The following is a 97,902-nucleotide window of genomic DNA, read 5'->3' on the forward strand; positions in this document are numbered from 1 at the left end:
CGTGCGTCATGATCCGGTGTACCGCCCGGACCAGCGCGTCGTCGGTCTGCTCCGGATCCAGGCTGCCCTCGAAGTACTGCACCACCTCGGACGGCGAGACCGGCACCTCACCCAGGTAGACCTTCCCGGTGGTGCCGTCGATGGAGACCATGTCCCCCTCGTTGACCGTGTGCCCGCCGACGGTGAACCGCTTCTGCGGGACGTTCACGTCGATCTCGTCGGCGCCCGACACGCAGGTCTTGCCCATGCCCCGGGCCACCACCGCGGCGTGGCTGGTCTTGCCGCCCCGCGAGGTCAGGATGCCGCGCGCCGCGATCATGCCGTTGAGGTCGTCCGGGTTGGTCTCCCGGCGGACCAGGATCACCGGCTCGCCCGCTGCGGCCAGCTCGACGGCCCGGGCGGAGGTGAAGACCACCTTGCCGGATGCGGCACCGGGCGAGGCCCCGATGCCCTTCGCCACCGGCTCGAAGTCGTGGTCGAGCTGGAACCGGGGGAACATCAGCTGGGCGAGTTGCGCGCCACTGACCCGGTGCAGCGCCTCGTCCAGGTCGATCAGGCCCTCGTCGACGAGCTGACCGGCGATGACGAAGGCGGCTGCCGCCGTCCGCTTGCCGACCCGGGTCTGGAGCATCCAGAGCTTGCCGCGCTCGATGGTGAACTCGATGTCGCACAGGTCGCGGTAGTGCTCCTCCAACCGCGCCATGATGCCGAGCAGTTCGTCGTACGACCGCTTGTCCAGTCGCTCCAGTTCCTGGAGCGGCACGGTGTTGCGGATGCCGGCGACCACGTCCTCGCCCTGGGCGTTGGCCAGGTAGTCGCCGTAGATGCCCTGCGCGCCGCTGGCCGGGTCCCGGGTGAAGGCCACTCCGGTACCGGAGTCCGCACCGAGGTTGCCGAAGACCATGGCGACCACGTTGACCGCGGTACCCAGGTCGGCCGGGATGCGCTCCTGCCGGCGGTAGAGCACCGCGCGCTCGGCGTTCCACGACTCGAAGACCGCCCGGATCGCCAGGTCGAGCTGCTCCCGGGGCTCCTGCGGGAACTCCCGGCCGGTGTGCTTGCTGAAGATCTTCTTGTACGCGTCGACCAGTCCCCGCAGGTCGTCGGCGTCCAGGTCCAGGTCGTTGGTCGTACCCTTGGCCCGTTTGGCCTCGTCGAGCGCGTGCTCGAACTCCTCGCCCGGTACCTCGCAGACCGTCTTGCCGAACATCTGGATCAGCCGGCGGTAGGAGTCCCAGGCGAACCGGTCTGCGCCGGCGGAGCCGGCCCGGTCGGCCGAGCCGCCCGCCTGTCGGGCGAGTCCGATCACGCTGCGGTCGTTGAGCCCGACGTTCAGGACGGTCTCCATCATGCCGGGCATGGAGAACTTGGCCCCCGACCGGACCGAGACCAGCAGCGGGTCGTCCGGGTCGCCGAGCCGGCGGCCCATCTCCGCTTCCAGCGCCGCGAGGTGGTCGGCGATCTGCTCGGCCAGGCCGGGCGGTTCGGCGCCGGTGGCGAGGTACGCCTTGCACGCTTCGGTGGTGATGGTGAAGCCCGGTGGTACGGGCAGACCGAGGTTGGTCATTTCGGCCAGGTTCCCACCCTTGCCCCCGAGCAGGTCCTTCAGGTCCTTGTTGCCCTCGGAGAAGTCATAGACGTACTTGTGTCCCGCCGCCTCTTGCGATGCCACCAGAGCCTCCCAGCCGCGCCGTTGCCGCACTTAACGAAGGTTTAGTTGCTGTCTTACCCAGGGCGCAACTCTCCGTACCCGGGTCCCAATGGCCATTGGTGGGCGAAGGTTAAGCGAACAACAGCCGGCCTGGGACCGTTCGGTGACAATCGGCACAACTATCACCACTCGCAGCGTTCGTACCGGTATTTGGAAACGCTTCCACGCGCACGTTTACGCAGCTCAGCCAGGTTGACCCGTACCCTTGACGGACCTTCCCACCCCGGGTGCTTAGCCAGAAGCACCGGAAATACACCCTCGGAGAAGACGTGTCATCCACCCCGCCCGCCGCTGCGGACGCCCGGCCGGAACCGACCCCCGGCACCACCCGGTCCGGCGGCCCCACCGTCATCCCGGCCCGGCTCGACGACGTCGTACCGGCCCCGGTACACGTCGACAGCGACCCCACCGGGACGTCCTTCACCCTGACCGCCGGCGCCACCATCCGGGCCACCGACGACCCGGCCGCGCTGGCCGTCGCCGAGCAGCTCGCCGCCCTGCTCCGGCCGGCCACCGGCTTCCCGCTGCCGGTCACCGCACTTTCGCAGCCGGGCACCGCCTCCTCGCTGCCGGGCACCGGGACCACCGGTGCGGAGCCGACCGGCGGCATCGCCCTGGTGCTCGACCCGGACGGGACGGAACACGGTCCCGAGGGGTACCAGCTGACGGTCACCGCCGACGGGGTACGGATCAGCGCCGCCACCCCGGCCGGCCTCTTCTACGGGGTGCAGACCCTGCGCCAACTCCTCCCGGCCGACATCGAACAGCCGGAGACCGGAGACGGACCCTGGACACTCCCCGGCGGGACGATCGTCGACCGGCCGCGCTTCCCCTACCGGGGCGCGATGCTCGACGTCTGCCGGCACTTCTTCACCGTCGACGAGGTGCTCCGGGTGGTCGACCATCTCGCCCGGTACAAGCTCAACCACCTGCACCTGCACCTCACCGACGACCAGGGCTGGCGGATCGCGGTCGACTCGTGGCCCCGGCTCGGCCCGGTCGGCGGCGCCACCCAGGTCGGCGGCGGCCCCGGCGGCCACTACACCCGCGCCCAATACCAGCGGATCGTCGCGTACGCCGCCGCCCGGTACGTCACCGTGGTGCCGGAGATCGACCTGCCCGGGCACACCCACGCCGCCCTGGTCGCGTACCCCGAGCTGGGCCGCACCGCGACCGCCGTGGAGCCGTACACCGGCACCGACGTCGGGTTCAGTGCCGTGGACACCGCCAGCGAACTGACCTACGCCTTCATCACCGACGTGCTCCGCGAGATCACCGAACTGACCCCCGGGCCGTACCTGCACATCGGCGGGGACGAGGCGTTCACCGTGCCGCCCGCCGACTACGCCGCCTTCCTGGACCGGGTGCAGCCGATGGTCACCGCCACGGGCCGGACGGTGGTGGGCTGGCACCAGGTGGCCCCGGCCGCCCACGAGCCGGGCCGGGTACTCCAGTGGTGGGGCACCGACCCGGTCGACCCGATCGTCGCCGACGCGGTCCGCCGGGGCGCCCGGCTGATCCTCTCCCCCGGCAACCACACCTACCTGGACATGAAGTACGCCGCCGACACCCCGATCGGGCACGACTGGGCCGGACTCGTCGAGGTGCACCAGGCGTACGACTGGGATCCGGGTACGCACCTGGCCGACGTACCCGCCGAGGCGGTGCTCGGCGTGGAGGCCCCGCTCTGGACGGAGTCGGTGACCACCCTCGCCGAGGTCGAGTTCATGCTCTTCCCGCGCCTGCCCGCCATCGCCGAGGTGGGCTGGTCACCCCGGTCGCGGCAGGACTGGTCCGGGTTCCGGGGGCGGCTGGCCGGTCACGGCCCGCGCTGGGCCGCCGCTGGGATCACCTTCCACCCGTCGCCCGAGGTGCCCTGGCCGACCCCGACCGGCGCCAGCATCCCCGCACCCCGCCCGGCTACCTGACCCCCGCGCCCTCCCCGTCGATCATGGAGTTGTGGTGCCCGGATGATGCGGTATTGCCCCACCTTGTCACCCACCACAACTCCATGATCGACACGGGTCGGCGGATCAGCCGCCCGAGTCGGCGAGTTCCGCGCCCTCCGGTACCGAGTCGTCGTCCCGAGTCGCCAGCCAGCCGTCCGGCAGGAACACCTTGCCCGGCGAGTTGGTCCGGCCCCGGGGTTGGCCGAGCGCGCTGACCGGGAAGGGCTCTGCCGGATCCAGCTTGCCGAGCAGGTCGTCCAGTTCGGCCAGGCTCTCCACCATGGCCAGCGCCCGACGCAGCTCACCGCCCACCGGGAAGCCCTTCAGGTACCAGGCGACGTGCTTGCGGAAGTCGGTGCAGCCGTCCCGCTCACCCCGGGCCGGGTTGCGCGCCCCGGCGACGAACTGCGCCACCAGCAACTCGGCGTGCCGGCGCATGGTTGCCGAGACCTCGCCGAGCGTGGGCATCCGCCGCTCGGGCCGCCCGTTGAAGGCCGCCTCCAGGTCGGCGAAGAGCCACGGCCGCCCCAGGCAGCCCCGCCCCACCACCACGCCGTCCACCCCGGTGTGCGCCACCATCCGCAGCGCGTCGTCGGCCTCCCAGATGTCGCCGTTGCCCAGCACCGGAACGTCCAGTTCCTGCTTCAGGGTGGCAATCGCGTCCCAGTCGGCGGTACCCGAGTAGCGCTGCGCGGCGGTCCGCCCGTGCAGGGCGACCGCCGCCACGCCGGCGTCCTGGGCGGCGAGCCCCGCCTCGACGTACGTCAGGTGCTCGTCGTCGATGCCCTTGCGCATCTTGACGGTGACCGGGACCCCGGCGGGTGCCGCCGCGGCCACCGCCGCCCGGACGATCCGGGCGAACAGCCGGCGCCGCCAGGGCAGGGCCGACCCTCCGCCCTTGCGGGTGACCTTCGGTACCGGGCAGCCGAAGTTGAGGTCGATATGGTCGGCCAGATCCCGTTCCACCACGATCCGTACCGCCGCCGCAGTGATCTCCGGATCCACCCCGTAGAGCTGGAGGCTGCGGGGCCGCTCGTCCGGCCCGAAGGCGATCATGCGGAGCGTCTTCGGATTCCGCTCGACCAGTGCGGTCGTCGTGATCATCTCGCAGACGTAGATCCCACCGCCCTGCTCCCGGCAGAGCTGGCGGAACCCGACGTTGGTGATTCCGGCCATCGGGGCCAGCACCACCGGCGGCCACACCTCGTGCCGCCCGATCACCAACGGACGGGCAGCAGGGACCGACAGCTCACTGGACATCCCTGAAGTGTAAGGAAGGGCCCCCTATTAACGGATTCTGCATAGGAAGGGCCCCCGGTTAACACCCCGGCCGGAGCGGCGCATATCACATCGACAGCCGCCCCGGGTGGTCGTCCACACCGCCACCGGTTATCCACAGCCGGCCGGATCGAGGCGGACAACGGCCGCCCGGACCGGTCACGCTGCGGCGGTGAACAGCAACCTCGCCGCCGACCAGGCGCCGCCGTTCGATCTCGGCGCGATCGCCGACCGGCAACAGCAGATCGTCACCCGCAGCCAGTTGCTCGCCGCCGGCTTCGACGACATGTACCTGTACCGGCAGACCCGGCGCGGTCGCTGGCTGCGGGTGCTGCCAGCGACGTACTCGCTGGTCACCGGGGTCCTGACCGACGAACAGCGACGGATCTCCGCGGCGCTCTACACGGGCGCCGGCGCGCAACTGACCGGGCTCGCGGCGCTCGCCTGGTACGGCTTCCGGTACAGCCCACGCTCCGAGCAGGTCCAGCTGATCGTGCCCCACCAGGCACGACGCGCATCCGCCGGCTTCGTCGTGGTGTCGCGGGCGCTCAGCCTCGATCCGTACGCCCGGGACGCCGGCCTCTACCGGGTCTGCTCGCCGGCCCGGGCGGTGGTCGACGCCACCCGGGGCCTGCGCGACCTGCGGACGGTCCGCGCGATCCTGGCCGAGTCGGTGCAGCGCGAGTACGCCGACCTGACCCGGCTCGACGACGAGATCGTCCGCGCCCGGCGCAGTCGTACCGCGCTGGTCCGGCAGGCGTTCCGTGAGGTGGTCGCCGGTACCCGGTCCGCGCCGGAGGCGGAGTTCCGGGAGTGCCTGGGCGGCAGCAGGATCCTGCCGGAGATCCGCTGGAATCCGCCCCTGTGGCTGCCCGACGGGACCCGCCTGCCCACGCCGGACGGCTACCTGGAGGAGGAGGCGATCGCGTTGGAGGTCGAGTCGCAGGAGTACCACTTCGCCCCGGCAGACTGGGCGCGGACCATGGACCGGCACAACGAGTTGAGCCGGCGGGGCGTCCTCATCCTGCACTTCACCCCGGCGCAGATCCGCCGTGAACCGGCCCGGGTCCGCCGGATGGTGGAGGACGCCTACCGGTCCCGGCAGGGCTTCGGCGCCCGGTGCCAGGTGTTAACAAGGGCCCCTTCCTATACCGAAAGCGATAAGAAGGGGCCCTTCCTTACACCTCAGCAGCCGGGAAGCCGCTCGATCAGGTAACGCTCGACCTGGTCCAGGGACACCCGCTCCTGGGTCATGGTGTCCCGGTCCCGGACGGTGACCGCGTTGTCGTCGAGGGTGTCGAAGTCGACCGTGACGCAGAACGGGGTACCGATCTCGTCCTGACGCCGGTAGCGGCGGCCGATCGCCTGCGAGTCGTCGAACTCGACCACCCAGCGCTTGCGCAGGTCAGCGGCGAGCCCCTTGGCCTTCGGGGAGAGCGCCTCGTTACGGGACAGCGGCAGGACGGCCACCTTCACCGGAGCCAGCCGCGGGTCGAAGCGCATCACGGTGCGCTCCTCCATCTTGCCCTTGGTGGTTGGCGCCTGGTCCACGTCGTACGCCTCCAGCATGAACGCCAGCACCGCGCGGGTCAGACCGGCGGCCGGCTCGATGACGTACGGCACCCACCGCTCACCCTTGGTCTGGTCGAAGTAGGAGAGGTCGACGCCGGAGTGCTTGGCGTGGGTGCTCAGGTCGAAGTCGGTCCGGTTGGCGATACCCTCCAGCTCGGAGAACTCGGTGCCACCGAACATGAACTTGTACTCGATGTCGACGGTGCGCTTCGAGTAGTGCGAGAGCTTCTCCTGCGGGTGCTCGTAGAGGCGCAGGTTGCCCTCGGACAGGCCGAGGTCGATGTACCAGTTCCACCGCTCGTTGAGCCAGTACTCGTGCCACTGCTCGTCGGAGCCGGGCTCGACGAAGAACTCCATCTCCATCTGCTCGAACTCTCGGGTGCGGAAGATGAAGTTACCGGGGGTGATCTCGTTGCGGAACGACTTACCGACCTGGGCAATACCGAACGGCGGCTTCTTGCGGGCCGCGTTGGCCACGTTGTTGTAGTTGACGAAGATGCCCTGGGCGGTCTCGGGGCGCAGGTAGTGCATCCCCTCCTCGCTCTCCACCGGGCCGAGGTAGGTCTTCATCAGACCGTTGAACATCTTCGGCGCGGTGAAGGTGCCCTTGTTACCGCAGTTCGGGCAGTTCAGCTCGGCCAGCGACGCCAGCGGCTTGCCGTGCTTCGCCTCGTACGCCTCTTCCAGGTGGTCGGCGCGGAACCGCTTGTGGCAGGACTGGCACTCGGTCAGCGGGTCGACGAACGCCTCCAGGTGGCCGGAGGCGGCCCACACGTCGCGGGCGAGGATGACCGCGGAGTCCAGGCCGACCACGTCGTCGCGCTGCTGCACCATGGTCTTCCACCACTGACGGCGGACGTTCTCCTTCAGCTCCACGCCGAGCGGACCGTAGTCCCAGGCCGACCGGGTGCCTCCGTAGATCTCGCTGGAGGGGAAGACGAAGCCGCGCCGTTTGGCGAGGCTGACGATGGCGTCGATGCGGTCGGCTGGCATGGTTTCCTCCTACGCCGGCTGGCGGCCGGCGGGGACGTGTCGGCACGCGAGGCGTCGCGTGAAGACCGGATGTGAACAGCAGGAGATTACTCCCCGCCACCACCCGGCCGCCCAGCTGACCCCGCTACCGTTCTCATCCGTCACGCTGACCTCAGCTGACCTCAGCTGACCTCAGCTGACCTCAGCTGACCCCGCAGACCTCCAGGCTGCCGGTCTGCCGGTCCTGGGTCAGCTCGACCCGCTGGTCGTCGGTCCCGCCGCCGGCGAAGGTGACCTGCACCGGCACGGTCACCTCGTTGGTCAGCTCTGGCTCGCCCACCCGGTAGGAGGCGATCTGCGGTTCAGCGGCGACCCGACGTTCGAACTGGCCGCGCGACTCCCGGCTGCGCACGTCGTCGCAGAGCAGCGCGTACGCCTTGTCGTACTGCTCGGCGGAGAGCGCCTGGTAGTAGTCGCCGGTCACCGCGCGGGCCTGCTCGCCCACCGCCTCCGTTCCGGTGACCACCAGACCGACCACGGCGGCGGTCCCGCCGCCGCAGCAGAGCAGGGCCGCCAGCGCCCCGACGCCGAGCCCGACCCAGAGCCGGGTGCTGCGGCCCTCGGTGGGCGGCGCGGCGAACGGTGGTGCGACGCCCGGGCCCGGCGGCGGGCCCGGCACCGGAGGATGCGGACCAGGCGGCACCGGCGCCGCGGGCGGATGCGACGGTACGGAGTGCTCCGCCGCCGGCTGATGCGACGGTACGGAGTGCTCCGCCGCCGGCTGATGCGACGGCACGGAGTGCTCCCCTGCCGGCTGATGCGACGGCACGGGGTGGTCCGCTCCGGGCGAGCCGGGCGACACGGGATACGGCGGTGGGGCGGCCGGTCCGGCAGCGGTCATGAGGGAAAGGGTAGTGCCAGCCGGCTCACCGGCACGCCTGCGCGGCCCGGATCAACCGTTCCCGGGTCGGCGTCACCGGCACACGAGTGGGGCCCCCGGTACCGGGTCGGCGTCACCGGTACGGGTGGACGGCCCGGTCGCTGGCCACCACCTCGACCTCGCCGCCCGGCGCGGCGCCGGCCAGCGACTCGTACGCCGACGGCTCGTCGATCGACTCGGCGAGCAGCGGGACGGAGTGCACCTTCACGTCGAACGCGCCGAGCGCCCGCCGGTAGGTGCCGACCGACTCCCATTCGGTGAGCAGGCACCAGTGCGTCGGGTCATCCAGGGCGCGGAGCAACTCCCCCCTCCGGTAGCCGGGGCGGGCGGCCAGGGCGGCGAGAGCGGCGTGCGCCCGCTCGGTGAAGGTCGCCGCGTTCTCCTCGTCGACCACGAACCGGTTGGTGACGAACACCACTGTCCTCCTCGTAGAGTCTGTGGGATGCAGCCTACGCAGAGTTCCCTGCTGGCCCGGCTGGCCCGGGTCAACCCGACCGCCGCCTTCCTCGCCGCCCTCGTGGTGGTGCTGGCCGCCCTCTTCGCGCCGGGAATCATCGGTGGGGCGCTGCTGCTGGCGCTGGCCGCCGGCCTGGTGGCGCTGCTGGTCACCACCTGGCCGGTACAGGCCCCGCAGACCCGGGTGGTGCGGCTGCTGATGCTGACCCTGGTGGTCGCCGCCGCACTTGTGAAGATTCTCTGAGGTGTTAGGAAGGGGCCCTTCCTATACAGAAAGCGATAAGAAGGGGCCCTTCCTTACGCCCCGGAGGGGCGTGACATGCAAGCATGCGTTTTTGACAATCATTCTCATTGTCGCGGAGAGTTGACCACATGAACCTCCGCTCCGCTCGCCGTACGCTCGCCGTGACCGGCCCGGCCGCCACGGCACGCCGCGCCCTGGCCACCGGCCCGGCCGCCACGGCACGCCGCGCCCTCGCCGTGACCGCCACGGCGCTGATCGCCATGACCGCCGCCTCGGCCTGCTCCACCGACGGTGCCACCAGCGCCGACCCGGAACGGGTGGACGTGGTCGCCGCCTTCTACCCGCTCCAGTTCGTGGCCGAGCGGGTCGGTGGCGACGCGGTACGGGTGACCAACCTGGCCAAGCCCGGTGCCGAGCCGCACGACCTGGAACTCAACCCCGCCCAGGTCGGGCAGGTCAGCGAGGCGGAGCTGATTGTCTACCTGGCCGGGTTCCAGCCTGCGGTGGACGAGGCGGTCAAGCAGAACGGCGGCGACCGCGCGTTCGACGTGGCCACCGTGCAGCCGCTGCTCGACGCGGCAGCCGACGGGCACGACCACGAGGATGAGGCGGCCGGGGCGGCCGAGCACGCCGAGGAGGAGGGGAACGGCAAGGACCCGCACGTCTGGCTCGACCCGACCCGGCTGGCCACCATCGGTGACAAACTGGCCGAACGGCTGGGCCGGGCCGACCCGGACCGGGCGGCCGACTACACCGCCCGCGCCCGGACGCTCCGCGCCGAGCTGACGAAGCTCGACGCCGAGTACACCGCAGGACTGAAGACCTGCCAGCGCCGGGAGATCGTGGTCAGCCACACCGCGTTCGGCTACCTGACCGAGCGCTACCAGCTGGAGCAGATCGGCCTGTCCGGGCTCACCCCGGAGGACGAGCCGGCCCCGCAGCGTCTGGCCGAGGTCGCCGAGGAGGCACGCGAGCACCAGGCGACCACGATCTTCTTCGAGACGCTGGTCAGCCCGAAGGTCGCCGAGACCATCGCCAAGGAGGTCGGGGCGAAGACCGCGGTACTCGATCCGATCGAGGGGCTGCCGGCCGACGGCAGGGGCGACTACCTTTCGGTGATGCGCGACAACCTGACAGCCCTACGAACGGCGCTGAGCTGCTCGTGACCGGACCGGTAATCACCGTCACGCACGGGGTGGTCGGCTACGACGGCCGCCCCGTGCTCCGTGACGTCTCGCTCACCGTCGACGCCGGCGAGGTGGTCGCCGTCCTCGGCGCCAACGGATCCGGCAAGTCCACCCTGATCCGGGCCGTGCTGGGGCTGGTGCCGCTCAGCTCCGGGGAGGTCACCCTCTTCGGCACCGCACAGCGCCGCTTCCGGCAGTGGCACCGGATCGGGTACGTCCCCCAGCGCCTCGGCGCCGGCAGCGGCGTACCGGCCACCGTGCGCGAGGTGGTGGCGTCGGGCCGGCTGGCCCGCCGGGGCGTCCTGCGCCCGGCCGGGGCGGCGGACCGGACGGCGGTCGCCGAGGCACTGGCCGCGGTGGGGCTGACCGATCGGGCCGGTGACCCGGTGGCCACCCTCTCCGGTGGCCAGCAGCAGCGCACCCTGATCGCCCGGGCACTGGCCGGCCGGCCGGAACTGCTGGTGCTCGACGAGCCGACCGCCGGGGTGGACATGGCCAGCCAGGAGGCGTTCGCCGAAGCGCTGGCGGGATTCGTCGACGGCGGCGGGACGGTGCTGCTGGTCGCCCACGAGCTGGGACCGCTGCGTCCACTGATCAGCCGGGCGGTGGTCGTACACCAGGGTGGGATCGCCCACGACGGTGCCGTGCCCGAGCCGGCCGGCCACCACGCCGAGCCGGACCACGACCACGTCCACCCGCACGGTCCCGACGAGCCCGTCGGATTGTGGAGCAGCTGAGCGATGAACCTCTTCCAGTACGACTTCATGCTGCGCGCCCTGGTCGGTGCGCTGATCATCGGGCTGGCCGCGCCCGCGCTCGGCATCTATCTGGTGCAGCGACGGCTGGCCCTGATCGGCGACGGCATCGGGCACGTCGCGCTGACCGGCGTCGGTGCCGGCCTGCTGCTCAACCGGTCCCCGGTGCTGGTCGCGGTGGTGGTCGCCACCATCGGCGCGGTCACCATCGAGCTGATCCGGGCCCGTGGCCGGACCTCCGGTGACCTGGCGCTCGCGCTGCTGTTCTACGGGGGCATCGCCGGGGGTGTGCTGCTGGTGGGCCTGTCGGACAGCACCAGTGGGAACCTCAACGCGTACCTGTTCGGGGCGCTGACCACCACCTCCAGCACGGATCTGGTCACCATCGCGGTGCTCGGTGCGGTGGTACTGGTGGCCATGGTCGGGCTGCGCCCGGCGCTCTTCGCCATCTGCCACGACGAGGAGTACGCCCGGGTGTCCGGGCTGCCGGTGCGGGCGCTCAACCTGCTGCTCGCGGTGACCACTGCGGTGACCGTCACCATCGCGATGCGTGCCGTCGGTGTGCTGCTGATCAGCGCGCTGATGGTGGTCCCGGTCGCCGCCGCCCAGCAGGTGACCCGGGGGTTCCACAGCACCATGGTGATGGCGATGGTGCTCGGCATCTTCGCCGCCGGTACCGGGGTCTGGGTGGCCGCCACCGCGAACACCGCTCCCGGTGCCTCGATCGTGGTGCTGGCGATCGCGCTCTTCCTGGTCGTCGCGCTGGTCGCGGCGCTGTTGCGGGTACTGCGCCGGCGGGGCGCCGACGGCTTGCCGGGCCCGGCGGCGGAGCCGCACGAGGTCGTTCTGCACCGGTGATGATCCTGACCCCCGCAATCGAGCCGGTATTGGTTACCGTTGCAGGGTGACGAGCGCGAACGGTTATGACGCCTTCGAGGGCGCGGGGGACCTCCTCCGCGCCCTGTCGGCGCCCATCCGGCTGGCCATCGTCACCGAGCTCGCCGAGGGTGAGCGCTGTGTGCACGAGCTGGTGGAGAAGCTCGGCGCGGCGCAGCCGCTGGTCTCCCAGCACCTGCGGGTGCTGCGCGGAGCCGGCGTGGTACGTGGCTCACGGCGTGGCCGGGAGATCGTGTACGCCCTGGTGGACGAGCACGTGGCGCATATCGTGGCCGATGCGGTCAGCCACGCCGGGGAGGGACGTTGACAGAGAGCGGTACCGCCGTCCGGAACACCCGGCAGCGCAGCGCGGTGAGCGCGCTGCTCGCCGAGGTGGACGGCTTCCACAGCGCACAGGATCTGCACGCGATGCTGCGGGACCGGGGAGAACGGGTCGGGTTGACCACGGTCTACCGGACCCTGCAGGGGCTCGCCGACGCGGGCGAGATCGACGTGATGCGCCCGCCGGGCGGCGAGCACCTCTACCGGCGGTGCAGCGAGGGCCACCACCACCATCTGGTCTGCCGGGCCTGCGGCCGGACGGTCGAGGTCGCCGGGCCGACGGTGGAGAGCTGGGCCGAGCGGGTGGCCCGGCAGCACGGGTACGTCGAGGTGAGCCACACCCTGGAGATTTTCGGTACCTGCCCGTCCTGCGCCGGCTGAGCAGGCTCGCCCGGTGAGCGGGCAGCCTGGCTGACCAGCCGGCCGGGACGCGCCGGGGTGCCAGGGGCGGCCGGCCGTGGCACGCTGTCCGGCGTGAAAATCTACGCCGACCGTTTTCCCACCGCCGCCCGCCAACTCCTCACCGACCTGCTCGTCGTGGCCTGGGTGTACCTGTGGGTCCGCGCCGCAATGTGGCTGCACGACCTGGTGCAGAAGCTCGCCGTACCCGGACAGAAGCTGGAGGGGGCGGGCACCGGACTCGCCGACAACCTGGCCGAGGCGGGCGGGAAGGTACGCCGGGTGCCGGTGGTCGGGGACGATCTGACCGGCCCGTTCGACCGTGCCGCGACGGCGGCCCGGGCGGTTGCCGACGCCGGCCGGGACCAGCAGGAGCTGGTGGGGCAGTTGGCCCTGGCGCTGGCCGTGGCGGTGCTGGTGTTCCCGCTCGGGCTGGTGCTGTTCGGCTGGTTGCCGCTGCGGCTGCGCTGGATCCGCCGTGCCTCGGCCGCCCGGGCGCTGCGGGCCGCCCCGGCCGGGCGAGACCTGCTGGCCCTGCGCGCGCTGGCCACCCGGCCGCTGACCGAGCTGGCCCGGATCGATCCGGACGCGGCACAGGCGTGGCGCCGGGGCGACCCGGCCACCGTCGACGCGCTCGCCGCACTGGAGCTGCGTCGGCTGGGGCTGCGGGTGGCTCGCTAAGGTCTACCGGTGCCCTACGTACTCGCCGTCCTCGGTCTGCTGCTGCTCGGTTACGCCGGCTGGCTCTTCGTCAACGTCCGGCGCGGCCGGCCCATCCCCGGTTCGGCGTACCTGGTGCTGGCGCTGCTCAACGGTCTACTGGTGGCCGCGCTGCTGGTCTGGATGATCGCGGCCCGCTGAGCGGGGTGTTAAGAAGGGCCCCTTCCTATACCGAAAGCGATAAGAAGGGGCCCTTCCTTACACGTTGTCGTCCTCGTCGTCGATGTCCTCGCCCCAGTTGCGCCGGGCGAACGGCAGGATCACCCAGAAGACCAGGAACCAGCTGCCGGTGATCACGCTGAGCAGGAACGCGACGGGCCGGTCCAGGATGAAGTCGGTGATCAGCAGTACCGCGCTGACCATGGCGATGAGCATGAAGCCGAGCCCAGCGCTGGCCATCGCGTGGGCGAAGCGGACCAGTTCCGGCTTGCGGCCCTGGCGGAAGAGTGCCCGGTGGAAGGCGACCGGCGAGATGATCATGGCGGTGGCAGCGGCAGCGGCCAGCAGCGCGACGACGTACACGTCCTTCTGGAAGGCGGTGGCCTTCGGGAACCCGTTGCTGAACGGCAGGGTGAGCAGGAAGGCGAAGAGGATCTGCACGCCGGTCTGCGCGACCCGGAGTTCCTGTAGCAGGTCGGCGAAGTTGCGCTGCCAACGCTGCTTCTCGGTTTCCCTCGACACCAGCCCACCTCCGGGTACCCGTCACCGTCGGCGGAACCAGCGCCGCCGACAGCAAGGCGTCTTGCCCAGTGCGCCGCTCCGTGAAACAATCCACGGTCGGGCGGGTGGTGCGAGCTGTCAGGCACCCCGCCGGATCCGGCCGGCGTACCGGGCCTCCAGGGTGTGGTTGTGGGCGTCCCCGGCGGGGATGTTCGCCGACAGGTAGACCGGCGGCGTCTCGCCCGCCGCGACCAACCGGGCCACCACCTCCAACACCATCTGCTGGGCGAGCAGGGCGGCGGTGATCGAGGAGACCGCACCCACCGCACCACCGCCGGGCAGTGGCAGGGTGGCGTCGCCGTACGGGGCACCGTTGTCCAGCACCACGTCGGCGAAGTCGGCGAGTTTACGACCGGACGGATGGCGGGACTCGACCTGTGCCGAGTGCTCCCGGGAGGTGATGGCGACCAGTCCGTGCCCGCGTTCCTTGACCAGCGAGGCGAACTCGACGATCGCCCCGTTCACCCCGGAGTTGGAGGCCACCACGAAGACGTCCGGCTCCCGGACCGGGGCGAGCGCGTAGAGCCGGTGCGCCACCGTCGGGTCCCGTTCCAGGGTCGGGCCGAGGATGTCCGCCGGCTCGCCGCCGTAGAGCACCAGGTCACGCAGGGCGATCCGGTTGGTCGGGACCAGTCCGCCGGCCCGGCCGGCGATCTCCATGGAGAGCGCCTCGGAGTGACCGGTACCGAAGGCGTGCACCACCCCGTCGGCACGCAGCGCGGCGGTGATGAGGTCCGCGGCGCGGTGTACCTCCTCGCGCTGGCCGGTGGCCACCCGTTCGATCGTGCCGGTCACCGTCGCGAGGTAGCCCTCTGCGCTGAGTGTCATCGCTCCTCCATCCCCGTCCCGGTCCCACCCGGACCGGTACCGTTCTCCGCCGGACCGTCCCTGGTCTCCGCCGGTCCACCGCCTTCATCCGTGGTGGCGGTCCGGGCCAGGATCGCCTCGGCGAGCTGCCCGGGCGCCTCGTCGGGGATCCAGTGCGTCACCCCGGACAGGGTGACGAACCGGTACTCCCCGGTCACCTGGGCCGCGCACGCCTCGGCGGCGGTCTGGCCGATCGCCACGTCCCGGTCACTCCACACGAACGTGGTGGGCACCGTCACCGGACCGGTACCGGCCATGTCCCGCCGGGACATCGCCCGGTACCAGTTGAGCGCGCCGGTCAGCGCCCCGGGCTGGCGCATCGGCTCCGCGTAGCGGGCCACCCGCTCGGCGCCCCCGACCCCGCGCAGCAGCCGGCGCAGCGCGGCGGCATCCAGCGCGAGCAGGGCCTTCTCCGCCGTCCCCGGCTGCTGGAACAGCTTGATGTACGCGGAACGGAGCTTTTGCCTGGGATCGTGGGTCAGGGCGTACGCCATGGCGGCGGGGTGCGGCACGGAGACCGCGGTCAGGGTGCGGACCCGTTCCGGGTGCCGGGCCGCCAGGTGCCAGGCCACCAGCGCGCCCCAGTCGTGACCGACCAGATGGGCGGTGTCGACCTCCACCGCGTCGAGCAGGGCGATCGCGTCCGCCACGCACTCCGCCATCCGGTACGCCGCGACGTCGTCCGGGCGGGCCCCCGGCGAATAGCCCCGCTGGTCCGGCGCGTACGTCCGCAGACCGGCCCGGTGCAGGGCGGGCACCACGTCGTCCCACTCCCCGCCGTGCTGCGGGAAGCCGTGCAGCAGCAGCACGGGCCGACCGTCCACCGGTCCACCGGTGCGTACCTCGAAGGTCAGCCCCCGCGCGTCGATCTGCATGCCGGCAGCCTACCCACCGGCGTGAACGGTCACTCGTACTGCTGCTTCGGGACGGGCACCTCACGCCACGACTCGACAATCACGTACGGGATGTCGGCCTCGTTGACCGGGTCCTTGGCCACCCGGTCGCTGTACCGGCCGGTGACCTCGATCCAGGTGTCCTCGGCCAGCCCGGCCGGCGCGTTACCGGCCATCCCGAGCTTGATCGGCCGGCCGTCCGCCGCGCAGCAGGAGAGGATCATCCGGGCCAGGATGGGCTCCCCACCCGGACCACCGCCGGCCACGAAGCCGGTCAGGGTCACCCGGCGGTCCCCGATCGACTGCCCCTTGTCGAACAGTGCCCGGGAGGCGTAGTCGAGCATGGTGATCCGGACCGGGTCGCCCTCGGGCAACGGTGGGTAGTCGGAGACCTGCTGGCTGGCCAGGGCGGTGCCGGCCTGGCCGGCCGCGTACGACCCGAGGGCCGGCGGGGCGATCAGGAGCAGGCCGAGCACCGGCAGGATGAGCAGCCAGCCGACCCGAGGTTCGTGGTGACCACCGCCCGTGCCGTGGTCGTGGCCATGGTCGGGTCCGTGGTCGTGGCCATGGTCGGGTCCGTGGTCGTGGCCATGGTCGGGTTCCCCGTCCGGCTCGTTCGCGGCGGCCGGCCGGAGGTCGTACCAGAGGGTCATGACCGCCGCGACGATCAGCACCAGGGCGGCGGCGATCAGGAAGGGGCGCAGCCCTTCCTTCACGTACCGCAGGTAGAGATCGGTGAAGCTGGCCTTCAACACGGCGCCACCGAGCAGGAGCAGGACGACGGCCTGGGCCTGCCTGTTCATGCGACCACCACCTTCACCGCAGGGCGACCCTTCGGGCCACCGATCACCGCAGGGCCACTGTTCACCACAGGACCGCCGATCACCGCAGGACCGCCGATCACTACAGGACCACCGATCACCGCAGGGCCACTGTTCACCACAGGATCGTTCCGACCGCCACCGCGACCACGGTGGCCACCACGAAGGTGGTCGGGGCGAACCGGAACGCGAACCGGCGGCCGAAGACACCCGCCTGCATGGAGATCAGTTTCAGGTCGACCATCGGGCCGACGACCAGGAAGACCAGCCGCGAGGTCAGCGAGAACTGGGACAGCGACGCGGCGACGAAGGCGTCCGCCTCCGAGCAGATGGAGAGCAGTACGGCCAGTACCGCCAGGGCGAGCACCGACAGCACCGGGTTGTCCGCGAGGGTCTGCAACCAGCGTTCGGGTACCAGCACGTTGATGCTCGCGGCGGCCATCGCGCCGAGGACCAGGAAGCCACCGGCGTGGGTGACGTCGTGCCGGACCGCAGCCCAGAACGCCCGACCCCGGGAGACCCCGTCCAGGTCCGGGCGGTGCGGCAGCCGGATCCAGTCGGCGCGGCCCAGCCGCAGCCAGAGCCAGCCCATGACCATGGCGACGACGAGGCTGGCCACCGCCCGGCCGAGGACCATCTCCGGGTTGGCCGGGAAGGCGACCGCGGTGGCGGTGAGCACGATCGGGTTGATCGCCGGGGCGGCCAGCAGGAAGGCGAGCGCGGCGGCCGGGGTGACGCCCCGACGGATCAGCGAGCCCGCGATCGGTACCGAGCCACACTCGCAGCCGGGCAGCACCACCCCGGCGGCGCTGGCCACCGGTACCGCGAGCGCCGGATGCCGGGGCAGGGCCCGGGCCCAGAACGACCGGGGTACGAAGACCGCGATCACGGCGGAGAGCAGCACCCCGAACACCAGGAACGGCACCGCCTGCACCATCACCGAGACGAAGACCGTGGTCCAGGTCTGCAGTTGGGCGGCGGAGAGCGCGCCGGCCAGCGGCTCCCGGAAGATCACCAGGAGTACCAGCAGCGCGGCGAGGATCTCCACCGAGCCGATCCGGCCGCGTAGCGACCAGCCGGCGCCCCCGGATCCCTCCGGCTGGTTACTTTCGGGCACGTCCGGCATTCCTCCGGCAGGCGTGTCCGTCACCGTACCGGCGGGTGCGCCCGACTCCCCGACTTCCCCGTCCGGCCGGACGCTACGCGGCGTCGCGCGGTCGGCTGCGGTCACGGCAGGCGTCCCTTCGCTCGGTGCTTGCCCGGTGTGGGCCAGCCCACCCTAACCTGCCCGGGACGGTGGCGTACCGGACCCGACGACAGGCCATCTATCGATTGAGATAACTTAATCGGTGGCCGGCTCCACGTACAGGTCCCGGTGGCCGACTGCCCGTCCGACCTGCCCGGTGCTAGCGTCTGCGGGACAACTTCACATCCGACAGGGGAGCGCACAGCGCTGAGAGTGCGGGTCACACCCGCAGACCCTCGAACCTGATCTGGGTAATGCCAGCGCAGGGAGTTCGGTCGACCTCCAGCCGCGCCGCCGTCCGGGCGACCGGGCGCGGCGTGCGTCTTCTCCTGGTTCATCGAAGGACTGGGAGCACATGGACAACACCACCCGTTGGCGCACCATCGACATCGTCGTCGCCTCGGTGATCGCCGTCGCGTTCAGCGTGGTCTTCTGGGCGTGGAACATCGTCTGGCGGGCCACCGATCCGGCCTTCGCCTTCTTCCCGCCGGCCCAGACCCTCATCTACGGGGTCTGGCTGATGCCGGCGGTGATCGGTGGACTGGTGATCCGCAAGCCCGGCGCCGCGATCTACTGCGAGACCGTCGCGGCGGTGATCTCGGCACTGCTGGGTAGCCAGTGGGGCGGCATGGTGATCCCGCAGGGCATCGTGCAGGGTCTCGGCGCCGAATTGGCCTTCGCCGCGTTGCGGTACCGCTCGTTCCGGCTGCCGACCGCACTGCTGGCCGGGGCACTGACCGGCCTCAGCGCGGCGCTGTTCGACTTCTTCGTCTGGAACGTCGGCACCGACCTGGCGTCCTACCGGATCCCGTACGCGCTGCTGACGGTGGTCAGCGCCACGGTGATCGCGGGTGCCGGCGGGTGGGCCCTGACCCGGGCACTGGCCGGTACCGGGGTGCTGGACCGCTTCCCCGTCGGCCGGGAACGTACCGCCGTCTGACCCCGCCCCTCTCGCGTTGATCATGAAGTTGTTGTCACCACCGTCGGCGTGTCGCGACAACAACTTCATGATCAACCAAAACAGGTGTCGGCGGGGCTATGGAGAGAGGGACATGAGCACGGTCGAACTGCGCGACTTCGGGTGGCGGCACGCCGGGCGGCACGCCGGGCGGCACGCCTGGGCGGTCCGCGGCGTCGACCTGCGCATCGAGGCCGGCGAGCGGGTACTGCTACTCGGGCCCTCCGGCGCCGGCAAGAGCACCCTGCTGGCCGCGGTCGCCGGCCTGCTGCCCGAGGACTCCGGCGAGCGGGAGGGCAGCGTCGAGATCGACGGCCTGGAGCCCCGCAAGGCCCGGGACCGGGTCGGCATCGTCTTCCAGGACCCGGAGAGCCAACTGGTGATGGCCCGCTGCGGCGACGACGTCGCCTTCGGGTTGGAGAACCGGGGCGTACCAGCCGACGAGATCTGGCCCCGGGTGGACGAGGCACTGGCCCGGGTGGGCTTTCCCTACCCCCGGGACCGGCCCACCGCCGCTCTCTCCGGCGGGGAGCAGCAGCGGCTCGCCCTAGCCGGGGTACTCGCGCTGCGCCCCGGGCTGCTGCTGCTCGACGAGCCCACCGCGAACCTCGACCCGGCCGGCGCGGAACTCGTCCGGCAGGCGGTCACCGCCGCACTGACCCCGGACACCACCCTCATCCTGGTCGAGCACCGGGTGGCCGAGGCACTTCCCCTGGTCGACCGGGTGGTCGTGCTCCAACCCGGTGGCGGCGTCCGGGCCGACGGGCCGCCCGGGCAGGTCTTCGCCGCGCACGGTGACACCCTCGCCGCCGAGGGGGTCTGGGTGCCGGGTCGGACCGTCCCACCCCGCCGTGCGACCCGGCCGGCCGGCGAGGTGCTGATCACCGCCGACCGGCTCGGCCTGCCACCCCGGCTGGCCACCGTCGATCTGACGGTACGCGCCGGCGAGGCGCTCGCCGTTCTCGGTCCGAACGGTACCGGCAAGTCGACCCTGGCCCTGCTCCTCGGTGGACTGCTCCGGCCGGGGGCCGGTCGGGTGGTGGCCACCCCGGCGCTGGCCGGCACCGACGCCCGTACGCCCCCGCACCGCTGGCGGGCGCCCGCCCTGGCCCGCCGGATCGGTTCGGTCTTCCAGGACCCGGAGCACCAGTTCGTGGCCCGGACCGTCTTCGACGAACTGGCCCTCGGACCACGCCGGACCGGGCAGCCCGAGAGCAGCATCCGGGCCGTGGTGGACGATCTGCTGACCCGGCTGCGGCTGGACCGGTTGGCGGGCGCGAACCCGTACACCCTCTCCGGCGGGGAGGCCCGGCGGTTGAGTGTGGCGACCGCCCTGGCCACCGCCCCACGGCTGCTCATCTGCGACGAACCGACCTTCGGCCAGGACCGGCGGACCTGGCGGGAACTGGTCGACCTCTTCGCGGGCCTGCGCGACGACGGGCACGCCGTCCTCGCCGTGACGCACGACGCGGATTTCGTGGCCGCACTCGCCGACCGGCAGGTGACGTTGTCCCGACCGGGCCAGCCGGATCAACCGGGCGGGCGGGCTCAACCGGGCCGACCGGACCGGTCGGATCAACCGGGCGGGTCCGGGGTGGAGCAGTCATGATCAGTGTGGAACCGCTGGCCCGGGCGGACGCCCCGCTGGCCCGGCGCAACCCGGTGGCGAAGCTGGCCGCCTCGCTGGTCTTCTCGTTCGCGCTGGTCGCCACCATCGATCCGGTGGCCCCGGCGATCGCGATCGCGGTCGAACTGGCCGTGCTGCCACTGTTCGGGCTCCGGTACGCCACCCTGGCCCGGCGGGCGTGGCCGCTGCTGCTCGGCGCCGTCGGGATCGTGGTCGCCCTGGTGCTCTTCGCGGCCGAACGGGAGGGTCGGACGCTGATCGAGGCCGGACCGGTGGTGGTGACCTCCGGCGTGCTGCTGACCGCGACCGGTCTGGTGCTGCGGATGCTCGCGGTGGCCCTGCCGGGGGTGATCGTCTTCGCCACCACGGACGCCACCGACCTCGCCGACGCCCTGATCCAGAACGCGAAGGCGCCGCCCCGGTTCGCCATCGGCGCGCTGGCCGCGTTCCGGCTGGTACCCCTGCTGGCCCAGGAGTGGCAGATCATCAGCATGGCCCGGCGGGCCCGGGGCCTGGACGCCGGACGCAACCCGGTGGCCCGGCTACGCCTGTTCGCCTCGACGGCGTTCACCCTGCTGGTCGGCGCGATCCGGCAGGGCACCCGGCTGGCGGTGGCGATGGACTCGCGCGGCTTCGACGCCGGTACACCCCGTACGGTGGCCCGCCGGCAGTCGTTCACCTGGGCGGACGGTGCACTCGTCCTCGGCGCCGCGCTGCTGGCCGGCGCCGCGTTGACGGTCAGCGTCCTCCTCGGCACCTTCCGCCCCCTCTGGAGCTAGGCGTCAGGTGTTTGGAAGGGCCCCCTGTTATCGCATTCCGTTGTACAGGGGCCCCTTCCAAACACCGGTCAGCTCCGGCGGAACGCGTACCGCCGGGCCTGTGGCGTACGCTGCCCGCGCCCCGTCCCGCCGGACCGGCCGTTGTCCACCAGCGGTCCGGCCTTCGGTGGCACCGGCCGGGTGTCCTGGTCCAGCACCGGATCGGCGGGTACGGCCAGCAGTGGATCGGCGGGTACCGCCAACGACGGGAGTGCCACAGACGGCTGGTCGAGGGAAAGCTCGGTCCGGCTGCGGGAGGCGGCACCGTCCGGGCCGATGAGGGCCGGTCCGGACGGGCCGGTGAAGGCCACCCCGATCGGGCCGGTGGGTTCCGCACCCGGCACCGGGGAGGTCGAGACCGGTCCGGTACGGCCGGTACGGGTCTGGCGGGACTTTCTGGGATTGCGGCTGGCAGGCATCCGGTACCTCCTTGACCAGCAGTCCACCCCTGCATCGGACGATGGCACGGCGGACCGCCACGACGGCGACAGGCACGTCGCGTGGCGCCCGGCGGACAGTGGCGTGTCCGGCTCAGGCGGGAAAGTGAGGTGCTCCGGGTGGCGTCCCACCGACCGGCTACCGGCGTCGGACAGGACATGCGGACGCCCGGAGCACTGGACCTGACACAGGCCCCTGGCCCGCGCTACGGCAGCGGGCCGGCTCGTCAGAAGTGGGCGTCAGTTACGCATGCGGTCACTCTAACCGGCCACCGGTACGCCGCAACGGAATTACCGCAGTCGCCCGACCCGCAACGCGAACTGAGCCAACCTGCGACGCGAACTGAGCCGATCCGCGACGCGAACTGAGCCCGGACGCGAGACGGAAGAGGCCCGGCGCGAGACGGAAGAGGCCGGGGTGTCCGGCCACCCGGACTCCCCGGCCTCTCTCGCGGCACTGCCGTCGTACCGGCTCCGGGCAGTGCCCTGCGGAGCCGGTCATCGACGACTACCAGAACCGGCGGCGACGGCGCTTGGCCCGCTGCGGGCGGATCAGGTCCGCGCCCCGGCTGAGCAGCCGGCTCACCCCGGACGGCCCGCGCCGTGCCTCCAACGTGTGGCTCAGCCGGCGGGCACCGGCCGCAGCGAGCGGCACCGCCACCGCCATGATGGCCCATCGTCCAATCTGCTTCTGGATCATGTGTCCCACCTCCCGGATCGCTTCCTGGGTAAGCAGGTACCCAGTGGGGCCGGGCGGTAAGCCGGAACGGGCGGTTCAGCTACCCGGGGTCACACCCGACCAGGCGCGACCGGGTTGGGCAGCGCACCACCGAAGCGCCGGTCCCGCTGGGCGTACAGCTCGCAGGCGTACCAGAGGTGCCGGCGGTCGAAGTCGGGCCAGAGGGTGTCCAGCACCACCAGTTCCGCGTACGCGGACTGCCAGAGCAGGAAGTTGGAGATCCGCTGCTCGCCGGAGGGGCGCAGGAAGAGGTCCACGTCCGGCACCTCGGGGTGGTAGAGGTACCGGCCGATCATCTTCTCGTTGACCTTGGCCGGGTCGACCCGGCCGGCGGCGACGTCCCGGGCGATCGCGGCGGCGGCGTCGGCGATCTCCGCCTGGCCGCCGTAGTTGACGCAGAACTGGAGGGTCAACGTGCTGTTGTCCCTGGACATCTCCTCGGCGGTCTGCAACTCGGAGATGACGCTCTTCCAGAGCCGGCCGGCCCGACCGGACCAGACCACCCGTACCCCGAGGTCGACGAGTTGGTCCCGGCGACGACGGATCACGTCCCGGTTGAAGCCCATCAGGAAGCGGACCTCGTCCGGCGAGCGCCGCCAGTTCTCGGTGGAGAACGCGTACGCCGACAGGTAGGGGATGCCCAGCTCGATGGCACCCTCGATGGTGTCGAAGAGGGAGAACTCCCCGGCCTCGTGCCCCTTGGTCCGGGGCAGGCCGCGATCCTTGGCCCACCGGCCGTTGCCGTCCATCACCACCGCGATGTGCTTGGGCAGCGCCTCAGCCGGCAAGGCGGGCGGCCGTGCCCCGGAGGGGTGCGGGGTCGGTGGGGTCGGCGTACGTCGCCGGTCCCGGCTCATCGATCGGATCACTGTGCCATCCCTCTAGCTCACGCGCGTTCCCGCTCCGCCGGTGCCGGACCGCCCCGGTCCACCAGCGGCAGCGAGCGTAACCCGCGCTCCAGATGCCACTGCAGGTGCGCCGCGACCAGCCCGCTGCACTCCCGGCGTACCCCCGACTCGGTGGCGTCCGCGACCCGCCAGTCACCGGAGGTCAGCGCGGACATCAGGTCGATGGTGGCCGGCGCCGGGTGGGCCGCGCCGGGCGGCCGGCAGTCCGGGCAGACACAGCCCCCGGCGGGTACCGAGAACGCCCGGTACTCCCCCGGCGTGCCGCAGACGGCGCAGGCGGTCAGCGCCGGGGCCCATCCGGCGAGGGCCATCCCGCGCAGCAGGTACGCGTCGAGCACCAGGGTGGGGGCGTGCGTACCGTCGGCCAGGGCGCGCAGGGCACCGAGGGTGAGCTGGAAGAGGCGTAGGGAGGGCTCCCGCTCGACCGGGGTGAGCCGTTCGGCGGTCTCCGCGATGGCGCTCGCGGCCGTGTAGCGGGGGTAGTCCCCGAGGAACCGCTTACCGTAGAGGTCGATCCCCTCGACCTGGCTGACCGAGTGCAGGGCGCTGCCCACGTTGCCCTGCGGGTCACCGGCGAGTTGCAGGTCGACATGCCCGAAGGGCTCCAGCCGGGCACCGAACCGTGAGGTGGTGCGCCGCACCCCCCGGGCCACCGCCCGCAGCCGGCCGTGCCGGCGGGTCAGCAGGGTGATGATCCGGTCGGACTCGCCGAGTTTCTGTACGCGGAGCACCACCGCGTCGTCGCGGTAGAGCTGGCGGCGGTACCCGGGCATCCGCCCATTCTCCCCGGGGTGTCCCCTCAGGGTTGCACTCGGGGTGGATCGGTGTGTTCCCCGGATGTGCCGGCGGCCGGCCGGGCCGTAACGTCCCGGCCATGCTTGTGCACACCCCCCGGCTCCTGACCGGTGCCACCGCCGCGCTGTTGCTCGGCGCCCTGGTCGGTTGCGGCGAACTCGCCCACCGCCGACTCGACTTCTCCGACACGGAGGCGGTCAAGGTCACCAAGATCACCATCCTCCCCGGTTCCGGGGACGTGACCGTCCGCACCGCCGCCGTCCCGGACACCATGATCAAGCGGGTGGTGCGCTACCAGGGCGGCGAGCAGCCGACGGCGGCGTACCGGCTGGAGGGGACCGCACTCTTCCTGGACACCGACTGTGGGCGGCACTGTTCGGTGTCGTTCGAGGTACTCGCCCCGGAAGGGGTCACCGTGTCGGGCGAGAACGGCTCCGGCGACGTCGAACTCACCCGGGTCGGCGCGGTGGAGTTGCTGGTCGGTTCGGGTGACATCCGGGTACGGGGTACGAGCGCGACGGTGCGGGCGGAGACCGGCTCGGGTGAGATCGAGGTGACCGACGCGACCGGGGCGGTACGCCTGCGGACCGGTTCGGGGAGCGTCTCCGGGCGGGGGCTGAGCGGGGGCGAGATCGACGCGGAGACCGGTTCCGGGGACGTCACGCTGACCCTGGACGCACCGGGCTCGGTACGCGCGCACGCCGGCAGCGGGTCGGTCGAGGTGACCGTGCCGGCGGGCGCGTACCAGGTACGGACCCGGACCGGTTCGGGCGACGCCACGGTCAGCATTCCGGACGACCCGACGGCGAAGCTGGTGCTCGACGTGAGCGCGGACAGCGGCGACGTGACGGTACGGCCCCGCTGACGCGCGTCAGCCGGTGTTGACCCGTTGGGCCATGGTGGTGGTGACCGCCAGTCCGGCAACGGGGGTACCCGTGGTGACCTCCACCGGTACCGGACCGGCGGCCGGCGGGCGGGGACGGGGTACGGCCGGAGGCACGGGGGCTCCGGCCGTACGCCGTCCGCCGGGGAGCAGTGCGGGGCGGCGGCGGGCGGCCACGTCCTCCACCCAGCCGACGAGCAGCACCACCACCCCGACCAGGGCGAAGACCGCCACCACCCGGACCCCGAGGCTCACCGGATCGGTCGGCGACCAGCCGAGGCGGATGGAGAGCGGGGTCAGCGCCACCACGAACGGCATGTGCCAGAGGTAGATGGTCAACGCGCGGCGGTTGCCGATCGTCACCAACCGGCTGAACAGCGCGTTCCGCTCGACCCAGGCGGCCTGGGCGGGCACGATGCCGAGCACCAGCAGGATGAACGCCGCCGACCAGAGGGCGTTGCCGAGCCGGATGTCGTTCAGGTCGTAGCCCCGGGCCCCGGGGTGGGTGAGGATCCACCAGCCGCCTGCTCCGGCCAGCACGCCGGTGACCGGGACCAGTACCCGCCAGGAGAGTCGGCGAAGCATGCCGTCGTGGTGGGCGAAGCCGAGCAGCCAGGCCCCGAAGTAGAGGCCGAAGTCCCGCAGTACCGCCGGGGCGGTGGCCGCGAAGCGCAGCTCCACCACGACCAGCAGCAGGTACGGTGCGAGCAGGGTGGCCAGCGGGGCGCGGCGGAACAGCCAGAGGGCGACCGGCGAGGCGAGCACGAACCAGAGGTAGTCCCGCAGGTACCAGATCACGCTCAACGCGATGGCACCCCAGCCGTTGGCCGGCGGGTCACTGATCGGGAACGCCCAGAGCAGCAGTTTCCAGTCGACCACGAGGCCGGTGAGCACCATGGCCGGTACGAAGACCGCCGCCAGTACCCAGAGCGAGGGCAGCAGGCGGCGCAGTCGGCGGATGGCAGCCGACGGACCGGAGCGGTCCAGCGACGCCGCCATCAGGGAGCCGGCCAGGGCGAACATCACCGACATCGCCGGGAAGACGAGGGTCAACACGGCGGCGCCGGTCACGTGGTAGACGACGACTCGGATGATCGCAAGGAAGCGGAGAAGGTCCAGGTAGCGGTTTCGCATAAGCCTGTATCTATGTCCGGGGGCAGGGCCTTTGCAGTTCCCTACCCTCCGCGACCCACCTTGAAGCTTCCTGGCAGCCCGGTACGAAAGTGAAAAATCACATATCGATCTGATGTAACACTTTCGTCGATTAGAAACCGAGCTTGCGTAGCTGCTTCGGATCCCGCTGCCAGTCCTTGGCCACCCGCACGTGAAGGTCCAGGTAGACGCGGGTGCCGAGCAGCTCCTCGATCTGCCGGCGGGCCCGGGTGCCGACATCCTTGAGCCGGCTGGCCCGCGCCCCGATCACGATCGCCTTCTGGCTCGACCGCTCGACATAGACGTCGGCATAAATCTTGGTGAGGTTGCCCTCGGCTATCATCTCCTCGACCACCACCGCGATCGAATGCGGCAGCTCGTCGCGGACCCCCTCCAGGGCGGCCTCCCGGATCAACTCGGCGACCAGCACCTGCTCCGGGTCGTCGGTGAGCATGTCGTCCGGATAGAGCTGCGGCGACGGGGGCAGATAGCCGGTCATCACGTCGACCAGGGTGTCCACCTGATGGCCGGAGACCGCGCTGACCGGTACGACCTCGGCGAAGTCGCCCAGCTCGCTGACCGCGAGCAACTGCTCGGCGAGCCGCTTGCGGTCCACCAGGTCCGTCTTGGTCACCACGGCCAGCACCGTGGCCTTCAACTCGGCCAGTTCCCCGGTGATGAACCGGTCGCCCCGCCCGATCGGCTCGTCCGCCGGGATGCAGAGACCGATCACGTCCACCTCGCTCCAGGTGGTCCGGACCAGGTCGTTGAGGCGCTCGCCGAGCAGCGTACGCGGGCGGTGCAGACCCGGGGTGTCCACCAGGACGAGCTGGGAGTCGGGCCGGTGCAGCACCGCCCGGATGATGTGCCGGGTGGTCTGCGGCTTGCTGGAGGTGATGGCGATCTTCTGGCCGACGATCGCGTTGGTCAACGTCGACTTACCGGCGTTCGGCCGGCCGACGAAGCACGCGAAACCCGCCCGGTAGGGGCGAGCCGAAAGATCACTCACTGGGTGACCGTGCCGAGGACGGTGCCGTCCGGCGCGGCGACGTGGATCGGCGCGTCGGCGGTGAGGTCGCGGACCGCCGCGTGTCCCGCCCCGTCCAGGGTCGACGCCTCGGTCACCACCACGGCCGCCTCCAGACGGGTTGCCCCGGCCGCGACGGCCGAGGCCACCGCGAGCTGGAGCGCGGTGATGGTCAGCGACGGCAGCGAGACGCTGGCCGCCGCGTACGTCCGACCATCCTGGTCCCGGACCGCGGCACCCTCGACCGCACCCACCCGGCCACGGGCACCCCGGGCCAGAATGACCAGCTTGTTGTCCTCCACGCTCAGTTCGGCGGGTACGGGCTGGATCGCGTCGACGGGGGCGGTTGACTCAGGCATCTGCGGGTTGCCTCTCCTCGGTCCGGTTCTGGTTGCTGCGGGAGTCGCCCGGGTCACCCCGACCCGACGTGTCCCGGTCGTGCTCCGGCTCGACCCGGCGTACCAGCACCGTGTCGATCCGGTTCCGTCGGCCGGTGGTGCCCTCGGCCATCAGCCGCAGCCCACCCACCTCGGCCTCGGCACCGGGGATCGGCACCCGACCGAGCGCCTGGGCGAGCAGGCCGCCGACGGTCTCCACCTCGTCGGCGGGGAGTTCGACGTCGAACAGCTCGCCGAGGTTCTCCACCGGTAGCCGGGCGGTCACCCGGACCGCCCCGTCGTCGAGGCGCTCCACGGGCGGCCGTTCGACGTCGTACTCGTCGGTGATCTCACCGACGATCTCCTCCAGGATGTCCTCGATGGTGACCAGGCCACCGGTCCCGCCGTACTCGTCGACGACGATCACCAGGTGGGTTCGGGCCGCCTGCATCTCCGAGAGCAGGTCGTCGACGGGCTTGGACTCCGGCACGAACGTCGCCTCGCGCATCAGCTCGGCCACCGGCAGGGCGTCGGTACGCGCGTCGCCGCCCTGGGCGCGCCGGATCACGTCCTTGAGGTAGACCACCCCGAGCACGTCGTCCACGCTCTCCCCGACCACCGGGATGCGGGAGAACCCGGAGCGCAGGAAGAGTGCCCGGGCCTGGGCCAGCGTCTTGTGCGCCTCGATCCACACCATCTCGGTACGCGGCACCATCACCTCGCGGGCGATGGTGTCACCGAGCGCGAAGACCGAGTGGATCATCTGACGTTCGCCGTGCTCCACCACACCCCGCTGCTCGGCCAGGTCGACCAGCTCGCGCAGCTCCACCTGGGTGGCGAACGGCCCCTCCCGGAAGCCCCGACCGGGGGTGACCGCGTTACCGATCAGGATCAGCAGCGAGGCGAGCGGGTTGAGCACCCGCCCCAACCAGCGGACCAGCGGGGCCACCGCCCGACCGACCGCGTAGGCGTGCTGGCGGCCGAGGGTACGCGGGGCCACCCCGACCACCACGAAGCTGACCACGGTCATCGCTCCGGCGGTGACCAGCGCCGCCCTCCAGCCAGCGCCGAACGAGTCGACCGCGACCAGCGCCACCAGGGTGGTCGCGGTCAGCTCGGCGAGCAGCCGGAGCAGCAGGAGCAGGTTGAGGTGCCGGACCACGTCGGCCGCGACGATCTGGAGGGTACGGGCCCCCCGGACCCCCTCCCGGGCCAGTTCGGCGGCCCGGGCCGGCGAGACGGCGGCCAGCGCCGCCTCGGTCATCGCGATCACCCCGGCGAGCACCACCAGCCCGGCGGCGAAGAACAGCAGTTGCAGGTCCGGCAGGTTGGCCGGGGCCGTGGCGGCCCACGGGGCCGGCACGGCGCCCGCCCCGCCCACCAGGTGGGCCGGTGTCATCACCGGTTCCGCGCCGCCCGCCAGCTGGCCAGCAGCCGGTCCTGGAGCGAGAACATCTCCCGCTCCTCCTCCGGCTCGGCGTGGTCGTACCCGAGCAGGTGGAGCACGCCGTGCACGGTGAGCAGGTGCAGCTCGTCGGCGGGGGCGTGCCCCGCGGTGACCGCCTGCTTGGCCGCCACCTCGGGGCAGAGCACGATGTCGCCGAGCAGCGCCGGCTCACCCCCGGACGGGGACTCCCCCGGGCCGTGGTCGACGCTGCCCTCGTCCATCGGGAAGGCGAGCACGTCGGTCGGCCCGTCGCCGCCCATCCAGCGATGGTTGAGCTCGGTCATGTAGTCGATGTCGACCAGCAGCACGGACAGCTCGGCGAGCGGGTTGACCCCCATCTCGTCGAGGGCGTGCCGGGCGACGGCGAGTACGGCGTCGGTATCGACCTCGACGCCGGACTCGTTGGCGATCTCGATGGACAACTGCTTCCCCTGACGGATCTAGCGGCGTCGACCGGCCCGCCCGCCCTGGGCGGTACGCCCCGGCACGGCGTGCACACTCTGCGCCTGCTGGCTCTCCCGCTCGGCGTCCCAGCGGGCGTACGCGTCGACGATCTCCCCCACCAGCCGGTGACGGACCACGTCGGAGCTGGAGAGCTGGGCGAAGTGCACGTCCTCCACGTTGTGCAGGATGTCCCGTACGACCCGGAGGCCGCTGGTCGTCCCGCCGGGCAGGTCGACCTGGGTGATGTCACCGGTCACCACGATCTTGGAGCCGAAGCCCAACCGGGTGAGGAACATCTTCATCTGCTCGGGCGTGGTGTTCTGCGCCTCGTCCAGGATGATGAACGCGTCGTTCAGGGTACGGCCCCGCATGTACGCCAGCGGAGCCACCTCGATGGTCCCGGCCGCCATGAGCTTCGGGATCGAGTCGGGGTCGAGCATGTCGTGCAACGCGTCGTAGAGCGGGCGCAGGTAGGGGTCGATCTTCTCGTTGAGCGTGCCGGGGAGGAAACCGAGCCGCTCGCCCGCCTCGACCGCCGGCCGGGTCAGGATGATCCGGTTGACCTGCTTGGCCTGGAGTGCCTGGACGGCCTTCGCCATGGCGAGGTAGGTCTTGCCGGTACCGGCGGGGCCGATGCCGAAGACGATGGTGTGGGCGTCGATCGCGTCGACGTAGCGCTTCTGCCCGAGCGTCTTGGGACGGATGGTGCGTCCGCGCCGGGAGAGGATGTTGAGCGTCAGGACCTCGGCGGGCCGCTCGGTGCCGCCCTGCTCCAGCATGCCGACGGTCCGCCGGACGGCATCGGTGGTCAGGGTCTCGCCCTTCTCGATCAGCTCCAGCAGCTCGGTGAAGAGCCGCTCGGCGAGGGCGTTGTCCGCCGGGGCGCCGGAGATGGTGATCTCGTTACCCCGCACGTGCACGTCGCTGGTGACCGAGCGCTCGATGAGCCGCAGGATCTCGTCGCCCGCGCCGAGCAGGTTAACCATGATCTTCGAGTCAGGAACCGTGATCCTGGTCTGCACCCGGGTCTGGCCGGGAGGTGGGGTGCCGGTCATAGATCGGGCCCGTGGGCCCTGCGCCACCTGCTCTCGATCTCGGTGCCGCGCCACCACGATCACCGGTCGGGTGACCGGCCAGGCTGGCGCGACGTGTGGATGTTCCCCCTATCGTATCGGTTCCGCGGCGGGGACACCCGGCCCATTTCGCCACCGCGCGCCCCGGCGCCGTCCGCTGCCGCCGGCTCCGCCGCAGGCCGCAGCGCCGGCTCGTCCAGCAGGGCCACCAGGTGCCGGACCAGGCCGGTCGGGCTGCGCCGGGGATAGGCCAGGGCGATGTCGACGGTCGGGATGGGCACGGTGAACCGGCGCAGCCGTACCCCGGGCAGGCGCAGGGCACGGGCCCGGCCGGCGGGTACCGCGGCGACCACCCCGCCCTCGGCGACGGCCCGCAGCAACTGCTCGTCGTCGGGCTCGTGCCGGACCAGGTTGAACCCGCCGTCCGGCCAGACCTGGCCGACGGTCCGGTCGTACATCCCGGGGCCGTTCTCCCTCGGCCACATCACCGCCGGCAGGCCCACGACCAGCTCCCGGGGGATCCGGCGCCGGGCCGCCAGCGGATGCTCGGCGGGTACGACGAGCAGCAGTTCCTCGGTGTCGACGAAGCGGCAGACCAGCTCCGGCTCGGGCAGCGGCGGGCGGACGAACGCGGCGTCCAGCCGGCCGGCCAGCAACCCGGCCACGTTGAACGCGGTCCAGCCGGTCTCGGCGACCACCTCGACCTGCGGGTGCCGCTCGCGGAAGCGGGCGATCAGGGTGTCCACCCGACCGCCCCGGGCCGAGCGGGTGTACGCCAGGCGCAGCCGCCCGCCCTGCCCGCCGACCACCGCCCGGATGCGTTCCTCGGCGGCGGCGGCCTGACCGAGCAGGGCGGCGGCCTCCTCCGCCACCACCCGGCCGACCGGGGTGAGCGTGCAGCCCCGGGCGCCCCGCGCCACCAGCTCGGCGCCGATCTCCCGTTCCAGGGCCCGGATCTGCTGGCTGAGCGCCGGCTGGGCGATCCGCAGCCGGGTCGCGGCCCGGGTGAAGTGCAGCTCCTCGGCGAGAACCAGGAAGTAGCGGAGCCGGCGCAGGTCCATGCCGCCGAGCATAAGTTCCGCTTATCGTTCGCGACCACGCTGGTCTTGGACGCCGCCACGTCGGCTGCGCTTCGCTGGACCGGCACGAGACGAGCGGAGGTACGCAGATGTATGACGTGGTGGTGGTCGGGGCGGGCGTGGTCGGCCTGACCAGTGCGGTGCGGCTGCAACAGGCCGGCGCGCGGGTGGCGGTGGTGACCGCCGACGAGCCGGAGCGGACGGTGTCCCGGGTCGCGGCGGCGGTCTGGTACCCCACCCACACCGCCGGTGACCCCCGGGTGCTCGGCTGGGCCGACCGGACGTACGCCGAACTGGCCCGGCAGGCCACCGACGGGGTGCCGGGCGTGGTGTTGCGGCCGACCCGGGCGCTGCTGCGCAGCCTGCCGGACAGCAGACCGTGGTGGGCGTCGGCGGTGCCGGATTTCACCCAGCGCGCCGGATCCGCGCCGTACGCGGCCGAGCAGCGGTACACCGCACCCTCGGTGGAGATGCCGCGGTACCTGCCCTGGCTGGTGAAGCAGCTCACCGCCGCCGGTGGGATGCTCGAACGGCGCCGGCTGGACCGGCTGGCCGAGGTGTCCGACCTGGCGCCGGTGGTGGTCAACGCGACCGGGCTGGCCGCCCGTACGCTCGCCGACGATCCCGCCGTACACCCGGCACGCGGGCAGATCGTGCTGGTCAGCAACCCGGGTCTGTTCACCTCGGTACGCGATGAGGAGGACCCGGCCGGGCTGACCTACGTGCACCCGCGCAGCCGGGACGTGGTGCTCGGTGGCACGTTCGAGGAAGGGGCCACCGGGCTGGCCCCGGACGAGGCGACCGGCGCGGCGATCCTGCGGCGGTGCACCGCGCTGGTGCCGGAACTGGCCGGGGCCCGGCAGCTCGGGCAGCTCGTCGGGCTGCGTCCGGCGCGGCACGGCGGGGCCCGGGTCGAGGTGGATCCGGTCGGGTTGCCCGGCGGGACACGCCTGGTGCACAACTACGGGCACGGGGGCGCCGGGGTGACCCTCGGCTGGGGCTGCGCCGACGAGGTGGTCGATCTGCTGTTCGGTCGGGCCGGTTGATCACGTTCCGACATATCAGATCAACCACCAGAAATACATCTGCCATTGATGTATGCGAATACATAGACTCTTGCCATCCGCCGTCCCCCGGATTGGAGAGTCAGCCATGTCCGCACGTAGGCTCCACCGCCTGCTGGCCACGCTGGTAGCCGGTGCCGTCGCTGTGATCGGTGCACCGTTCGTCAGCGCCTCCCCGGCGCTCGCCGCCCGCACCATCTGCTACGACACCAGCCAGGCGGGTTCCTTCGCCAGCACCGCGCACAGCGCGGCCTCCATCTGGAACAACTACACCGACAACATCACCATGTCGAACTGCGGTACGCACCTGCGGATCTACCAGATCTGGGGCGGCGGCTCGTACGCCGTGCGCACCAGCCTGGGCTACGGCCGGGTCTACATCGACACCTACCAGGCCCAGCAGTACAGCCCGCTGCGGATCATGACCCACGAGATCGGACACATCCTCGGGCTGCCGGACAACTACAACGGCCAGTGCTCGCTGCTGATGTCCGGCGGCAGCGCCGGCACGAGCTGCACCAACCCGTACCCGGCAGCGTCCGAGGCCGACCGGGTCGACCAGTTGTTCGCCGGCACCGCCCGGACGACCGACGCCAACACCAGCACGGTCTTCCAGGGCAGCTGGCCCGCCCCGGCCCCGGCTGCGGTACCGGTCGGCTGACCACCGCACTCCACCCCCACGACCGGGGGCCGGCGACCCGCCGGCCCCGGTCCACGTCAACCCGGGTCCGGATCCGGTCAGGCCGGGTCGGGGCGGCGGAAGTCGTACCCCTCGAAGGTCTGCTGCTCGCGGGTGAACCGGTAGGTGGCCCAGTGCATCCGGACCACGGTCCCCCGCTCGTCCCGGGTGAGCCGGAGCAGCTCGCCGACCTCCCGGCCGGAGACCGTACGCAGCACGTCCGGCCGGTCCGACAGCGGCGCGAAGACCGCCGGCGGCTTGCCGGCCGGGTCCTGGGCACCCCGGGCCCGCAGCGCCCCGTCCCGCCAGCAGAAGACGTACTCGAAACCCTCGCCCCACCAGCGGCCCAGCAGACCCCGGTACGGCTCCGGAGCGGGCTCTCCCGGCGTCCAGGGCACGACGTCGGCCGGATCGTGCTCGGCGGCCTCGGCGAGCAACCGGTGCGACAGGTCGAAGACCTCGGCAGCCGTACCGGACGAGCCGAGTACCGCGCACCCCATCGCCGCCGGCGTGCCGGACCCGCCGCGCCGGCCGTACACGCTGGCCAGGAAACCGGGCATCGCCCCGTCGTGCCCGACGTGCACCACCCGCTCCCCCTGCGGAACGAGGATCAGTCCGAGCCCGGAACCGGCGCCCCAGACCGTCTCGTCGGTGACCGTCAGCGGCCAGCGCATCTCGTCCAGGGTGGTCGGGGCGAGCACCCGGCCCTCGGGATCGAGGGCGGCGGGGTCGGCCAGGAACGCCGCCCACCGGGCCATGTCCGGTGCGCTGCTCCACAGCTGCGCGGCCGGCGCCACCGCGCCGAAGTCGGTGGGTGCCTCGGCCCGGACCTGGTCGGAGTACGCGTCCACCAGGAAACCGGTCGCGGCCGTCGGGCCCGGGTGCCCGGTGGTGGCGGACAGGCCGAGCGGTACCAGCACCTTCTCGGTCAGCACCTCGGCCCAGGTACCGCCGCGCAGCCGGCCGACCAGGTGACCGAGCAGAGCCAGGCCCAGATTCGAGTAGTGGAACCGGCGGGCCGGGGGCAGTACCCGCTCCACCCGCCGCAGGTCGGCGACCAGCTCGTCGGTGTCCGGCGCGCGCAGGGTGTCCCAGACGTCGCCGTGCGGCTCGCGTTGCAGGCCGGCGGTGTGCGACAGCAGCCGCCGGACGGTCAGCTCACCGTGCGCCGGCAGGTCCAGGTGCCGCCCCACCGGGTCGTCCAGGTCGAGCAGTCCGTCGTCGCGGCACTGGAGCACCAGTACCGCGGTGAACGTCTTGGTGACCGAACCGATCCGGAACGGCGTGTCGACGGTCAGTGACTGGTCGTTGCCGGTGGTGCCGACCACCTGGCTGAAGAGTGGACGGTCGGCGCGGTGCAGCGCCACGGAGAGGGCGGGGATGCGCCCCTCGGCCTGTACCTGCCGGGTCAGGCGGTCCAGCCGCCGGTTCACCTCGATCATGGGCTAACTGTAGGGATGTTAGGAAGGGCCCCTTCCGCTACCGAAAGCGATAAGAAGGGGCCCTTCCTAACCTGCGTCAGGTGGCGAGCATCGGGCCGAGCGGCGCGCCGCCGAGCAGGTGGACGTGCGCGTGGAAGACCTCCTGGCCGGCGTACCGGCCGGTGTTGAAGATCATCCGGAACCCGTCGGCGCCCAGCCCCTCGGCCTCGGCCACCACTGCGGCGGTAGCCAGCACCTCACCGGCCAGGCCCGGGTCGGCCCCGGCCAGCGCCGTCACGTCCGCGTAGTGCTCCTTCGGGATCACCAGGACGTGTACCGGCGCCTTCGGGCCGATGTCCCGGAACGCCAGGGTCCGGTCGGTCTCCCGGACGATGGTGGCCGGGATCTCCCCGGCAACGATGCGACAGAACAGGCAGTCAGTCTCCACCCCGGAATGCTAAGCGGCCCGCCTTCCCCCGGCCGGAACCGACCACCGGCAGGGCATGATGGCGACGTGACGGGACGAGCGGTACTGGTGACGGGCGCCTCACGTGGGATCGGGCGGGCGGTGGTGGCGGCGTTCGCCGCGAGCGGGGACCGGGTGGCCATCCACCACCGCGACTCCGCGCCCCTGGCCGAGCAGCTCCGCGACTCGCTGCCGGGCGAGGGCCACCTCGTGGTACGCGCCGACCTGACCGACCCGGACGCGGTACGCGCCATGGTCGACGGGGCGGCCGACCGGCTCGGTGGACTGGACGTGCTGGTCAACAACGCCGGGGTGTACGGATCGGCGAACCGGCCGCACCCGGTCTTCGACATCCCGTACGAGCAGTGGCAGCAGCAGTGGCGGCACGTCGTGGACACCAACCTGATCGGCGCGGCGAACGCCTGCTGGTGCGCCGCCCAGCACATGCGCCAGCGGGGCGGGCGGATCGTGAACGTCTCCTCCCGGGGCGCGTTCCGGGGCGAGCCGGACCAGCCGGCGTACGGGGCCAGCAAGGCGGGGCTGAACGCGATGGGTCAGTCGCTCGCGGTGGCGCTGGCGCCGTACGGCATCGCGGTGGCCACGGTCGCCCCCGGTTTCGTGGAGACCGACATGACCAACGAACACCTCAAGTCGCCACGGGGCGCGGAGATCCGCGCGCAGAGCCCGTTCAACCGGGTGGCCCGGCCGGCGGAGATCGCCGCTGCGGTGCACTGGCTGGCCTCGCCGGAGGCGGAGTGGGCGTCCGGCACCATCGTCGACCTCAACGGCGCCTCGTACCTGCGTAGCTGAACGGCTGCCTGACAGGTCACCAGCGGCCAAGGCGGGCGGAGAGCACGGCCAGCGCGGCCACCCCGGCGGTGGAGGTACGCAGCACCGACGGACCGAGGCGGACCGGCCGCCCACCGGCCACCCCGAAGGTGGTCAGCTCGTCCGGGGTGATGCCCCCCTCCGGGCCGACGACCAGCACGATCTCCCCGGTCTCCGGCAGGTCGACGGTGGCCAGCCGGTCGGTGGCCTCCTCGTGCAGGACGAAGGTGGCGGCGGCCCCGGCGATCCGGCGGGCCACCGCCGACGTGGACTCGTCCGGCGACCCGGCCACCACCGGCAGCCACGGCCGGCGGGCCTGCTTCGCCGCCTCCCGGGCGGTGGCCACCCACTTCTCCCGGGCGCGGGCACCCCGCTCACCCCGCCACTGCACCACGGAACGGGCCGCCGACCAGGGGACCAGCTCGTCCACCCCGACCTCGGTCATCGCCTGCACGGCCAATTCGCCCCGGTCGCCCTTGGCGAACCCCTGGACCACCACCAGTCGCGGTACGGGCGCGTCGGCGTACCCCCGGGAGGTGACGGTCAACTCCAGGCTGCCCCGGCCGACGGCGGTGACCACGGCGGTCGCCGTGCCACCCCGGCCGTCGGCGAGCAGCAGCTCCTCGCCGACCCGGAGCCGCTGCACGGTGGCGGCGTGGTGGCCCTCCGGCCCGTCGAGGGTCAGGGTGTCGGCGGTCGGCAGCGGGTCGACCAGGAACAGCGGTGCGGACATCAGGTCAGGCTAACCGGCGCCCCACGGGCCGCCCCGGGGACCGGGCAGCGGACCGCCCCGAGGCCGGGACAAGCTGCGGACCACCGGGGACCGGGCAGCGGACCACCGGGGCCGGGGCGCCCCGGCCCCGGACGGAAGCCGGGGCCGGGGCGGCCGGTTCAGCCGTGACCGTTGAACGCGTCCCGCATCCGGGAGAAGAAGCCGCCCTGCTTGGTCAGCTCGGCGACCTCCTCGCCCCGGGTCTTGGCGAACTCGCGCAGCATCCGCTCCTGCTCGGCGTCGAGCTTGGTCGGGGTACGCACGTCCAGGTGGACGTAGAGGTCCCCGCGCCCGGTGCCGCGCAGGTGCGGCACCCCCCGGGCCCGCAGCCGCAGGGTGGATCCGGGCTGGGTACCCGGCTTGACGTCGACCGGCTCCTCGCTGTCCAACGTCTTGATGGTCAGCCGGGTACCGAGCGCGGCGGCAGTCATCGGGACGGTGACCCGGCAGTGCAGGTCGTCACCCTTGCGGGAGTAGACGTCGTGCGGCCGCTCGTGGATCTCGACGTACAGGTCACCGGCGGTGCCACCGCCCGGGCCGACCTCACCCTGCTGGGCGAGCCGGATCCGCATCCCGTCCTCCACGCCGGCCGGGATCTTGACGGTCAGCGAACGGCGGGTCCGGACCCGGCCGTCCCCGGCGCAGGTCGGGCAGGGGTGCGGGATCGTGGTGCCGTACCCCTGGCAGACGGTGCAGGGGCGGGCGGAGACAACCTGGCCGAGGAAGGTGCGCTGCACCGACTGCACCTCGCCCCGACCACCGCACGCCTCGCAGGTGGCCAGGTGGGTGCCGGCAGCGGTACCGGCGCCGGTGCAGGTGGTGCAGAGCACCGCGGTGTCGACGGTGATCGGCGCCTCCACCCCGAAGGCGGTCTCGTGCAGGTCCAGTTCGAGGCGGAGGATCGCGTCCGCGCCGGGCCGGGTACGTGGACGCGGCCCACGCGAACCGGCCGCCCCGCCGAAGAAGGCGTCCATGATGTCCTGGAACCCGACGAACGGGCCGGCGCCACCCGGCCCGCCCGGACCGGCACCGCCGCCACCCGGCGCAAGCGGGTCACCACCCAGGTCGACCATCTGCCGCTTCTGGTCGTCCGAGAGAACCTCGTACGCGGCGTTGATGTCCTTGAACTTCTCCTGGGCCTCCGGGTCCGGATTGACGTCCGGGTGGTACTGGCGCGCCAGCTTGCGGTAGGCGCGCTTGATCTCGTCATCGGAGGCGTCCCGGCTGACGCCGAGGATGCCGTAGTAGTCCCTGGCCACTGCGTTCCGTGTCCCCATGTCTGTCTCGCGTTACGCCCCGCGGTCGTCGGGTGCGGCTCTGGTCAGTACTGCGCCTGGTCGGGTGGTGCGCCTGGTCAGTGGTGTGTCCATCCTGCGCGCCCGGTCAGTTCTGCGCCAGCAGCTCGCCTACGTAGCGTGCCACGGCGCGTACGGTGGCGATCGTCCCGGGGTAGTCCATCCGGGTGGGCCCGAGGACACCCAGACCGCCGACGATGGTGCGCCCCGGCCCGTAGCCGGTACTCACCACCGAGGTGCCCCGGAGGTTGTCGATCTCGTTCTCGTCGCCGATGCGGACCCGGGTCGTGCTCGGCTCCACCTCCCCGATCAGCTTGAGCAGGACGACCTCCTCCTCCAGCGCCTCCAGGATCGGACGGAGCGATCCCTGGAAGTCGAGCAGGCCACCCCGGGCCAGGTTGGCGGTGCCGGCGAGGGCGATCCGCTCCTCGTGCCGTTCGACCAGGGTCTCCAGCAGCACGGTGGCGAGGGTGGTCATCGCCGGCCGAAGCTGCGGGTTGACCTCCTCGACCAGGGCCTGCACCAACGGCGGGGTGTCGGCGAGCTTGGTGCCGCCGAGCTTCTCGTTGACCATGCGCCGCAGGTCGATCACGTCGTCGGCCGGGATCGGCGCGGGCAACTCGACCAGCCGCTGCTCGACCCGGCCGGTGTCGGCGATCATGACCAGCATCAGCCGGGTGGTGGAGATCGGGACCAGTTCCAGGTGCCGCACCGAGGAGCGGGCGAGGCTGGGGTACTGCACCACCGCGACCTGCCGGGTGAGCTGCGCCAGCAGCCGGACCGTGCGGTGTACGACGTCGTCCAGGTCGACCGCGCCGACCAGGAAGCGCTCGATGGCCCGGCGCTCCGCCGGGGTGAGTGGTTTGACCCGGGAGAGCCGGTCCACGAAGAGACGGTAGCCACGGTCGGTGGGCACCCGGCCGGCGCTGGTGTGCGGCTGCCGGATGTAGCCCTCCTCCTCCAGCACGGCCATGTCGTTGCGGACCGTCGCCGGGGAGACCCCGAGCTGGTGCCGCTCGACCAGGGCCTTGCTGCCGACCGGCTCCTGGGTGGCAACGTAGTCCTCGACGATGGCGCGCAGGACGTCGAGTTTGCGGTCGTCGAGACCCATCCGCTCCACCTCCCCGCCCTGCGATGCGACCCGCCGGGACGCTCTGGCACTCGACTGTAGCGAGTGCCAGTCTACGTCGGCGTGGCCGGAACGCGCGATCATCGAATCCGTCAGACCCACGTCACCGGCTGTCGGCGTGACGTGCGGTCATGCCCCGTCCGCTGCCCGATCACCCGGGCGTACTGTCCGGTACGCGCTGGCGTGGGTGGACCCGGGAACCTACCGTGACCCCATGACTGAACCACCTCGCCCTCCCTCCTGGGGCGATCCCGGCTCGACGCCCCCGGAGCCCCCGTACGGCGGGTCCGGGTACGAACCTCCGACCGCCCCGCTCCACGGGCACGAGCCGCCGACCGCTCCGGTCTCCGGCGGTGACCCGTCCCCCGGCGGGTACCCCCCACCCACCTCCGGGGCGGGTGGCTATCCCCCACCCGGCGGGTACCCACCCCCCGCCCCCGGCGCGGAGAGCTACCCGCCCCAGGGTGGCCAACCGCCGCAGGGCGGCTACGGCGCACCCGGTGGCTACGGCACACCGGGTGCCGGCTACCCGCCAGCCGGTGGCTACCCCGGTGGCCCGGCGCCCGCCGGGTTCGCCAACAACGACGAGAAGACCTGGGCGCTGGTCGCGCACTTCGGTGGCGCCGCCGGCATGTTCCTCGGTGCCGGGACGGCCGGCTGGATCGCCCCGCTGGTGGCCCTGCTCGCCAAGGGCAGCCAGTCGCCGACCGTACGTGCCCACGCGGTGGCCGCGCTGAACTTCCAGCTCGTCTGGTCGATCGTCGCGGTGATCGGCTGGGTGCTGGCCTGCATCCTGATCGGTTTCCTGTTCGCCATCGGCGCGATGGTGCTCGGCATCATCTTCGGCGTCGTCGCCGGGCTGAAGGCCAACGAGGGGCAGTTCTACCGCTATCCGATGTCGGCCAACCTGGTCAAGTAGACCGGTCCGCGCCGGCCGGCCCGGTCGTTCGTGACAGGCCGGACCGGCCGGCGCCACCGGGTCGGCTCAGGGCAGCAGGTCGCGGACGACCGCGTCGGCGAGCAGCCGCCCGCGCAGGGTGAGCACCGCCCGGCCGGCGGCGTACTCCGCCGCGTCCAGCAGGCCGGCCGCCAGGGCGTCCGCCGCACCGGCCCGCCCCGCCCCGTCGAGCGTGTCCAACGGCAGCCCGGAGGCCAGCCGCAGCCGCAGCATCACGTCCTCCATGTGCGCCTCGGCCGGCGAGAGCAGCTCCCGGGCCTGCCCCGGGGACTCCCCCACGGACAGCCGCTTCGCGTACGCCGACGGGTGCTTCACGTTCCACCAGCGCACCCCGCCGACGTGGCTGTGCGCCCCCGGGCCGAGGCCCCACCAGTCGCCGCCGGTCCAGTAGAGCAGGTTGTGCCGGCACCGCCCGGCCGCCGTGCGGGCCCAGTTGGAGACCTCGTACCAGGCGAAACCGGCCGCACCGAGGGCGGCCTCCGCAGCCAGGTAGCGGTCGGCGGCCACGTCGTCACTCGGGTACGGCAGCTCGCCACGCCGCATCCGGGCGGCCAACCGGGTGCCGTCCTCCACGATCAGGGCGTACGCGCTGACGTGGTCGACACCGGCGGCGACGACCTCGGCGAGCGAGCCGGCGAAGTCCTCCGTGCTCTCCCCCGGCGTGCCGTAGATCAGGTCCAGGTTGACGTGCGCGAAGCCGGCTTCCCGGGCCTCCCGGGCGGCCTCGGTGGCCCGGCCGGCGCGGTGCTGCCGGTCGAGGATCGCGAGTACACCCGGCGCGGCCGACTGCATACCGAGCGAGATGCGGGTGTAGCCGGCGGCCCGCAGCGCCCGCAGCGAGGCGGGGGTGACCGACTCCGGGTTGGCCTCGGTGGTCACCTCGGCGTCGGCGGCCAGCCCCCAGGTGCGGTCGATGCCGTCCAGGATCCGGCCCAGGTCGTCCGGGCTGAGCAGGGTGGGGGTACCGCCGCCGACGAAGACCGTGTCGACCCGGGGCGGCGGATTGTCCCCGAGTACCCGCCGGGCGAGCGCCAACTCGGCCAGGACGGTGTCGACGTACTCCTCCCGGCTGGCCCCACCGCCGAGTTCCGCCGAGGTGTAGGTGTTGAAGTCGCAGTAGCCGCACCGGCTGGCACAGAACGGCACGTGCACGTACACCCCGAAACCCCGCTGCCCGACCGAGGTCAGCGCGGTCGGGGGCAGCGCACCGTCGGTAGGTACGGGTTCACCATCTGGAAGCACGCCGGGCATGGCCACTAGTGTGCCCGGCATGACCTCTCCGGACGCGCTCGTACGGGTCGCCACCGCCAACGGGGTGACCACGCTCACCCTCGACAGCCCGCACAACCGCAACGCCCTCTCCACGCCGCTGATGACCCAGCTGCTCGACGCGCTGGCCACGGCGGTCGCCGACGACGCGGTGCGGGTCGTCGTGCTGGACCACACCGGCCCGGTGTTCTGCTCCGGCGCCGATCTCAAGGAGACCGCTGCGGCGTACGCCAGCGGGACCGTGCCGGCCGGGATGCTGGCCGACGTGCTGGCCGCCATCTGGGAGTGCCCGAAGCCGGTGGTCGCCCGGGTCGCCGGGCCGGCCCGGGCCGGCGGGCTGGGCCTGATCGCCGCGGCCGACCTGGCGATCTGCGCCGAGGAGGCGACGTTCGCCTTCACCGAGGTACGGATCGGGGTCATCCCGGCGGTCATCTCGGCCACCGTGCTGCCCCGGCTGCATCCGCGCGCGGCGGCCGAGTTCTACCTGACCGGGGAGACCTTCGACGGTTCGCAGGCCGCTGACATCGGGCTGGCGACCCGGGCCGTGCCGGAGGAGGAACTGGACGAGGTGGTGGCCGGGTACTGCGCCGCACTGGTCCGGGGTGCCCCCGGCGCGCTGGCGGGTACCAAGGAGTTGCTGCGCCGGCCCGCCTCGACCGATCTGCGGGCCGAACTGGCCGACCTCTCCGCCATCTCCACCCGCTACTTTCTCTCCGAGGAGGGCCGGGAGGGGGTACTGGCGTTCCGGGAGAAGCGACCGGCCCGCTGGGTGCCGACGGCGGACCGACCGGCCGGCGCCGGAGTATCGACGGCGGACTGACGCCCCGGCGCGCCGGGGCCACTTCTTCCTCGGGCCCGTTCTGGCGGTGGGGACGTACGCTGGTCGAACTGTCGAACAGGGGGTGCGGGTGCGGACTCGGGCAATCGTGGCGGCGGGGGTCGTGGTCGTCGTTCTCGTCGGGCTCGGTGTGTTTGTCCTCGCCCGGCAGTTCGGTCACCGGTTGCCGCTGCCGCTGGCCAGCCGCACCTGCACGGTCGAGGCGGACGGCCGGGTCGACCTGAACCCGGAGCAGATGGCGAACGCGGCGACCATCGCCGCGATCGGGGTCAAGCGCGGGATGCCGGAGCGGGCCGTGGTGGTGGCCCTGGCCACCGCGTTCCAGGAGTCCGGTCTGGAGAACCTCTCCGGCGGGGACCGGGACTCCATCGGGCTGTTCCAGCAGCGGCCCAGCCAGGGTTGGGGCACGCCGGAGCAGATCCAGGACCCGAGGTACGCCACCAACAGGTTCTACGCGGCGCTGAAGAAGGTGCGCGGCTGGGAGGACATGCGGGTCACCGACGCCGCGCAGAAGGTGCAGCGGTCGGCGTTCCCCGAGGCGTACCAGAAGTGGGCGGACGAGTCCGAGGTGCTGGCCCGGGCGCTGCTCGGGGACGCCACCGGGGCGGTCGCCTGCACGGTGACCAGGACACCGGCGATGCGGGGGGACACGGCGGCGGCGGCACTGACCCGGGGGCTGACCCTGGACTGGGGCCTGAAGGCCACCGCGATTAACCTGGCCGGGCTGAGCGTGCCGGTGAGCGACAACCGGGCCGGTTGGCGGTACGCGCACTGGCTGGTGTCGCACGCGGACGACCACGGGGTGAAGCGGGTCCGCTTCGGCGACTTGGAGTGGACGGCAGCGGACGGTGACTGGACGCGGGTCTCCGGATCCGGTTCGGTGGCCTCGGTGGTCGCCGAGGTCTTCGCCGACACCTGAGGTAAGGGCTGGATCTCCCTACCAGCAGTCACTGAACAATTCGGCAAACCAGGACAATCTGCACGGACGGCGGCGCCCATCTCACCAAGGGTGATCAATTCGTTCCCTGGCGTCTGATCCGACGCGCCACACGCTCGGCGCGGCCGAGCCGGCTGCCGAGCGTCACGTTACGATCGGCAGCCTGTGCCCGAGAGGCTTACACGTCATGGGGAGGGATGGACGCGGTGTTCGATTACGGCGGCCGGACCGGTTACGAACCGATCAGCGACACTGACCGCAAGGAGTTTCACGAGCAGGGCTTCCTGCTGCTCCGCAACGTCCTGACCGAGGACCACCGGGCGGCCCTGGAAGCCGCCGTGGACCGGGTGTACGCGGAGGAGCAGGCGGCCGGCCGGACCACCAAGGACGGCACCCTGCACCTGCTGGGCTTCCTGGAGCGCGATGAGCTCTTCGGTGACCTGCTCACCCACCCCATCGCCTTCCCGTACATGTGGGGGCTGGCCGGGTGGAACATCTACACCCACCACAACCACCTGGACGTCACCCCGCCGGCCGCCGAGCCGGAGAAGCCGTACTGGGGCTGGCACCAGGACGGGTACCGGCAGAACTCCGACCCGGAGACGATGGACCCGAACCTGCCCCGGCCGATGTTCTCGCTGAAGGTGGCGTACGTCCTCTCCGACCTGTCGGAGAACGGCCGGGGTGCCACCAAGGTCATCCCGGGCAGCCACCTGTGGAACTCGCTGCCCCGCCCGGCGGACACCACGGTGCACAACCCCGACCCCGAGGGCACCGTCGAGATCACCGCCAACCCGGGTGACGCGTTCATCTTCGACCGCCGGCAGTGGCACAGCCGCTCGACGAACCTGTCGACCATCACCCGCAAGATGCTCTTCATCGGCTACACCTACCGGTGGATCCGCCCGCTGGACGAGCTGCACATCGACTCCGACGGCGAGTGGTGGGCCAACCGCACCCCCGTCCAGCGCCAGCTCTGCGGTGAGGGTACCCACACCGCCAACTACTGGGGCATCAACTGGAACGGGTACGTCGACGACGAGATCCCGCTGCGCAAGGAACTCAAGACGCGCGGCCTGCTGGACCGCAACATCCCCTGGCTCCGCTGAGCAGGTAAGGAAGGGCCCCTTCTTAACGCTTTCGGTAGAGGAAGGGGCCCTTCTTAACACCCGCCGTCCGGTCGACGTGATGCGCCGGCCGGTCGGCGTCGTGCTGCCGGGACCATCGGCGCCACGGGCGGCGTACCCGATGACTGGCGGACGCTGCCCGGCGACCCGCCGAAGTCCTGTTTGAAGGCCTGTTTGAAGGCCGGGAGAACCCGGGTCGCGGCAACAGCCGGTGCCGGACTGACCGGCCCATCGGACTGACCGGCCCACCGGGACTGACCGCCGGATACGCCGGCTACTTCGCGCCGAGCCGCCGGCGGGCCTTGTCCCGGATCTCCTCGGGCAGTTCCGGGGCGAGCAGTAGCCGGGGCAGCAACGCGGGCTCGCTGGTCAGGGCACGGAACGTCGCGCCGAGGGTCAACCCGTGCTCCGGCCGGTACGTCACCTCGACCGGGTCCCCCGCACCGACGTCCCCGTCCTGCACCACCCGCAGGTACGCCCCGGGGACGCCCCGCGCGGTGAACCGCTTGATCAGGTCGGGTACCCCCCAGTAGCCGGCGAACGTGCGGCACGGCAGGCGTGGCTGGGCGACCTCCAGCACGGCTGAGCCGATGGTCCAGCGTTCCCCGATCACCGCGCCGGTCACGTCGATGGCCTCGGTGGTGATGTTCTCGCCGAGGCCGCCGGGCGGGATGTCCCGCCCCAGATCCCGCTCCCACCAGGCGGTGTCCTCTTTGGCGTAGGCGTAGACCGCCTTGTCCACCCCGCCGTGCACGGCCCGTTCGCCGACGAAGTCCCCCTCGACTCCGTCGGCCCGCAGCACCACCCGGCCGTCGGTCGGTCGCTTGTCGATGCCACTGAGCCCGCTGGGATCACCGGCCCAGTCGGCCCGGGTCACCACCGCGAGGTTCACCGAGAGCAGTCTGCCCGTCATGCCGGACACCGTACCTTTGGCGGAACTGTTAGGAAGGGGCCCTTCCTCTACCGAAAGCGATAAGCGGGGGCCCTTCCTTACACCTCAGCCCTTGACGGCGCCGGAGACCAGTCCGGAGACCATCCGACGCTGGACCAGCACGAAGAAGATGATGACCGGGACGGTGAGCAGGGTGGAGGCCGCCATGACCGATCCCCAGGCGGTGTCGTCGCGGCCAAAGAAGAACGTCATCGCGACCGGCAGCGTGTAGCGGTCCTGGTCGTTGATGAAGGTCAGCGCGAAGATCAGCTCGTTCCACGCGGTGATGAAGGAGAAGATGCTGGTGGCCACGAGGCCGGGTGCCACGAGCGGGAAGAGGATCCGGCGGAAGGTCTGCGCCCGGCTGGCCCCGTCGATCGCGGCGGCCTCCTCCAGTTCCTTCGGTACGGCGGCGACGAAGCCGCGCAGCATCCAGACCGCGAAGGGCAGCGAGAATCCCAGGTAGGTCAGGATCAGGCTGGGCAGCGTGTTGTAGAGGCCGAGCCGCTGGATCATCAGGAACAGCGGGATGACCAGTGCCTCCAGCGGGATCATCTGCACCACCAGCAGCATGATCAGGAACGAGGTCCGCAGCCGGAACCGGAACCGGGCCACCGCGGTCGCGGCGAGCAGGGCGACCAGGCCGCTGAGCAGTACGGTGGCCGCCGCGACCAGGGCACTGTTGAGGAAGAAGTCGACGAAGGTCACGCCGGGGATCAGGTCCCCGGTGAGGATCTCCCGGTAGTGCTCCAGGGTCGGGTTGGCCGGTACCGGCCGGGGGGTGGTGGAGAAGATCTCCCGGTTCGGCTTCAGCGAGGTGGAGATCATCCAGTAGACCGGGAACGCCGCGAAGAGCGCGACCAGCAGGCCGGCGCCGTTGAGGGCGACCCGCTTGACGGCTGCGGCGCGCTTCACGATTCCTCCTGTCGGAGCACCATGCGGACGTAGAACCCGGTCACCACGAGCAGGATCAGGGTGAGGATCACCGCGATGGCGGCGCCCAGGCCGTACTTGGGCGGCGGCGAGAACGCCGACGCGTACGAGTAGATGGAGAGCATGTACGTGGTCCGGTCCTGGGTGCCGCCGGCCAGCGCGAACTGCTGGGTGAAGACCTTGAAGTCCCAGATCGTGGAGAGCACGATCAGGATGCCGAAGACCGGGCGGAGCAGCGGGAAGGTCACCTTCCAGAACACCTTCCACGGGCCGGCACCGTCGACCCGGGCCGCCTCGTGCAACTCGCTCGGTACGCTCTTGAGCCCGGCGAGCACGCTCACCGCGATGAACGGGAACGAGTGCCAGACCACCACCAGGGTGAGGATCGCGAAGAAGAGCAGCGGTGAGTTGAACCAGCCGTAGCCGGTCCAGTCGGCCCGGCCGAACAGCGCCGTGGAGAGCCCGTCGGGCAGCGCGTTGAACAGCCAGGTGACCAGGCCGCTGGTGTCGTCGAAGATCCACTTCCAGACGATGGCGCCGGTCAGGGCCGGGGTGGCCCAGGCCAGCATCACGCAGGTGCCGACGAAGGTGGCCATCCGGGTGCCGAGCCGGTTGAGCAGCAGTCCGACCAGGGTGCCGAGGACCATGGTGAGCAGTACGTTGGCCACCGCGAAGAGCACCGTGTTGCGCAGCACCGTGTGGAAGAACGGGTCGCCGAGGATCTCGGTGTAGTTGGCCAGTCCGACCCACGGCCACTCGCGGTCACCGCGAAGCTGGCGGACGTTGTTCAGCTTGAAGAAGGACATCGCCACCACCTGACCGAGCGGCCAGAGCAGGAGCGCGGCGATGATGACGAGACAGGGCAGGAGCAGCAGGTACGGTAGGCGGTCCACCGGGCGGCGCCGCCGCGCGGGGGTCTCCCGCGCGGCGGACGCCTCCGGCGCCTCGGTCAGCGTGGTCACTTGGCGTTGAGGATGCTTTCCATCTCACCGGCCGCGTCGGCGGTGGCCTTCTCGACCGTCTTCTGACCCTTCATGACCGAGCTGTTCATCGCCTGGGTCACCGTCTTGGTCCGGCTGACCTCGACCCACTTCGGGGTGAGCGGCGTGAGCTTGGTGTTCTGCATCGTGGTGGCGAACGCCGCCATGATCTTGTCATTGGCGTAGCTGCCGCCCTGGACCAGGTCCTGGTAGACCGGGAAGAAGCCGAGGCTGCTGGCGAACTTCGCCGAGTTCTGCTTGTTGTTCAGCACGGTCAGGTAGTCCCAGGCGAGGTCCTGGCGCTTGCTGTCCTTCCAGACGGCCAGGTCGGAGCCACCGGCGAAGGCGGGGGCCGGCTTACCGTCCGGTCCGGGGATCGGGAAGGTACCCCACACCTTCTCGATGTCGGGGTTGTCCTTCTTGATGGCACCCTGCTGCCAGCTACCACCGAACGCCATCGCCGCCTTACCGGTGGCGAACTGGGTACGCGCGTCGATCTCGTTCCAACCGGCGGCGGCCGGCGGGGCGACCTTGTGCACGGTCACCAGGTCGGTCCAGAACTTGACCGCCTGCTGCGCCTCGGGGGTGGTGTAGCCGGACTTCCAGGCGTCACCGTTCTTCGTGGCGATCTCGCCACCGGCGGCCCAGAGGAAGGAGTAGAACGGCAGCTCGGAGTTGCCCGGCAGGGCGATGCCGTAGGTGCCGGGCTTCTTGGCCTGCACCGCCTTGGCGGCGGAGACCAGCTCGTCCCAGTTCTTCGGCGGCTGCACGCCGGCCTCGGCGAACCAGTCGGTGCGGTAGTACATGGCCCGGACACCGGCGTACCACGGCACGCCGTACTGCTTGCCGTCGAGCTGGGCGTTCTTCGCCAGGTCAGGCAGGATGTCCTTGCCCTCGGCCCAGCCGGCCATCCGCTCGGTGAGGTCGGCCAGCGCCTCCTGGGCGGCCCAACCCTGGGTCTCGGTGTTGCCCAGCTCGGTGACGTCCGGTCCCTCGCCACCGGCGAGCGCGGCCTGGAACTTCTTCGGCGCCTCCAGCCAGGGGACGTACTGCACGACGACGTCCGTCTCCGGGTGCTTCTTCTTGAACTCGGCCTCGACGCCGTCGAGGAACGCGGTCTGCGCCTCGCTGCCCTCGCCCATCATCCAGACGGTCAGCTTGCTGTTGTCCGCTGCCTGTTCGTCGTCGCCCGAGCCGCCACAACCGGCGAGCAGCATCGCGGCCGAGGCCACGACGGCGGTGACCGGAGCCAGTCGCTTCCACCTGTTCACGCCAGTTCTCCCTTGAACCTCTGGCACTTACCTTCCCCGCCGCACCTTAGTACGAAAAAATTCTTTACGACAGGGGGGCCGGGGCCGCGACGTGGCCGGTGGCCAGCACGAAGGCGCCCGGCCAACCGGCCGGACGCCTTCGAGAAGTTAACACTGTGGATGCTTACCGGTGGTGGGTGATACTCCGACGGCTACCCACACCCGCCACGATCGCGACCGCAATCGCCGCCACGACCACCTGGACCAGCAACTCAGCCCAGTCGACACCCGACGTCTGCGTCGCGATACCCGCAGCCCGCGCAATCACCGTACCGAGCAGAGCCGCACCCACACCGATCAGCATGTGCAGCCAGATCGGCATGTTCTGACGACCCGGGACAGCCAGGCGGCCCAGCGCGCCGACGATGAGACCAACAATGAGCGCAGTGATGATTCCCATGACGGTCACGGTCGCTCCTCCTCAATGACTATCTGTCAGACGATGTCTTCCTGTGATGACCACTAGGTGCCCGTCCGTCCGGAAATTCAAACCCGGATACCGGACCTCCCTCGCCACCTCGCCAGGGACCGGACCGCCGCTCGGCACGTGACGGACCTTCGGGAAGCCACCCGGGTCGCCGACCCACCCCGTCGACACCCGCACCACCCCCGTCGGCGCTGCGCCGTACCCGGTGTGGGACGGCGCACGGATCGGTGGCCAGCACGAAGGCGCCCGGCCAACCGGCCGGACGCCCTCGAGAAGTCAACACTGTGGATGCTTACCGGTGGTGGGTGATACTCCGACGACTACCCACACCCGCCACGATCGCGACCGCAATCGCCGCCACGACCACCTGGACCAGCAACTCAGCCCAGTCGACACCCGACGTCTGCGTCGCGATACCCGCAGCCCGCGCAATCACCGTACCGAGCAGAGCCGCACCCACACCGATCAGCATGTGCAGCCAGATCGGCATGTTCTGACGACCCGGGACAGCCAGGCGGCCCAGCGCGCCGACGATGAGACCAACAATGAGCGCAGTGATGATTCCCATGACGGTCACGGTCGCTCCTCCTCAATGACTATCTGTCAGACGATGTCTTCCTGTGATGACCGCTAAGTGCCCGAGCCGTTGAAGACTCAAACCGACAGACCGTGGTTCCGCGTTCCGACCTCCGCGCGGCACCGGCCAGCGCCGCCGGACACACCGCATCACCGCAGCTCAGTGCGGTCCGAGCCGGCGCCGCACGGGTCCGCCGGCCGTGGAGAAAAGTTTGCCGTACGACAACAGCCGCCCCGGGTCACCCCGGGACGGCTGGTGGATGCGGCTACGCCGCGTTACTTCTTGGGCGCCTTGGCCTCCGGCCCGTCCGAGGTGGACAGGGCGGCGATGAACGCCTCCTGCGGCACCTCCACCCGGCCGACCATCTTCATGCGCTTCTTGCCTTCCTTCTGCTTCTCCAGCAGCTTACGCTTACGGCTGATGTCGCCGCCGTAGCACTTGGCGAGCACGTCCTTGCGGATCGCCCGGATCGTCTCCCGGGCGATCACCCGGTTGCCGATCGCCGCCTGGATCGGCACCTCGAACTGCTGGCGCGGAATGAGGGTACGCAGCTTCGCGGCGATGGTGACCCCGTAGTTGTACGCCTTGTCCTTGTGCACGATCGCGCTGAACGCGTCCACCGGCTCGCCGTGCAGGAGGATGTCCACCTTGACCAGTTCGGACGACTGCTCGCCCGAGGGCTCGTAGTCGAGCGAGGCGTACCCCTTGGTCCGGCTCTTCAACTGGTCGAAGAAGTCGAAGATGATCTCGGCCAGCGGCAGCGTGTACCGCAGCTCGACCCGGTCGGCGGAGAGGTAGTCCATCCCCATCAGGCTGCCCCGCCGGCCCTGGCAGAGTTCCATCACCGCACCGACGTAGTCGTTCGGGGTAAGCACCGTGGCCCGCACCACCGGCTCGTACACCTCGGCGATCTTGCCGGTCGGGTACTCGCTCGGGTTGGTGACGACGAGTTCCTTGCCGTCCTCCATCACCGCCCGGTAGACCACGTTCGGCGCGGTGGAGATCAGATCGAGGTTGTACTCCCGCTCCAGCCGCTCCCGGATGATCTCCAGGTGCAGCAGGCCGAGGAAGCCGCAACGGAAGCCGAACCCGAGCGCACCCGAGGTCTCCGGCTCGTAGTCCAGCGCGGCGTCGTTGAGCTTGAGCTTGTCCAGCGCCTCGCGCAGGTTCGGGTAGTCCGAGCCGTCGATCGGGTAGAGACCCGAGTAGACCATCGGCTTCGGGTCCTTGTACCCACCGAGCGCCTGGCTGGCCGGCCGGGAGTTGATGGTGACCGTGTCACCGACCCGGGACTGCCGGACGTCCTTCACGCCGGTGATGAGGTAGCCCACCTCACCCACGCCGAGGGCGTCGGCCTTCTGCATCTCCGGGGAGATGACGCCGATCTCCAGCAGCTCGTGCACCGCGCCGGTGGACATCATCTTGATCCGGTCCCGGGCGCTGATCCGGCCGTCGATGACCCGGACGTAGGTGACCACGCCCCGGTACACGTCGTACACCGAGTCGAAGATCATGGCGCGGGCCGGTGCGTCGGCGACGCCGACCGGCGGTTTGAACTGCCGGACGATCTCGTCGAGCAGGTACGGCACGCCCTCGCCGGTCTTGCCGGAGACCCGGATGCAGTCGCTCGGATCGCAGCCGATCAGGTGGGCCAGTTCCTCGGCGTACTTCTCCGGCTGGGCGGCCGGCAGGTCGATCTTGTTGAGCACCGGGATGACGTGCAGGTCGTTCTCAAGGGCGAGGTAGAGGTTGGCCAGGGTCTGGGCCTCGATCCCCTGCGCGGCGTCGACCAGGAGCACCGCGCCCTCGCAGGCGGCCAGCGAACGGGACACCTCGTAGGTGAAGTCCACGTGGCCGGGCGTGTCGATCATGTTGAGCACGGCCCGTTCGCCCCGCTGGTCGCCCTCACGGACGGTCCACGGCATCCGGACCGCCTGGCTCTTGATGGTGATGCCGCGCTCGCGCTCGATGTCCATCCGGTCCAGGTACTGGGCGCGCATCTGCCGGGGGTCGACGACTTCGGTGAGCTGCAGCATCCGGTCGGCCAGGGTCGACTTCCCGTGGTCGATGTGGGCGATGATGCAGAAGTTCCGGATGCGGCCGGGTTCGGTGGCACCGGGCGCGTTCGCGCCGGGATCGAGCGTCGGTGGCACAGCGGTCCGTTCTGGTCGGCTGACGGAGGTGGCGACGGCCGGCAGGTGCACCGGCCCTCTCTATGCTCCCACGTCGCCCGGGGCGGACTCGGATCACTCCTCCGCCCCCGGGTCCGGTCACCCCTGCGGCCCGGGTCCGGCTGCTCCTCCGGACCCGGGCCGGTCACTCCTCCGGCGGGGCGACGAACAGTGCCGCGAGCCGGGGCAGCCGCCGTCGGGCCTGCTCCTCGTCATCGAAGTCCCAGAACCCGTCGAGGTCCGGGATGGGTACCGGATCGGGGTCCACAGGCAGCTCGGTACCGGTCGCCCGCTGGTACGCGTGGAACGCGACGGAGAGCATCTCCCCGCCCTCGAACTCCTCGCCGGTGGCCGCCGCGCGGCGGATCGCCGGCAGTTCGGCCAGCGAGTCCGGATCGGTCACCGCACGGGCGAAGACCGCCCGCCCCTGGGCCATCAGCCAGCCGCGGAAGTAGTCGAACCCGTCATCCGAGCAGCCACCGTTGATCAGGTACGCCGCCCCCCAGAGGTCCTCCCGGTAGGAGGCGGCCAGCACCCGGGCGAGATGCCGGTCGAACCCCTCGATCTCGGCCGGTTCCCGGTCCGCCAGTTCCGCCGCGACCCGCTCGGCGACCACCTCGGTCCGACCGTCCGCCCCGGTCCGGGCCCGTTCGATCACCGCCCAGAACTCATCCGTCCGCATGGACCGGAAGTCTGGCGGAGTCCTACGACGGGGTGCCGCGGGCGCAGCGTAGGCGCCGGAAACAGCGGCGGGGATGAGCCGTTTTGGCTCGTCCGGGCGGACCTGGTAACCTGGCTCTTCGCGCAGCGGTGACGCCTGCTTGTCGCCCGCGCATCCGAGCAGACCAAACCCGAGCTATAAAGACGAGGCTGTCGCGTGGCGAACATCAAGTCCCAGATCAAGCGCAACCGGCAGAACGAGAAGCGCCGGCTGCGTAACAAGTCGGTCAAGTCGTCGCTGAAGACCGCCATCCGCAAATTCCACGAGGCTGCCGAGGCCGGTGACGCCGCCAAGGCCACCGAGCTCATGCAGGACGCCTCACGCAAGCTGGACAAGGCGGTCAGCAAGGGCGTGATCCACAGCAACCAGGCGGCGAACCGCAAGTCTGCGATCGCCAAGCGCGTGCTGTCGCTCGCTGCCTGACGGTCCCGAGACCTCACAGAATCCCCCGGGTGCACCTCGGGGGATTCTGTCGTGCGGTCGTACCCGGTTGCCGGTCCCGGTGACCTCGCTGCCGTATCCCGGTGGCCTCGCTGCCGCTTCCTGCTGACCTCGCTGCCGCTTCCCGGTGATCCGGTCAGCGTGCCCGGTCGGGGTCGGCTGACGGCACCCTCGCCCGACCGACCGCCGGTTCCATCTGCCGGCGAAACCGGTCCCGTTCACCCTGCGGCACCAGAGCCGCCGAACGGACCACCACGGCGACGACCAGGTCGTTCATCTTGACCAGGGCGGCTACGAAGGCGGGCAGGATCAACACCGCCCACCAGGTGACCAGTTCGGCGAGGGCGAGCAGCACGGCGAGGGCCACCGAGCCCTCGAAGAAGACGAAGCAGAGTATCCCGCCCGGGTTCACGAAGCGCAGGCCGAGCACGCGGGCGTAGAGCGGACGCAACCCGTCATCCTCCGCTGAGCGGACCAGATGGTCCACCCCGGATCGCCCGGCTGCGCGACCGGTCACCGTGGCTCGCCCGCCGACCGCCGGCGGATCACCGCGTACCGTCCTGCCGGGCTGCGGCGACCGCGAAGACCGCCCGTTCCAGGGCGTACGCCCGGTCGTCGGCACCGCCCTTGACCGCAGCGTTGCACTCCGCCGCCGCCTGCATCGCGGTGACCAGACCGTCCGGCGTCCAGCCCCGGCCCTGACGCTGGGCCCGTTCGATCTTCCACGCCGGCATCCCGAGAGAGCTGGCCAACTGGTAGGCGCTCCCCCGACCGGCGGACGCCACCCGGGCCACCGTACGGACCCCGTCGGCGAGCGCGTCGGCGATGGGTACCGGATCGACCCCGACATGCAGTGCCCAGCGCAGCGCCTCCAGCGCGCCGGGCACGTCACCGACGATCGCGGCGTCCGCCACCGTGAACCCACTCACCTCGGCCCGCCCCCGGTAGTAGCGGGCCACCGTGTCGGGACCGATCCGACCATCGGTGTCGGCCATGAGCTGGGCGCAGGCGGAAGCCAACTCCCTCAGGTCGTTGCCGATCGCGGCGAGAAGCGCTGCGGCGGCCTCCGGCGTGCACTTGCCGCCGGCACGGCGGATCTCGTCACGGACGAAGGCGACCCGGGCCTGGTCCCCCTTCAGCTTGGCGGCGGGAACGACCGTCGCCCCGGCGGTCCGCAGGCCGTCGGCGAACGCCTTGCCCTTCGCGCCACCGGCGTGCACCGCCACGAGGTGCACGTCCGGGTCCGGATTCTTCGCGTACGCCAGCAGCGCGGTCACCAGGTCCTTGCGGGCGTCCTGCGCGGCGCGCAGCACGATCACCCGGCGACCGCCGAACAGTGACGGGCTGAGCATCTCGGCGATCTCGCCGACGGCCAGGTTGCCGGCCTCGTACTCGCGTACGTCCACGTCCGGATCGGTCGACCGGACAGTGGCGACGGTGTCACTGACCGCACGGGTGGCGAGAAGTTCCTCGTCGCCGAGGACGAGCAGGACAGCAGGTACGCCAGCGGGGGTCACGGTCCCCATGTTCGCACGTGCCCCGACGCCCCGCCGCCGGTCACCGTTACTCGATCGGCACCCCGACCGCAGAAAGTGCGAATATCGACAAATACTGTATTTGGGGCGGGGTTCTCCCGACTCAGGGACCGTTTCCCCGGGTCGCCACCGCCGGCCCGCCGGGCAGTACCACCACGGCCAGGTCGCCCTCGATGTCGGTACGCAGTACCCGCGCCCCCTGACGGGACAGCCGCGCCAGCACCGACGGGCTGGGGTGGCCGTAGTCGTTGTCCGCCCCGACCGACACCAGCGCCACCGCCGGGGCCACCGCGTCCAGGAAGGCGGGATCCTGGTAGGCCGAACCGTGGTGGGCCACCTTGAGTACATCGGCCCGCAGGCCGGCGTCCCGCCGGTCGGCGGCCCCGACGTCGGCCTGCCATGCTCCCGGGGCACCGGAGCCCGACTGGCTCTCCAGCAACGCCCGCTGCTCCTCGGTCTCCGCGTCCCCGGCGAGCAGGATGCGCAGCCCGCCGATGTGCGCGAGCAGCACCAGGGAGTTGTTGTTCGGGTCGGACCGGGTTCCGCGCAGTGGTTGGGGTGGCCCGAGCACGGTCAACCCGAGTCCACCCGCCCGGTACGTCCAGCCCGCCGCGACCGCACCGACCGGTGTCCCGGCAGCGGTCGCCGCCGCATCGACCGCCAAACGCCCCGCCGCCGGTTCGGGCCAGGCGGGGGTCGCCACGACGGTCACCCGGCGCCCCCGGAACACCCCGGCGACGCCACCGGTGTGATCGGCATGGAAGTGGCTGAACAGCAGCAGCGGCACCTCGTCCACCCCGAGTCGGCGCAGGCACCGGTCCACCGCCGCCGGGTCCGGTCCGGCATCGACCACCACCGCCCGCCCGGCCCCGGCGGGTAGGACGACGGCATCCCCCTGCCCGACGGCACACACCACGGCCACCCAGCCGGCCGGTGGCCAGCCGTCCGCGACCAGGCGGACCGGCAGCGCCCCGACCACCACCGCGACGGTCACCACGGTCACCAGTCGCCGTACCACCGGATGCCGGACCCCGACCAGCAGCGCGACGGTGACCGCCGCGAGCAGCAGCGCCCCGGTCACCCCGCCGATCCAGGGCAGCGTGCCGGCCGGGGTCTGCGCCCCGTAACGGGCTACCGTGACCAGCCACCACGCCGGCCAACTGCCGAGCCAGGCGGCGAACTCGGCCCCGCCCGGCCAGACCGGTGAGACCACCGCCGCCGCCACGCCCAGGACGGTCGCCGGTGCGATCGCCGGTACGGCGAGCAGGTTGGCCGGTACCGCGACCAGACTCACCGTCCCGGAAAGCCCGGCGACGACCGGCGCGCAGGCCAGTTGCGCGGCGGCCGGCACGACCAGGGCCTCCGCCACTCCGGCCGGTACGCCCCGACGACGCAGCGCGTCCCGCCAACGCGGGGCGAGCAGCAGCAGGCCGCCGGTGGCCAGTACGGAGAGCGCGAACCCGGCGTCGCCAGCCAGCTCCGGGTCGACGACCACCAGCACGGTGACCGCCGCACAGAGTGCCGGCACAGCGGCCCGGGGCCGACCGGTGGCCAGGGCCACCAAGCCGATCGCGCCCATGGTGGCCGCGCGTACCACGCTCGGTGAGGGGCGGGCGAGGATCACGAAACCGACCAGGGCCAGCGCGCTGAGCCCGGCGGCGGGCCAGGGACCGGCCCGTGCCCAGCGGGCGAGCAGGAGCACCAGCCCCACCACGATCGCCACGTTTGACCCGGAGACCGCGTTGAGATGGGTCATCCCGGTGGCCCGGAAGTCCTCCTCGACGGCGGCGGGCAACTCGCTGGTGTCCCCCACCACCAGACCGGGCAACAGGCCGCCCGGCTCGTCGGGTAGCGGCGCGCAGGCCCGTTGCAGGCCGCTACGGAGGGTACCGGCGATCCGCTGCGCCCAGGATGGTCGGCCGAGGAGCGTCGGCGGTCCGGTGCTGGACAGCACCACTGCGGTGAGGTCGCCGCCGCGTGGTACGGCGAGCCGGCCGGTGGCGGTCAGCCGCTGGCCCGGCAGCAGAGTCCGCCAGCCCGGATGGTTGGCCAGCACCAGGACACGTGCCGGTACGACGGTGCGGGTCCGGTCGTCCACCGGATCGAGCCAGGCGGATTCGGTCGCGACGAGCAGGGTGGCCGGCCGGCCGACGGCACCACGTACCGGGCGGGGATCGTCGCGGACGACGAGTTCGGCGGTCACGGTGGCACGCTGCTCGGCCAGGGCACGCACAGGCGGGGCGTCCCGCACCACCAGACGCGCCGCCGTCGATCCGGCACCGCAGACGAGCCCGAGCAGCACGGAGACCGTGAGCCAGCCGTACCGTCCGATGATCTGGTGCCGTCCGGTCCGGCCTCCTCCGGCCCTGCCGGTATGCAGGTATACCGCGAGCAGCACTGCCGACCCGGCGCCGGCCACGGCCAGGACCAGCGCGGTGGTCACGTTCAGGTGCAGCCCGGCCAGCGCGCTCAGCCAGGTGGCCACGGCCAGCCCGACCAGCCGTAGGTCCGGTGGCCGCGCCCCGGCCGCCGTCGCACCGTTCCCGGCGTGCTGGCCCGGGCCACCGTTCCTGGCGTGCTGGCCCGGGCCACCGTTCCCGGCGTGCTGGCCTGGCCCACCGTCTCCGGCATGTCGCGTGGTCACACCGTCACCAGGTCCTTCAGCTGCTCGTACCGGGACTCACCGATCCCGTCGACTTGGCGCAAATCGGACACGGCCTTGAACCCACCGTGCTGGTCCCGGTGGGCCAGGATGCGCTGGGCGAGTACCGGGCCGACGCCGGGCAGCGAGTCGAGCTGGGCCAGGGTGGCGGTGTTCAGGTTGACCTTCCCGCCCGCCGGGAGTCCGTCCGCCGGAGGGCCGCCCGGTGCGCCCGGAACGGCACCGGATCCGCCCGCAGGTGCGGCGGCACCGGGTGGGGCGGTCACCCCGACCAGGATGAGTTCCCCGTCGCTGACCCGGCGGGCCAGGTTCAGCAGGGCGACATCGACGCCGGGCAACGCGCCACCGGCCGCCGCGAGGGCGTCCGCGACCCGGGCCCCGGCGGGGAGGCGTACCAGACCGGGCCGGCGTACCTTGCCGGCGACCGCGACGACCAGTTCGCCCGTACCGGAAGGACCGGCGGCCGACTGGCCGACGGGCGGGCCCGGAGTTGACGACAGGCCGGCGGGCGCGGACGGGGCGGCCCGGCCCACCGGCTCGGTACGCGGCCGGGACTGCCAGGCCCAACCGGCCGCGAGCAGGACCACCAGGACAGCGACAGCGGCAAGCGCCTTCACCCCGCGCCGGCCCGGGTCGAACGGGCCGGGGCCGGCCAGGCGTGGCGCCTGCGGGCCGGCCGGATCGTCCTGGTTCACGCTCGCAGCCGTCCCGGAACGGCTCGCCGGATCGGTGGCAGCAGCAGGCTCGGGGGCCGTCGGCTGCGGCCCGGATCGGGGTACGCCGTCACGGATGGAACGGTCGAGCAGGCTCAGCAGCCGCTGCCGTACCACGGACTCCTGGTCGTCTGGCACGGGCCGACCGTAGGACTGCCGACCCATCCGGGTCGCGCCCCGGCCCCGCAGCTGTGGACAACCGGGTCGCCTGTGGAAAAAGCCCTGATCATGGGTCCGATGTGGTACCCACGGGCTGCGACCGGCGGAACGGTCGAACCACCCGGCACCTACCGCGACCGGACCGGACCCGGGAGATCGGATTGCTGAAGTCCAGAAGCTCCAGGCCACTGTCTCACTGTATCCACTGTCTCAGTGTAGTCAAGTTCTCACTGTGCTCACTCGCTTAGCCCGCTGGCTTGTCGGTCGATACAGGAGCTGGAAGCATGATCTCCGCTGAAGTCCAGGAGAGCCGATCATGCCGACCAGACCACCTCACTATCGGCGGGTAGCCGACGACATCGAGCAGAAGATTCGATCGGGCGAGTATCCGGCCGGGCACCAGTTGCCCTCCGTCTCCGAGATCGGAGTGATCTACAACGTCGCCCGCTCGACCGCCTACCGCGCCGTCAAGGAGTTGCACGAGCGGAATCTCGTCTACGGGCAGCAGGGGCAGGGCGTCTTCGTGGCTGACGCGGAATAGCCGTCGTCGGCTACCCAGAGCAGACGCCACACCGAGGCGTACCCCTTCTTTACCGGTGGAAGGAACACGATGGCATCGGACATCCGAGGGCTGAACGAGCGGGCCGTCCGTACCAGCGTGGAGATCGTCTCCCGGGTGACCGGGGACGACCTGGCGTGCACCACCCCCTGCGCGGGCTGGACCCTCGCCGAACTGCTCGCCCACATGACGATCCAGCACCACGGCTTCGCGGCGGCGTCCGCCGGAAACGGCGCCGACCCGGCCGTCTGGCATCCGCGTCCACCGGGCGACGACCCCATTCAGGAGTACGCCGTGGCGGCGGAGCAGGTCATTGCCGCGTTCGCCGGGGACGGGGTACTGGACCGCCCGTTCGCCCTGCCGGAGATCAGCACCACGACAGCCTTCCCGGGTGCCCTGGCAATCCGGTTCCACTTCATCGACTACGTCGTACACAGCTGGGACGTGGCCCGCGCCCTCGGCGTTGACGTGTCCTTTCCGGACGAGGTCCTGCACGCCGCCCTGCTCACCGCACGGGCCATCCCGGACGGGCCGGAGCGGCTCCTGCCGGGCGCCGCGTTCCGCCCTGGGCTACCGGTGACCGACGGACTGGACCCACTCTCCGAGACACTGACCCGGCTCGGCCGCTCGCCGGACTGGCCCGGCTGAGCCGATCCGGCTGAGCCAGCTAGCTGTTAACAAGGGGCCCTTCCTCTACCGAAAGCGTTAATAGGGGGCCCTTCCTTACACCCACTTCCTTACCTCCGGTGGACGACCACGCAGGCCAAGCCAGGGCCGGCGTGGGCGGCGACCACGGCGCCGGCCTCCGAGACGTACGCGTCGCGCAGCCGGTCGCCGAGCCGGGCGCTGAGCGCCTGGAGGAACTGGTCGGCCCGCTGCGGCGCGTCCAGGTGGTGCACCGCGACGTCGACCTCGTCGGTGTCGGCCGCCTCGACGGCCAGGTCGACCAGGCGGGCCACTCCCCGACTGGCGGTCCGTACCCGGTCCCGCAGCACGATCGACCCGTCCACCATGTGCATGATCGGCTTCACCGAGAGTGCGGTACCCAGCAGGGCCGCGGCGGCGTTGATCCGGCCGCCCCGCCGGAGGAACTCCAGCGTGTCGACGTAGAAGAACATCCGGGTCCGGTCGACGGCATCCAACGCGGTCCGGCGTACCCGGTCGAGGTCGGCGCCCCGGGCGGCGGCTGCGGCGGCGGCCAGCGCCGGAAAGCCCAGGCCCATCCCGGTGGAGCGGCTGTCCACCACTGCGACCCGGTTCCCGACCTCGGCGGCGGCCAGCCGGGCCGAATCGACCGTGCCGGAGAGTTCCGCCGACAGGTGCACCGACAGCACGGCATCGGCACCCTCGGCGAGCAGCCGTCGGTAGGTCCGCGCGAACTGCTCCGGTGCGGGACGGGAGGTGCTGACGGTCACCCGCCGCCCGCCCAGGGCACGGATCGCGTCGCCCGGGAAGACCTCGACCCCTTCGAGCCCTTCGGTGCCGTTGAGCACCACGGTCAGCGGCACGACGGTCAGGCCGCGCGAGCCGGCGAGGTCGACGGGCAGGTATGCGGTGGAGTCGGTGACGACCGCGACGGGCATGCCCGGCACGCTAGCCGATCGTGGCGACGGACAGCCGCGCCATTCATGATCATCTGCTGCCCAGCGGTACGACACGCCGTCCAAAACCCCGCTGAACCGCAGACGATCAAAGCCGGTCAGGCTGCTTCGACAACCGCCGGCTGGACGATCAGGCCGACGTTGTGCGCCCGCAACTGCCAGCCGCGTACGTCGTCGTGGCGCAACTCGGTCCAGTGGCAGTTGTGCAGCCCGCCGACCGTACGCAGTACTGCGCTGTCCCAGCCGAGCAGGTGTCCGCAGCCCTGGCGGGCCGCGCCGCCGTGGGTGGCCAGCACCACGGTGCCGCCCGGGTACGCCTCGGCGGCGTCGGCGAGCGCCGACCCGACCCGCTTGCCGAGGTCGTCGAGGGATTCGATACCGCAGCCCGGATCGGGGTCGCCGGCCCGCCAGCGGGCGTACCCGTCGGGGTACTGCTGCGCCACCTCGTCGATCAGCAGCCCCTGCCAGTCGCCGTAGTACCGCTCGCGCAGCCGGGGGTCGCTGGTGATCGCGAGCCCGGTCAACGCGGCGAGCGCACCGGCGGTGTCGGCGGCCCGACGCAGGTCACTGGCGATGATCACATCCGGCCGGAGGGCGGCCAGCAGCGGTGCGGCCCCGGCCGCCTGGTCGTGGCCACGGGCGTTGAGCGGAACATCGGTCTGCCCCTGCACCCGGTTGGCCGCGTTCCAGTCGGTGTTGCCGTGCCGCCAGACGATGAGCCGGGTCATTCGACGCTGGCGGCTTCGGCCTCGACCAGGTCCCGGTCCACGAACGGGATGGTCGGGCAGTCCTTCCAGAGCCGGTCGAGGGCGTAGAACTCGCGCTCCTCGGTGTGCTGTACGTGCACCACGATGTCGACGTAGTCGAGCAGTACCCAGCGACCGCCCCGCTCGCCCTCGCGGCGGACCGGCTTGGCCTTCTCCGGGAGACCGAGCAGCCGTTCCTCGATGGCGTCGACGATGGCGAGCACCTGGCGCTCGTTGGGCGCCGCCGCGAGCAGGAACGCGTCGGTGATGGCGAGCTGGTCGCCCACATCGATGATGACGATGTCCTGCGCCTTCTTGTCGGCGGCGGCCTGGGCAGCCGCGGTCGCCAGCTCAAGAGCGCGTTCGGAAACTGTCACCGTACTCCTTCGATCAACCGTGCGATCCTCCTAGCCTCTCACACCCGACCGCACCACGACTCGGCACACTGCTCCGCTACCGGCACAAAGCAGGACGAAACCCCACGAGAACCAGGGTACGAATCACTGCTGGTAGAGCCCACGCTTGGCGATGTACTGCACCACGCCGTCCGGCACCAGGTACCAGACCGGCTCTCCCCGGGCCACCCGCGCCCGGCAGTCGGTCGAGGAGATGGCCATCGCCGGCACCTGCACCAGACTGACCGTGTCGGCCGGCAGGTGGGCGTCGGTGAGCTCGAACCCGGGGCGGGTCACCCCGATGAAGTGCGCCAGCTCGAACATCTGGTCCAGATCCTTCCAGGAGAGGATCCGCTCCAGCGCGTCCGCGCCGGTGATGAAGAAGAGCTGGACCTTGGGGCCGTACTCGGCGTGCAGGTCGCGCAGGGTGTCGACGGTGTAGGTCGGCCCACCCCGGTCGATGTCGACCCGGCTGACCTGGAAGCGGGGGTTGGAGGCGGTGGCGATCACCGTCATCAGGTAGCGGTCCTCGGGCGGGCTGACCGGCTCGTCGGCCTTCTGCCACGGCTGCCCGGTCGGCACGAAGACCACCTCGTCCAGACCGAACCGGTCCGCCACCTCGCTGGCCGCCACGAGGTGCCCATGGTGGATCGGGTCGAAGGTGCCACCCATGATCCCGATCCGCCGGATGTCGTCCTCCACGCGTTGATCGTATGTCGCGGCCGGGCACGGCCGGGCACGGCCAGGCCGCCGTCTGGTGGACCGACCACCGGACCGCCGAGCCGGCCACGTCCAGGGCTCCAGCCCTGTCCGGTGCTCCAGCCCTGTCCAGGGCTCCGGTCACGACCAGGACTCCGGTCACGACCAGGGCTCTGGTGAACGGCCGCCCCGGTTACCTGCCGGGCCGGGGCGCCGCCCGGACCCGAGCGGCCCGGGCGGTACCGTCACCGGCCGACGGAAGCCGCCGGCACGGACGTGACCTGGAGCGACCGGCTGCCGAGTCCCCGGGCCTGCAGAGCCCGGCGGAGATCGTCGGCCGCGTCGGCCACCGCCCGCCGCAGGCCGGGGGTGAGGTCGTCCCGGGCGAGCAGGGCCCCGGCCAACCGGTCGGTCCGGGGGTCGACGGCATAGCGCGGAAACGCCAGCTCCGCCACCCGCTCCGCGGTGTAGGGGGTGCGTAGTCGCGCCGCCGCCAGCATGTCCGCGAAGTACCGCTCCACGTACCCGGCGGTCAACGCCGCCTGCTCGGGCTGCCAGAACCCCTCGGCGGTCGCCTCGACCAGTCGGTTGGACAGGGTGGTGCTGCGGGCGACGATCTCCCATGCGGTTTCCTTGGCTGCCGGGTCGGGCAGCGCGGCCCGGCAGCCGGCGGCCCGCTCCGCGCCGGTGGCGCTGCGGTCCGCCGCCGACTCGGCGGCGATCTCCGGCTCGCCGACCGCCCCGAGCACCACCAGCCGGCGCAGCAACGACCAGCGCAGATCCGCGTCGACCGCCAAGCCGTCCGGGGTCCGCCGGCCGGCCAGCCAGTCGGTGAGCAGCGCGGTGTCGACGGTCGCCGAGATGAGGCCACGGACCGCCGCGAGTTGCAGGGATCCACCGGCCGGTGCACCGGTGAGCAGGTGCCGGCAGGCGTCCGCCAACCGCTGGAGCGCGGCGGCGCGCTGTGCCGCGTCCAGGTAACGGTCGATCAGCACCCGGCTCAGCACCAGCACGTCCTCGGCGATCTTCACCTCGGTCTCGACCGGCAGGGCGGCGCCGATCAGGGCGACCAGGTCCGCCACCGGATGCTCCCCGTCGGTCACCGCGTCCAGCGTCGCCCCCCAGAGCAGGGCGCGGGCCAACGGATCAGCCAGTCGGGGTAGCAGCGCCGGAACGGTGGCGGCCGAGGCCGGGTCGAGCCGCACCTTGGCGAAGGTCAGGTCACCGTCGTTGGGCAGCAGCAGCGCGGCGGCGGGCGTACCGGTCAGCGTGGGGACCACGGTGCGTCCCCCGTCGACCGCCGGATACAGGTCGACGTCGAGCCGGTCCGCCACGGCCGCCCCGGCTGTGGTGTACCGGCCGAGTCCGATCCGGTGCGGTCGGAGCACCGGGTACGCCGCCGGTGCGCTCTGCACCAGGGCCACCTCCCGGTACCGGCCGTCTTCATCGAGCGAAACCTCGGCACGCAGGGTGTTCACCCCGGCCCGGCGCAGCCAGAGTTCCGCCCAGCCGGAGAGGTCCCGACCGCTGGCGGCGGAGAGTGCGTCGAGCAGGTCGGCGAGGGTGGCGTTGCCGAACCGGTGCGCCGCGAAGTGGGCCCGCAGTCCGGCCAGGAAGTCGTCGTCGCCGAGTACGGCGACGAGTTGCCGGAGCGCACTCGCGCCCTTGGCGTACGAGATGCCGTCGAAGTTGACCAGCGCCTGCGCCGCGTCGGTGACCTCGGTGGGCGCCACGGGATGGGTGGAGGGGCGCTGGTCGGCGGCGTACCCCCAGGCCTTGCGCCGCATGGCGAAGGTGGTCCACGCGTTGCCGAAGCGGGTCACCTCGGCGGTGACCCGGGTGCCCAGATACTCGGCGAACGACTCGTTCAGCCAGAGGTCGTCCCACCAGCGCATGGTGACCAGGTCGCCGAACCACATGTGGGCCATCTCGTGGGCGATGGTGGTGGCCCGCTGCTCGCGTTGACTGTCGGTGACCTGGGAGCGGAAGATCAGCTCGTCGCGGAGGGTGACCAGACCGGGGTTCTCCATCGCCCCCATCGCGAACTCGGGGACGAACGCCTGGTCGTACTTGCCGAACGGGTACCGCTCGCCGAAGAGCGCGTGGAACCGGTCCAGGCACCGTTTGGTGATGTCGAGGATCTCCCCGGCGTCCCGGTCGAGGTGTCCGGCGAGGGACCGACGGCAGTAGAGGGCCAGCGGGATGCCGTCGTGGGAGTCGTGCCGGACGTGGTACGGCCCGGCGATCAGCGTCATGAAGTAGGTGGCCAGTGGCGCGGTCGGGGTGAACTCCCAGCGCCCGGGGCGGGGGTTGGCCGCCAGCTGGCCGTTTCCCACCACCGTCCACTCCGTGGGGGCGGTGACCGCCAGGGTGAGCGGCGCCTTGAGATCCGGCTGGTCGAAGGCGGCGAAGATGCGCTGCACCTCGTCCAGGAAGGACATCGCGTAGACGTAGGTCAGCCCATCGGCGGGATCGGTGAAGCGGTGCAGCCCCTGACCGGTGTTGGAGTACGCCATCTCGGCCTCGACGGTGAGGACGTTCTCGGCCCGCAGCCCGGTCAACGCGAACCGGTTGTCGACCAACGCGGACGGGTCCAGGGTGCGGTCGTTGAGCCGTACCCCGAGCAGTCGGGCCGGCCTGACCTCGACGAAGGTCGCGCCACCCGGCGCCGCCCGGAAGCGGATCGTGACCAGCGACCGGAACCGGTCGGTCGCGGTGAGGTCGAGGTCCACACTGTAGGCCTCGACCGTGATCAGCGCGCTACGTGCGGTAGAGTCTTCGCGGCTCAGGCTCGGCATCCGCCCATCCTGCCCGATAGGCTGGTCGGACGGTGTCCAGGATTCTCGGTAACCGGGGAAGCAACGACGGCCGGCCCCTGGGACCGGCGTCAGTCTGACCGGCGCGGGCCGGGCAGCCGGGAAACCTCCGACCACACCGCCGCGAAGCCGAATCAGGTGGGCCAGCGGCAACAGCCGTCCAAAAATCCCGTTTTTTCGACCACTTCGGCTCGCCTTGCAAAACTTTCCGGAAATCGAATGGGCCCTCAGACCCATATGGTTCCACCTACCTTGACTTCACTCCTCGTCGCCCGACACAGTTTGTGCCGTCAACATCAAACGATGTGGCAGTGAGCAGCAGATATGCCTCACTCGACTGGTGCCAACCCCCATTTCTGGCACCTATTTTTGCGCTTTTCAGAAAATGAATTTGCGGAGGCAACCATGCAACGTTCGACAACCATGAAGAGCTTCCGAATTCCCGCACTGGCGGCGTCGGCACTGGTGCTGCTGACCGCGAGCCTGGTACCGGCGGCGGGCACCGCGTCGGCATCGGAGCCAGGGAGCAACTGCACCGAGTACAGCGTGCCGGTCTCACTGACCGCCGGCGGCCCGGCCGACCAGACCCTGGTGGGCGAGCTGTGCATGCCGACGTCCGGCACGCCGGAGACGGTGCAGCTGCTCGTACACGGCGCAACCTACAACCGGGCGTACTGGGACTTCCCGTACCAGCCGCAGATCTACTCCTACGTGAAGTACGCGAACCGGGCGGGCTACGCGACGTTCAACGTGGAGATCGTCGGCAGCGGCGAGAGCTCGCGTCCGCACAGCAGCCAGGTCGACATGTTCACGTCGGCCCACGCGCTGCACAACGTCATCACCAAGCTGCGGGCCGGCGACATCGGTTCGACCGCCTTCAACAAGGTCATCTGGGTCGGCCACTCGATGGGCACGGCCATCGGCTGGGTCGAGGCGTCCACCTACAACGACGTCGACGCCTTCATCGGCACCGGCGCCCTCCACCCGCTCAGCGCTGCCGCAACGTCTGCGTCTCCGTTCCCGGCGTCGCTGGACCCGAAGTTCGCCTCGCTCAACCTCGATGACGGCTACCTCTCCACCGACGAGGCGTCGCGGGCGAACACGTTCTACTACTCGAACACGACCGACCCCCAGGTCAAGTCGGCCGACTACGCTCTCCGTGACACCTTCACCCTGCCCATCCTGATCACCGGAGGCGCGCAGTTCAACGCCCCCGTGGCGACTGCGTCCACGCAGGGCATCACCGTCCCGGTGCTGAGCCTGATCGGGGAAAAGGACTTCCTGTTCTGCCAGCCGGACGCCAGCGACTGCAGCGACCGGGCGGCCGTGCAGCAGAGCGAGGCCAGCTACCACTCCAACGCGTCCAGCTTCGAGATGGTCGTCGTCCCGCAGACCGGCCACGACCTGAACCTGCACCACACCGCGCCGTTCAGCTTCCTCACCATGCTCAACTGGGCGAAGCAGCACGTCGCCCCGTAGCCAGTCCGGACAGCAGAACGGGCCCCGCAGAACTTCGCGGGGCCCGTTCTGCTGTCCGGACCTTCTCCGCCGATCCACCCGGCCGCCGCCAGGCGCGGCCCACCCGTCCCTCCGGTCGGGGCAAAGGAATCGCCTTTCGGTAATCGACACGCCACACGCGGTAGCCTCTACCCGGCACTGGCTCGGCATCCGCTTATCCTGCCCGGTGGGGAAAGCCGGACGGCTCTCCAGGATTCTCGGTAGTGGAGGAACGAGCAATGGCGCAGCACCCCAAGGGTGACTTCGATCTGTCCCGTGCGGTGTGGCAGCGGGCCGACGGCGACAACTCCGACAGCGCGGTGGAGGTCGCCTTCGTCGATGACCTGATCGGCATGCGCAACTCGGCCGAACCGGACGGACCGGTGCTGGTCTTCACCCAGGCGGAATGGGACGCGTTCGTCGCCGGCGCCCAGGACGGTGAATTCGACCTCGACTGACGCTGATCGACGGCCTGCGCCGCACCGCGCCGCCGGCTCGACGCCGGGCACAGGTGATCGCCTCGTCATCCCCGGCCGGGACGATCACCTGGCCCCGTCGTCCCGGCCGGGGATGACGGACCCGCACCGCCGGGCCACCTCACCCACTGGCGCCGGAGCTGTCACCGTCCCCCCAGCCCAGGCTGCCCACCCCGGGACCGTGGTGGAAGCCCGGGTGACCGAGCACATCCGCGCAGCGTTCGTCGTCGGGCCCGACTGCTCCGCAGAAGATCCGCTCCGGCCGCCCGTTCTCCGCAGTGGAGAGCGCGGCGGCTCCGGGAGCAACCTCGGGACACAGCAACGACAGCGCCTCGACGTAACCGACTGCCCGTTCCCGGGCATGGTCCATGGAGCCCGCCTCGAAGCCCAGATGGAGGGTGAACCGGCGGACCGGGGTGGACGCACGTCGGCCTGTCGGCTCATCCGGCGGCACCCACCTGCTCGACCGCGCCGGGTCGCGGGGAGGCCGGGCGAGCAGCCCCTGCCGTTCCGCGACGCGCGGCGGCCGGATCCGCCGGGCCGGAGCGCCGTCGCGGCCCGACCCCCAGTGGGGCGAACGGTTGCTGTGCATGTGGCCTCCCATCCGGTCCGGCCCACCGGCGGTCGACGACGGATCAACGGACCTGCCTACCAGGCCAGCCAAGCAGGAAACCGCGCCCCGGGGAGGGGCCAGCGGTGTGGGCCAGAGTGCTGGCCGGACGGCTACCGCCCGAACCGGTCGCCCAGCCGGCCGGAGCAGATCGGAGCCGGTCGCTCTCAGCCGGTCGGAACCGGTCGCCCAGCCAGTCGGAGCCGGGGCCCGAAGCCCGGCGGGGTTCAGTGCCGAACCCCGGGGTATGTCCGGAGGAAGAGCCGGCCGGCTGGCGCAGACCCCCGGGAGCAACAGGAGAGACCATGGCCACCACGCCCCGTGACCGCAGCCCGGAGAGCACGCTGAGCTTCGCCCGCGAGGGTTACCGGTTCATCGGCGAGCGATGCGAGCGGTACGACAGCGACATCTTCCAGACCCGGCTGCTGCTCCGGCCCACCATCTGCCTGAGGGGGCGGGCATCGGCCGAACTCTTCTACGACGACGAACGGTTCCAGCGCCACGGGGCGGCCCCGGCACGGCTCCAGCGGACCCTCACCGGCGTGGGCGGCGTGCAGGGGCTCGACGGGTCGGCGCACCGGCGACGCAAGGCGATGTTCCTGTCGCTGATGACCCCGGCCGGGATCGGGGAACTGGCCCGGCTCTTCGCCGAGGCGTGGCAGGAGCGGCTGCCCGACTGGCAGCGGCGGGGACGGATCGTCCTGCACGATGCGCTGGGTGAGCTGCTGACCCGGACGGTGTGCGCGTGGGCGGGCGTACCGCTGCCGGAGTCGGCGGTCCGGCGCCGCCACCGGGACCTGCGGGCGATGATCGAGTCGGGGCCCCGGGTCGGGCCGGGGTACTGGCGCGGCCTGCTGGCCCGTCGACGGGCCGAACGCTGGATCGCCGAACTGGTGACCCGGGTCCGCTCCGGGGCGCTGCCCTCACCGGCGGGCTGCGCGTTACGGGTGATCGCCGAACACCTCGACCAGAACGGGCGACCGCTCAGCCCCCGGATCGCCGCCGTCGAGGTCCTCAACGTCCTACGGCCCACGGTGGCCATCGACCGGTTCATCACCTTCACCGTCCTCGCCCTGCACGAGCACCCGGAGTGGGTGGACCGGGTACGCGCCGACGACGACGCCGCCCGGCAGTTCGTCCAGGAGGTGCGCCGCTACTACCCGTTCTTCCCGGCCGCCGTGGCGAAGGTCCGCCGCTCCTTCGACTGGCAGGGCCACCACTTCCCCCGGGGTCGACGGGTCCTGCTCGACCTGTACGGCACCGACCACCACGACGGGCTCTGGGCGGACCCGGAGCGGTTCCGGCCGGAACGGTTCGCCGGGGTGACCCCCGACGCGTTCAGCCTGGTCCCGCAGGGCGGTGGTGACCATGTCACCGGCCACCGCTGCGCGGGTGAGTGGGTCACCATCAAGCTGATGGGGACGGCACTGCACCAGCTCACCGCGACGATGCGGTACGACGTCCCACCGCAGGACCTGACGGTGGACCTGCGCCGGATCCCCGCACTGCCCGCGAGCGGACTCGTACTGACCGGGATCCGGCCGGTCGGTTGACCGGGGGCGCGATGGCGGCGGCACCGCTGCCCGGGTCGTCCTGACCGGCCGGCAGAGCACCCGGATCAGGCGGGTGTGGGATGCAGCACCGCACGCAGGCAGGCGTCCTCCTTCTTCTCGAACAGTTCGTACCCGCGCGGCCCCTCCTCCAACGGGATCGGATGGGTCGCCAGGTAGCCGGGGTCGAAGTCACCGGCGGCGAGCCGGTCCAGCAGCATCGGGATGTACCGCTGGGCGTGCATCTGCCCCATCCGCAGCACCAGTGCCTTGTTCATCGCCGCGCCGAGCGGGAACTTGTCCACGAAGCCGCCGAAGACCCCGACGATGCTCACCGTGCCACCCTTGCGGCAGGCCATGATCGCCTGACGGACCGCAGTCGGCCGGTCGGTCTGCAACCGGACCGCCTGCTTGACCCGGTCGTAGCCGTAGACCGGGCCGACGTCGTGCGACTCCATGCCCACCGCCTCGATGCAAGCGTCCAGCCCCCGCCCGGCGGTCATCTCCCGCAGCGCCTCCAGCACGTCGGTCTCGGCGTAGTTGAGCGTCTCCACGCCGAGCCGGTCAGCAGCGGTGGCCAGCCGCTCGGGCAGCCGGTCGATGACGATCACCCGGCCGGCGCCGAGCAACTGCGCGGAACGGGCCGCCATCTGGCCGACGCCGCCCGCTCCCCAGACCGCCACCACCTCGCCGCCACGCAGGCCGCAGAAGTCGGCCGCCATCCAGCCGGTCGGCATCGCGTCGGAGGCGAAGACCACCGCGTCGTCGGGTACGCCCGCCGGCACCGGGAACGCGCCGACGTCGGCGAACGGCACCCGCACGTACTCGGCGTGACTGCCGGCGAAGCCGCCCGCCGCGTGCGAGTACCCGATGATGCCGGCCGGTGCGTGCCCCCACAGCTTCTCGGTGAGGACCGGCTGGGGGTTGGAGTTGTCGCAGAGCGAGTACTGCTCGGTACGGCAGTACCAGCATCCGCCGCAGGCGAGGACCGAACCGACCACCACCCGGTCGCCGACGGCCAGACTGCGTACCCCGGGTCCGACCTCCACCACCTCGCCCATGAACTCGTGGCCGAGGATGTCCCCCTCCCGCATCGCCGGCAGGTACCCGTTGATCAGGTGCAGGTCGGAGCCGCAGACGCTGCTGGCCCGGACCTCGACGATGGCGTCCCCCTCGGCCCGGATCCGTGGTTCGGGTACGTCCCGGACGGCGAGGCTGCCCACGCCCTCCCAGCACAGCGCCCTCATGCCCGTCCTCCCGTCGTCAACTTCCCGCGTACCGCGTCGGTGAACCACTCCTGCACCGGGCCCCGCCCGGACGGATCGTGCCGGGTGTCGAGCACCTGGCCGCACTCGACCAGCGCCTTCACCCGACGCAGGACGTCCCGTAGGCGCAGGTCCGGCTCCCGGCCGGTGACCAGCCCGAACATCCGACCCACCGGGCCGCCGTAGCGGTAGCGCAACTCGATGCGGATCTCGGTACCCCGGCCCTGCGGGGCGTCGACCAGTCGGATCCGGCCCTCCTGCGGTACCGGACCGTCGACGACCCGCCAGCTCAACTGACCCGGCTCCTCGACCGTGATCCCGGCCCGCCACTGCGTACCGTCCCCGTCCGGCTCCACCGCCGTGCACTCCCACCGGTTCCCGTCGAGTTGGCGCAGGGTGGCGGTCGCACCGAGTGCGGTACCGAGCCGTTCCGGGTCCGACCAGAAGCCGATCACCGCGTCGACCGGTCGGTCCACGGTCACCCCGCGGTGCACCACGTACCAGCCGTCCCGGCGCTCCGGCTGGTGGCGGCGACGCCGGGCGGCGAACGCCACGCCCGCGCCGGCCACCCCGGCCGTGGCGAGCAGCGTCCATCTGGTCCTGTCGCTGGTCATCAACCCTCCTAAAACCGAAGGAAGGGCCCCTTCTTAACGCTTTCGGTAGAGGAAGGGGCCCCTCTTAACACTTCCGGTGCCCATGACACTCAGTGCCGCATCGCGTTCCGCGCGGCGTCGCGGAGCCGGTCGAAGACCGCCACCGCCGGGCCGGCCAGCAGGTTCCTCGACGCCGACTCCGCCCCGGGATGCGGGCGGGTCGGGGCCACCGCCTCGGCGGCGCGTACCGCCCGGGCGGCGCCACGCAGCCGGTCGGCGTCCACACCGTGCCGGAGCTGTGGGAACTCGTACCGTTCCTCGTAGGTGGCGTGGGCGAGGACCGCGTCGCGCAGTACGACGATCCGGGTGTCGAAGCTGGGCGCGTCCGGCCCGATGTCGTGCAGTTCGGCGAGCAGTTCCTTGGCGGCCCGCTCCTCGGCCAGTCGGGCCTCCACCACGTCGTCACCGGCGTCGATGCTGCGCCGGGCCAACGGGTGGACGATCTCCTCCTCGGCGGTCTCGTGCACCGCCAGCAGCCGGACCAACTCGCGGAACGACTCCCGGCGGGCGTCGCCGGAGCTGGCGATCACGGTGGCGAACAGCTCCTCGATCCGGGCGTGCTGGGCGAGCAGCAGATCGACGACGTCTTCCTGGTCAGACATGCTGCTTCTCCTCCCGCAACGCGGCGACCGGGTGCGGTCCCTGGGTCTCGAGCCGGTACTCGTCACCGAACTTCGCCCGGTGCTCGTCGATCACCCGCTCGCTCGCCGGTGCCTCCCCGCCGTGCAGCTGCTGCTGCATCCGTTCGAAGCGTTCGTGGGCCTCCCGCACGTACCCGGCACCGAGGGTGGTCAGGTCGATCTGGGTGGCCAGCAGGTTGCGCAGGAACTCCTTGTTGGGCTCGAAGCGCACGGGCTCCGGCAGGGCCGGGGCGAGGATGTCGGCCGGTTCCCGGCCGTCGTACCGGCGCATCAGGTCGCCGGCGATGCGGAGCTGCTCGACCTCCATGTTCAGGTGCAGTTCCCAGATCGCCCGGACCTTCGGGTCGCTCTCCTGCGTCATGAACGAGTAGTAGAGGTAACACTCGTTGTACTCGTGGTTGACCAGCCGCTCCCACCAGGTCTCCCCGGGGTCGACCAGCGACTCGTAGTGGGTGACGTGCTCCTCCTCGATCAGCCCGATCTCCTGGTAGAGCTGGCGGGCGATCGGCTCCATGTACTGCGGGCCGACGTTCATGTAGAAGTTCATGGTCTGCTGCTCGGCGGCCATGATGGTCAGCGCGTGCAGTTTGGACAGCGGGTTGACGGTGGTCCGGTCGTACGGGTCACGGACGTTGTCCACCGGGTGCCGGTGGTGCGCCTTGGTGGGCCGGCCGGGCATCACCTCGGTCAGGTCGTCGACCACCTTCGCGGCCTTGCGCCGTTCGATCAGCTCGAAGAGGTTGGCGTACCGGTACAGGTGGTCGAAGTCCTCCAGCACCCCGAACTCGTACGCCTGCTGGAGGTAGGGATCCGGCTCCATCCGGGCCACCCACGAGGTCAGGTCGACGGCGACCTGCTCGTACGCGAGGGTGGTCTCCAGCGCGCTGGGCACTCCGGGGAGCAGCCAGTTCACCACCCGCTGCTGCTGCGCCTCGATGTACCGGATCTCGGCCAGCTTTCGCTTCACCTCGGGGTCGGTGCAGGTACGGGCGAACTGGTGGCTGAAGAGGATCGCCTCCACCTCGATGCCGTTGAGCGCGATGATCCGGCACCGGGTGTACGGGTCGGCGGCGAGCGGGTCGATCGGGTCCACGTCGAGTTCCCGCCAGTTACGGAGCTGACGCTCCAACGGGATCCCCTGATGGTCGAGCGGGTTGAACATCTGACTTCCCTTCGCTACGGGGGCCGTACCAGGGTCGTACCCCGCTTCCGGTCACGAAACCAGATGATCACCTCCTTTTACGCTAAAACCCCGTACATGTACATAAACGGCGACCCGCGACCTCCGGTGGGTGGCCGGGTGGTCGCGGGTCGCGGTGGGCTTCCGTGTGGCGTCGCCGACGGTCACGGGTACCCGACGCCGGTCGGGCCCGGTCAGGAACGCACCTGTTCACGCGCGTGGTCGCGGACCTCGTGCGCCGCCGAGCGGCTGTCGTCCCTGACCGCCTGTACCGCCTCGCCGGCGGTGGCCCGGACCGACTCGGTGGCCTGCTGGGCCGGCTCGCGCAGCTCCTCCTTGGCCTCGTGGGCAACCTCGGCGAGCTTCTCCTTGACCGCCCCGGTGTGCTCACCCGCCTTCGCCCGGACCTGGGTGGCGACCCGCTGCTCCCGGCTGGTGGCGGGCAGCAGCGACGAGGAGAGCCAGCCCACCCCGAACGCGATCAGGCCGGCGGCCAGCGGGTTGCCCTCGGACTTCTCGCGCAGCTTCGCGGGCGTCTGGTGGGCGGCTTCGCCGACGGTCGACGCGGCCGAGGAGGCCCGGTGCGCAGTCGACGAGGCCCGATGCGACAGCGACGACGCGGCCGAGCCGGTGACGTCCCCCAGGTCCGACGCGGTTCCCATCACCCTGTCCCTCACTTTCCGTACCGCGCCCTGGGCGCGCTGCTTGCGGTCGTCGACGATCCGGCTCGGGCTGACCTTGTACGCCACCGCGTCCACGTCGTGGCTCAGGTTGTTGCGGGTCTGCTCGATCTCCCGACGGATCTGCTCGGGGTCGGTGCTCATCGGCTCACTCCTTCCCGGTCCGGCTTCAGCGCCTCCGGAATCCGGTGCATCGTCTCGGTGGTCTTCCTGAGGCCGCGCACCCGCTCGGCCTGCGACTTGCCCTTGGCGTACAGCACTGCGGCGATGACGCCCCAGATGACCGCGACGACCAGCGCCGCCCATCCGGAATCCAGCACGTTGGACAGGCCGCCCCAGAGGGCGAGGGAGAGAAAGAGCAGGACCATGTACCCGCCGAAGCCGGCGCCACCGAAGAAGCCGGCAGCCTTGCCCGCCTTGCTCCCCTCCTGGCGCAGCTCGGCCTTGGCCAGCTCGATCTCCTGGCGCATCAGCGTGGACAGGTCCTCGGTGACGTGCCGCATCAGGTCGCCGAGGGACTGCCGGGTCACCTCGGTGGCGGAGTCGGGCCGGTACCCGTTGGTGAGTCCGGGCCCCTGGGTGGGCACGGTCATCGCTGTACCCCGCTCGACGGCACACCGGGCAGCGGGTCGGTCCGGGTAGCCGGCGGCAGCCCGCCGTGCACGGTCCCGGTCGGCGGCAACGCACCGGCCCCGGTCGGCGGCACCGGGGTCGCCGGTGGCAGCACGGCCGTCCGCTCGTCGGCGTACGCGTGCTCCTCGGCGTAGGTTCGCTGGTTGGCGTAGCCGGCAAGCGGCACGGTCTCCGCCGAGGAGAAGCCGGGGGTACCGGTGGCCAGCGGCTGCTGACCGTTGTCACCGGCAGCGGCGACGTTGCGGGTCAGCCGGCCGGCCAGCACACCGAGCAGTGCGGCGCCGACGAGGAAGGTGCCCGGGTTACGGCGGGCGTAGTCGCGCACCTCGGCGACCAGGTCGCCCGGCTCCCGCTCCTCCAGCCAGCCGGCCACTCCGTGCACCCGGTCGGCGGCCTGACGGGCCAGCTCACTGACCGGTCCGGCCTGGCCACCCTGTTCGACCATGGTCCGCATCTCGTCGGCCAGCGAGCGCAGTCCGCCGGCGGCGCGCCGCTGCTGGGTACCGGCCTGCGTGGTGAGCTGGTCGCGGGCCTCACCGTAGAGGTTGCGGGCCTGCCGGGTGGCCTCGGCGACCACCTCGCGGCCCTGCTCCTTGGCGGTCTGGGCCACCTCACCACCGGCCTGCGCAGCGTGGTGGCCGACCTCGCGGGCCGCCTCGCGGTTCGACGGGGTACCGGCCGGGGCGTACTGACCGGTGCCGGCCGACTGGCCGTTGGGGTACGGCTGACCGTTGGGGTACGGCTGGCCGTTCGGGTACGGCTGACCGTTGGGGTACGGCTGACCGTTGGGGTACGGCTGGCCGTTCGGGTACGGCTGACCGGTCGGGGGCGGCGTGTTCGAAAGATGGTGAGTCATGAGATCCCTTCCGCTCCGAACTACTGCATTCGCGGTTCCTGGGGGTGGCCGGTCATTGTCCGACCGGCCTTTCTGCTACCCCCACCGGTCGGATCCATGCGGAATTCGTGAATGTCGTGCGGGGGTCCATCGTCACCGGTACAAGTTGGTTGGTCGCCGTTTCGTTCGCTCCGCACAGGAGAAAAAACGAGCGACAGTCGTATCCGGGCAGATGTCGATGTGGTGACCGAGAGGCGAGGAAGATGACACGTGACGTGACGGGTCGCCGACGGCGCCGGTCGGACCGCGTCGGCAGCCGCATCCAACGGGCCGCCGCCATCGTGGCGGCGACCTTCGTCCTGGTCGGGCTCCTCGGCTTCGTACCCGGGGTGACGACCGGCTACGGGGACCTCGGTTTCGCCGGGCACGAATCCGGGGCGAAGCTGCTGGGCGTCTTCCAGGTGTCCGTGCTACACAACCTGGTACACCTGCTCTTCGGCCTGGCCGGCCTGGCCCTGTCCCGCAGCGTCGCCGGATCCCGGATCTACCTGGCCGGCGGCGGTGCGGTCTATCTGGCCCTCTGGCTGTACGGGCTGGTCATCGACCATTCCAGCGCCGCCAACTTCATCCCGGTCAACGGGGCCGACAACTGGCTCCACCTGGGTCTCGGGCTGGCCATGCTCGTACTCGGTCTGCTGCTGTCCCCCCGGGCGAACGCCGACGCCCGGCAGTTGGACGCGCCCGCGCCCTGACGGCCACAACCGGTGACCGGAACCGGGCAGCCGGTGCCCGGTCGGTCGGTGCCCGGTCGGTCCGTCCCACGCCGGCCACTACCCTCCCGACCTGCCGTTTCGTTCCGTGGAACGTTTGCGCACCGACCGACCAGGGCATCGGACGGACACAGACCTGACCGTTTTAAGGAGGGGTACGGATGCCCCGGTGGATGAGAGAGAATGCGCTCTCGATCGTGATGCTGAGCGCTTTCCTGGTGTTTCTCGCTCTGCACAGTTTCTTCGGCTGGCATTCACACAACGATGGACTACGCGAGTACGGCATTGCGCCCCTCGGATATCCCAGCTACCTCGCCAGCGGCCATTTCATCGAGTCGGTCTTCGAGAACTGGGAGTCGGAGTTCCTCCAGATGGCCGGCTACGTACTGCTCACCTCGTATCTGGTGCAGCGTGGCTCCTCGGAGTCCAAGCCGGAGGGGCAGCACGACCGGCCCGAGGACTACCGGGAGCACGCCCGACCCGATTCCCCCCGACCGGTGCACACCGGCGGCCTGCCGCTGGTGCTCTACCGCAACAGTCTCTCCCTCGCCCTCTTCCTGATCTTTGCCGGATCGTTCATCGGCCACCTGCTCGGCGGCACCGCCGAATACAACCGGGAGCAGGCGTTGCAGAGCGGCGCCGCCCCGGTCGGCGCCTGGGAGTTCCTGCGGACCAGTGAGTTCTGGTTCCAGTCGATGCAGAACTGGCAGAGCGAGTTCCTCGCGGTGGGCGCGCTCATCCTGTTGAGCATCGTCCTGCGCCAGCACGGCTCGCCGGAGTCCAAGCCGGTAACCGCCCCGCACGCGATGACCGGCGGCTGAGCCCCGCCACAGCCGGCGACCGACGGCTGAGTGACGGACCGTCAGCGGACCGCGACCCCTCCTAAGCGGGCCCCTGCGATGCTAGTCTGGCCGGGTGCGGATGATGACCACGCAGTGCTGGTGGGCGCCCTGAACGGGCGGCCCGCATCCGCGCACCCATGACCAGAAACGGCCGCCCCTCGCGGGGCGGCCGTTGCACGTTCAGCCCCGTCCGGGGGTGGTCGGCTCGATCACGAAGGAGCCAACGATGACCACCACGACCCTCCGGACCGTCCGGCGACTGACCGGTTTCACCCCGTCCGGCCGGCTGCACCTGGGCAACCTGCTCGGCGCCATCCGACCGATCGTCGACGGGCAGGACCGGTCCGACACTGTCGTGTTCCTCAGCGACCTGCACGCGCTCACCATCGAACACGATCCCGGGCTGCTCCGGGCCCGCACCCTGGAGCAGGCCACCCTGCTGCTCGCCGCCGGGCTCGACCCGCAGCGTGCGCTGCTCTACGTCCAGTCGCAGGTACCGCAGCACACCGAACTGCACTACCTGCTCGAATGCGCCACCGGTTACGGCGAGGCGCACCGGATGATCCAGTTCAAGGAGAAGTCGGCCGCCCAGCAGCAGGTACGCCTGAGTCTGCTGACCTATCCGGTCCTGATGGCGGCCGACATCCTGCTGCACGACGCGGACGAGGTACCGGTCGGCGACGACCAGACCCAGCACCTGGAGCTGGCCCGGGACCTGGCCGAACGGTTCAACGCCCGGTACGGTCCGACCTTCACGGTGCCCCGGGCGGTACGCCCGCCGGTCGCCACCCGGGTCATGGACCTGACCGAACCGACCCGGAAGATGAGTAAGTCCGCAGCGGGCGAGGCCGGCAGCATCCTGCTGCTCGACCCGCCGGAGGTGATCCGGCGCAAGCTGCTGCGGGCGGTCACCGACTCCGGTCGGACCGTCGGGTACGACCCCGTCCGGCGGCCCGGAGTGGCCAACCTGCTGGAGATCCTGGCCGCCTGCACCGGCGGCACGCCCGACCGTCTGGCGGAACGGTTCTCCTCGTACGGCGAGCTGAAGCAGGCCACCGCCGACGCGGTCATCGGGTTGATCGAGCCGGTGCAGCGGCGGTACGCCGAGCTGGCCGCCGCCCCGGAGCAGGTGCGGCGGATCCTCGCCGACGGCGCCGGGGCGGCCCGGGAACGCACCGCCGGGACGGTGGACCGGGCCCGCACCGCCCTCGGTCTGGCCTGAAGGCCGGGACGGTCACCGCCGGTACCGGGGCGTGCCCTCGTACCGGCGGTGACCGGTGGTCAGCTCAGACAGCCACCGGGAGCCACTTGGCGAAGCAGACGCTGTACGGGTTGTCGACGTACTCACCGTAGACCGGGATCTCGCGGTACCCGCACGAGCGGTAGAGGGCGATCGCCGCCGGGAGGTACGTGCCGGTCTCCAGGCACACTCGTTTGTGCCCGGCCTGGAAGGCCAACTCCTCCAGCGCGACGAGGAGGTGCCGGCCGATCCCCTGTCCTCGGTGGGCGGGGCGGACGTACATCCGCTTCACCTCACCGGTGCCGGGGTCGAGCGCCTGCAACCCGCCGCACGCGACCGCATGTCCGCCGACCACGACGACCAGGTACCGGATGTCCTGGTGGGTCACGGTCACCTGCCCGTCGAGTCCACCGTCCGCTTCGCGCAGTTCACGCTGCTGAGCGGTGATCATGGTAAGCAGTTCGGGGTCGGTGGCGGGGCGGGGCTCGATCAGCACATCGTCACGCTAGTTCCGGGGGGTTTCGGCCAGGTTTCCCGCCGATTACCCCGAGGCACAATCCACCAATCTGGTCCCCGAACCCCCAGCTCAGCGTCGGTCCATCGACAGAGCCGGCAGCCGGGCGGCCGGCCAGCCCTGCCCCGGTCCGCCGGGCCCGAACCAGACCAGCCGGACCGGAAGCCGGGCGACCGTCAGCCGGCCTCGCCACGGGTGAGCCGGCCGACCGCCTCGTCCCCCGCCGGTTCCGACTCCTCCGACTCGCCCGCCACCGCCACGTCCGCCGACGGGATCTCGTCGGTGGGCCGCTGCCGGCGGGCCTTCCGGGCCGCCAACCGCTCGGTTGCGCTGGCCCGACTCGACTTGTCCTCCAGCCGGAAGTCGGTGCCCCGGTTACCCGGGGTGAAGTCCACCCCGGCGTACAGGGTGGGCTGCCAGTCGAACTCGCGTTCCCCGATGCGCACCAGGCTGCCCGGCTCGGCACCGGCCTTGGCCAGCTTCTCCTCGACGCCCAGGCGGGCCAACCGGTCGGCCAGGTACCCGACCGCCTCGTCGTTGTCGAAGTTGGTCTGCCGCACCCACCGTTCCGGCCGTGGGCCGCGTACCACGTACGCGCCGTCGGGCGCGGTCTCGATGGTGAAGCCGGCGTCGTCGACCGCCGTCGGTCGGATCACGATCCGGGTCGGCTCCGGGGTCGGGGCTGCCGCCCGGGATTGCTCCACCAGCTCGGCCAGGGCGTACGTGAACTCGCGCAGTCCTTCCCGGGTGGCAGCGGACACCTCGAAGACGCGGCAGCCGCGTTCCTCCAGGTCGGGGCGGACGATCTCGGCGAGATCCCGGCCGTCCGGCACGTCGATCTTGTTTAGTACCACCAGGCGGGGACGGTCGGTGAGACCGCCGTACTCCGACAGCTCGGCCTCGATGGCGTCGATGTCGGCAAGCGGGTCCCGGCCCGGCTCCAGCGTCGCCGAGTCGACCACGTGCACCAGCACGGCGCACCGCTCGATGTGCCGAAGGAACTCCAGCCCGAGCCCCTTACCTCGGGCCGCGCCCGGGATCAGCCCGGGTACGTCGGCCACGGTGAAGGTGTGGTTGTCGACCCGGACCACACCGAGGTTGGGTACCAGCGTGGTGAACGGGTAGTCGGCGATCTTGGGTTTGGCGGCGGAGAGCACCGAGATCAGCGACGACTTGCCGGCCGACGGGAAACCCACCAGCCCGACGTCGGCCACGCTCTTGAGCTCCAGCACCACGTCCAGGTGGTCCCCCGGCTCGCCCAGCTCGGCGAAGCCGGGCGCCTTACGCCGGGCGTTGGCCAGCGCGGCGTTACCGCGCCCGCCCCGACCACCCCGGGCGACCTCGAAGGTGGTGCCGGCGCCCACCAGGTCGGCCAGCACGGTGCCGTCCGGGGTCTGCACCACGGTGCCGTCGGGCACCTTGATGACCAGGTCCCGGCCGTTCGCGCCGTCCCGGTTGGAACCCGCCCCGCCCTTGCCGTTCTCGGCCTTCACGTGCGGCCGGAAATGGAAGTCGAGCAGGGTGGTCACCTGCGGGTCAACGACCAGCGACACGCTGCCGCCGTGCCCGCCGTTACCACCGTCCGGTCCGCCGAAGGGCTTGAACTTCTCCCGGTGGATCGAGACACAGCCGTGCCCGCCGTCGCCGGCCTGCAGATGCAGGACGACCCGGTCAACGAACGTCGTCACGCCGCCAATCCTTCCAGCGGGGCACGTCCCCGCCACGAGAAAACAGCGAAGCGGGCCGGGACCTTCGGTCCGCGACCCGCTTCGCCGAGAGAACTACTGCTTCGGCACGATGCTGACGACCTTGCGGCCGCGCTTGGTGCCGAACTGGACCGCACCGGCGGCCAGCGCGAAGAGCGTGTCGTCGCCACCACGGCCGACCAGGTCACCGGGGTGGAACTTGGTGCCGCGCTGGCGGATGAGGATCTCACCGGCGCTGACCACCTGGCCACCGAACCGCTTCACGCCGAGCCGCTGAGCCGCGGAGTCGCGACCGTTACGCGAGCTGGACGCACCCTTTTTGTGAGCCATCTGTGGACGACCTACTTCCCGCTGGAGATGCCGGTCACCTTGACCTGGGTCAGCGGCTGGCGGTGACCCTGGCGCTTGTGGTAGCCGGTCTTGTTCTTGAACTTGTGGATCCGGATCTTCGGGCCCTTGGTGTGCGCGGCGATCTCGCCGGACACCGCGACCTTGGCAAGCTTCGCCGCGTCGGTCACCAGGTCGTCACCGTCGACGAGGAGCACCGCGGCGAGCTTCACCGCGTCCCCGGGGGCACCGGTGAGCTTCTCGACCTCGATCACGTCGCCCTCGGCGACCTTGTACTGCTTGCCGCCGGTCTTGACGATCGCGTACATCGGACGCGGACTCCCTGTCGTTGAGGCTGCTGACTGGCAGTGCTCGCGGCGGCGCGGCGCGGTAGCAGACGCGACGGCGGGCACGCGAGAACTTGGCACACAAGGGTGCGCCGCAGGCAAGCGTACGCCATGACCGGGTCGGGCCCCAAACCGGCCCCACCGTTTCACCTGGCCCAGCGCCCCCGGCCGGGGGTCGGGCGACTCAGCCCGCGCAGAGCTGGTCGAGGCGCTGCTGGAGCTGGTCCAGCTTGTCCGAGTCGATCGAGTTGATGTCCGCCTTCATCGTGCCCACCTCGGCGGCGATCTCGGCCAGTACGGTCTTCAGGCGCGCGTCGGTGGCCAGGCCGGACTGCCGGGTCAATTCGGTCCGCCATCCGTTCAGCGCGGCCTCAGCCCGCTGCCTGGCCGCCTCGGCGGCCTTCGTGTCGCCGGCACCGGTGGCGGTGAGCATCTTGCCCAGCTCGCTGACGTACGTCTGCACGGCGGTCGAACCGGCCCGGGTGGCGGCGTCACAGACCTCCCGACCGTTCCCGCCAGCCGGAGCGGCGGTGCCTCCGGACGTCCCGCCGCCCGGCGTACCCGGCCCGGCACCCGTCGGGGTGGTCGGCCCGGCCGCCGGAGCCCCGGTCGAACCGGCGGTTGCGGCGGGCGTCGCGGAACCGGCGGTCCCGTCCCGGTCAGCGGAGCACCCGGCTCCGGCCAGCATGGCGACGGCCGTGACGGCGATCAGGCGACGCATCGGGGTACTCCTCGACGGGGTGGGAACGACAGGGGTGGGTGGACCGGCACGTGACGAGCACAGGGCCCCTTCCCATGGTGCCTGGGAAGGGGCCCTGTCGAACGTCGGGGTCGGTCGGATCAGCCGGTCACGGGCGGGTCCGCCGCCGGGCACCGCGCCGCGCCCGGCGTCGACCACCGTCGGGCTCGGTCTGGTCCTCGTCCTCGTCGCCGATCGCGTCCGGGTCGTCGGCGCCGGCCAGCCGCGCCGACTCGCCGCGCTGGGCGTCCGCCACCTCGGGCGCGGCCGGGGTGTCGACCTCGTAGCGGGACAGGTCGTAGCCCATGGTGTCGTCGTCCTCCGACACCTCGACCACGGTCCGCTCGGGCGTCGCCGCGGCGGACCGGCGGTCGCGACGCCGCAACGATCCACCGGCCGGGGCCTCAGCCGGCGCCGGGGCGGCGGCCGGCGCATTCGCCGAGGCCACCGCCTTGACCTTGTCACCCGCGCCGGGCCGGCTCTTCTCCGGTACCGGCTCGGTGTGGATGATCACGCCACGGCCCTTGCAGCACTCGCAGGTCTCGCTGAACGCCTCCAGCAGGCCGGCGCCGATCCGCTTGCGGGTCATCTGCACCAGACCGAGCGACGTGATCTCGGTGACCTGGTGCTTGGTCCGGTCCCGGCCCAGGCACTCGGTCAGCCGGCGCAGCACCAGCTCCCGGTTGGACTCCAGCACCATGTCGATGAAGTCGATCACCACGATGCCGCCGAGGTCCCGCAGCCGCAACTGCCGGACGATCTCCTCGGCCGCCTCCAGGTTGTTACGGGTGACCGTCTCCTCCAGGTTGCCGCCGGCACCGGTGTACTTGCCGGTGTTCACGTCGACCACGGTCATCGCCTCGGTCCGGTCGATGACCAGGTGACCGCCGGAGGGGAGGAAGACCTTACGGTCCAGGCCCTTGAGGATCTGCTCGTCGATCCGGGACTCGGCGAACACGTCCGCCGTACCGGTGTGCCGGTGCAACCGGGTCACCAGGTCGGGCGAGACGTGGGAAAGGTACGACTCGACCATCTCGTACGATTCCTCGCCCTGCACCACGAGTTCCCGGAAGTCCTCGTTGAACAGGTCCCGGACCACCCGGATGACCAGGTCGGGCTCCTCGTAGAGGAGTACCGGGGCACCGCCCTCGGTCGCCTTGGCCTCGATGTCCTCCCACTGCGCCTGCAGCCGCTTGACGTCGCGGGCCAGTTCGTCCTCGCTGGCCCCCTCGGCGGCGGTCCGGACGATCACGCCCGCGCCGTCCGGGACGAGCTTCTTGAGCACGTCACGCAGCCGCTTGCGCTCGTTGTCCGGCAGCTTCCGGCTGATGCCCGAGGCGTTGCCGTGCGGTACGTAGACCAGGTGCCGGCCGGAGAGCGCGATGTGGCTGGTCAACCGGGCGCCCTTGTGGCCGATCGGGTCCTTGGTCACCTGCACGAGCACCGAGTCGCCGGACTTCAGCGCCTGCTCGATCGAGCGGGCCCGCCCCTCCAGACCGGTGGTGTCCCAGTTGACCTCACCGGCGTAGAGCACCGCGTTGCGACCGCGCCCGACGTCGACGAACGCCGCCTCCATGCTGGGCAGGACGTTCTGCACCTTGCCCAGGTAGACGTTGCCGACCATGGTGCTGGCCGAGTTGCGGGTCACGTAGTGCTCGACCAGGATGCCGTCCTCCAGGACGGCGATCTGCGTCCGGTCACCGCGCTGGCGGACCACCATCACCCGGTCGACCGCCTCCCGGCGGGCCAGGAACTCCGACTCGCTCAGGATCGGCGGCCGGGTACGACGCTGTTCCCGCCCGTCCCGGCGCCGTTGCCGCTTCGCCTCCAGCCGGGTCGAGCCGGAGACGCCCTGTACCTCGTCGACGGTGCGCCGCGGTTCACGGATCTTGACGACGGTCGGCACACCGTCGTCGGCGGTGGCCGCCTCGGTCTCGCCCGCGCCACGGCGCCGGCGCCGACGACGCCGACGGGTCAGACCGTCGCCCTCGGCCTCGTCCTCCTCGTCGCCCTCGCCCTCAGCTTCGGCCTCAGCCTCGGCTTCGGCTTCCGGCTCGGCCTCGGCGGCTTCCTCGGCCTCGTAGTCCTCGGTCTCGTCGGCGCCGCCCTTACCTCGGCCCCGGCCCCGACGGCCCCGCCGGCGACGGCGACGGGCCGCCGCGCTCTCGTCCTCGTCCTCCTCCTCGGTCTCCTCGGCCTCGGTGGTGGGTTCCTCCAGCGGCGCGGCCTCGACGACCTCGGCGTCCCGCCGGCCACGGCGGCGACGACGCGCCCCCTCGGTCGGCTCGGCCGGTTCCTCGGCCTCGGTGGTCACCTCGGCGGGCTCGACCGGGGTGGCCCGGGCCGCCAACGCCTCCGGTTCGGGGGCCATGAACAGCACCACCGGGGCGGAGAGCGCGGCCCGACGTCGTCGGGTGGTACGCGGCTCCTCAGCAACGGCCGGCTCACCGCTGACCACGGTGCCGGTGGGCTCGCTGGTGGGGCCGGGCACGCTGACCCCCGGCGGTACCTCCCCGGCGGTGTCGGGAGCACCACTGGTCGCAGCGGTCACCTGGGCACCGGGCTGCTCCGTGGAGGTCGGCGCGCCGGTCGGCGCGGTCGGCTCGGCGGCCGGTCCGGCCGCGTCGGGCTCGACCGCCGGGGGTACCGCCTTCTTCCGCCGGGTGCGGGTCACCTTCACCGGGGGTACGACCTCGTCGGTCGCCTCGACCGCCCCGGTGGCCACCACGGGCGCCTCGGTCGGCGCCGGCTCGGCGGTGGTCGCCTTCCGGCGACGGCGGGTGGGCTTGGGCGCCGTCTCCCCCTCCCCCGCTACCGGGGTGAGCACCTCGCCCTGATGGGATTCGCCGCTGGCCGGACCAGCGGTGGAGGGCGCCGCGACCGGCGCCTCGCCCTGGTCGGTCAGTGGGGTGCTCCGGCGGCGCGTGGTGCGGGTACGCCGGACGGGTGCGGTCCCGGTGCTGTCGGTGGCGTCGCCGGCCGGCTGTGAACCGGTCCGTTCGCTGCCCTCGGGCTCGTTTTCGAGCATTGGACGTTCTCCAGTTCTGGCTTCCCCGGGCGCGGGTGAGCGCTGCCACGCAGGGTTGCCGCAAAGTGTTTCCGGCGGCACGCGAGGTGCGCGACCACCGAAGTCTGCCTACCTGACCACCGACCGGATTGCCGGTCAGCGTTCACCGATGCTTACCCCGTCGCGGTCCGCCTCCAACGGATCCGCGATCCCTCCTTGCGCGGTCAGCGTGCCCTGCGCCAGACGGGTCGCCCGAGGCGGCACCGGCGGCTCCAGGTCGGCCACCACGCGGAGGCCGGAAAGGACGTCATCGGGTCGTACGGACGGGGTGACCTGCCGGACGACTAGGTCGAGTATCGCACACGGGACGGCCACGACCTCGGAAGGCGCCGGGGTAGGCTCGATGACATCGATGTGATGGACCGCGCCACGTGCGTCGAAGGTCCGCCTGCCCTGTTTGGTCATCCGCTCGACGGGCACCTCGGGGGCGGCGGTGAACGCGGCGACCGCCTGACGGAGCACAGCCGGGTCGACACCGGGCAGTTCGACCCGCCAGTGTGACGCCTGGATCCGGTCGGCCAGGCTCCCACCGGTGGCCACCACCGCGTCCAGGACGTCCAGGCCGGGGCTGAGTGCGGCGTCCAGCGCGGCGCGCAGCTCGCCCGGGTCGACCGTCTCCCGCAGACCGATCTCCAGGTACTCGGCCTCGCTGGCCACACCGGTGGGCGCCGCACTGGCGTAGGAGATCTTCGGGTGCGGGGTGAAGCCCTGGGAGAAGGCGATCGGTGCGCCGGCCCGGCGCAGGGCCCGCTCGAAGGCCCGGGCGAAGTCGCGGTGAGAGGTGAACCGCAGCGGGCCCCGCTTGGCGTACCGGATCCGGATGCGCTGGACGACCGGCGCCTGGCCGCCCTCGGGCTGTGGTTTTCTGCTGATCGTCGTGCTCCTCGGAAGTCAGAACCGGTTGATCATGACGGGCGGCGTCCCGGTGTGCCGCCTGACCATAACGTCGTGATCGACCCAGGAGGCGGTGGGCGCCGCGGTCCGCGGCCACGGTGCGGACGCAAAGCCCGCGGCCCGCACCGTGGCGTCAATACTGCTGGGCGCCGGTGGGGACCTTCAGGCCGCTACCGCCGATCGGGGTCAACGGCAGCAGCTTCCTACCGGTCGGCCCGATCTGGATCTCGGTGTCCATGGCCGGGCAGACCCCGCAGTCGAAGCAGGGCGTCCACCGGCAGTCGTCCTGCTCGTACTCGGAGAGCGCGTCCTGCCAGTCCTGCCAGAGCCAGTCCTTGTCCAGGCCGGAGTCGAGGTGGTCCCAGGGCAGGACCTCCAACTCGTCGCGCTGCCGGGTGGTGTACCAGTCGAGGTCGACCCCGAACGCCGGCAGTGCCTCGGCGGCGGCGTCCACCCAGCGCTGATAGGAGAAGTGCTCGCTCCAGCCGTCGAACCGGCCACCGTTCTCCCACACCCGGCGGATCACCGCGCCGACCCGGCGGTCGCCCCGGGAGAGCAGCCCCTCGATCAGCGACGGCTCGCCATCGTGGTACCGGTAACCGATCGCCCGGCCCAGCGAACGGTCACTGTTGATCGCCTGCTTGAGCAGCTTGAGCCGGTGGTCGATCACCTCGGGCCGTTCCATCGGGACCCACTGGAACGGGGTGTGCGGCTTCGGCACGAACCCGCCGATCGAAACCGTGCAGCGGATGTCCTTCGAGCCGGTCGCGGCCCGCCCCGCCTTGATCACCTCGTGGGCCATCCGGGCGATCTGGAGCACGTCCTCGTCGGTCTCGGTGGGCAGCCCGCACATGAAGTAGAGCTTCACCTGCCGCCACCCGTTGGTGTACGCGGTGACCACGGTGCGGATGAGGTCCTCCTCCGACACCATCTTGTTGATCACCTTGCGGATCCGCTCCGAGCCGCCCTCGGGGGCGAAGGTGAGACCGGTGCGCCGCCCGTTGCGGGACAGTTCCTGCGCGAGATCGATGTTGAAGGCGTCCACCCGGGTCGACGGCAGCGACAGCGACACGTTCGTGCCCTCGTACTGCTGGGCCAGGCCGGAACACATGTCGCCGATCTCGGAGTGGTCGGCCGACGAGAGCGACAGCAGGCCCACCTCGTGGAAACCGGAGAACTCCAGCCCGTCGCGGACCATCTGACCGACCGTGGTGATCGACCGCTCCCGGACCGGTCGGGTGATCATGCCGGCCTGGCAGAACCGGCAGCCCCGGGTGCAGCCCCGGAAGATCTCCACCGCGTACCGCTCGTGCACCGTCTCGGCGAGCGGGACCAGCGGCTTCTTCGGGTACGGCCAGGCGTCCAGATCCATCGTCGTGCGCTTGTGCACCCGGAACGGCACGTCCGGGCGGTTCGGCACGACCCGCTGGATCCGCCCGTCCGGCAGGTAGTCCACGTCGTAGAAGCGCGGCACGTAGACGCTCTCCGTGCGGGCCAGCCGCAGCAGCAGCTCGTCCCGACCGCCGGGGGAACCCTCGGACTTCCACTGCCGGACGATGTCGGTGATCTCCAGGACCGCCTCCTCGCCGTCGCCGAGCACGGCGGCGTCGACGAAGTCGGCGATCGGCTCCGGGTTGAACGCGGCGTGTCCACCGGCCACGATCACCGGGTCGGCGTCGGTCCGGTCCGCCGCGAGCAGTGGGATCCCGGCCAGGTCGATCGCGGTGAGCAGGTTGGTGTAGCCCAGCTCGGTGGAGAACGAGACCCCGAAGACGTCGAAGTCGCCGACCGGCCGGTGCGCATCCACGGTGAACTGCGGTACGCCGTGCGCCCGCATCAGCTTCTCCAGGTCCGGCCAGACCGCGTAGGTCCGCTCGGCCAGGACGTCCGGCAGCTCGTTGAGCACCTCGTAGAGGATCTGCACGCCCTGGTTGGGCAGCCCGACCTCGTACGCGTCGGGATACATCAGCGCCCAGCGGACCGTGGCGGAATCCCAGTCCTTGACCACGGCACCCAACTCGCCACCAACGTACTGGATGGGCTTGGTCACCTGGGGCAGCAGCGGCTCCAGCCGCGGCCAGACGGAATTCGCCACAGCGGGGCGCGATGCGGTCGACGGGACGCTCATGATGTCCAAGGGTACGCGGCCGGTCCGGGCCGACCACGACGGTGGCGGCAGGTCGGCCACGACAACGCCGGTCCATCGGCCGGCCAGCGGCGACGGGGTCGTGACGCCACACGGCCGGCCGGACCGGGCCGGGTCACCGGCCGTCGCACGGCCCTCGATCCACCGGAACTGGCACAGCGGTACTAACCTCGGTTCGGCCCGAGAGGAGATTGCCGCGATGCTCCAGCCGCAGCCGGAGGCGGAACCACCGGCCGCCGAGCCGCCCCGGGGGGTGCCCACGCCCCGCGCCGGCGAGCCGGCAGTCCCCGTGGACCAGCCGGAGAGCACCCTTGCGGAGCCGGCCGGGTCGGAGAGCACCCTTGCGGAGCCGGCCGGGTCGGAGAGCACCGCCGGGGCCACCGACACCACCGGTACCGACACCCGCCCTGACCCGGATGGGACCACCGCCGCCGGGCAGCCACGGGTGGCCGGGACGGCACCGGCCGGCCCCGCACCGACCCGGCTGGAGGTACCCCGCTGGACGGGGTCCGCACCGGTACCCCCCGCCGCCCGGCGCGACCGGCCGGGCCAGCCCGTTCCCGCGCCCCGGAACCCCGCCGGCGACCTGCCGGTCCGGTCACCGGAGACGGCCGAGCCGGTCGATCCGTGGGCGGACGCCGACACCGAAGCCGATCCCTGGACGGTGCCCGGCACCGCCTATCCGCCCGTGTCGCCGACACTGCCCTACCCGGCGTCGGGACCGGCGCCCACCAGGCCGTACCCGGTACCACCCGACCCGGGGCCCGCCGTCGGGCCGGCCGCCCACCCGTTCCCGGGACCGCCGGTCTCCCCGCCGCAACCGGTCACCCCACGACCGGTGACACCCCCGCCGGCCGCCAGCCGACCGGTCTCCCCACCACCCGTGCCCGCCCCGCCAGCCAGGCCCGCCCCGTCGGCCGGTCCGTCCGGCCGGTCGCTGAAACGCCGTCAGCCGGACCGGCCGCAGCCGGCACCGCCGGACTGGCAGGCCCCCCGGGGGTACGTCCCGGTGGCGGTACGCCGCAAGCGGCGCTGGCCAGGCCGGATGATGCTGCTGACCCTGCTCACCATCGCCTGCTGCTGCGGCTGCCCGGCGTACTTCGGCAAACCCATGTGGGAGCAGTACCCGGCCAAGGCCGCCCTGCCGGACCAGGTCCGTGACCTGACCCTGCGGGACGACGCGGCCAGCCAACGGCTGTCGCAACGGCTCGTCCAGGAGACCGGTGCGGCCCACCTGCTCGCCGAGGACATCTTCGCCGGGGTGTACCGGACCAGCGGTAAACAGGTGATCGTCTTCGGCAGCACCGGGTTCCGGTTGACCCCGGAGCAGGACGTGACGGACGAGCTGACCCGGCTGGGCACGACCTACCAGATCACCGGCATCGAGTCCATCGAGACCGACCTACGCGGTCAGTACCAGAGCTGCGGCACCGGTCGGCTGGACGGCGCCGCCGTGGTGGTCTGCACCTGGGCCGATCACGGCAGCCTCGGCACCGGGGTGTTCACCCGACTCTCGGTGACCGACAGCGCCGCCCTGCTCGCCGAGTTCCGCGACGGGATCGTCACCCGGGGCTGACTGTCGGCAACCGGCCACGCCCCGACCCGCCCTGACCGGTCAGCCCTGCGGGGTCGGCGCGGTCTTCGAGGGCGCGTACCTCGGCACGTACTCCTGCCCGGTCAGCCGCTGGATCTCACTCATGATCTCGTCGGTGATCTCCCGCAACGACGTCCGGTCGTCCGACCGCCCGGTGAACTCCAGCGGCTTACCGAACCGGACGGTGACCCGTCCGGCACCGAGCCGCGGCACCCGGGCACCGATCGGCTGCACCCGGTCGGTGCCGATCATGCCGACCGGGATGACCGGTACCCCGGCCGCCAGGGCCAGCCGGGCGGCTCCGGTCCGGCCCCGGTAGAGCCGTCCATCCGGGGAGCGGGTCCCCTCCGGGTAGACCGCGACCAGCTCGCCGGCCCGTAGCGCCGGGATCGCCGCGTCGAAGGCGGAGAGCGCGGCCCGACCGCCGGCCCGCTCGACCGGGATGGCTCCGAGGCCACCGATCACCGTCTTGGTCAGCCAGCCCCGGAACCCGGTACCGGTGAAGTACTCCGACTTGGCCCAGAAGGCGATGTGCCGGGGTACCACCGCACCGAGGAAGAGTTCGTCGGCAACCGAGAGGTGGTTGCCGGCGAAGATCGCGCCGCCGGTCTCCGGTACGTTCTCCAGCCCTTCCACGGTCGGGCGCCAGCCGAGTCGCATGCCGTTGCCCACGGTGAGCTTGCCGATGGTGTAGAGCAGCGGCACGGGTCCTCCGGCGGTCGTGCTGATGGAGCGGGCGGTCTCACGTTACCCACCCCCTCGGGCGGCTGGAACGGTGACCCGCTGCTGACCCGGATGGTGGATGGCACCGTCCTGAGCAGCGTCGACACGGCAACCCGGCAGCTCCGGGCGCGGTCGGTACGCCTGCGACCGTCGTCACAGCCGGGACCGGTCACACCACCGCCACGAGCCCCGTCCTGACGGTGACTGACTCACCACAGGGAGGTACTCCATGCGACGGATGAACCTGGCCGAGGTGGCCCCGGAGGCATACCGCGTCGTACGCGGGCTGGAAGGCTACATCCGGGCCAACATCGACCATCGGCTGCTCGAACTGGTGAAGGTGCGGGCCTCGGTCCTCAACGGCTGCGCGTTCTGCATCGACATGCACACCCGGGACGCTCTCGCGGCCGGCGAGACCAGCCAGCGGCTCTTCGCCGTCGCGGCGTGGCGGGAGGCGCCCTTCTTCGACGAACGGGAACGCGCGACCCTCGCCCTCACCGACGCCGTCACCCGGCTCGGCGAGCACGGCGTACCGGACGACGTCTGGGACGCCGCAGCGAAGCACTGGTCGGAGAAGGAACTGGCCGACCTGGTGGTGGCGATCGCCACCATCAACGTGTGGAACCGGATCGCGGTGAGCACCCGGATGCAGCCGCCGGTCCAGGAATGACCGGCAGCCGGGCAGCCGCACCTGCGGTGGCTGCCCGGCCCCGTTCACGCCATTCGGTTCAGTCCAGCTCGGGGAACCAGAGGGCGATCTCCCGCTTGGCGCTGTCCACCGAGTCGGAGGCGTGCACCAGGTTCTCCCGGTTCGACAGGGACAGGTCACCCCGGATGGTCCCGGCGGCGGCCTTCCGCCCGTCGGTCGCCCCGACCAGACCACGGACCACGTCGATGACCTGGTCGCCGGAGAGCACCAGGGCGACCAGCGCACCACCGGTCATGAAGTCCTTCAACGGCGGGTAGAACGCCTTGTCCACGTGCTCGGCGTAGTGCTCGTCGGCGAGCTGCGCGTCCATCATCCGGGACACCATCGCGTCGATCCGCAGACCCTTGCGCTCGAAGCGGCCGATGATCTCGCCCACCAGGCCCCGCCGGACCGCGTCGGGCTTGATCAGTACGAGCGTGCGCTCGTCCGGGTTGCTGCTGGACACGCTGGTTCCTCCTGGGAGCGGTACGGCCTCTGGCTGGGTACGGTCAGCCTAGCGAGCCACCCCCGGCGCCGCTGCGCCGGCCGGGCGGATCGGTCCCGCATGCCCCGGCGGAGTCTTCCCCTGCATGGCGGGTCCGGCCTAGCCTGGCCTTAACCCAGGGAGGTCCACTGTGGCGAATGCCCAACGACCGGTCGCACCCGCGCGTAAGCTGCTCGCCGCGCTGCTCGGCACCGTGGCCACCTTCATCACCCTGTTCGGGTTGGGCATGACCAGCTGGGCGATCGTCGCCCTCGGGGTCGCCCTGGTGGCACTGTCGATCGCGCTGGGCACCGTCCGCAGCGGCGGACGGGCCTGGGTGATCGGTTCCGCCCACGTGCAGAGCGTCTCCGAGCCACCCGCGTCGTACGCGTTCGGCCGCTGCGAGTTGCAGATCGTGATCGACGCACCCGGGCTGCCACCCCGCTCCAAGAAGCTCATCGAGCCCCGGGTGCCGGTGGCGAAGTGGCCGGTGCCGGGGCAGACCCTGCCGGTCCGGGTGGCCATCGACGACCAGCGGCGGGTACGCATCCTCTGGGACGAGGTCCCCACGCACGCCGAGGCGGCTGCCGCCGCAGCCGCCGCCGGCCTGCCTCCCGAGTTCGACGAGCCCGCACCCCTCGACGAGGTGCTGATCGGTCAGGACGCCCCGCCGTGGGCCCGCCGGGAGCAGGACCCGCCACCGTGGACCACCCGGTCGACCGACGACGATCTCCTGCCGCCCATCGGTGACCCGGTCCCGACCGGTCCGGTCGACGACCTGGACGGGCTGCCGGACGACCGGGAACCGGTGGTGGTCCGGCACACTCCGGGCGGTCTGGTCGTCCTGGAGGGCACCCTGGTCGAGGCACCACCTGCCGCGCCGCTGCCCCGCCGTCCGGCCGCCGCGCCGACGGTCCCCCCCGCCCGGATCGATCCGGAGGTCGAGGCGACGGTAAATGTCACCACCGTGTCTGCGGACCCGGTGGACGGGCCGCTCCTTCCGCCAACCGGCGGCGACGAGCGGGACGAGCTGGTCGACCTGCCCCTCGACGACCTGCCGACCGGCGGGGACGGCGACCTGGTCGACCCCGCCCTATACCCCGCCGAACCGGCCACCGGCAGCGGGGCACCGATCAGTGGCGTCGGGATCACGCTGCTCGTCACCGATCTGCTCCGGTCGGTTGCCTTCTACACCGACACCCTCGGCTTCCTGGAGATCGACGGCGGCGACGGCAACGCGGTCCTCGCCTCCGGCAGCACCCGGCTCGTGCTCCGGGAGATCGCCGAGGCGGCCCCGATCAACCGCCGGCTGGTGCACCTCAACCTGGAGGTACCGGACATCGACGCCGCCCACGAACGGCTACGGGATGCCGGGGTGCGGTTCACCTACGCCCCCCGGGTGGTCAACCGGGGTACCCGGCTGGAGCTGTGGGCGGCGGCGTTCCGCGACCCGGACGGGCACGGCATCGCCCTGACCCAGTGGCGGGACCGCACCATCCACTGACCCGAGACGCCGATCGGGCCGGTGGGACATGTCCCACCGGCCCGATCGGCGTCCGTCGACCGACGCGCTCAGCCCAGGATCGCCCGCCGCACGTGCAGCACGTACGCCCAGACCAGCGCGAAGATCACCCCGAGCGCGAAAAGCGACCAGTGCAGGAAGCCGGCGAGCATCAGCAGCCCCTGGAGCACCGTACCGGCGTGCCACGCCCAGCCCCGATCGAGCAGCCGGGAGAGCACCACGGCGAGCACCGCCAGGGCGACGATCACCCCGATCGTGGTACCGGTCAACTCGCCGCCGAGTACCCGGATCGGCTGGATCGCCAGCAGCAGCACCAGCGTCTCCAGGATCAGCGTCCCGGCACCGAGCCCTTTCACCGCCCGCCCCGGGTTCCGCAGGCCGGACGGGCGGCCCTGCACCGGTCCGCCCGCTCCCTGCTCCGGCCCGGTCACTTCTTCAGCAGCCGACGGGCGTCGGCGACCGTTACCACCGAACCGGTGATCAGCACGCCCACCCCGCTCAACTCGCCCGGTACGTCCGACTCCGCCAGGGCCACCGCCGCCTCGATCGCGTCCGGCATATCGGCGGCCACCTCGACCCGGTCCGGACCGAAGACCTCGGCGGCCAGCCGGCCCAGTTCGTCGGCGGGCATCGCCCGCGGTGAGCTGTTCCGGGTCACCACCACCGCGTCGACCACCGGTTCGAGCAACTCCAGCAGACTCGGCGCGTCCTTGTCGGCCAGTACGCCGACCACCGCGACCAGCCGGCTGAACGCGAACTCCTCCTGCAACGCGGTGACCGTGGCGGCCATCCCGTGCGGGTTGTGCGCCCCGTCGAGCAGTACCGTCGGCGCGGTCCGGACCTTCTCCAGTCGCCCCGGCGAACTGGCCGAGGCGAAACCCTCCCGGACCGCCTCGACGTCGAGCTGCCGGTTCGCCCCGGCGCCGAGGAACGCCTCGACCGCGGCGAGCGCCACGGCGGCGTTCTGCGCCTGGTGTGCCCCGTGCAGCGGGAGGAACACCTCGTCGTAGACCCCACCGAGACCCTGCAACGTGAGCACCTGACCGCCGACCGCCACCGACCGGCGCAGTACCCCGAACTCCACGCCCTCCCGGGCGATGGTGGCCCCCACCTCGGCGCAGCGTTCCAGGATCGGCCGGGCGGCCTCCTCCTCCTGCGCGGCGGCGATCACCGTCGCCCCCTTGTGGATGATCCCCGCCTTGGCCAGCGCGATGTCCTCGATCCGGTCACCGAGCCACTCGGTGTGGTCGAGCCCGATCGGAGTCAGTACGCACACCCCGGCGTGCAGAACGTTGGTGGCGTCCTCCGCACCGCCGAGCCCGACCTCGACCACCGCCACGTCCACCGGCGCGTCGGCGAACGTGGCGAAGGCCAACGCGGTGGTCATGTCGAAGTACGTCAACGGTTCGTCGGCCCGTTGGTCGATCAGCTCGGCCAGCGGCGCCACCTCCCGGTACGTGTTGACGAACCGCTCCTCGCTGACCGGCTCGCCGTCCAGGCTGATCCGCTCCCGGACGGTCTCCAGGTGCGGGCTGGTGTACCGCCCGGTGTGCAACCCGAACGCCCGCAGCAACGAGTCGATCATCCGGGCCGTGGAGGTCTTGCCGTTCGTGCCGGTCAGGTGGATCGATGGGTACGCCCGCTGCGGGCTGCCGAGCAGGTCGAGCAGGTCGGAGATCCGGTCCAGGTCGAAGACCATCCGGGTGAAGCCGCGCCCGGACAGCGCGGCGTCCACCTCGGCGGAATCAGTACGGGCGGTCACGAGGGCAGCGCCTCCAGAGCGGTGGTGATCCGGGCGAGGTCTGCCTCGGCGGTGGCCAGCCGTTCCCGGATCTTGGCGACCACCGGTTCGGGTGCCTTGCCGAGGAAGGCCGGGTTGTCGAGCTTCGCGCGGGCCTGGGCGGCTTCCTTCTCGGCCGCCGCCCGGTCCTTGGTGAGCCGGGCGCGTTCGGCCGCCACGTCGATCGAGCCCCGGGTGTCCAGTGCCACACGCACCGCACCGGCGACCGCGAGGGTCGCGCTGGCCTGGAACTCCGCACCCGCCTCGTCGAGGCGGACCAGCGACCGGATCAGCGGCTCGTGTGCGGCGATCCCCGCCCCGTCCAGCCCGTCGAGCCGGGCGACGACCCGCTGGGCCGGCCGCAGCCCCTGGTCGGACCGGAACCGGCGGATCTCGGTCACCACGGTCTGGAGGGTCGCGATCTCCGTCTCGGCGGCGCTGTCGGCCTGCTCCCCGGCCACCGTCGGCCAGGCCGCGGTCAGCACGGTGTCCTGGCCGGTGAGCGCCGTCCAGAGTTCCTCGGTGACGAAGGGGATGACCGGGTGCAGCAGGCGCAGCAACTGGTCCAGCACGTGCCCGAGCACCCGACGGGACACCTCGGCCCGCTCGCCGCCGGCAGCCAGCACCGGCTTGGACAGCTCCACGTACCAGTCGCAGACGTCGTCCCAGGCGAAGTGGTACAGGACGTCACAGACCTTCGCGAACTCGTACGCCTCGAACTGCTCGTTGACCTCGGCGACCGTGGTCGCGAGCCGGGACAGGATCCACCGGTCGACGGTGGAGAGCTGGTCACCGGTCGGCACCGGGCCGTCGCAGTGCGCGCCGTTCATCAGGGCGAACCGGGTGGCGTTCCAGAGCTTGTTGCAGAAGTTCCGCGAGCCCTGACACCACTCCTCGCTCACCGGCACGTCCTGGCCGGGGTTCGCGCCCCGGGCCAGGGTGAACCGGGTCGCGTCCGCACCGAACCGGTCGATCCAGTCGAGCGGGTCGACCACGTTGCCGAACGACTTCGACATCTTCTTGCCGAACTGGTCCCGGACCATGCCGTGCAACGCGATCACGTCGAACGGCGGCCGGCCGTCCATCGCGTAGAGGCCGAACATCATCATCCGGGCGACCCAGAAGAACAGGATGTCGTACCCGGTGACCAGCACGCTGGTCGGATAGAACTTCGCCAGGTCGGCGGTCCGCTCCGGCCAGCCGAGCGTGGAGAACGGCCACAGCCCGCTGGAGAACCAGGTGTCCAGCACATCCTCGTCCTGGTACCAGCCGTCGCCGGTCGGCGGCTTTTCGTCCGGCCCGACGCAGACCACCTCGCCGTCCGGGCCGTACCAGACCGGGATCCGGTGCCCCCACCAGAGCTGGCGGGAGATGCACCAGTCGTGCATGTTGTCGACCCAGGCGAAGTAACGCTTGGCCATGTCGGCCGGCTCGATCCGCACCCGACCGTCCCGCACCGCGTCGCCGGCCGCCTTGGCCAGCGGGCTGGTGTTGACGAACCACTGGAGCGACAGCCGGGGCTCCACCGTCGTCCGGCACCGCGAGCAGTGCCCGACCGCATGCACGTACGGCCGCCTCTCGGCCACGACCCGGCCCTGCTCGCGCAGCGCGGCGACGATCGCCGGGCGAGCCTCGAACCGGTCCAGACCCTCGAACGGCCCGTGGGCGGTGATCACACCACGTTCGTCCATGATCGTCAGCGAGGGCAGGTTGTGCCGCTGGCCGATCTCGAAGTCGTTCGGGTCGTGCGCCGGGGTCACCTTCACCATGCCGGTCCCGAACGACGGGTCGACGTGCTCGTCGCCGACGATCGGGATCCGCCGGCCGGTGAGTGGCACCTCGACCTCGGTGCCGATCAGGTGCCGGTACCGCTCGTCGTCCGGGTGCACGGCCACCGCCGTGTCACCGAGCATGGTCTCCGCCCGGGTGGTCGCCACCACCACGTCGTCGCTGTACCGGATGGAGACCAGCTCACCGTCGTCGTCGGTGTGTTCCACCTCGATGTCGGACAGCGCGGTCAGGCAGCGGGGACACCAGTTGATGATGCGCTCGGCCCGGTAGATCAGGCCGTCGTCGTAGAGCTTCTTGAACATGGTCTGCACGGCCCGGGAGAGGCCCTCGTCCATGGTGAAGCGCTCGCGGTCCCAGTCGACCGAGTCACCCAGCCGGCGCATCTGGCCGAGGATCTTGCCGCCGGACTCGGCCTTCCACTGCCAGACCCGCTCGACGAAGCGCTCCCGGCCCAGGTCATGCCGGGACAGGCCCTCCCCAGCGAGCTGCCGCTCGACCAGGTTCTGGGTGGCGATGCCGGCGTGGTCCATGCCGGGCAGCCAGAGCGCCTCGTACCCCTGCATCCGCTTGCGGCGGGTCAGGGCGTCCATCAGGGTGTGCTCGAACGCGTGCCCCATGTGCAGCGAACCGGTCACGTTCGGCGGGGGGATCACGATGGTGAACGGGGGCTTCTCACTGTCGGTGGAAGCCCGGAAGTATCCGGCGGCTACCCAGTGCTCGTACCGTCGCTGCTCGACTTCGCCCGGCTGGTACTGGGCGGACAGGGTCGGGGCATCGGTGCGATGGGCATCCAGTCTCTCGGTCACCCACAAAGTCTACGGAGCGGTTCGGTGGACCTGACGTGCGCCACCTCCTGTTCGCGTACGGTGGCGGCTATGTCCGATGCGCATCTTTCCGCCCGGCACCCGCTGGACGAACCGCAGCCGGTCGAACTGGCCCCGGAACCGATCCCGTTGGGCTATCCGGATCCGGCGGAGGACCGTCGCCGGGGTACCCCGGCAGGGCGGCGGAAGCGGATCCTGCTCGGCGCGGTGCTCCTGGTCAGCCTCGCCGGCCTCACCGCGGGCGGCCTCGCCGGCTGGCGGGTGGTCAGCCAGAAGGACGCCGTGCTGGAGGTACCGGCCGACGCCGGCGGCCTACGCCGGGACGACAGCCAACGCGCACTGGCCACCGCCGAGTACCTGCGCAGCGGCTTCGCGGCCGACATCGAGCTGGACCGCAGCATCGGCGCGGTCTACCAGGACCCGGCCGACCCGAAACGCTCCGTCCTGGTGTTCGGCGGCACCACGCTGCTCTGGCAGCCGGAGCGCGACCTGGACAGCCTCTTCACCCTGATGTCCGACGAGACCGGCAAGGTCACCAGCATCCGTGACGTACCCGCCGGCGACCTGGGCGGCGTGATGAAGTGCGGCCGTACCACCGACGCGGAGGGCAGCTTCGCGGTGTGCGGCTGGGCCGACCACGGCAGCGTCGTGATGGCGATGTTCGCCAACCGGGACGCGGACAGTTCCGCCGCCCTGTTGCGTCAACTCCGCCAGGACATGCAGACCCGGCGCTAAAAGCAACGGGAGGGCAAGGCTCCCCAGCACGGTCCGAGGAGACCCTGGCGTCCGGCTGCCGTCGAACCGAACTGCGTCGAACCGGCCTGCGGCGGCAACCGGGGGCACACCTGGTCCGCGATGCCCCCGGACGCTGCGGCCCGGAACGAATTGCTCACACAACGACAGATACACGTGTGGGCCATCCCTTACGGGATGGCCCACACCTGTAAAGTTGTCCGGCGGCGTCCTACTCTCCCACACCCTCCCGAGTGCAGTACCATCGGCGCTGGAAGGCT

98 protein-coding genes, 1 pseudogene and 1 riboswitch (1 of these 100 cut by a window edge) are annotated in these 97,902 nt (G+C 71.4%); of the genes and pseudogenes, 34 read left to right on the forward strand and 65 right to left on the reverse strand.

Annotation, left to right across the window (positions count from 1 at the left end):
- Nucleotides 1-1,672, reverse strand: partial view of a pyruvate, phosphate dikinase gene (ppdK, locus tag V6U90_RS01800; protein ID WP_334430753.1) — the 5' portion only. Its footprint begins 1,064 nt before the window's first position; 1,672 of the gene's 2,736 nt are visible here — the first part of the coding sequence; its start codon is at nt 1,670-1,672; the stop codon falls past the left edge of the window.
- Nucleotides 1,673-1,938: 266 nt separating this feature from the next.
- Between ppdK and V6U90_RS01805 the strand changes: the two genes are divergently transcribed.
- Nucleotides 1,939-3,639 carry a beta-N-acetylhexosaminidase gene (locus tag V6U90_RS01805; protein WP_442933497.1) on the forward strand — a complete coding sequence of 567 codons (1,701 nt, stop codon included), beginning with the start codon at nt 1,939-1,941 and terminating at the stop codon, nt 3,637-3,639.
- 105 nt (nt 3,640-3,744) lie between these two features.
- Here the strand turns inward: V6U90_RS01805 and dusB are convergent, their stop codons facing one another.
- Complete coding sequence (dusB, locus tag V6U90_RS01810) at nt 3,745-4,920, reverse strand: tRNA dihydrouridine synthase DusB (RefSeq protein WP_334430754.1); 1,176 nt, start codon at nt 4,918-4,920, stop codon at nt 3,745-3,747.
- 190 nt (nt 4,921-5,110) lie between these two features.
- Here dusB and V6U90_RS01815 point away from each other — a divergent pair, with 190 nt between their 5' ends.
- Nucleotides 5,111-6,154: a type IV toxin-antitoxin system AbiEi family antitoxin domain-containing protein gene (locus tag V6U90_RS01815; protein WP_334430755.1), complete on the forward strand. Its 1,044-nt coding sequence runs from the start codon at nt 5,111-5,113 to the stop codon at nt 6,152-6,154.
- Here V6U90_RS01815 and V6U90_RS01820 read toward each other — a convergent pair.
- The 3 genes from V6U90_RS01820 to V6U90_RS01830 form a co-directional block, all read right to left on the reverse strand.
- On the reverse strand, nt 6,124-7,503 hold the full coding sequence (locus V6U90_RS01820) for a glycine--tRNA ligase (RefSeq protein WP_334430756.1): 1,380 nt from the start codon (nt 7,501-7,503) through the stop codon (nt 6,124-6,126). The two genes, V6U90_RS01815 and V6U90_RS01820, sit on opposite strands and share 31 nt — an antisense overlap.
- A 181-nt stretch (nt 7,504-7,684) precedes the next feature.
- Nucleotides 7,685-8,161, reverse strand: a complete 477-nt coding sequence (locus V6U90_RS01825; protein WP_334430757.1) for an Rv0361 family membrane protein — start codon at nt 8,159-8,161, stop codon at nt 7,685-7,687.
- 334 nt (nt 8,162-8,495) lie between these two features.
- Nucleotides 8,496-8,837, reverse strand: a complete 342-nt coding sequence (locus tag V6U90_RS01830) for an antibiotic biosynthesis monooxygenase family protein (RefSeq protein WP_334430758.1) — start codon at nt 8,835-8,837, stop codon at nt 8,496-8,498.
- Between the two features lie 27 nt (nt 8,838-8,864).
- Here V6U90_RS01830 and V6U90_RS01835 point away from each other — a divergent pair, with 27 nt between their 5' ends.
- The 8 genes from V6U90_RS01835 to V6U90_RS01870 all read left to right on the forward strand — a co-directional run bounded on the left by V6U90_RS01835 (nt 8,865) and on the right by V6U90_RS01870 (nt 13,542).
- Nucleotides 8,865-9,122 (forward strand): DUF6703 family protein, encoded by a 258-nt coding sequence (locus tag V6U90_RS01835; protein ID WP_334430759.1) that lies wholly within the window; start codon nt 8,865-8,867, stop codon nt 9,120-9,122.
- A gap of 260 nt (nt 9,123-9,382) precedes the next feature.
- The gene (locus V6U90_RS01840) at nt 9,383-10,288 is read left to right on the forward strand and encodes a metal ABC transporter substrate-binding protein (protein ID WP_334430868.1); all 906 of its coding nucleotides are present in this window, start codon (nt 9,383-9,385) and stop codon (nt 10,286-10,288) included.
- Complete coding sequence (locus V6U90_RS01845; RefSeq protein WP_334430760.1) at nt 10,285-11,046, forward strand: metal ABC transporter ATP-binding protein; 762 nt, start codon at nt 10,285-10,287, stop codon at nt 11,044-11,046. Before V6U90_RS01840 ends, V6U90_RS01845 begins: the two co-directional genes overlap by 4 nt.
- A gap of 3 nt (nt 11,047-11,049) precedes the next feature.
- Nucleotides 11,050-11,922, forward strand: coding sequence for a metal ABC transporter permease (locus V6U90_RS01850; protein WP_334430761.1), 873 nt, complete (start codon nt 11,050-11,052; stop codon nt 11,920-11,922).
- A 46-nt stretch (nt 11,923-11,968) separates the two neighbouring features.
- A complete protein-coding gene (locus tag V6U90_RS01855) occupies nt 11,969-12,268 on the forward strand; it encodes an ArsR/SmtB family transcription factor (RefSeq protein ID WP_334430762.1) in 300 nt (99 codons plus the stop codon).
- Entirely contained in the window at nt 12,265-12,663 is a 399-nt protein-coding gene (locus V6U90_RS01860; protein ID WP_334430763.1) for a Fur family transcriptional regulator, read from the forward strand. The genes V6U90_RS01855 and V6U90_RS01860 overlap by 4 nt, the downstream gene beginning before the upstream one ends.
- 93 nt (nt 12,664-12,756) lie before the next feature.
- Entirely contained in the window at nt 12,757-13,362 is a 606-nt protein-coding gene (locus V6U90_RS01865) for a hypothetical protein (RefSeq protein WP_334430764.1), read from the forward strand.
- Between the two features lie 9 nt (nt 13,363-13,371).
- Nucleotides 13,372-13,542, forward strand: a complete 171-nt coding sequence (locus V6U90_RS01870; protein WP_208815091.1) for a hypothetical protein — start codon at nt 13,372-13,374, stop codon at nt 13,540-13,542.
- Between the two features lie 57 nt (nt 13,543-13,599).
- On the opposite strand, the gene V6U90_RS01875 is transcribed toward V6U90_RS01870, so the two are convergent.
- From V6U90_RS01875 to V6U90_RS01895, 5 genes and pseudogenes are all read right to left on the reverse strand, one after another.
- Nucleotides 13,600-14,082 carry a DUF6328 family protein gene (locus V6U90_RS01875; protein ID WP_334430765.1) on the reverse strand — a complete coding sequence of 161 codons (483 nt, stop codon included), beginning with the start codon at nt 14,080-14,082 and terminating at the stop codon, nt 13,600-13,602.
- 117 nt (nt 14,083-14,199) lie between these two features.
- Nucleotides 14,200-14,949: an SIS domain-containing protein gene (locus tag V6U90_RS01880; protein WP_334430766.1), complete on the reverse strand. Its 750-nt coding sequence runs from the start codon at nt 14,947-14,949 to the stop codon at nt 14,200-14,202.
- Between the two features lie 86 nt (nt 14,950-15,035).
- A pseudogene (locus tag V6U90_RS01885) lies at nt 15,036-15,863 on the reverse strand (alpha/beta fold hydrolase); the annotation flags it as partial.
- Nucleotides 15,864-15,892: 29 nt separating this feature from the next.
- On the reverse strand, nt 15,893-16,684 hold the full coding sequence (locus V6U90_RS01890; RefSeq protein WP_334430767.1) for a TIGR03943 family putative permease subunit: 792 nt from the start codon (nt 16,682-16,684) through the stop codon (nt 15,893-15,895).
- Nucleotides 16,685-16,817: 133 nt separating this feature from the next.
- Complete coding sequence (locus V6U90_RS01895) at nt 16,818-17,933, reverse strand: permease (protein WP_442933498.1); 1,116 nt, start codon at nt 17,931-17,933, stop codon at nt 16,818-16,820.
- 196 nt (nt 17,934-18,129) lie between these two features.
- A riboswitch (TPP riboswitch) is annotated at nt 18,130-18,235 on the forward strand.
- A 68-nt stretch (nt 18,236-18,303) separates the two neighbouring features.
- Here V6U90_RS01895 and V6U90_RS01900 point away from each other — a divergent pair.
- The 3 genes from V6U90_RS01900 (at nt 18,304) to V6U90_RS01910 (ending at nt 21,312) form a co-directional block, all read left to right on the forward strand.
- Entirely contained in the window at nt 18,304-18,888 is a 585-nt protein-coding gene (locus V6U90_RS01900) for an ECF transporter S component (protein ID WP_334430769.1), read from the forward strand.
- 112 nt (nt 18,889-19,000) lie between these two features.
- Entirely contained in the window at nt 19,001-20,515 is a 1,515-nt protein-coding gene (locus tag V6U90_RS01905) for an ABC transporter ATP-binding protein (protein WP_334430770.1), read from the forward strand.
- On the forward strand, nt 20,512-21,312 hold the full coding sequence (locus V6U90_RS01910; RefSeq protein WP_334430771.1) for an energy-coupling factor transporter transmembrane component T family protein: 801 nt from the start codon (nt 20,512-20,514) through the stop codon (nt 21,310-21,312). Before V6U90_RS01905 ends, V6U90_RS01910 begins: the two co-directional genes overlap by 4 nt.
- Nucleotides 21,313-21,380: 68 nt before the next feature.
- Here V6U90_RS01910 and V6U90_RS01915 read toward each other — a convergent pair whose 3' ends face one another.
- The 4 genes from V6U90_RS01915 to recO all read right to left on the reverse strand — a co-directional run bounded on the left by V6U90_RS01915 (nt 21,381) and on the right by recO (nt 24,208).
- Nucleotides 21,381-21,770: a hypothetical protein gene (locus V6U90_RS01915; RefSeq protein WP_334430772.1), complete on the reverse strand. Its 390-nt coding sequence runs from the start codon at nt 21,768-21,770 to the stop codon at nt 21,381-21,383.
- Nucleotides 21,771-22,296: 526 nt separating this feature from the next.
- A complete protein-coding gene (locus V6U90_RS01920) occupies nt 22,297-22,488 on the reverse strand; it encodes a hypothetical protein (RefSeq protein WP_334430773.1) in 192 nt (63 codons plus the stop codon).
- Nucleotides 22,489-22,577: 89 nt separating this feature from the next.
- The gene (locus tag V6U90_RS01925; protein ID WP_334430869.1) at nt 22,578-23,384 is read right to left on the reverse strand and encodes an isoprenyl transferase; all 807 of its coding nucleotides are present in this window, start codon (nt 23,382-23,384) and stop codon (nt 22,578-22,580) included.
- A gap of 29 nt (nt 23,385-23,413) precedes the next feature.
- Entirely contained in the window at nt 23,414-24,208 is a 795-nt protein-coding gene (recO, locus tag V6U90_RS01930) for a DNA repair protein RecO (protein WP_334430774.1), read from the reverse strand.
- 101 nt (nt 24,209-24,309) lie between these two features.
- On the opposite strand from recO, the gene V6U90_RS01935 reads away from it, so the two are divergent.
- Nucleotides 24,310-25,095, forward strand: a complete 786-nt coding sequence (locus V6U90_RS01935; protein WP_334430775.1) for a DUF4097 family beta strand repeat-containing protein — start codon at nt 24,310-24,312, stop codon at nt 25,093-25,095.
- A 6-nt stretch (nt 25,096-25,101) separates the two neighbouring features.
- Here V6U90_RS01935 and V6U90_RS01940 read toward each other — a convergent pair whose 3' ends face one another.
- The 7 genes from V6U90_RS01940 to V6U90_RS01970 form a co-directional block, all read right to left on the reverse strand.
- Nucleotides 25,102-26,247, reverse strand: coding sequence for an acyltransferase family protein (locus tag V6U90_RS01940; protein ID WP_334430776.1), 1,146 nt, complete (start codon nt 26,245-26,247; stop codon nt 25,102-25,104).
- Nucleotides 26,248-26,377: 130 nt separating this feature from the next.
- On the reverse strand, nt 26,378-27,274 hold the full coding sequence (era, locus tag V6U90_RS01945; protein WP_334430777.1) for a GTPase Era: 897 nt from the start codon (nt 27,272-27,274) through the stop codon (nt 26,378-26,380).
- On the reverse strand, nt 27,271-27,651 hold the full coding sequence (locus V6U90_RS01950) for a cytidine deaminase (protein ID WP_334430778.1): 381 nt from the start codon (nt 27,649-27,651) through the stop codon (nt 27,271-27,273). Before V6U90_RS01950 ends, era begins: the two co-directional genes overlap by 4 nt.
- Nucleotides 27,644-29,068 (reverse strand): hemolysin family protein, encoded by a 1,425-nt coding sequence (locus V6U90_RS01955; RefSeq protein ID WP_334430779.1) that lies wholly within the window; start codon nt 29,066-29,068, stop codon nt 27,644-27,646. The genes V6U90_RS01950 and V6U90_RS01955 overlap by 8 nt, the downstream gene beginning before the upstream one ends.
- Nucleotides 29,068-29,538 carry an rRNA maturation RNase YbeY gene (ybeY, locus tag V6U90_RS01960; RefSeq protein ID WP_334430780.1) on the reverse strand — a complete coding sequence of 157 codons (471 nt, stop codon included), beginning with the start codon at nt 29,536-29,538 and terminating at the stop codon, nt 29,068-29,070. The genes V6U90_RS01955 and ybeY overlap by 1 nt, the downstream gene beginning before the upstream one ends.
- 18 nt (nt 29,539-29,556) lie before the next feature.
- Nucleotides 29,557-30,615, reverse strand: coding sequence for a PhoH family protein (locus tag V6U90_RS01965; protein WP_334430781.1), 1,059 nt, complete (start codon nt 30,613-30,615; stop codon nt 29,557-29,559).
- 59 nt (nt 30,616-30,674) lie between these two features.
- On the reverse strand, nt 30,675-31,694 hold the full coding sequence (locus V6U90_RS01970; RefSeq protein WP_334430782.1) for a LysR family transcriptional regulator: 1,020 nt from the start codon (nt 31,692-31,694) through the stop codon (nt 30,675-30,677).
- A gap of 107 nt (nt 31,695-31,801) precedes the next feature.
- Between V6U90_RS01970 and V6U90_RS01975 the strand changes: the two genes are divergently transcribed.
- Nucleotides 31,802-32,758 carry an FAD-dependent oxidoreductase gene (locus tag V6U90_RS01975; protein WP_334430783.1) on the forward strand — a complete coding sequence of 319 codons (957 nt, stop codon included), beginning with the start codon at nt 31,802-31,804 and terminating at the stop codon, nt 32,756-32,758.
- A 106-nt stretch (nt 32,759-32,864) separates the two neighbouring features.
- Entirely contained in the window at nt 32,865-33,437 is a 573-nt protein-coding gene (locus tag V6U90_RS01980) for a snapalysin family zinc-dependent metalloprotease (protein ID WP_334430784.1), read from the forward strand.
- Between the two features lie 77 nt (nt 33,438-33,514).
- On the opposite strand, the gene V6U90_RS01985 is transcribed toward V6U90_RS01980, so the two are convergent.
- Both V6U90_RS01985 and V6U90_RS01990 read right to left on the reverse strand, forming a co-directional pair.
- Entirely contained in the window at nt 33,515-34,897 is a 1,383-nt protein-coding gene (locus V6U90_RS01985; protein ID WP_334430785.1) for a serine hydrolase domain-containing protein, read from the reverse strand.
- A 76-nt stretch (nt 34,898-34,973) separates the two neighbouring features.
- A complete protein-coding gene (locus V6U90_RS01990) occupies nt 34,974-35,324 on the reverse strand; it encodes a histidine triad nucleotide-binding protein (protein WP_334430786.1) in 351 nt (116 codons plus the stop codon).
- Between the two features lie 66 nt (nt 35,325-35,390).
- Between V6U90_RS01990 and V6U90_RS01995 the strand changes: the two genes are divergently transcribed.
- The gene (locus V6U90_RS01995; RefSeq protein ID WP_334430787.1) at nt 35,391-36,152 is read left to right on the forward strand and encodes an SDR family NAD(P)-dependent oxidoreductase; all 762 of its coding nucleotides are present in this window, start codon (nt 35,391-35,393) and stop codon (nt 36,150-36,152) included.
- 16 nt (nt 36,153-36,168) lie between these two features.
- Here V6U90_RS01995 and V6U90_RS02000 read toward each other — a convergent pair whose 3' ends face one another.
- From V6U90_RS02000 to hrcA, 3 genes are all read right to left on the reverse strand, one after another.
- Nucleotides 36,169-36,903 (reverse strand): 16S rRNA (uracil(1498)-N(3))-methyltransferase, encoded by a 735-nt coding sequence (locus V6U90_RS02000; protein ID WP_334430788.1) that lies wholly within the window; start codon nt 36,901-36,903, stop codon nt 36,169-36,171.
- A gap of 158 nt (nt 36,904-37,061) precedes the next feature.
- Nucleotides 37,062-38,201, reverse strand: a complete 1,140-nt coding sequence (gene dnaJ, locus V6U90_RS02005; RefSeq protein WP_334430870.1) for a molecular chaperone DnaJ — start codon at nt 38,199-38,201, stop codon at nt 37,062-37,064.
- 124 nt (nt 38,202-38,325) lie between these two features.
- Nucleotides 38,326-39,348 carry a heat-inducible transcriptional repressor HrcA gene (hrcA, locus tag V6U90_RS02010; RefSeq protein ID WP_334430789.1) on the reverse strand — a complete coding sequence of 341 codons (1,023 nt, stop codon included), beginning with the start codon at nt 39,346-39,348 and terminating at the stop codon, nt 38,326-38,328.
- 232 nt (nt 39,349-39,580) lie between these two features.
- Here hrcA and V6U90_RS02015 point away from each other — a divergent pair, with 232 nt between their 5' ends.
- Nucleotides 39,581-40,285 (forward strand): DUF4870 domain-containing protein, encoded by a 705-nt coding sequence (locus tag V6U90_RS02015; protein WP_334430790.1) that lies wholly within the window; start codon nt 39,581-39,583, stop codon nt 40,283-40,285.
- A 66-nt stretch (nt 40,286-40,351) separates the two neighbouring features.
- On the opposite strand, the gene hemW is transcribed toward V6U90_RS02015, so the two are convergent.
- On the reverse strand, nt 40,352-41,575 hold the full coding sequence (hemW, locus tag V6U90_RS02020) for a radical SAM family heme chaperone HemW (protein ID WP_334430791.1): 1,224 nt from the start codon (nt 41,573-41,575) through the stop codon (nt 40,352-40,354).
- Between the two features lie 19 nt (nt 41,576-41,594).
- Here hemW and V6U90_RS02025 point away from each other — a divergent pair, with 19 nt between their 5' ends.
- The 3 genes from V6U90_RS02025 to V6U90_RS02035 all read left to right on the forward strand — a co-directional run bounded on the left by V6U90_RS02025 (nt 41,595) and on the right by V6U90_RS02035 (nt 44,477).
- Nucleotides 41,595-42,413 (forward strand): enoyl-CoA hydratase family protein, encoded by an 819-nt coding sequence (locus V6U90_RS02025; protein WP_334430792.1) that lies wholly within the window; start codon nt 41,595-41,597, stop codon nt 42,411-42,413.
- 82 nt (nt 42,414-42,495) lie between these two features.
- Complete coding sequence (locus V6U90_RS02030) at nt 42,496-43,350, forward strand: hypothetical protein (protein ID WP_334430793.1); 855 nt, start codon at nt 42,496-42,498, stop codon at nt 43,348-43,350.
- A 215-nt stretch (nt 43,351-43,565) separates the two neighbouring features.
- The gene (locus tag V6U90_RS02035) at nt 43,566-44,477 is read left to right on the forward strand and encodes a phytanoyl-CoA dioxygenase family protein (protein ID WP_334430794.1); all 912 of its coding nucleotides are present in this window, start codon (nt 43,566-43,568) and stop codon (nt 44,475-44,477) included.
- A gap of 292 nt (nt 44,478-44,769) precedes the next feature.
- Here the strand turns inward: V6U90_RS02035 and V6U90_RS02040 are convergent, their stop codons facing one another.
- The 8 genes from V6U90_RS02040 to V6U90_RS02075 all read right to left on the reverse strand — a co-directional run bounded on the left by V6U90_RS02040 (nt 44,770) and on the right by V6U90_RS02075 (nt 52,506).
- Nucleotides 44,770-45,408 carry an MOSC domain-containing protein gene (locus V6U90_RS02040; RefSeq protein WP_334430795.1) on the reverse strand — a complete coding sequence of 213 codons (639 nt, stop codon included), beginning with the start codon at nt 45,406-45,408 and terminating at the stop codon, nt 44,770-44,772.
- 84 nt (nt 45,409-45,492) lie between these two features.
- A complete protein-coding gene (locus tag V6U90_RS02045) occupies nt 45,493-46,341 on the reverse strand; it encodes a carbohydrate ABC transporter permease (protein WP_334430796.1) in 849 nt (282 codons plus the stop codon).
- The gene (locus tag V6U90_RS02050) at nt 46,338-47,321 is read right to left on the reverse strand and encodes a carbohydrate ABC transporter permease (RefSeq protein WP_334430797.1); all 984 of its coding nucleotides are present in this window, start codon (nt 47,319-47,321) and stop codon (nt 46,338-46,340) included. Before V6U90_RS02050 ends, V6U90_RS02045 begins: the two co-directional genes overlap by 4 nt.
- Nucleotides 47,318-48,610, reverse strand: a complete 1,293-nt coding sequence (locus V6U90_RS02055) for a sugar ABC transporter substrate-binding protein (RefSeq protein WP_334430798.1) — start codon at nt 48,608-48,610, stop codon at nt 47,318-47,320. Before V6U90_RS02055 ends, V6U90_RS02050 begins: the two co-directional genes overlap by 4 nt.
- 163 nt (nt 48,611-48,773) lie before the next feature.
- Nucleotides 48,774-49,049 carry a GlsB/YeaQ/YmgE family stress response membrane protein gene (locus V6U90_RS02060; protein WP_334430871.1) on the reverse strand — a complete coding sequence of 92 codons (276 nt, stop codon included), beginning with the start codon at nt 49,047-49,049 and terminating at the stop codon, nt 48,774-48,776.
- Nucleotides 49,050-49,368: 319 nt separating this feature from the next.
- The gene (locus V6U90_RS02065; protein ID WP_334430871.1) at nt 49,369-49,644 is read right to left on the reverse strand and encodes a GlsB/YeaQ/YmgE family stress response membrane protein; all 276 of its coding nucleotides are present in this window, start codon (nt 49,642-49,644) and stop codon (nt 49,369-49,371) included.
- A 284-nt stretch (nt 49,645-49,928) separates the two neighbouring features.
- Nucleotides 49,929-51,806, reverse strand: coding sequence for a translation elongation factor 4 (lepA, locus tag V6U90_RS02070; RefSeq protein WP_334430872.1), 1,878 nt, complete (start codon nt 51,804-51,806; stop codon nt 49,929-49,931).
- A 163-nt stretch (nt 51,807-51,969) separates the two neighbouring features.
- A complete protein-coding gene (locus V6U90_RS02075; RefSeq protein ID WP_334430799.1) occupies nt 51,970-52,506 on the reverse strand; it encodes a DUF4240 domain-containing protein in 537 nt (178 codons plus the stop codon).
- A gap of 195 nt (nt 52,507-52,701) precedes the next feature.
- Between V6U90_RS02075 and rpsT the strand changes: the two genes are divergently transcribed.
- A complete protein-coding gene (gene rpsT / locus V6U90_RS02080) occupies nt 52,702-52,968 on the forward strand; it encodes a 30S ribosomal protein S20 (RefSeq protein ID WP_334430800.1) in 267 nt (88 codons plus the stop codon).
- Nucleotides 52,969-53,122: 154 nt separating this feature from the next.
- On the opposite strand, the gene V6U90_RS02085 is transcribed toward rpsT, so the two are convergent.
- From V6U90_RS02085 to V6U90_RS02100, 4 genes are all read right to left on the reverse strand, one after another.
- On the reverse strand, nt 53,123-53,473 hold the full coding sequence (locus V6U90_RS02085) for a hypothetical protein (protein ID WP_442933507.1): 351 nt from the start codon (nt 53,471-53,473) through the stop codon (nt 53,123-53,125).
- Between the two features lie 58 nt (nt 53,474-53,531).
- The gene (gene holA, locus V6U90_RS02090) at nt 53,532-54,512 is read right to left on the reverse strand and encodes a DNA polymerase III subunit delta (RefSeq protein ID WP_334430802.1); all 981 of its coding nucleotides are present in this window, start codon (nt 54,510-54,512) and stop codon (nt 53,532-53,534) included.
- 112 nt (nt 54,513-54,624) lie between these two features.
- A complete protein-coding gene (locus tag V6U90_RS02095) occupies nt 54,625-57,165 on the reverse strand; it encodes a ComEC/Rec2 family competence protein (RefSeq protein ID WP_334430803.1) in 2,541 nt (846 codons plus the stop codon).
- Entirely contained in the window at nt 57,162-58,061 is a 900-nt protein-coding gene (locus V6U90_RS02100; RefSeq protein WP_442933499.1) for a ComEA family DNA-binding protein, read from the reverse strand. The genes V6U90_RS02095 and V6U90_RS02100 overlap by 4 nt, the downstream gene beginning before the upstream one ends.
- Nucleotides 58,062-58,371: 310 nt before the next feature.
- Between V6U90_RS02100 and V6U90_RS02105 the strand changes: the two genes are divergently transcribed.
- Complete coding sequence (locus V6U90_RS02105; RefSeq protein WP_334430805.1) at nt 58,372-58,596, forward strand: GntR family transcriptional regulator; 225 nt, start codon at nt 58,372-58,374, stop codon at nt 58,594-58,596.
- A 69-nt stretch (nt 58,597-58,665) separates the two neighbouring features.
- Nucleotides 58,666-59,262, forward strand: coding sequence for a TIGR03086 family metal-binding protein (locus tag V6U90_RS02110; protein WP_334430806.1), 597 nt, complete (start codon nt 58,666-58,668; stop codon nt 59,260-59,262).
- An 89-nt stretch (nt 59,263-59,351) separates the two neighbouring features.
- Here V6U90_RS02110 and V6U90_RS02115 read toward each other — a convergent pair whose 3' ends face one another.
- From V6U90_RS02115 to pepN, 5 genes are all read right to left on the reverse strand, one after another.
- Nucleotides 59,352-60,197, reverse strand: a complete 846-nt coding sequence (locus V6U90_RS02115; protein ID WP_334430807.1) for a DegV family protein — start codon at nt 60,195-60,197, stop codon at nt 59,352-59,354.
- Nucleotides 60,198-60,313: 116 nt separating this feature from the next.
- Nucleotides 60,314-60,943, reverse strand: coding sequence for a histidine phosphatase family protein (locus tag V6U90_RS02120; RefSeq protein WP_334430808.1), 630 nt, complete (start codon nt 60,941-60,943; stop codon nt 60,314-60,316).
- A complete protein-coding gene (gene rsfS, locus V6U90_RS02125; RefSeq protein WP_334430809.1) occupies nt 60,940-61,338 on the reverse strand; it encodes a ribosome silencing factor in 399 nt (132 codons plus the stop codon). The genes V6U90_RS02120 and rsfS overlap by 4 nt, the downstream gene beginning before the upstream one ends.
- Before the next feature lie 123 nt (nt 61,339-61,461).
- Entirely contained in the window at nt 61,462-62,058 is a 597-nt protein-coding gene (gene nadD, locus V6U90_RS02130; protein ID WP_334430810.1) for a nicotinate-nucleotide adenylyltransferase, read from the reverse strand.
- A 242-nt stretch (nt 62,059-62,300) separates the two neighbouring features.
- Nucleotides 62,301-64,853, reverse strand: coding sequence for an aminopeptidase N (gene pepN, locus V6U90_RS02135; RefSeq protein ID WP_334430811.1), 2,553 nt, complete (start codon nt 64,851-64,853; stop codon nt 62,301-62,303).
- Between the two features lie 441 nt (nt 64,854-65,294).
- Here pepN and V6U90_RS02140 point away from each other — a divergent pair, with 441 nt between their 5' ends.
- Both V6U90_RS02140 and V6U90_RS02145 read left to right on the forward strand, forming a co-directional pair.
- Nucleotides 65,295-66,350 carry an alpha/beta fold hydrolase gene (locus V6U90_RS02140; protein ID WP_334430812.1) on the forward strand — a complete coding sequence of 352 codons (1,056 nt, stop codon included), beginning with the start codon at nt 65,295-65,297 and terminating at the stop codon, nt 66,348-66,350.
- A gap of 257 nt (nt 66,351-66,607) precedes the next feature.
- Entirely contained in the window at nt 66,608-66,826 is a 219-nt protein-coding gene (locus V6U90_RS02145; protein WP_334430813.1) for a DUF397 domain-containing protein, read from the forward strand.
- Between the two features lie 139 nt (nt 66,827-66,965).
- Here V6U90_RS02145 and V6U90_RS02150 read toward each other — a convergent pair whose 3' ends face one another.
- On the reverse strand, nt 66,966-67,436 hold the full coding sequence (locus tag V6U90_RS02150) for a hypothetical protein (protein WP_334430814.1): 471 nt from the start codon (nt 67,434-67,436) through the stop codon (nt 66,966-66,968).
- 323 nt (nt 67,437-67,759) lie between these two features.
- Here V6U90_RS02150 and V6U90_RS02155 point away from each other — a divergent pair, with 323 nt between their 5' ends.
- Nucleotides 67,760-69,007, forward strand: coding sequence for a cytochrome P450 (locus V6U90_RS02155; protein ID WP_334430815.1), 1,248 nt, complete (start codon nt 67,760-67,762; stop codon nt 69,005-69,007).
- A 65-nt stretch (nt 69,008-69,072) separates the two neighbouring features.
- Here V6U90_RS02155 and V6U90_RS02160 read toward each other — a convergent pair whose 3' ends face one another.
- The 7 genes from V6U90_RS02160 to V6U90_RS02190 form a co-directional block, all read right to left on the reverse strand.
- On the reverse strand, nt 69,073-70,251 hold the full coding sequence (locus V6U90_RS02160; RefSeq protein ID WP_334430816.1) for a zinc-dependent alcohol dehydrogenase: 1,179 nt from the start codon (nt 70,249-70,251) through the stop codon (nt 69,073-69,075).
- Nucleotides 70,248-70,883, reverse strand: a complete 636-nt coding sequence (locus V6U90_RS02165; RefSeq protein ID WP_334430817.1) for an SRPBCC family protein — start codon at nt 70,881-70,883, stop codon at nt 70,248-70,250. The genes V6U90_RS02160 and V6U90_RS02165 overlap by 4 nt, the downstream gene beginning before the upstream one ends.
- A gap of 89 nt (nt 70,884-70,972) precedes the next feature.
- Complete coding sequence (locus tag V6U90_RS02170; protein ID WP_334430818.1) at nt 70,973-71,524, reverse strand: hemerythrin domain-containing protein; 552 nt, start codon at nt 71,522-71,524, stop codon at nt 70,973-70,975.
- Nucleotides 71,517-72,725 (reverse strand): hypothetical protein, encoded by a 1,209-nt coding sequence (locus tag V6U90_RS02175; protein WP_334430819.1) that lies wholly within the window; start codon nt 72,723-72,725, stop codon nt 71,517-71,519. Before V6U90_RS02175 ends, V6U90_RS02170 begins: the two co-directional genes overlap by 8 nt.
- Nucleotides 72,726-72,937: 212 nt before the next feature.
- The gene (locus V6U90_RS02180; protein ID WP_334430820.1) at nt 72,938-73,567 is read right to left on the reverse strand and encodes a DUF3618 domain-containing protein; all 630 of its coding nucleotides are present in this window, start codon (nt 73,565-73,567) and stop codon (nt 72,938-72,940) included.
- Complete coding sequence (locus V6U90_RS02185) at nt 73,564-74,016, reverse strand: phage holin family protein (RefSeq protein ID WP_334430821.1); 453 nt, start codon at nt 74,014-74,016, stop codon at nt 73,564-73,566. Before V6U90_RS02185 ends, V6U90_RS02180 begins: the two co-directional genes overlap by 4 nt.
- Nucleotides 74,013-74,912: a hypothetical protein gene (locus V6U90_RS02190; RefSeq protein ID WP_334430822.1), complete on the reverse strand. Its 900-nt coding sequence runs from the start codon at nt 74,910-74,912 to the stop codon at nt 74,013-74,015. The genes V6U90_RS02185 and V6U90_RS02190 overlap by 4 nt, the downstream gene beginning before the upstream one ends.
- Before the next feature lie 242 nt (nt 74,913-75,154).
- Between V6U90_RS02190 and V6U90_RS02195 the strand changes: the two genes are divergently transcribed.
- The 3 genes from V6U90_RS02195 to trpS all read left to right on the forward strand — a co-directional run bounded on the left by V6U90_RS02195 (nt 75,155) and on the right by trpS (nt 77,725).
- Nucleotides 75,155-75,643 (forward strand): DUF4383 domain-containing protein, encoded by a 489-nt coding sequence (locus tag V6U90_RS02195; protein ID WP_334430823.1) that lies wholly within the window; start codon nt 75,155-75,157, stop codon nt 75,641-75,643.
- 191 nt (nt 75,644-75,834) lie between these two features.
- Nucleotides 75,835-76,482, forward strand: a complete 648-nt coding sequence (locus V6U90_RS02200; RefSeq protein WP_334430824.1) for a DUF6766 family protein — start codon at nt 75,835-75,837, stop codon at nt 76,480-76,482.
- A 247-nt stretch (nt 76,483-76,729) separates the two neighbouring features.
- Entirely contained in the window at nt 76,730-77,725 is a 996-nt protein-coding gene (gene trpS, locus V6U90_RS02205; protein ID WP_334430825.1) for a tryptophan--tRNA ligase, read from the forward strand.
- A gap of 64 nt (nt 77,726-77,789) precedes the next feature.
- On the opposite strand, the gene V6U90_RS02210 is transcribed toward trpS, so the two are convergent.
- From V6U90_RS02210 to V6U90_RS02245, 8 genes are all read right to left on the reverse strand, one after another.
- Nucleotides 77,790-78,239 carry a GNAT family N-acetyltransferase gene (locus V6U90_RS02210; RefSeq protein ID WP_334430826.1) on the reverse strand — a complete coding sequence of 150 codons (450 nt, stop codon included), beginning with the start codon at nt 78,237-78,239 and terminating at the stop codon, nt 77,790-77,792.
- Nucleotides 78,240-78,433: 194 nt separating this feature from the next.
- Nucleotides 78,434-79,945: a GTPase ObgE gene (gene obgE / locus V6U90_RS02215; RefSeq protein ID WP_334430827.1), complete on the reverse strand. Its 1,512-nt coding sequence runs from the start codon at nt 79,943-79,945 to the stop codon at nt 78,434-78,436.
- A gap of 93 nt (nt 79,946-80,038) precedes the next feature.
- Nucleotides 80,039-80,293: a 50S ribosomal protein L27 gene (rpmA, locus tag V6U90_RS02220; RefSeq protein WP_334430828.1), complete on the reverse strand. Its 255-nt coding sequence runs from the start codon at nt 80,291-80,293 to the stop codon at nt 80,039-80,041.
- An 11-nt stretch (nt 80,294-80,304) separates the two neighbouring features.
- Complete coding sequence (rplU, locus tag V6U90_RS02225) at nt 80,305-80,619, reverse strand: 50S ribosomal protein L21 (RefSeq protein ID WP_334430829.1); 315 nt, start codon at nt 80,617-80,619, stop codon at nt 80,305-80,307.
- Between the two features lie 202 nt (nt 80,620-80,821).
- The gene (locus V6U90_RS02230) at nt 80,822-81,358 is read right to left on the reverse strand and encodes a hypothetical protein (RefSeq protein ID WP_334430830.1); all 537 of its coding nucleotides are present in this window, start codon (nt 81,356-81,358) and stop codon (nt 80,822-80,824) included.
- Between the two features lie 127 nt (nt 81,359-81,485).
- On the reverse strand, nt 81,486-84,404 hold the full coding sequence (locus tag V6U90_RS02235; protein ID WP_334430831.1) for an Rne/Rng family ribonuclease: 2,919 nt from the start codon (nt 84,402-84,404) through the stop codon (nt 81,486-81,488).
- 135 nt (nt 84,405-84,539) lie between these two features.
- Complete coding sequence (locus tag V6U90_RS02240) at nt 84,540-85,259, reverse strand: TIGR03936 family radical SAM-associated protein (RefSeq protein ID WP_334430873.1); 720 nt, start codon at nt 85,257-85,259, stop codon at nt 84,540-84,542.
- Nucleotides 85,260-85,470: 211 nt separating this feature from the next.
- Nucleotides 85,471-87,465: a TIGR03960 family B12-binding radical SAM protein gene (locus V6U90_RS02245; protein ID WP_334430832.1), complete on the reverse strand. Its 1,995-nt coding sequence runs from the start codon at nt 87,463-87,465 to the stop codon at nt 85,471-85,473.
- Nucleotides 87,466-87,682: 217 nt separating this feature from the next.
- Between V6U90_RS02245 and V6U90_RS02250 the strand changes: the two genes are divergently transcribed.
- Nucleotides 87,683-89,059: a hypothetical protein gene (locus tag V6U90_RS02250; protein ID WP_334430833.1), complete on the forward strand. Its 1,377-nt coding sequence runs from the start codon at nt 87,683-87,685 to the stop codon at nt 89,057-89,059.
- Between the two features lie 39 nt (nt 89,060-89,098).
- Here V6U90_RS02250 and V6U90_RS02255 read toward each other — a convergent pair whose 3' ends face one another.
- Entirely contained in the window at nt 89,099-89,782 is a 684-nt protein-coding gene (locus tag V6U90_RS02255) for a lysophospholipid acyltransferase family protein (protein WP_334430834.1), read from the reverse strand.
- 247 nt (nt 89,783-90,029) lie between these two features.
- On the opposite strand from V6U90_RS02255, the gene V6U90_RS02260 reads away from it, so the two are divergent.
- Nucleotides 90,030-90,470, forward strand: coding sequence for a carboxymuconolactone decarboxylase family protein (locus V6U90_RS02260; RefSeq protein ID WP_334430835.1), 441 nt, complete (start codon nt 90,030-90,032; stop codon nt 90,468-90,470).
- A gap of 58 nt (nt 90,471-90,528) precedes the next feature.
- On the opposite strand, the gene ndk is transcribed toward V6U90_RS02260, so the two are convergent.
- A complete protein-coding gene (gene ndk / locus V6U90_RS02265) occupies nt 90,529-90,954 on the reverse strand; it encodes a nucleoside-diphosphate kinase (RefSeq protein WP_334430836.1) in 426 nt (141 codons plus the stop codon).
- Nucleotides 90,955-91,123: 169 nt separating this feature from the next.
- Here ndk and V6U90_RS02270 point away from each other — a divergent pair, with 169 nt between their 5' ends.
- Nucleotides 91,124-92,476 (forward strand): VOC family protein, encoded by a 1,353-nt coding sequence (locus V6U90_RS02270; protein WP_334430837.1) that lies wholly within the window; start codon nt 91,124-91,126, stop codon nt 92,474-92,476.
- Nucleotides 92,477-92,544: 68 nt separating this feature from the next.
- Here the strand turns inward: V6U90_RS02270 and V6U90_RS02275 are convergent, their stop codons facing one another.
- Genes V6U90_RS02275 through V6U90_RS02285 form a run of 3 tightly spaced genes read right to left on the reverse strand, consistent with a single transcriptional unit; the run spans nt 92,545 to nt 96,871 of the window.
- Nucleotides 92,545-92,892, reverse strand: a complete 348-nt coding sequence (locus tag V6U90_RS02275) for a DUF4233 domain-containing protein (RefSeq protein WP_442933500.1) — start codon at nt 92,890-92,892, stop codon at nt 92,545-92,547.
- Nucleotides 92,893-92,921: 29 nt separating this feature from the next.
- Complete coding sequence (locus V6U90_RS02280; RefSeq protein ID WP_334430839.1) at nt 92,922-94,256, reverse strand: bifunctional folylpolyglutamate synthase/dihydrofolate synthase; 1,335 nt, start codon at nt 94,254-94,256, stop codon at nt 92,922-92,924.
- Nucleotides 94,253-96,871 carry a valine--tRNA ligase gene (locus tag V6U90_RS02285; protein ID WP_334430840.1) on the reverse strand — a complete coding sequence of 873 codons (2,619 nt, stop codon included), beginning with the start codon at nt 96,869-96,871 and terminating at the stop codon, nt 94,253-94,255. Before V6U90_RS02285 ends, V6U90_RS02280 begins: the two co-directional genes overlap by 4 nt.
- Before the next feature lie 69 nt (nt 96,872-96,940).
- Here V6U90_RS02285 and V6U90_RS02290 point away from each other — a divergent pair, with 69 nt between their 5' ends.
- Nucleotides 96,941-97,624 (forward strand): hypothetical protein, encoded by a 684-nt coding sequence (locus V6U90_RS02290; RefSeq protein WP_334430842.1) that lies wholly within the window; start codon nt 96,941-96,943, stop codon nt 97,622-97,624.
- Nucleotides 97,625-97,902 lie beyond the last annotated feature (278 nt).

This window comes from Micromonospora sp. CPCC 206060 (assembly GCF_036906895.1).
Classification (GTDB): domain Bacteria; phylum Actinomycetota; class Actinomycetes; order Mycobacteriales; family Micromonosporaceae; genus Micromonospora.

Coding starts and splice junctions, on each gene's coding strand:
- dusB (WP_334430754.1), bottom strand. CDS start 4,920: ATGTCCAGTGAGCTGTCGGTCCCTGCTGCCCGTCCGTTGGTGATCGGG.
- V6U90_RS01820 (WP_334430756.1), bottom strand. CDS start 7,503: ATGCCAGCCGACCGCATCGACGCCATCGTCAGCCTCGCCAAACGGCGC.
- V6U90_RS01835 (WP_334430759.1), top strand. CDS start 8,865: ATGCAGCCTACGCAGAGTTCCCTGCTGGCCCGGCTGGCCCGGGTCAAC.
- V6U90_RS01840 (WP_334430868.1), top strand. CDS start 9,383: ATGACCGCCGCCTCGGCCTGCTCCACCGACGGTGCCACCAGCGCCGAC.
- V6U90_RS01850 (WP_334430761.1), top strand. CDS start 11,050: ATGAACCTCTTCCAGTACGACTTCATGCTGCGCGCCCTGGTCGGTGCG.
- V6U90_RS01880 (WP_334430766.1), bottom strand. CDS start 14,949: ATGACACTCAGCGCAGAGGGCTACCTCGCGACGGTGACCGGCACGATC.
- V6U90_RS01890 (WP_334430767.1), bottom strand. CDS start 16,684: ATGAACAGGCAGGCCCAGGCCGTCGTCCTGCTCCTGCTCGGTGGCGCC.
- V6U90_RS01900 (WP_334430769.1), top strand. CDS start 18,304: ATGGACAACACCACCCGTTGGCGCACCATCGACATCGTCGTCGCCTCG.
- V6U90_RS01905 (WP_334430770.1), top strand. CDS start 19,001: ATGAGCACGGTCGAACTGCGCGACTTCGGGTGGCGGCACGCCGGGCGG.
- V6U90_RS01910 (WP_334430771.1), top strand. CDS start 20,512: ATGATCAGTGTGGAACCGCTGGCCCGGGCGGACGCCCCGCTGGCCCGG.
- V6U90_RS01915 (WP_334430772.1), bottom strand. CDS start 21,770: ATGCCTGCCAGCCGCAATCCCAGAAAGTCCCGCCAGACCCGTACCGGC.
- V6U90_RS01920 (WP_334430773.1), bottom strand. CDS start 22,488: ATGATCCAGAAGCAGATTGGACGATGGGCCATCATGGCGGTGGCGGTG.
- V6U90_RS01925 (WP_334430869.1), bottom strand. CDS start 23,384: ATGAGCCGGGACCGGCGACGTACGCCGACCCCACCGACCCCGCACCCC.
- recO (WP_334430774.1), bottom strand. CDS start 24,208: ATGCCCGGGTACCGCCGCCAGCTCTACCGCGACGACGCGGTGGTGCTC.
- V6U90_RS01935 (WP_334430775.1), top strand. CDS start 24,310: ATGCTTGTGCACACCCCCCGGCTCCTGACCGGTGCCACCGCCGCGCTG.
- V6U90_RS01940 (WP_334430776.1), bottom strand. CDS start 26,247: ATGCGAAACCGCTACCTGGACCTTCTCCGCTTCCTTGCGATCATCCGA.
- V6U90_RS01950 (WP_334430778.1), bottom strand. CDS start 27,651: ATGCCTGAGTCAACCGCCCCCGTCGACGCGATCCAGCCCGTACCCGCC.
- V6U90_RS01955 (WP_334430779.1), bottom strand. CDS start 29,068: ATGACACCGGCCCACCTGGTGGGCGGGGCGGGCGCCGTGCCGGCCCCG.
- V6U90_RS01965 (WP_334430781.1), bottom strand. CDS start 30,615: ATGACCGGCACCCCACCTCCCGGCCAGACCCGGGTGCAGACCAGGATC.
- V6U90_RS01970 (WP_334430782.1), bottom strand. CDS start 31,694: ATGGACCTGCGCCGGCTCCGCTACTTCCTGGTTCTCGCCGAGGAGCTG.
- V6U90_RS01975 (WP_334430783.1), top strand. CDS start 31,802: ATGTATGACGTGGTGGTGGTCGGGGCGGGCGTGGTCGGCCTGACCAGT.
- V6U90_RS01980 (WP_334430784.1), top strand. CDS start 32,865: ATGTCCGCACGTAGGCTCCACCGCCTGCTGGCCACGCTGGTAGCCGGT.
- V6U90_RS01985 (WP_334430785.1), bottom strand. CDS start 34,897: ATGATCGAGGTGAACCGGCGGCTGGACCGCCTGACCCGGCAGGTACAG.
- V6U90_RS02000 (WP_334430788.1), bottom strand. CDS start 36,903: ATGTCCGCACCGCTGTTCCTGGTCGACCCGCTGCCGACCGCCGACACC.
- hrcA (WP_334430789.1), bottom strand. CDS start 39,348: ATGGGTCTCGACGACCGCAAACTCGACGTCCTGCGCGCCATCGTCGAG.
- V6U90_RS02015 (WP_334430790.1), top strand. CDS start 39,581: ATGACTGAACCACCTCGCCCTCCCTCCTGGGGCGATCCCGGCTCGACG.
- hemW (WP_334430791.1), bottom strand. CDS start 41,575: ATGCCCGGCGTGCTTCCAGATGGTGAACCCGTACCTACCGACGGTGCG.
- V6U90_RS02025 (WP_334430792.1), top strand. CDS start 41,595: ATGACCTCTCCGGACGCGCTCGTACGGGTCGCCACCGCCAACGGGGTG.
- V6U90_RS02035 (WP_334430794.1), top strand. CDS start 43,566: ATGGACGCGGTGTTCGATTACGGCGGCCGGACCGGTTACGAACCGATC.
- V6U90_RS02040 (WP_334430795.1), bottom strand. CDS start 45,408: ATGACGGGCAGACTGCTCTCGGTGAACCTCGCGGTGGTGACCCGGGCC.
- V6U90_RS02060 (WP_334430871.1), bottom strand. CDS start 49,049: ATGGGAATCATCACTGCGCTCATTGTTGGTCTCATCGTCGGCGCGCTG.
- V6U90_RS02065 (WP_334430871.1), bottom strand. CDS start 49,644: ATGGGAATCATCACTGCGCTCATTGTTGGTCTCATCGTCGGCGCGCTG.
- V6U90_RS02075 (WP_334430799.1), bottom strand. CDS start 52,506: ATGCGGACGGATGAGTTCTGGGCGGTGATCGAACGGGCCCGGACCGGG.
- holA (WP_334430802.1), bottom strand. CDS start 54,512: ATGGGGACCGTGACCCCCGCTGGCGTACCTGCTGTCCTGCTCGTCCTC.
- V6U90_RS02100 (WP_442933499.1), bottom strand. CDS start 58,061: ATGGGTCGGCAGTCCTACGGTCGGCCCGTGCCAGACGACCAGGAGTCC.
- V6U90_RS02105 (WP_334430805.1), top strand. CDS start 58,372: ATGCCGACCAGACCACCTCACTATCGGCGGGTAGCCGACGACATCGAG.
- V6U90_RS02110 (WP_334430806.1), top strand. CDS start 58,666: ATGGCATCGGACATCCGAGGGCTGAACGAGCGGGCCGTCCGTACCAGC.
- V6U90_RS02115 (WP_334430807.1), bottom strand. CDS start 60,197: ATGCCCGTCGCGGTCGTCACCGACTCCACCGCATACCTGCCCGTCGAC.
- V6U90_RS02120 (WP_334430808.1), bottom strand. CDS start 60,943: ATGACCCGGCTCATCGTCTGGCGGCACGGCAACACCGACTGGAACGCG.
- pepN (WP_334430811.1), bottom strand. CDS start 64,853: ATGCCGAGCCTGAGCCGCGAAGACTCTACCGCACGTAGCGCGCTGATC.
- V6U90_RS02140 (WP_334430812.1), top strand. CDS start 65,295: ATGAAGAGCTTCCGAATTCCCGCACTGGCGGCGTCGGCACTGGTGCTG.
- V6U90_RS02145 (WP_334430813.1), top strand. CDS start 66,608: ATGGCGCAGCACCCCAAGGGTGACTTCGATCTGTCCCGTGCGGTGTGG.
- V6U90_RS02150 (WP_334430814.1), bottom strand. CDS start 67,436: ATGCACAGCAACCGTTCGCCCCACTGGGGGTCGGGCCGCGACGGCGCT.
- V6U90_RS02155 (WP_334430815.1), top strand. CDS start 67,760: ATGGCCACCACGCCCCGTGACCGCAGCCCGGAGAGCACGCTGAGCTTC.
- V6U90_RS02160 (WP_334430816.1), bottom strand. CDS start 70,251: ATGAGGGCGCTGTGCTGGGAGGGCGTGGGCAGCCTCGCCGTCCGGGAC.
- V6U90_RS02165 (WP_334430817.1), bottom strand. CDS start 70,883: ATGACCAGCGACAGGACCAGATGGACGCTGCTCGCCACGGCCGGGGTG.
- V6U90_RS02170 (WP_334430818.1), bottom strand. CDS start 71,524: ATGTCTGACCAGGAAGACGTCGTCGATCTGCTGCTCGCCCAGCACGCC.
- V6U90_RS02175 (WP_334430819.1), bottom strand. CDS start 72,725: ATGTTCAACCCGCTCGACCATCAGGGGATCCCGTTGGAGCGTCAGCTC.
- V6U90_RS02180 (WP_334430820.1), bottom strand. CDS start 73,567: ATGAGCACCGACCCCGAGCAGATCCGTCGGGAGATCGAGCAGACCCGC.
- V6U90_RS02185 (WP_334430821.1), bottom strand. CDS start 74,016: ATGACCGTGCCCACCCAGGGGCCCGGACTCACCAACGGGTACCGGCCC.
- V6U90_RS02190 (WP_334430822.1), bottom strand. CDS start 74,912: ATGACTCACCATCTTTCGAACACGCCGCCCCCGACCGGTCAGCCGTAC.
- V6U90_RS02195 (WP_334430823.1), top strand. CDS start 75,155: ATGACACGTGACGTGACGGGTCGCCGACGGCGCCGGTCGGACCGCGTC.
- V6U90_RS02200 (WP_334430824.1), top strand. CDS start 75,835: ATGAGAGAGAATGCGCTCTCGATCGTGATGCTGAGCGCTTTCCTGGTG.
- trpS (WP_334430825.1), top strand. CDS start 76,730: ATGACCACCACGACCCTCCGGACCGTCCGGCGACTGACCGGTTTCACC.
- rpmA (WP_334430828.1), bottom strand. CDS start 80,293: ATGGCTCACAAAAAGGGTGCGTCCAGCTCGCGTAACGGTCGCGACTCC.
- rplU (WP_334430829.1), bottom strand. CDS start 80,619: ATGTACGCGATCGTCAAGACCGGCGGCAAGCAGTACAAGGTCGCCGAG.
- V6U90_RS02230 (WP_334430830.1), bottom strand. CDS start 81,358: ATGCGTCGCCTGATCGCCGTCACGGCCGTCGCCATGCTGGCCGGAGCC.
- V6U90_RS02235 (WP_334430831.1), bottom strand. CDS start 84,404: ATGCTCGAAAACGAGCCCGAGGGCAGCGAACGGACCGGTTCACAGCCG.
- V6U90_RS02245 (WP_334430832.1), bottom strand. CDS start 87,465: ATGAGCGTCCCGTCGACCGCATCGCGCCCCGCTGTGGCGAATTCCGTC.
- V6U90_RS02250 (WP_334430833.1), top strand. CDS start 87,683: ATGCTCCAGCCGCAGCCGGAGGCGGAACCACCGGCCGCCGAGCCGCCC.
- V6U90_RS02260 (WP_334430835.1), top strand. CDS start 90,030: ATGCGACGGATGAACCTGGCCGAGGTGGCCCCGGAGGCATACCGCGTC.
- V6U90_RS02290 (WP_334430842.1), top strand. CDS start 96,941: ATGTCCGATGCGCATCTTTCCGCCCGGCACCCGCTGGACGAACCGCAG.